The sequence below is a fragment of the Streptomyces sp. NPDC003035 genome, assembly GCF_042888285.1.
GTDB lineage: Bacteria > Actinomycetota > Actinomycetes > Streptomycetales > Streptomycetaceae > Streptomyces.
Genome location: NZ_JBIAPJ010000001.1, coordinates 442,313 through 554,164 on the forward strand (window position 1 = coordinate 442,313; position 111,852 = coordinate 554,164).

A 111,852-nucleotide genomic window follows, 5' to 3' on the forward strand; every position below is an offset into this window, starting at 1 on the left:
GGAGCGGCGGTTCAGACCGTGTCCGGGCGTCCGCCCGGGGGCGGGCAGGTGCTGCCCCGGGGAACGAAACGGGCGTACCCCTCGCGGATGTCGTCGACCGTCTCCCCGGCGACGAGGGACAGCAGCGCGTTCGCCGCCCGGGCTCCGTACGCCGGGATGTCCCGTGCGACGGCCGAGAGCATGGGGCGGACCACCTGGGTCAGCGGGGACTCGTCCCACGCGACGATCGACAGGTCGGTGGGGATGGAGATGTTCAGCTCCTGCGCCACGGAGAGCGCGGCCACGGCCATGATGTCGTTGTCGAAGACGATGGCGGTCGGCCGCTCCGCGGCGATCAGCAGCGCGCGGGTGGCCCGGGCCCCCGCGTCACCGGTGTAGTCGGTGTGCACCACGGTGGCCTCGGGAATCCCCGCCTCCCGGCAGGCCTCGCGCAGCGCCCGGTCGCGGATCACCGTGTGGGCCAGCTCCGCGGGGCCCGCCACCCGGGCGATGCGCCGGTGGCCGAGCACCGCGAGATAGCGCACGATCTCGTGGACGCTCTCGCCGTCGTCCGACCAGATCGAGGGCAGCGACCCGGACGCGTCGGGCGGCCCGACGACGAGCGCCGGAAGGCCGAGGGCCTCGATCGCGGGGACACGCGCGTCCGCTGCCTGAAGATCCGTCAGGAAGACGCCGTCCACCCGCCGTTCGCCCCACCAGCGCCGGCACACCTCGATCTCGCTGTCCTGGGTGGCGACCATCTGCAGCATCAGCGCGTACGACCGCTCGGAGAGCACGCTCTCGACGCCGCTGATGAACTCCATGAAGAAGGGCTCCACGCCCAGCGTCCGGGCGGGGCGACGCACGAGGAGACCGACCACCTGCGCGCGGCCCCCGGTCAGGGCACGGGCGGCACTGCTGGGACGCCATCCCAGCTCCTCGGCGATGCTCTTGATCGACGCACGGGTCGCGTCCGAGACCCCCGGTTGATCGTTCAGCGCGTACGAGACCGCCACCTTGGACACGCCGGCGCGGCGTGCGATGTCCGCCATGGTCGGCCGCTTCACGCGCCACCCCTGTCCTGTCCTGTGCTGGTTCGATGCCGGTGATCGACCTTACCGCTCGCCCGTGCGGCGGACGGAAGTCGCGGGGACCCCCCACTCCCCTCGACCTCGTTCTCGGATTTCACCGTGCGACGAACGGACAGGAACGGACCCGACCTGCCGCGCGCGGACGGATGTCAGCGATCCGCCGCGCTGCCGCGGACGACGCAGGAGCGGTGGTTCTCCCAGCCCCAGCCGTCCCCGTCGGGGTCGGAGACGCTGCCGTGGACGCAGTACGGGTACCCGTTGGGGGCGGTGCCGCCACCCGTCCCGCCACCGCCCGTCCCGCCGTAGACGGTGGCGGTCCTCGAGGTGGTGGAGATGCCGTCCGGGCCGTTGAACAGGCGGTTGCCCCAGCTCGTCAGGGAGCCGGCGTCGAAGCCGTTGACCAGGTCGAGGTACTCGACACCGCCGCCGTTGCCGCTCCACGACCAGCCGAGGTAACCGACCCTGAGCGACTGGGCGGTCGCCATGATCGCGTTCTCGTCCGGGTTGCCGTCACTGTGCTGGTCGCCGAACTCCCCGACGACGATCGGGAGACCGTTGTCCACGAAGTGCCCGAGGTAGCTCCGCACCTCGGCGGCGGTGTCGTACACGCCGTACATGTGGATGGAGAAGATGGTGTTGCGCTGGGGGTCGGAGGCGAAGACCGCGGCGGCGTTGTTCCGCATGGTGTGCGACCAGTCCTGGCCCCAGTTGGGGGCGTCGACCATCAGGGCGTGGCCGATGCCGGCGTTCCGGAGCTTGCCGACGGCGTTCTTGGTGGCCTGTGTCCAGGCGGTGTAGTCGGTGTTGCCGAAGGGCTCGTTGCCGATGTTGACGACGACGTAGTCCTCCTGGCCCTGGAGCGCGCTCTTGATGCCGATCCAGTAGTCCGCCGCCCTGTCGAGGGAGGCCGCGGCGCCGTCCTCGCCGTAACCGGTGGTGTCGTGCACCTCGAGCAGACAGATGAGCTTGCTCGCCTTGCACTGTCCGACGAGGGAGGCGACCTGCTCCGTGCTCGTCCGGGTCCATCGGTCGCCGCTGCTCAGCACGACCCGGACGGTGTTGGCGCCCTTGGCGGCGATGTCGGCGATCGAGCCGGTCCGCTCCGGGTACCAGGTGTGCGCGTGGTTGACGCCACGCATGACGAACTCGTTGCCATTGGCCTCGTACACGCGGCCGTTGCTGACCCGGATGCCCGTGGCGACGGCTTCGGTCTCAGCCTCGGCCTCACCGACGGGCCCGAGAACAGGCAGCAGGAGCCCTGCGATACCGGCGATCGCGGCGCCGAGGGCCGTGAGCCACGTGCTACGCGCTGTTTTGTTCATGCCTCTCCTCAAAGGGGCGTTTCCGTGGGGGCCGGCCCGTCACCGAAGGGCGTCGGAGTTCCTGACAACGTTGTCGACGCAGGGGGAGCAGCCAGACGAACGCCAAAGGGAATGGCCGTTGTGCGGCGGCATTCCCCCATGGCGGGCGGATAGGGCCGGAGGTCCTCACTATGAGGCACTCCGCGTTCCTCTCACGTCAATAGCCGGGTAATCGAAGCTTCGCCTCGAAAGCTAAACCCCCACTGAACCACGTGAGTTCGGACGAGAAAGGGCTGCCCGGCTTTACGCTTCGCTTTACGGTCCTCGTCGGGATTCGACCGCCCCGGGTGACGCGGATCGGATCACCGCGACGCAGCACAGCGCCGCGAGGGCGAGAGTCGCCGCCGCCGGTCCGGCGAGGGCCTCGGTGGCGGTGGCGGGAAGGACGCGGTCGGTCGGCGGGACGGCGCCCTCCGGGTCGAAGACCATCGTGAGGTGCCGGCCCGGGCGCGCGTCCGCGCCGCAGGTGCGCCATGCCTCGGTCGGGACCGGGGTGCCGTCCAGGAGGTGTACCGAGCAGGAGTTCTTGACGTGGGTCCGCCCCTCGTGGCGGTGGACGTGGACCTCGGTCACCACGACCGTACGGCTCTCGCCGCGTGCCGCGAGGACGGCCTGCGCGGTCATGCCCGGTAGCCACCAGGCGAGGGCCCCGGCGAGCAGGGCGACCGCGCCCACCAGGACCCGTCCCGCGTTCGTCGAGAAGAGGTACCACGCGCCGGCCAGGCCCACGACGACACCGACCGCCGTGCCCGCCACGACGAAACCGGTCAGCGCACCCGCCACCGCCGCACCGGCGACCGGACCGGCTGTCAGGAGGCCGACGACCAGGCCCTCCACCGCCAGCCGGGCCGGCGGCCGTCCCGTGACGTTCGCCGGGCCCCACAGGAACGCCCTGTCGTCGGACACGCTGCTCCGTTCGTCGTCCCCGTCATCCCTTCCCGACCTAGTCGCCGATCTCGACGGCCGTGCTCTCGGACACCGGCTTCTTCCGGCCGATGCCCTCCAGGAGGGAGGCGAGATCGACTCCGGTGGTGGAGCTGAGGAGTTCCATGCCCTGGGCGACGTTGTCGGCGACGGTACGGGTCAGTTGGCCGGCGCCGTCGGTGGAGATGACCGTCATCTTGTCGATGGCGGAGAGCGGTTCGGCGGCCTTGGCGACGACCTGGGGCAGGACCTCGACGAGCATCTGCAGGACGGCGGCGTCGCCGTACTGGGCGAAGGCGTCGGCCTTCTTCCGCATGGCCTCGGCCTCGGCGGAGCCCCGGGCGGCGATGGCGGCGGCCTGGGCCTCGCCCTCGATGCGTACGGCGTCGGCGAGCGCGGCGCGGTGGGCCTTCTCGCCCTCACCGGTCAGGCGGGAGCGCTGGGCGTCGGCCTCGGCCTGCTTGACCAGGGCGATGCGGCGAGCCTCGGCCTCCTGCTCGGCCTGGTAGCGGGCGGCGTCGGCGGGCTTGCGGACCTGCGTGTCGAGCTGACGGTCGGTCAGCGCCGCCTGCCGCTCGGCGACTTTCTCCTGCTCGGTGAGGATCTGCTGCTGGCGGTCGGCCTCGGCGAGCGGACCGGCGGCGTTGGCCTGGGCGGCGGCCTCGTCGGTCTGCGCCTTGATCTCGGCCTGCTTCAGGTAGAGGGTCCGCTGCGCGATGGCGATCTCCTCCTCCGCCTTGAGCCGGGCCTGTTCGGCAGCGCGGCGGGCGACGGCCTCGGCGATGTCGGCCTCCTGCTTGGCGCGGGCGGCCTCGGGGCGGCCGAGGTCCTCCAGGTAGGAGCCTTCGGTGGTGATGTCCTGGATCTGGAAGGCGTCCAGGACCAGGCCCTGTCCCGACAGGCTCGCCTCGGCCTCCTCCGCGACCTGCCCGGCGAACGCGGCCCGGTCGCGGATGATGTCCTCCACCGACATACGGCCCACGATGGAGCGGAGCGCGCCCGAGAGCACCTCCTGGGTAAAGCCGACGATGCCGTCCTGCTGCATCAGGAACCGCTGGGCGGCGGCCCGGATCGAGTCCTCGGTGCCGCCGACCTTGACGATCGCGACGCCCTCCAGATTGGCCTTGACTCCCCGCAGGGTCACCGCGCCGCGCACGGCCACCGGGATGTGGCGGCTGGAGAGGTCGAGGGTGAACTTCTGCTGGACGAACGGGACGACGAAGACGCCGCCGCCGACCACGACCTTCTGGCCGCTGTTGTCGGTGAAGACCCGCCCGGTGGCCGGATCGGTGGCCTGCTTGCCGCGCCGTCCGGTGATGATGAAGGCCTCGCTGGGCCCGGCGACCTTGTAGCGCGTGACGATGACGAGAGCGAGCAGTACGACGAGTACGACGATGCCCACCACAGCGGTGAGGACAGGGCTCATGACGCACATCCCTTGAGAACGGAACCGATGGAACAGGTGGAGCGGGGGAGCGGGGTGGCGCGAGGGAACGGGGGAGCGAAGAAGAGGCGAAGGGTCAGCGTTCGACGGGACGTACGGCGACCGACGTCGGCGAGAGCACCGACTCGACCCAGACCTCGGCGCCGCGCGGCACGGGGCGGGCCGACTTCGCCGCGTACTTGACCGGCTGACCGCCCAGGTACAGCAGCACCTCGCCGTATCCGTCGGCGGGAATCGCGGTGACCACCGAGCCCGCACTTCCGGTCAGGTCCTCGCCTCGCGGTGCGGGCGCGGCTCCGTCGCGCATCAGCGCCCGGCTGAACTTCCATGTCAGCCGGCCCGCGAGGACCCCCGCCGCCACGCCCGCACCGGTGGCGACCCCCGCCCCCGTACCCGTGGTCCCCAGGACGATCGCGCCCGTGAAACCGAGCGCGGACACGAACCCGGCGATCACCGGCAACGACAGGAACCCGTCCAGCCCCCCGCCGATCCCGTCGAGGACCCCCTCCAACACCCCGTCGAGGACCAGGGACAGGACGAGCAGCACGAGACCTGCCATGCCGAGACCGAGAAACCACGTCATGTCACTGTCCCCTCGATCCGCACGCAGAGGCCGTGCCGCTTCTGTCGTGGACGGATGTTCCCACCGGACCGCACGGAAGTTCACTGCTGGAGTCCGGCAATCTTTACGCGCTCTTGATGCCGGTCACGCGCACCACCGCCCACGCGAGCGGACAGCGTCGCGCCCTGGGGTGTCGAGCCGGTGGAACATTGCCGTCTCCGGGCAACCACACGCTCCTCTGGTTGCGCGGCAAGGACCTGTCGACGCCGCAGGGGAGACGCATAGGGTCGGCGGAAGCCCCGATGCCCACGCGTACCTGAGCGCCGCGATCACCGCGCGGGCGTTACGTGGCGCGGAACCGGCCTTGTTCGACCTCCATGACCAGGCCCGCGCCGGTCAACCGGTCCAGGTGCTGCACCGCGGTGCGTCGTTCGACCGGCTGCACGTGGACGCCTTCGACGTGGGGCCGGTAGACCAGCCTGTGCTCGGCGATCTCCTCGACGGTCCGCGGCTCGTGGAGGAACGCCAGGAGGGTCGCGTCCCGCTTCTCGACCACCCCGACGAAGTCGTCGAGCCGCCTGGAGAACTCTGTGGCGCCCTCGATCACGCCCTTCTGGTGGGCGGTGCCGTACCAGTGGGCATCGATCTCCCGGCAGCGGCGGATGGACGCCTCGAAGTCCGAGAGGCTGCTGCCGACGTCTCCGTAGAACGGCCCGAATGACGTCAGGTCGATGTCCGCCACGAACAGGAAGCCGTCCGGCTCGATCAGGAAGCCGCTGTGGCCCGGCGTGTGGCCGGGGAGGTGCACGACGGTCACGGTGCGGCCGCCCAGGTCGAACACGTTGCCATCGCCGAAAGCCGTCGCGTCGGGGCGGTCCCGTACGTGGAACTCATCGCGCAGCATCAACTCCGTCCGCTCGGTGGCGTCCGGCGGGAGACCGTAGCCGGCGGCCATGACCGCGCGGGAGCGCAGCGCGGCGAGGTCCTTCTCGTGGGTGTGGACGGGTACGTCGTAGGATCCGAGGCCCGCGACGTGGTCCTCGTGCGCGTGGGACACGAGAGCGATGTCCGCGGGCGGTGCCGATCCGACGAGCGACAGCGACGGGTCGATGACCAGCGTCTCGGCGGTGCCGCGTACGAGCACGGAGTTGGCGTACGGGTAGGCGCCCCGCTCGGCACCGACGAGCACGGTGACTCCGCCGTTCCCTCCGCCGTACTCCACTTCCGTGTATCCCGTCGTGAGCAAGGTCGGCACTCCTTCGTCCGCGAGCCGGGCGGGCACGTGCAATCGGGCTGTGCGACTTCGGGCACCTTATCGGGGGCGTCGGCGAGCGTGTCCGTCTCGTCCCCGCTCTCGAGAAGGCGGGAGCCGTCCGCAACGAGGCGCGCTGGCACACCCGTTGGGGATGGATCGAGCCGAGGGCCGCGCCGGAGGGCCCCGAGCTGCCGTACGCGTACAACATTCGGCGCAGCACCCTCGACCCGTTGATCAGGTCCCGTGCGGCGGAGACCCCTGGCGTCGATCTGCTCCTCGGTCACCAGGTGACCGGGCTGGTCTTCCGCTGCACGGCGGGATCGGTCAGACCTGGTTCCTCGAGCCGGACATGGCGTACGCGTTTCCGAACGACGACGGGGTGACGGTCATCGCGGTGCTCCCCGACAAGAAGCGGCTGCCGGCTTTCCGGGAAGATCTCGAAGGCAGCTTCCTCGCCTTCGTCCGTGCCCTGCCCGAGGCGCCGGCCATCGACTCCGCCGAGCGCGTCACGAAGATCATCGGCACCGTGAACCACCCGCTTCACAGCCGCAAGCCCACCGCCCCGGGCGTAGCGCTCATCGGCGACGCCGCCCTGACCGGCGATCCCCTGCCAAGGCCCGTCCGTTCAGTCCCTTGGAGCGGCTGGTGTTCTCGGCGGCAGCGCGTGACGCGTCGGTGGCGCGGCACATGCATCTGTTCGCATCCCGCCTGATCGGCCCGCTGCGCTTCCTGAACCCCGCGGCGCCGGCCAAGGCCTCGGTCGTCAACATCAAGCACCGCCGGGCGGCTGTGCCACCCGCAGGCTGAGCTAGGGCCTGACTCTGGGATCATGCCGGGCTCGGACCCCCGCCGCCTCCGTGGAGGCACTCACGCGGTGGCGACCTTGGTCAGCAGCTGGCCCATGGCGGCGAGGACGGCCGGTTCGACGCGGTAGTACACCCAGGTGCCCCGCCGCTCGGAGGAGAGCAGTCCGGCCTCCTTCAGCTTCTTCAGGTGATGAGAGACGGTCGGCTGCGAGACGCCGACGTCGGAGATGTCGCAGACGCACGCCTCGCCCCCCTCGTGCGAGGCGACGGCGGAGAAGAGCCGCAGCCGGACCGGATCTCCCAGCGCCTTGAACATGACGGCGGTCCGCTCGGCCTCCTCCGCCGTCAGCGGGCGCTCGTTCAGCGGCGGGCAGCAGGGCTCGGTGGCGGGCTCCAGCAGCGGCAGCACCTTCACATTCGACATGTGTCTATGTTGACACACATCGAACCAAGCGCCCAGAGGTGGATGGCATGGGGCCCTCGAATCGATAGACGTCTATGTTGACGTCTATCGATACAGGTGCCATGCTGGGGCACAAGAGATCGATGGATGTCGAAGCACAAGGGGACTCGCCATGAACATCACCACCGCTGCCGAGCAGCTGCCTGTCGTTGTCATCGGTGCTGGTCCGGTTGGTCTGGCCGCTGCCGCGCATCTTGTGGAGCGGGGTGTGGAGCCTTTGGTGGTGGAGGCGGGGGAGGGTGCGGGTGCGGCGGTGCGTGGGTGGGGGCATGTGCGGTTGTTCTCGACGTGGGGTGAGGTAGTGGATCCGGCTGCGGAGAAGTTGTTGGCTCCGTCGGGTTGGGTGAGGCCGGATGCGGAGACGTACCCGACTGGCGCGGACTGGGCGGAGGGGTATCTGCAGCCGCTGGCCGATGTCCTGGGTGACAGAGTCCGCTTCGGTGCGCGTGTGACGGGTGTGTCGCGTGTGGGTCGTGACCGGGTGGTGGATGCGGACCGTGAGGCCCAGTCTTTCACCGTCCATCTCCGGTACGCCGGTGGTGGTGAGGAGCGGATTGTGGCGCGTGCTGTGATCGATGCTTCGGGTACGTGGTCCACGCCGAGTCCGATCGGTGGTGACGGTCTGCCGGCTTTGGGGGAGAAGGCGGCGGTGGACCGGATCTCGTACCGTATTCCTGATCTGAAGGACCCTGTGGTGCGGGCCCGTTATGCGGGCAGGCGTGTTGCGGTGATCGGCTCGGGTGCTTCCGCGTTCACGGCGCTTGCTTCCCTGGCCGGCCTGGCGCGGGAGGAGAAGGGCACGCACGCGGTGTGGATTCTGCGTCGGGGTATCTCGGGTTCGACTTTCGGCGGTGGTACGGCCGATCAGCTGCCCGCCCGCGGCGCGTTGGGCCTGGCAGCGAAGGCGGCTGTCGATGACGGTCACGCGGATGCTGTGACGGGTTTTCGTACCGAGGCGATCGAGCGCGTGGGCGGGCGTCTGGTGCTGGTGGCGGAGGACGGCCGCCGTCTGGAGCCGGTGGATGAGGTGATCGTTCTGACCGGTCTGCGGCCCGACCTGTCCTTCGTCTCCGAGCTGCGTCTGGGTCTGGACGAGCGTCTGCAGGCGCCGGTGGCTCTCGCGCCGCTGATCGATCCGAACCAGCATTCCTGCGGCACGGTCTATCCGCACGGCGTGGGTGAGCTGTCCCATCCGGAGAAGGACGTCTACCTGGTCGGTATGAAGTCCTACGGCCGCGCTCCGACGTTCCTGGCCATGACCGGCTACGAGCAGGTCCGTTCCATCGCCGCCGCCATCGCCGGGGACCGCGAGGCCGCCGAACGTGTGGAACTCGTCCTGCCCGAAACCGGAGTCTGCGGCGGCGCCGGCCTCTTCGACCAGCCCACCGGCGACACCCACACCACCGACAACGGCTGCTGCGCCACCCCCGCCACCTCCAGCGCCTGTTGACCGACTCAACCACCCATCCGTAACAGGAGGACCGTCATGTCTCGTGTACAGCTTGCCCTTCGGGTTCCCGACCTCGCGGCATCCGTCGCCTTCTACACCAAGCTCTTCGGCACCGAGCCGGCCAAGCTCCGCGACGGTTATGCCAACTTCGCCATCACGGAGCCGCCGCTCAAGCTCGTCCTCATCGAAGGCGCCGACGGCGACGACACCCGCCTGGACCACCTCGGCGTCGAGGTCGACAGCACCGACGCCGTCCATGCCGCCACCACGCGGCTCAGCCAGGAAGGCCTCGCGACCACGGAGGAGAACGAGACCACCTGCTGTTACGCCCTCCAGGACAAGGTGTGGGTCCACGGCCCCGGCCGCGAGCCATGGGAGGTGTACGTCGTCAAGGCCGACGCCGACACCCTGGCCAAGCAGCAGGCCGACGAGTGCTGTTCCACTCCGGCCACCGCCACCGCCACCGCCACCGTCGGTAGCTGCTGCTGATGGCCTGATGCCCCACCCAGGGGCGCGACCAGCAGCCCGAGGACCGCGGCACGCCGCAGTCGGGGGACCTGTGTCGCGGCAGCGGGCTGCGGCTCTGGCCGGCCGTAGCCGCCCAGTCGCTGGCGCTGTCCGCCGGTGCTGTGTCCCAGCAGATGGCCGCACTGCGGCACGAGGTGGGAGTCGATCTGCTGCGCCCCGACGGGCTAACCGTGGCGCTGACGGAGGCTGGTCGGCTGCTCCTCGAACGCGCCGACCGGATCCTCGCAGCCGTGGAGGAAGCCGGATGCGCCATCGCGGCGGTCAAGGGCACGGTCAGCGCCACCCGCCACACTCGCCGCGCTGCCGTCGACCGTTGCCAGGATCGTGACTCCCGCGCTCACCGCACTGGTCGCACACCACCCGCAGCTCACCGTGACCTGCCTGTTGCTCGTGCCCCGAACCGCCATCGACCCGACCACGCCCGGAATCCGCACGGCACCTATCGAGGACCACCCGATCCTGCGCCTCCTGTTCGCCGCGACCCGCCGCACAGAGACCGCGAACCCGACGACCACGGCCGTCATCACAGCGTTGCGCACAGCCGCGCGGCAGGCTCGCACCACGCCCCTCCGGCCGGAGGCCGACCCGGCTCAGCTTGAGGTGCGGGTGCACGCATGAGGTCCGGATCCACAGGATCCGGACCTCATGTCACTTCAGTAGCGGGGACAGGATTTGAACCTGCGACCTCTGGGTTATGAGCCCAGCGAGCTACCGAGCTGCTCCACCCCGCGTCGGTAGGCGCAACACTACGCCATCCACGCCACCACCCGAGACCAGGCCGCTCTCACACGTCGACCTGTGAGCGGGCCCCGGAGCGCGGCAGCCGCAGCCGGGAGGTGGGTCCACGCCGGTCGACCCTGTCCACCGAGCCGGGTCGGCCGCGCCGGCCGCCCCGGCCTGCCCGCTGCCGAACACCTCCTTGACGAGCGCCCGTACCAGCTCTTCCGTCCGGTAGGTCGTGAACCGGTTGTCCATCCACTCCTGGCCCGCGGTCGTGGCGGGGATCCCCGGCGTGAACGTCCCGTCGTCGTCGTACTCGCCGGTGAAGTTGAACACCCCACTGGTGTGCTGCAGCAGCATCCGCACCGTGATCCTCGGGTCCAGCCTGAACCCGGGCAGGCAGTCGGCCACCGGGGCGTCCGGCCCGATCGTGCCGTCGGCCACCAGTTGCAGCGTCAGGGCGGCCCCTCTTACAGGCTGCGGGCGGTGATGTCGCCGTAGGCGGTGGTGGCGTGGATGGTCAGGGCGGCGTCGGCGCCGTTGTTGGTGAGGCTGTTGTGGATGCGGCCGTACGAGGTGCCGGCGTCCAGGGAGGCGGAGACTCCGCGGGCGGCGCCGACCGAGATGTCGCCGGCCTCGGTGCGCAGGGTGACCGCGCCGCGTACGGCCTCGGTGATGGTGAGGTCGCCCTTGAGGGTGCTGATCCGCGCGGGGCCGCCCAGGCGGCCGACGGCGATGTGGCCGGCGGCGAGGGCGAGGTGGGCGCTGTGGGTCTCATCGAGCTTGACCGTGCCCTGCGCGCTCTCGAAGGTGACGTCGCCGAGGCGTCCGACGCCCCGGAGTTCGGCGGTGTCCGTCTTCGCCTCGACGCGGGAGCCGGCGGGCAGCTGGACGGTGACCTCGACGGACCCGGAGTTCCCGAGGACCCGGTTCTTCGCCTCGGGGGCCTCGATCCGCAGGATGCCGTCACCGTAGGCGACCGTGACCCGCTCCGCCGCCTTCAGGTCGCGATTCTTGGAGGCGTCGGCGGGCCGGACCTCGACGGTGGTGTCGGCCCGGTCGGCGGCGATGAACCGGATGCGCCCGGCGGGGATGTCGAGGACGGCGGCGATGGGGGCGGTGGTGTCGAACTTCTGCATGGTTTCTTCCTTCGGCTCGTTGTTTCTGATGGGTGAAACGCTACGTTGCGTTCGCAGAGCCAGCAACACCCAGGTTGCACGAAATCGGCATGACTGCTGCTCACGGCCTTGAAATCATTGCATCGACTCTGTGGCGTAATGCAACGTCGAACGTCGGGCGTTGCAACAGGGTGAGAGTGAACGCTCTTTCTCAAGCGCTGAGGGCGCGAGGACTGCTCGGGACCATTGATCTGTCCGACGCCCGTTAGGCTGGTGAGGTCGCGCATGGCGTGAGTCGCCGTGAACCTCGCGTCACGCGCCGTCGCACACGGGGGCGTAGCGGTGCCCCTGGAGGAGATGCCGCCATCGGGCGGGAGTCACCGGGCCGGTGAGAGCGCAGATCGCGCGGCGGCGCCGCTTCTCGTCGGGGTTCCACAGCCGCACTGTGCCGTCGTTGCCGCTGCTGGCCAGCGTGCGGCCGTCCGGGCTGAAGGTCACTCCCCACACGGCGCGTGTGTGGCCGGTGAGTGTGGCGAGGAGGCGGTGGCGGACTGGGTTCCACAGGCGGACGGTGCGGTCGTTGCCGCTGCTGGCGAGCGTACGGCCGTCGGGTGCGAAGGCGACCCCGCGTACCGAGCCGCTGTGTCCGACCAGTGTCGCTGAGAACCGGCGGGTGGCCAGGTCCCACAGCCGCACGGTGCCGTCGTTGGCGGCGCTGGCCGCCGTGCGGCCGTCCCCGGCCACCGTACAGCCGCGGACCGAGCCGGTGTGCCCGGTGAACGTGGCCCTGGTGCGGAGACCGTCCACGTCCCACAGCCGCAGAGTCAGATCGTCACTCCCCGACAGCACCGTCCGGCCGTCCCGACCGAAGACCACGCAGTTCACGAAGTCGGTATGCCCCCGCAACAGCACGGCCGGCTCCCGGAAGGAGGAACCGTCGGCGCGCCAGACACGTACGCTGCGGTCCGCGCCCGCCGACGCCAGCCGTGTGCCGTCGAGACTGAACGCGACGTCGAAAACAGCGCCTTCATGCCCGCTCAGCACAGTGAGGACCCGGCGCCGCGCGACGTCCCAGATCCGGACCGTGCGGTCCGCGCCGGCCGATGCCAGCCGTGTGCCGTCGGGACTGAACGCGACGTCGTAGACGGCGCCTTCGTGGCCGGTCAGCGCGGCGACGGTCCGGCGCCGCGCCACGTCCCACAGCCGTACGCTGCGGTCCGCGCCCGCCGATGCCAGCCACTTGCCGTCCGGGCTGAACGCGGCGTTCCACGCTTCGGAGAAGGGGTGGGCGACCAGCGTCGAGGCCCCAAGGTTCCATAGGGCGACCGTGTGGTCGAAGCCGGCCGTGGCCAGCTGCTCGCCGTGCGGTGCGACCGCCACGGCGAGGACGTAGTCGGTGTGGCCCGCCAGCGTGTCGATGATGCGGCGGGAGGCGACGTCCCACCGCCGGACGGTGCCGTCTCCGCTGGCCGAGACGATGGTGTGGCCGTCACGCCCGTACGCCAGGCCGTTGACGTCATCGTCGTGGCCCGCGAGCGAGGTCGTCAGTTGCCAGCGCTGCGTGCTCCACAGCCGTACCGTACGGTCCGCGCCGGCGGTGGCCAGGGTGGCGCCGTCCGGGCTGAAAGCCACCGCCAGCACGTCACCGCTGTGTTCGGTCAGTTCGGCCAGCCGCGCCTGCGTCGCCAGGTCCCAGACAACTACCGCCCGGCCGGCGCCGCCCGCGGCAAGGGTGCGGCCGTCGGGTGCGAAGGACAGGGCCAGCACCTCGTCGTCGTGCCCGGACAGGACGGCGGTGGAGCGGCGCCGCACCGGGTCCCAGAGGCGTACGGTGCCGTCGGCTCCGGCGGACGCCAGAAGCCGTCCGTCCGGGGAGTAGGCGACGGCCCGGACGGGGCCCCGGTGCCCGGTCAGCACACCCGCCGCCCGGTGACCGGCCACCGTCCACAGCCGGACGGTGCCGTCGGAGCTCGCCGACGCCAGAAACCGGCTGTCGGGGCTGAACGCCACCGACCGTACGGGGCCGTTGTGCCCCCTCAACACGGCCGCGGCACGCGGCCCTTCCCCGTACGTGCGCCACAGCCGCACCTCGCCGTCGGACGCCGCGGACGCCAACAGTCGTCCGTCCGGCGCGAACGCGACTGTGTTCACGGGACGGGAGTGGCCGGTCAGCCGGCCGGCGAATGCCTGCGTCTGTGTGCTGAGCAGGGCGCTGCGGGCCTCGGGGGTCTCGGCCGTGGCGTAGGCGCCGGCGGCAAGGAGCATCGATGCCTCCGGCTGGCCGACCGCCAGCTCCGCCGAGCGGGCGGCCATCGCCTGAGACAGGGCGGTACGCCGCTGCTCGTCGGCGGCGTACCGCTGTTCGAACGCGACGCTTCCGGCGAGCACCGCGACGGCGAGCAGCACTCCGAGCACCGCCAGAAGGTTGCGCTGTTGCCGGGCACGCTTGCGTACCTGTCGTCGCGCCTGCTCCTCCTGCTCCGCTGCCTCGGTGAGGAACTCCTCTTCCACAAGGGCGAGTTCAGCGCAGTGGCCGGCTGCCTGGGCCCATTCCGAAGCGGCGGCCAGCCGGGTGCCGCGGTAGAGGGCCGCAGGGTCGCGGCCCTCCCGCTCCCACTCGGCGGCTGCCGTGCTCAGCTGCTGGTGGAGAACCAGGCCGGTGCGGTCGGCGTGGATCCAGCCGGCGAGCCGCGGCCACGCCCGCAGCAGGGCCTCGTGGGCGATCTCGACGGTGTCGGAGTTGATGGTCACGAGGCGGGCGGTCACGAATGCGTCGAGGACGGCCTGCCCGGACGCTGGATCGGGAAGACGGGCGAGAAGTGCCTCGGTGCTGACGAGGCGGCGGGTGGGCTCGGTGTCCTCGCCGACTCGCACGAGCCGCAGAAGCATCGTGACGGCTGCGTCCTGGTGGACGGCGTCGAGCCCGGTGAACACGGCTTCCGCGGTCGCGGCGATCGAGCCCTTGAGGCCGCCGGCGGCGAGATACCCGGTCACCGTCATCGTCCTGCCGGTGCCCTGTCGCCACGTCGTCATGAGGGCGTGGGCGAGCAGCGGAAGGGTGCCCGGTGCGGGGGCAGGGCCGTCGGCCGCTTCACGGTCGGCCGCACGGGCGGCGTCCAGGTCGCGCAGCATCAGTTCGACCAGGCCGGGCTCCAGCTCGAGGCCGCAGTTCTCGGCAGGCCGCACGATGCACTCCCGCAGCTCGGCAGCGGTCATGGCGCCCAGCGCGAACAGGCCGTGGGTGAACACGGGGACGAGCGGCGGGTGGTCCAGACACCGTCCGGTGAAGTCCGCGCGCACCCCGAGCACCACAGCGGCGACAGCGGTTTCGCCGCCCGGCCCGGGAGCGGCGAGAGCGGTCAGGGTGTCGATGTAGGCCCGGCGCTCGGCCTCGTCGTCGCAGAGGGAGAAGATCTCCTCGAACTGGTCGACGGCGACGACCAGTCGGACGCCGGCGCTGCCCGGGGCCTGGTCCGCGCCTGCCGTGCCGCCGTACAGGGACGTGTGTGGACGCGGGGCCGCGGCCCACGCCCGCAGCGCCGCGGCCAGGTTTCCGTCGCTGGGCGAGACGCCGTGCGGGACGTCGGCGGAATCCGCCGCAAGTGCGGTGCGCACCGACCGCAGCAGGGCCTGCAGGGGATGGGCGGTCGGCGTGGACAGGGCGACGGGCCAGCGGTCGGAGCCGGGGACGGCGAGGTCATTGCGGGCGAGCGCGGGGACGAGTCCGGCGCGTAGCAGGGACGACTTGCCGGCGCCGGACGGCGCGACGACGGCGAGCGGTCCCGTCCCGACACGTTGCTCGAGGCGTTCGACGAGGGCTGCGGTGGCCCGCTCGCGGCCGAAGAACAGATGGGCGTCCTCGGTGCCGAACGAGGCGAGACCCCGGTAGGGGCAGGGCGGTGCGGGCAAGGAGGCGGCAGTGGAAAGGCGCCGGTCGAGGACGTTGTCGGCGCTTCTTTCCTCGGGTGGGAGCAGCGCGAGCAGGGCGCCACCGGCCTGAAGGGCGTCGTCGCACAGCCGGGCGAGCGTCGCGTTGACGGGCTTGCTACCGGTCTCGATCTTGCTGAGGTAGCCCTTGCTGTAATGGATGCGTCGGGCGAGTTGTGTCAGGGACAGGCCGCGCTGCCGGCGTAGTTCGCGGAGCGCCTCGCCGAACGATCGGCCTGGTGGCGGCTGCGGTGCGCCGTCGCCATGGTCCGCTGGTCTGCTGTGTGCCCCGTCCATGATGCGCCCCCTTACGGCGAGCGGGTCTGGCCCTCCGCGTCGCGCGTGTCGCCTGGCGTCTGCGGAGTTCCGCAGGCGCCTTCCGTCCCGGTCTAAGGCGCAAGCGTGGCAGCTGTGGTTCCGCACGCCGGGGGCGGGGGCGATGCGACGCGCGTCACCTGCCTTCCAGGGCGGGCGACGGGGTGCTGGAACGGCGTGCGCCCTGTGGAACCTCCGGTCCACAGGGCGCTCGAACGGGTGTCGGGCCGATGGCCCGTACGGTGACACACGGACGGCTCCGCCGGCGGTCAGAACCAGCCGGTGCAGGCGATCTCCACGCGGTCACCGGCCTTGCCGCAGGCCCGCATCACCACCGCGTGGTCGTTGAACTGCGGGGTGAACACGTCCCGGCCGGACGTGATCCGTGTGTAGCCAAGCTTGTCCCAGCTCTTTCCGCCGTCCACACTGCGGTCGACCCACACCTCGTCACCGACAGAGCCGTTGCCGATCCGGCCCCAGGCGCACTCGGTGGTGTCGCCGTAGCGCAGTTCGATGGAGCGGCCCCAGACGGTGGCGGTCCGCGGGGAACGGGCCCCGGCCGAATCAGGGGCACTGCCGTCGGTGCAGCCCACCGTCGTCGAGCCGGAGTTGCTGCCGCAGTCCGGGACGCCGGCCAGCCAGGCGTCCCCCTTCATGTAGATGTTGGTGATCCAGCCCTGGTACTCCGGCAGGTAGGACCAGACGTTGTTGGTGTACCCGGCCTCGGTGACGGTGCTCGCGCGCTTCTGGCACGAGACGGCCACGCTGGTCGGCCCGGACAGCCGTGCCACCGCCGCCGATGCGAGGGAGGGGTAGCTGTGGATCGCGACGTCGGTGCCCCAGGTGCTGTGCGGCTTCGCGCCGGACGGCGTCGAGGTTCCCTTGCCGTCGCAGGCCGGGACACCGGCCAGCCAGGCAGCGCCCTTGACGTAGATGTTGGTGACCCAACCGCCGTACGTGGGCAGGTAGGACCAGGCGTCGTTGGTGTAGCGGTCGGAGGTGACGGACTGCCCGCGTACCTGACAGCCGATCTTGACGGTGGTCGGGGCCGGCAGCCGGGTCAGCGCGGTACCCGAGGTCGACGGCGACGGCATGATGGCCACGTTGGTGCCCCACGTCCCGTACGACGTGCCCTGGGTGACGTTGCCGCCGCCACCCGGTCCGATGTCCGGGTCGAAGTCGGCACCGGTGCACGTGGGCACATCGGGCAACCAGGCCGGGCCCTTGAGATAGATGTTGCTGATCCAGCCCCTGCGGTCCGCGAGGTAGGTCCAGGCGTCGTTGGTGTATCCATCGGCCGTCACCCGCTCGGCGTGCTGCTGGCACTTGGCCCGCACCAGCTCCGGCCCGGCGAGCCTGGTGACCACCGTGGCCGACAGGTTCGGGTGCGTCTTGACGGCGATCCCCGTTCCCCAGGTGGCCTGCAGGCTCGCGTCCCACGGCTCGGGCTGTGTGAACTGGCCGCCCTGCGGCATGCGCACGGCGCCGACCAGACGACCCCTGTCGATGCGGGAGTTGATGTCGATGACTCGAGCGCGGGTCTGGGACTGGTACTCCTCCACGACGTAGCCGTCGCCGAGGTACAGCATCACGTGGCTGATCCTGTCGACGGTTCCGTCGACAGCGGTGAAGACGAGGTCGCCGGGCTCCAGGTCCTCCACCGCGGGCTTTCCGCCGCTCGCTCCCAGAACCCTCTGGTAGGTGGAACCTGCCCCGTTGTACATCATCTTCGTGTTCCCTCTGCCCAGCAGATCCGTACCGAGCGCCTGGTACCAGGCCCACCGCACGAATCCGGAGCAGTCGAGGCCCTTGATCACCGGGTCCTTGTGCGTCTCCGCGATGCTTTCAAGAGACGAAAAGTCGACGACCCCGTATGTGGGGCCGGGGGCGGCAGCGTGCCCGCCACCCCACGTGTACCAGGTGCCCTTTCGCCATTCCGCGCAGGCCGCTTCGATGGCGCGCGTGGCCTCGGCCGAGGCGATGCCCTGCTTGGCGCACCAGTTCTGTTCACCCGTCCCGGCCGCCTGCGCGGTGGTCGCCGGGACCAGGGCGAGCAGCAGCGCGGTCACCAGTGCGGTGACCAGGGTGCCGCCCAGTTGTCTTGCTCTCATACCTTCCCCCTCGCGGCATCTGATGCCACGTCCGTACGACTTCGCGGTCGTCAGCAGTTGGACAGGTTCGCGGACGGGACGCCGTAGCCGCCGCCGGAGAACTCCACCTGGGAGACGAAGCCCCACTTGCCGTTGTCGGCCATCGTGTACGCCCACATGTTGTTGGAGTAGTTGCCCACCCAGTGGTGGTCGCCGGGTATCTGGCACACGAACCAGTTCGCGTAGCCGCCCACTTCCAGGTAGCCGATGATCGAATTGTTGGTGTCGGCGGTCGACAGGGCGTATACCGGCACATGACTGCGCCACAGCGGACAGTACGACACCCGGTGCGAGGTGCCGCCGGCTGTTTTCTCGTAGCGAGCCGGGTTCGACCAGCGGCACTGCGTGGGCGTCACCGCATCAGCGGCCGGAGCCACGATCATGTTCGCGCCGAAGACAGCAGCGGCCGCGACCGCTGCTCTGGCCGCCATGCTCTTCACATTCTTCAGGTTCACAGTCTTCGTCCTTTGTGAGGGGTGGGCCGTTCGATGGCACCACTCCGGTCCCTTCCTCAGCCGCGCCAGATCTTGATGGAGGTGACGGCGTCGTTGAGTGCGGCGCCGACGTACGGCACGTCGCCGTCGAAAGTGCCGTTGCCGCGAGGGCCCGAGGCGTACGACGTGTTGCAGCCGCCGCTGACGAGGTACGACGACAGGCGGCTCGACCACCAGCTGTTGGGACGGAAGCTGTAGCCGGCGCCGTCGCAGTACGCACTGCCGTACACGTGCGTGTACTCGCCGCCGTAGCTGTGGTCCGTCGCCCAGGTCATGAGCTCCACGGAGGCTGTCGTCGACGCCACGGAGGCATCCGCCCGGGACGCGGCGTCCTTGCCGGTGAAGCAGGTGCGCGAGGCGACCTCGGAGACGTCCTGGCCGGGCTCGAGCGGGTCGACGACAACGACGCAGTGTGTGTCGGAGGCGCTGCCGGAGGCGGGATGGGGAGCCGCGGAGGCGGGCGTTCCCAGCGCCGCGAGGCAGGCGGCCGCGGCGAGCGTGAGAGCGGTGCGGGACAGTTTCACGGATGTTCTCCTGTGGGAGCGTCGCAGACTCAGGGGGTATGGGGGGCGCGCCCGGCGGCTACCACCAGGGTGAGGTGCAGTGGATGCCGGACCGGGTGGAGCCGCAGGCACGGAAGACCCAGTTGGGGTCGCTGCTGGTGCGCTGCGCGGCGCTGGTCTTGTTCTCGCCGTACTTCGAGACGAAGGGGCCGCACTGGATCCAGGTGCGTCCGCCGTCCCGGGACCAGTCGAGCCATACCGAGTTGCCGGGCTGGACGTCGCCCGCGATGAGGGCCCAGCCGCGCTGGACGCCGTTGACGTTCCCGTACTGCAGGCTGATGTCGATGCCCTCGTTCCAGAGGGTGACGGCCTTCGCCTGGATGTTGTACGCGTTGTCGGAGATGTCGACGAAGCCGTTGCGGCCTCCCTCGCAGTCGGAGGCCGCCGCGTGAGCGGACGGCGCGGGAGCGAGGAGGGCCAGCCCGCCGACGACCATGGCCGCGGCGGTCGACGCCGTCACGGACCTGCCGATGCGTGAGAGGCGGCCGGCCGTGGCCGGAAAGGTGCGCTTGTCGGTGCTCACGTTTCTTCCTTAGTGGCTTCTCGGGGACGCAGCGGGCCCACCGTGCCGGGCGCACCGTGTTCGCCGCCAGGGGGTTTCCCGGGGTTTCCCGTTGCCTGATCAAGGAGGAAACAGCGGCGGCTGAGGCGCACGCCGGTTTGTGTGGAGTCGTCGGCCGAAGGCCCGGCCGCATGCCGACGTGCGGGGCCAGCGGCATGACCGGGGTCCAGGTGGTGGAGCATCCGCTGATTCCTGACGGTGCTGTTCGGCGGGATGTGCGCCCGGGACGACAGCGGCGCCTCCGTGCTCCCGGACGCGAACGGGGAGGCGTATCTGGCGGGGCGGTCGCCGGCGTCGGCCGCGAGCGCGACGTCACGCCGAGGTCCGTATCGGACCCGCGCAACGTGACATTGTACGCTTGACGTCTGTGGATCTCGGAGGGAACCGGCATGGGCGAATTGCAGCGCAATCTGATGACCGAGCAGGAGCGCCTGCGGGACAAGGTCGCGCACGCCCTGCGCGCGGCTCTGATCGCCGGGGAGCTGCGGCCCGGCAACGTCTACTCGGCGCCCGGTCTGGCGGCGGACTTCGGCGTCTCCGCGACACCGGTGCGCGAGGCGATGCTGGACCTCGCCCGCGAGGGACTGGTGGAGCCGGTGCGCAACAAGGGCTTCCGGATCACCGAGGTCAGTGAGCGGGACCTGGACCAGTACACCGAACTCCGCGCGCTGATCGAAGTGCCGACCGTCGGCCGGGTCGCCCGTACCGCGACGAGGGAGGCGCTGGAGGAACTGCGTCCCGTCGCCGAGGAGATCGTGGTCTGCGCGCGGGAGCACGACCTGATCGGCTACCTGGAGGCCGACCGTCGCTTCCATCTCTCCCTGCTCGGCCTGGCCGGGAACGAGCGGTTGGTGGAGACGGTCGGCGACCTGCGCAAGCGTTCGCGCCTGTACGGGCTGACCGCCCTGGACGAGCGGGGCATGCTGGTCGCCTCCGCCGAGGAACACCTGGAGCTGCTCGACCTGATGGTCGCCGGCGACGCGGAGGCGGCGGAGCGGTGCGTGAGCCGCCACCTGGGCCATGTGCGCTCGCTGTGGGCCCAGGCGCGCGACGAACCCGTCGAGCCGCGCCCGAAGCGCACGCTGGGCGCTCGCGCCCGCCGCTGACGGGAACGTCAGCGCCACACCCCGCCCGGTGCCGGAGGCTGCCGTTCCCGCCAACGCGTGTACGTCCCGCTCTGCGCACACGCCTCCCGGTAGCCGTCGGTGACGCGGCGCAGGATCTCGGTGGTGTGGCGGGCCAGCGGGCCGTCGTGGTGCCAGGCCAGGAGGTGGCGGTACCAGAGGGGGTGGCCGGCGAGAGGGCGGACGGCGACGCCGGGCACCTCGATGAAGGTGGCCTGGCAGAGGCTGACGGCCAGGCCCGCCCGGACGAGTTCGACCAGCTGGCGCCCCTCCGCTTCGTAGGGGACATGCGGGGCCCGGTCCGCCAGGGCGTGGCAGGCGGACGACCAGTACTCGCGGGTGCGGTCGCCGTCGGGGCGGGGGGCCGCCCAGTCCTCGTCCAGCAGCTGGGTGAGGGACACCTCGTCGTGTTCCGCCAGCGGGTGGGCGGCGGGCAGCAGGGCGAAGACCGGTTCGGTGGCGATCGGGTGGAGTGCCAGGCCCTCGGGTGTGGGGAGCCGGCGGTCCGGATGGTCACCGAGGACCGCCGCTTCGAGCCGGCCTGCCAGGAGGTCGTCGAGGAGCGGGACCGGGGAGTACTGGCAGCGTGCGGTCACCTCCGCGGCGGGCAGTGCGTCCTTCACGGCCAGGAGCAGGTGGCCGAGCAAGGGGGCGCCGACCGAGCCGACGCGGACGCGGCCGACCGCCGTCATCGCGCGGGCGGCGCGGGCGGTGTCGGCGAGCAGGCCGTCGACGCCGGGGAGGATCGCGCGGGCTCGGGCGAGGACCAGTTCGCCGAAGGGGGTGAGGGTGGCGCCCGCCTGCCTGCGGTCGAACAGAACGCCGCCCAGCATGTTCTCGATGCGGCGCAGTTGCGTGCTGAGTCCGGGCTGGGTCATGGCGAGGGCGGCGGCGGCGCGCGTGAGGCTGCCGGCGTCGGCGATGGCGCACACCACCCGTAGATGCCGAACCTCCAGTTCCATGCGCGGATGTTATGGGCCGGCGAGAGCTTACGGACAGATGAGTGCGTGGCTTGAATCTTATGTGAAATGTCACATGCCATTCACTGGAAGGAAGTGGTTCCGTGACGTGGTCCAGGTCCCTGCGACCCGTTCAGGCGCTTCTGCTGTTCGTCGCGCTGCTCCTCACCCCGCTCGGCACCCCGTCCGCCCACGCCGCGGACACCGTCTCCACCTGCGCCCTCACCGGCACCACCGGCTGGACGGACGAGGGGCACAACACGGACTACTCCGTGTTCAAGAAGCCCACCGGCACGATCAAGGTCGGCATGATCTTCGTGGACTTCCCCGACGCCCCCGCCACCGAGACCCCGGCCGAGGACGCGGCGAAGATCACGCCCGGTGCCGACTGGCTGTGGAACGCCTCGTACGGCAAGGTCTGGCTGGACATCACCCAGCACCAGCGCTGGGTGCGGATGCCCCGCAACTCCGCCGACTACGGCTATGCCCGCGGCATCACCCACGAGAGCCACGAGGCGTACCTCAAGGACGCCGTCACCGCCGCCGACCCGTACGTGAACTTCTCGGCGTACGACATGGTGTACGTCGTCGCGACGAAGAACGCGACGCAGATCACCTTCACGCCCACCTACATCTACGCGCCGGGAACCGCGGGCGTCGTCGCGGACGGCAACCGGATCGAGTGGGCCGTCACCTTCGGTCAGGACCTGTGGACCTGGGGGACGAAGCTGGTGGCCCACGAGACCGGCCACACCTTCGGCCTGCCCGACCTGTACGCCTTCGACGCGGGCACGGACGCCCATCGGTACGTGGCCGGCTGGGACGTGATGGGGCTCATCGGGGGCAAGGGCTCGCAGTACCTGGCCTGGCACTCGTGGAAGCTCGGCTGGACCGCCGACAGTCAGGTCCTGTGCCGGGCGACGCCGGGCAGCGACACCGTCTATCTGACCGCCGTCGAGTACGGGAACGGCACCAAGATGGCGGTGGTGCGCACCAGCTCCACAACCGCGTACGTCGTCGAGTCCCGGCGGGCCGTACAGGCGGGCACCGGCGTCTGCGCGACCGGCGCCCTGGTCTACAAGATCGACACGTCCGTCCGGACCGGCTACGGGCCGGTCCGGGTGATGGACGCCCAGCCCTCCGTCACACCGCCGAGCGGCTGCCGCCAGCTGGACGACGCTCCGTACGGAGTGGGTCAGTCGTTCGTGGACTCGGCGGCCGGAGTGCGGATCGAGGTGCTGAGCAACGACGCCTACGGCGACACGGTGCGCGTCACCACGTCGTGAACGACGCCGGTGCCCCGGCTCCGCGAGCGCGGAGCCGGGGCACCGGCGCCTGTTTCAGGTGATGTCGTTTCAGGAGGCTTCGGGGAAGTGGCAGGCCACCTGGCGGCCCTCGCCGGGGCCGGCGGTCCGCAGCACGGGCGCCTCCGACCGACAGACGTCCTGGGCCTTGGGACAGCGCGGATGGAAGGTGCAGCCGGGCGGGGGAGCAGCCGGGCTGGGCGGATCACCGAGCAGGGTGATCCGCTCCCGGGTCCGCTCGGCGGCGGGGTCGGGCAGCGGCACGGCGGAGAGCAGCGCCCGGGTGTAGGGGTGGGCGGGGGCCGCGTACACGCGTTCCTTCGCGCCGATCTCCACGATGCGGCCGAGGTGCATCACCGCGACCCGGTCGCAGACCCGCTTGACGACGGACAGGTCATGGGCGATGAAGAGGTACGCGAGCCCCAGTTCGCGCTGCAGCCGCTCCATCAGGTTGACGATCTGCGCCTGGACGGAGACGTCCAGGGCGGAGACGGGTTCGTCCGCGACGACGAGCCGGGGCCCGGTGGCCAGGGCGCGGGCGATGCCGATGCGCTGGGCCTGGCCGCCGGAGAACTCGTGCGGGTAGCGGTCGAGGTGCTCGGGGATGAGGCCGACCAGCTCCATGAGTTCGGCGGCCCGCTTGCGCGCGTCGGCCGCCGACGCCCCGTGCACCATCAGGGGATCGGAGATGATGCGGGCCACGCTCTGCCGGGGGTTGAGGGAGGAGTGCGGGTCCTGGAAGACCATCTGCAGGTCCTTGCGCAGCGGCTTCAGGGCACGCTGCGACAGGTGGCTGATGTCCCGGCCGTCGAAGGTGACGGACCCGGAGGCGGGTTCCAGCAAGCGGACGATCATCCGGCCGGTGGTGGACTTGCCGCACCCGGACTCGCCGACCAGGCCCAGCGTCTCGCCGGCGGCCACGTCGAAGGAGACACCGTCGACGGCCCGGACCGGCGCCGAGCGGGCCCGCCGGCCAGGGAAGGTCATGGTCAGATCCCGGACGGACAACAGGTGTCCGGTCTGTTCGGACGAGGGCTGTTCGCTCGAGGGCTCTTCCGTCGACGGGTTTTCCGTCGTGAGGCGTTCCGTGGTCATGACGTGCTGCCTTCGTGGGCGGGGAAGTGACAGGCGGCCGGGTGTCCGGCCGGTCCGCGCAGCGGCGGGCGCTCGGTCTCGCACCGGGACCGCTCGTCCCCGCCCGCCGAGGCCAGGCGGGGGCAGCGGGGCGCGAACGCGCAGCCCGGCGCCGGATGGAGCAGGGACGGCGGGCTGCCCGGGATCGCCCGCAACGGGGCGTCGTCGGCGTCGTCGAGGCGGGGCAGCGAGTCGAGCAGGCCCCGGGTGTACGGGTGGGCCGGGGCGGCGAACAGGGCGTCCACCGAGGCTTGTTCGGCGGCGCGGCCCCCGTACATGACCAGGACCTCGTGGGCGACCCGGGCGACCACGCCCAGATCGTGCGTGATCATGATGACGGCGAGCCCGCGTTCCTGCTGGAGCCGGGCGATCAGCTCCAGGATCTGGGCCTGGACGGTGACGTCCAGGGCGGTGGTCGGCTCGTCCGCGATGAGCAGATCGGGCTCGCAGGCCAGCGCCATGGCGATCATCACGCGCTGGCGCATGCCGCCGGAGAACTGGTGGGGGTACTCCCCGGCGCGCCGCCGGGGTTCGGGGATGCCGACCTCGCCGAGCGCCGCGACGGCTCGGCGGCGGGCGGCGGCGCGGCTGGAGCGGAAGTGGACCCGGTGGTGCTCGGCGATCTGCTCGCCGACCGTGTAGTAGGGGTGGAGGCTGGACAGCGGGTCCTGGAAGATCATCGCCATCTTCCGGCCGCGCAGCGCGTTCAGTTCGCGCTCGGACAGGCCGATCAGCTCGCGTCCGCCCAGGGTGACGGAGCCGGTGACCGCGGCGCCGGTGTGCAGGCCCATCATCGCCAGGGAGGTGACGGACTTGCCGGAGCCGGACTCGCCGACGATGCCGAGGGTCCGGCCGCGCCGCACGTCGAAGGAGAGGGAGTCCACGGCCCGGACCGGGCCGTGCCTGGTCGGGAAGGTGACCGTCAGGTCCCGTACGGACAGCAGGGTTTCGCGTCGGTCGTCCATCAGTACCTCACTCGTGGATCGACGACGGCGTACAGGAGGTCGACGGCCAGGTTGGCCACGACGATGAAGGCGGCGGCGAGCAGGGTGACGCCGAGGATGACGGGCTGGTCGCCGGTGGCGAGGGCGCCGTAGAAGAGGCGTCCGATGCCGGGCAGGCCGAAGATGGATTCGGTGATGACGGCGCCCGCGAGGAGGCCGCCGAGGTCCATGCCGAAGATGGTCAGGATCGGTGTCATCCCGGCCCGCAGACCGTGCTTGACGACGACGGTGCGCCGGGGCAGGCCCTTGGCCCGGGCGGTGCGGATGTAGGGCTCCGCCATCGTCTCGATCATCGAGCTGCGGCTCTGCCGCGCGTACATGGCCGCGTACAGGATGGCGAGCGCGAGCCAGGGCAGGATCAGGTTCGACGCCCACGCGGCGGGGTTCGACCCGAAGGCCACGTACTGCGGATAGGGCAGCAGTCCGGCTACCCGGATCAGCCCGTAGATCAGCATCACCGAGGTGAAGTAGACGGGGACGGAGGCGGCGGCGACCGCGCCGACCATCAGCGTGCGGTCGAGGAGGGTGTCCTTGCGCAGTGCGGCGGTGACGCCCGCGGTCAGGCCGAGGAGCAGCCAGATCACGGCGGCGCCGAGGGCGAGCGAGGCGGAGACCGGGAGCCGGTCCACGAGGAGGTCCCACACCGCCTCGCTGTTCTCGTACGAGTAGCCCAGGCAGGGGAACTCGCAGTGCAGCGCGTACGCGCCGCTGCCCACGGTGCGGCCGGTGAAGATGCCGGTGACGAAGTCCGCGAACTGCCGCCACAGCGGGTCGTCGAGGCCCATGTGGGCGCGGATCGCCGCGAGCCGTTCGGCGCTGCACGACTTGCCGCAGGCCGCGGCGGCCGGGTCGGAGGGCAGGACGTAGAAGATGACGAAGGTGACGGCGGCGATGGCGAGGAGGACGCCGAGCACGCCGAGGAGCCGGCGGCCGATGTAGAGGATCATGTGCGGCTTCCCCTGGGGTCGAGGACGTCCCGCAGCGCGTCGCCGAGCAGCGTGAACGCGAGCACCGTGAGGAACAGGCAGAGGCTCGGGATGGCGAAGTACATCGGGTCCGTGTCGTAGAAGGCGACGGCCTCGGCGATCATCTGGCCCCAGGAGGGCGTGGGCGGGCGCACGCCGACGCCCAGGTAGCTGAGGGCCGCCTCGGTGGCGATCATGCCGGGGATGATCAGGGTGGTGTACGCGATGACGGGCCCCGCGACGCCCGGGAGGATGTCGCGGGTCAGGATGCGCCAGGGGCCGGAGCCGCCGACGCGGGCGGCGTCGACGTACTCGCGGTGTTTGAGCGAGAGGGTCTGGCCGCGCACGACGCGGGCGATGCCGGGCCAGCCGAACAGGCCGATGACCAGGGTCATGAGCGCGATCCGGTTGACGTCCCGGGCCACCGACATCATGGCGATCATGAAGATGAGGGAGGGGAAGGACATGGTGAGGTCCATCAGCCGGGAGAGCACGGCGTCGGTGCGGCCGCCGAAGTAGCCCGCGGCGATGCCCGCGGCCACTCCGGCGACGACCACGATGGCGGTGGCGGCGAGGGCGATGAACAGCGAGACCTGGGCGCCATGGAGGACCCGGGCGAACAGGTCGCGGCCGCTGACGGGCTCGACGCCGAGCCAGTGCTCGGCCGAGATGCCGCCGAGCGGCCCGATGGGCAGGCCGCCCAGATAGGGGTCGACGGCGTTCTTGTCGAACTCCTCGGGACCCCAGCCGCCCAGCGGGCTGAGCAGTGGGGCCCCCACCGCCATGATCGCGAAGAGGGCGACCACGGCGAGGGAGATCTTCACGGAGGGGCGGCGGCGCAGCTCCGCGCGGGCGAGCTGCCAGGGGCCGCTGCCCGGCGGAGCGGAGGAGGCGGGGGTGGTCATGGTGTGGCGCGCCCTCAGCCCTGGCTCTTGGAGAGGTCCTTGAGGCCGACGGTGGCGTAGTCGATCTGGCCGCCGAAGGAGGTGTGGCCGAAGGCGCCGGCGATGTTCGTGCCGACCAGCAGCGGCATGCGTTCGACGACGGTGGGCATGGTGGGGGCCTTGGCGAGGATCTCGCCGTCCAGCTGCTGCCACGCCTTGTTCGCCTGGGCGGCGTCGCTCATCGCGGCGATCTCGTCCATCCGCTGCATGGTCGGCTCGTCGCGGAAGAGGGAGTGGTTGCCCGAGTTGCCCTTCTCCTTGATGTAGCGGCCGTCGAAGACGAAGGGCAGGAAGGTGGAGCCGGAGGGGTAGTCCGGGCACCAGCCGGTGTAGGTGAGGTCGGTGCGGTTCCTGGTGTCGCCGATGGTGTCGTAGAAGGCGGACGGGTCGACGGTCTCGATGGTCACCTTGATCCCGGCGCGGCCCAGGGACTGCTGGATCGCCTCTGCGACGCCCTTGTCCCCGTTGGAGACGGTGAGGGTGGTGGTGAACCCGCCCGGCTTGCCCGCCTCCTTGAGGAGCTGCTTGGCCTTCTCCACGTCACCGGTCGGCGGGATCTTCAGGGTGTCGGGCTGCTTGCCGCCCTCGAAGAGGGAGCCCGGCATGAGCGCGGTGGAGATGTCGTTGAGCGCGGGGCCGCCGGAGGCGGTCAGAACGGCCTCGCGGTCGAGGGCGTACTGCACGGCCTGACGGACCTTCACGTTGTCGAAGGGGGCACGGCCGGTGTGCATCTGCACCATCTCGGTGCAGTTGGTGGACTCGGCGAGGAGCCGCGCCTTGACGTCGGGCTTCGGCAGCACCTTGGGGGTGCTCTCGGGGCGCAGCTTGCCCCAGGACACGGCGGAGGCGTCGGGTCCGGTGCCGGCGATGAGCCGGTCGTCGATCTGGTTGGCCTTGAGGCCCATCGTCACGACCAGCTTGTCGGGGTAGGCCTTGCGCACGCTGTCGGTGGCGGGGTCCCAGTGCGGGTTGCGGACCAGCACCAGCTGCTTGTCGCGGGCGTACGACTCGATCTTGTACGGACCCGAGGAGAAGGGCCGGTTGTCGTACTGGGGGCCCTTGTCCTTCGCCTTGGGCACCGGGGCGAACGTCGGCAGCACCGTCGCGTAGGGGAACTCGGCGAACGGCTTGCGCAGTTCGAAGACGATGGTGTGGGCGTCGGGCGTCTTGACGGAGTCGAGGTGCTTGCCCTTGGCCGGGCCCTGGTAGCCCTCGGCGCCGGCGAGGTAGCGGGCCGCGTAGTCGGGGCCGCCCGGCAGGTCGGGGGAGAAGGACCGCTCGACGTTGTACTTGACGTCCTGGGCGGTGATGGGCGTGCCGTCCTCGTACTTCAGGCCCTTCTTCAGCCTGAAGGTCCAGGTCTTCGCGCCGTTGGAGGGCGTGCCCAGGTCCTCGGCGAGGTCGGGGACCAGCTCGCCGCCCTCGGCGCCCGGCGCGGCCTTGTAGGTCACGAGCGTGCGGTAGAGCAGCCGGACGCCGAAGTCCATGTCGCCGACGACCCAGTTGCGCGCGGGGTCGAGGTGGCTGAAGTCCTGGTTGGACAGGATGGTCAGGGTGCCGCCCTTGACGGGCGTGCCACCGATCACCGTCCCGTTGTTGGCCGTTGCCCGGTTGCTCTTCCCGCCGCCTTCGCTGCCGCGCGGGCCGGCCGAGCCGGAGCAGCCGGTCTGGGTGAGACAGAGGGCCGCGAGCAGAGCGGTGGCGAGGGCGGCTTGCGTGCGCTTGTTCATGGGTGGTCACTTCCGAAGAGCCGAGAGGGCCGGCCGCGAGTCGGCCGGAAAGTGAGCTGTAACATAGTAATGTGAAATTGCACTGACAAGAGGTCCAGGGGCTCGTTATCCACCCGTGTCCGGACGGCTCCCTGGGGGGCCCGGACGGCTGTCGCGACCCCTTGGCAACGGCAGTGCAATGTGAAATATTACTGCCGTGCCCAGAAGAACCACCTCGGACGTCATCGTCATCGGCGCAGGCGTGATCGGCGCGGCCTGCGGGTACTACGCGGCGCTCGCCGGCCTCACCGTCACCGTGATCGACCGCGGCCCCGTCGCCGGCGACACCACGGGAGCGGGCGAGGGGAACCTCCTCCTCTCCGACAAGGAACCCGGCCCCGAACTCGAACTCGCCCTCCTCTCCACCAGCCTGTGGCGGCGGCTCGCCCGGCAACTCCCGCCGGAGATCGAGTACGAGCCCAAGGGCGGCCTCGTCGTCGCCTCCGACGAGACCCGGATGCGCGCCCTGCGCGTCTTCGCCGCCGGACAGCGCGAGGCCGGTGTCACCGCGCGGGAGATCCCGGCCGACCGGCTGCGCGACCTCGAACCCCACCTCGCCCCCGGCCTGGGCGGCGGCTTCCACTACCCCCAGGACGCCCAGGTCATGCCCGCGCTCGCCGCCGCCCACCTGCTGCGCGCGTGTGGCGACCGGGTACGACTCCGGCTCGGCGAGGAGGTCGTCGCCCTGCCCACCGGGGCGCACGGCGAAGTCCTCGGCGTGCGGACCGCCCGCGGCGAGGAGATCCACGCCCCGTACGTGGTGAACGCCGCCGGAACCCGGGGCGGCGAGATCGCCCGGCGCGCCGGGGTGGACCTCCCCGTACTGCCCCGGCGGGGCTTCGTCCTGGTCACCGAACCGCTGCCGCGCGTGGTGCGCCACAAGGTGTACGCCGCCGACTACGTCGCGGACGTCGCCAGCGGCTCCGCGGCCCTCCAGACCTCGGCCGTGGTGGAGGGCACCCCCGCCGGGCCCGTCCTCATCGGCGCCAGTCGGGAACGCGTCGGCTTCGACCGTACGCTCTCCACCGAGGTGCTGCGGCGGCTCGCGGCCGGTGCCACGGCCCTGTTCCCCGTACTGTCCACGGTGCGGGCGATGCGGACCTACGCGGGCTTCCGCCCGTACCTGCCCGACCACCTGCCCGCCATCGGACCCGACCCGCGCGTACCGGGCCTGCTGCACGCCTGCGGGCACGAGGGCGCCGGCATCGGCCTCGCCCCGGCGACCGGCATGGTCGTCGCCCGCTGCCTCACCGGCGAGGAACCACCCCTGGACATCCACCCGTTCAGACCGGAACGCTTCGCCTCGGCCTGACCCGTCACCTGATCCGGCGCCGGCTCCGCACGCTGATGTCGCGGCGCCCCGTCTCCCCGACACCGCCCGGCCCGGCCGCCCGGCCGGTCCTTCCGCCCCCCTTCACGAGAGGAGGCCCCCATGGCCCGCACCCCCGCCGATCTGGTCGGGGCACGGCCGGGACCCCCGTTCGAGATCACCTTCGACGGACGCCCCGTACCCGCACTGTCCGGCCAGTCCGTGGCCGCCGCCCTCTGGAGCGCGGGCATCCTCGCCTGGCGCACGACCCGGCGCCGGGGCCGCCCGCGCGGTGTGTTCTGCGGCATCGGCCAGTGCCACGACTGCCTCGCCACCATCAACGGGCGGCCCAACCGCCGCGCCTGCCTGGTCCCCGCCCGGCCCGGGGACACGATCACCACCCAGGAAGGGGACGGCCATGACCGCCTCGGCGAGTGAACCGTACGACCTCGCCGTCGTCGGCGCGGGCAACGCCGGTCTCGCCGGCGCCGTCGCCGCCGCCGAACGGGGCCTGACCGTCGCCCTGCTGGACTCCTCGCCGCAGACCGGCGGACAGTTCTACCGGCACCCCGAACCGCCGATGGGCGCCGTACGGCCCGAGGCCCTGCACCACGACTGGTCCCCCTTCCGCGACCTGAGCCGGCGGCTGGTGGCCGGCGGCGTGAACCATCTCGCCGGACACCACGTCTGGGCGGTGGCGAAGGCGGCCGAGGACTCCTGGACGGTGTACGCCGTCACCGGCGCCGACGGCACCGAGGAACCCACCCGCGTACGCGCCCGGGCCGTCCTGCTCGCGACCGGCGCGTACGAGCGGCACCTTCCCTTCCCGGGCTGGACGCTGCCCGGAGTCGTGGGAGCCGGCGGAGCGCAGGCCATGCTCAAGTCCGGCCTGGTGCTCCCCGGCCGACGGATCGTCGTCGCGGGCAGCGGCCCGCTGCTGCTCGCCGTCGCCTCGTCGCTCGCCGCGGCGGGGGCGCGGGTACCGGCCGTGGTGGAGGCGTCGGCGTACCTGACCTACGCCCGGCACCCCCGCGTGCTCGCGGCGAACCCCCGCAAGACGGCCGAGGCCCTGGTCCACGGCGCGGCGCTGGCGCGGCACCGGGTCCGCCCGCACACGCGCAGCGCGGTCACCGAGGCGCACGGCACCGACCGGTTGGAGTCCGTCACCGTCGCGCGGCTCGACCACGACTGGACACCCGTACCGGGCACGGAGCGCCGTATCGCGTGTGACGCCCTGGCCGTCGGACACGGGCTGGCTCCGCAGATCGAGCTGGCCACAGCCCTCGGCTGCGCCACCCGCACCACCCCCGACCGCACCCTCGCCCTCGTCCTGGACGGCCTCCAGGAGACCTCCGTCCGCGGCCTGTGGGCGGCAGGCGAGGCCGGGGGAGTGGGAGGCGCCGAACTGGCCCGCACCGAGGGCGAGCTGGCCGGCATCGCCGCCGCGGCCCGGCTGCGGAAGGTGAGGACCCCCGAGGGCCGGGTGCGGGCGCTCCAGCGCCGCCGGAACCGCCTGCGGGCCTTCGCCGACGTCATGGCCGCCGCGCACGCGCCCGGGCGGCGATGGACGCATTGGCTGACCGACGACACCGACGTGTGCCGCTGCGAGGAAGTCACCGCGGGCAGCGTCCGTCACGCCGTGACCGAGCTCGGCGCGCGTGACGGGCGGACCGCCAAACTGCTCACAAGGGCCGGCATGGGCTGGTGCCAGGGCCGTATGTGCGGGACGGCCGTGGCCTGCCTCGCGGCCCGCGACGGCGTCCCCGAACCCCCGGCCGAACGCCGCCCGTTCGCCACCCCGGTCCCGCTGTCGGCGCTCGCCGCGCTGGATGAGCCCGACGGCGAGCCCCCCGCCTGAGCCGGTTCGAGAAGACCACTTTGCGAAACACGTTCGCGCACCTGTGCAATGTCATACAGCATTGAAAGGACCAGCACATGACCGTCACCACTGCCTCCTGGAACAGCGCCCGCCCCTGGCGCGGCATCATGGTCGCCACCACGCTCCCGCTGCGCGACGACCTGTCCGTCGACTACGACGCCTACGCCGAGCATGTCCGCTGGCTCCTCGACAACGGCTGCGACGGAGTCGTCCCCAACGGCTCCCTCGGCGAGTACCAGACCCTCACCGACGAGGAGCGCGCCCAAGTCGTGCGGATCGCCGTCGAGGCGGCGGGCGACGGCGCCCGGGTGATGCCGGGCGTCTCCGCCTACGGCAGCGCGGAGGCCCGGCGCTGGGCCGAGCAGGCGGGGGAGGCCGGCTGCGGCTCCGTGCTGCTGCTCCCGCCCAACGCGTACCGCGCCGAAGAGCCGGCCGTGCGCGCCCACTACGCCACCGTCGCCGAGGCGGGAGTGCCGGTCGTCGCGTACAACAACCCCATCGACACCAAGGTCGACCTCACCCCCGCCCTCCTGGCCGCGCTCCACGGTGACGGGCATGTCGTGGCCGTCAAGGAGTTCAGCGGGGACGTCCGCCGGGCGTACGAGCTGGCCGAACTGGCCCCCGGCCTGGACCTGCTGATCGGCGCCGACGACGTGCTGCTCGAACTCGCCCTCGCGGGCGCGGTCGGCTGGATCGCGGGCTACCCCAACGCCTTCCCCGCCGCCTGCGCCGAGCTGTACCACGCTGCCGTCGAAGGAAACCTCGACCACGCCCTGCCCCTTTACCGGTCCCTGCACCCGCTGCTGCGCTGGGACTCCAGGACCGAGTTCGTCCAGGCGATCAAGCTCTCCATGGACATCGCGGGGCGGCCCGGCGGCGCCACCCGCCCGCCGCGCCTGCCCCTCACGGGTGAGACCGAGGCCGCGGTGCGTACCGTGACCGAGAAGGTCCTCGCGGAGGGCGATCACTGAGCCACCCGGCTGCCACCGGACCCCCGGCTCCCGCCGGACCCCCGGCTGCCACCGGACCACCGGCTCCCACCGGACCCCGGCTCCCACCGAGCCGGCTCACGCGCCCAACCGGCTCCCAGCGAGCCGGCTCGCACACCGAAAGGAAATCCTCGTGCGCACCCGTCATGTCTTCCACGCGGTGGACTCGCACACGGAGGGGATGCCCACCCGGGTGATCACCGGTGGCGTCGGGGTGATCCCCGGCGCCACCATGGCCGAGCGCAGGCTGCACTTCATCGAGCACCTGGACCACCTGCGGACCTTGCTGATGTACGAGCCGCGCGGCCACGCGGCGATGAGCGGGGCGATCCTCCAGCCGCCCACCCGGCCCGACGCCGATCACGGAGTCCTCTACATCGAGGTGTCCGGACTCCTGCCGATGTGCGGCCACGGCACGATCGGCGTCGCCACCGTCCTCGTCGAGACCGGCATGGTGCCGGTCACCGAACCCGTCACCACCGTCCGCCTCGACACCCCCGCCGGCCTCGTCCGCGCCGACGTCCACGTCGAGAACGGTGCTGCCAGGGCGGTCACCCTCACCAACGTCCCCGCGTTCTGCGCCGCCCTCGACCGCACGGTGGAGGTCCCGGGCCTAGGCGAGGTCGCGTACGACCTCGCCTACGGCGGGAACTTCTACGCCTTCGTCGAACTCGACTCCCTCGGCCTGCCCTTCGACCGGGCCCGCAAGGACGACCTGCTCTCGGCGGGCCTCGCCATCATGGACGCGATCAACGCCGGCCCCGACCGTCCCGTCCACCCCGAGGACCCGGCCATCGGCGGCGTCAAGCACGTCTATCTTGCCGCCCCCGGCTCCGACGCCGTCCGCTCGCGCCACGCCATGGCCATCCACCCCGGCTGGTTCGACCGCTCGCCCTGCGGCACCGGAACCTCCGCCCGCATGGCCCAGCTGCACGCCCGCGGACTGCTGCCGCTGGAGCGGGACTTCGTCAACGAGTCGTTCATCGGGACGGAGTTCACCGGCCGCCTGGTCGGCGAGACGACGGTCGGCGGCCGGCCCGGCGTCGTACCGACGGTGACCGGCCGGGCCTGGATCACCGGAACCGCCCAGTACTTCCTCGACCCGGACGACCCCTTCCCCGGAGGTTTCCTCCTGTGACCGCTACCCCATCCACCCTCGTCTCCCGCAACCCGGCCGACCCCGACGACGTACTCCTGCGGATATCGGCGCCCGGCCCCCGCGCCGCGACCGACGCCGTCGAGCGCGCCCGCGCCGCCCAGCCCGCCTGGCTGCCGGCGGGGGCGGCCGCCCGTTCCGCCGCGCTCGGGGCCGTGGCCGCCGCCGTCGAGGCCGCGGCGGACGAGTTGGCCGCGCTCGCCGTACGCGAGGTCGGCAAGCCGCTCACCGAGGCCCGGGCCGAAGTGGCGCGGACCGCCGCCGTCTGGCGCTACTACGCCCAGGCGCCCTACGAGCCCACCGGCACCGTCCACGAGACCGCCGCGGGCCCCGGACTACTCCTGACCCGGCGCCGCCCGCACGGTGTCGCGGGCCTGATCACCCCGTGGAACTTCCCCTTCGCCATTCCGAGCTGGAAGAGCGCGCCCGCGCTCGCCGCCGGGAACACCGTCGTCCTCAAGCCCGCCCCCGAGGCCACGGCCTGCGCCCAGAAGCTCGCCGAGATCGTGCAGGGGGCGCTGCCCGAGGGGGTGTTCACCGTGCTGCCCGGCGGGGCGGCCGAGGGAGCCGCGCTCGTGGACGCCGCCGACGCCGTCTCCTTCACCGGCTCCACCGCCGCCGGCCGGACGGTGACGCGCGCCGCGTCGGCCCGCGGCATCCCGGTCCAGGCCGAGATGGGCGGCCTCAACGCCGCGATCGTCCTGCCGGACGCCGACATCGCGCGGGCCGCCGCGCACATCGCGGCGGCGATCGCCGGGTACGCCGGGCAGAAGTGCACTGCCACCAGCCGTGTCATCGCCGTCGGAGCCGCCCTCGGCCCCCTGCGCGAGGCGCTCGCCGAGGCCCTGCGGGCCGTACCGGTCGGCGACCCTGCCGACGCGGCCACGGTGTGCGGGCCGCTCATCAGCGCGGCCGCCCGCGACCGGGTCGCCGAGGCCGCGAGCGGCCTGCGCGTCCTCGCGGGCGGCGCCGGGCCCGAGGGGAGTCACGGGCCGGGCTGGTACGTGTCCCCGACCCTGGTCGAACAGGCGCCGCACGACCACCGGCTGCTGCGGGAAGAGGTCTTCGGTCCCCTCGCGGCCCTGCTCCCCGCCGACGACCTCGCCCACGCGGTGCGGATCGCCAACGCCGTCCCGTACGGACTGGTCACCTCGGTCCATACGGCCGGTCTGGACACCGCCCTCGCCGGACTCGACCGGCTCGACACCGGCATGATCAGGATCAACGCCCCGAGCACCGGCGTCGACTTCCACCTGCCCTTCGGCGGCACCAAGGCGTCCAGCCACGGCCCGCGCGAACAGGGGCGGGCGGCCCTGGAGTTCTACACCGCGTCCCGGACGTACACCCTGTGCCCGGCCGGCGCGATCTGATCTCCGCACTGGGCGACGGGCCCGGCCCGGTGCCATAACGCGGGGTTATGCGCGTACGAGAGCTGCCCGGAAGAGGGGCGGCCGCCCCATAGTGAGCCATGCACGCCATGCACTCCCCGGGCCCGGGCATGCAATGTCACACGTCACCGAGAAGGGATCCATGAATCCCGCGTACGCGATCGTCGACCACGTCTTCGGCGTCCCGCTGGACCACGGCTCACCCGACGGCCCCTCCATCGAGGTCTTCGCCCGCGAGGTCGCCGACCCGGCTCGCGCCGGCGACCGGCTGCCCTGGCTGCTCTACCTCCAGGGCGGCCCGGGCGGCAAGTCGCCTCGTCCGTCCGCCGGTTCGCCCGGCTGGCTGCCCCAGGCGCTCAAGACCCACCGGGTCCTGCTGCTCGACCAGCGCGGCACGGGCCGCTCCACGCCCGTCACCGCACGGTCCGCCACCCGGTTCGCCTGCCCTGCCGACCTCGCCTGGTATCTCGCCCACTTCCGGGCCGACGCGATCGTGCGGGACGCGGAACTGATCCGCCGCAGACTCTGCGGCGACACCCCTTGGGAGACCCTCGGGCAGAGCTACGGCGGTTTCCTCACGCTCACCTACCTCTCCCTCGCCCCCGAGGGCCTGCGCGCCTGCTACGTGACCGGCGGCCTGCCCGGCCTCACGGCCACCGCCGACGACGTGTACGCCCGCACCTATCCGCGCGTACGCGACCGCGTCCTCGACTACTACGGCCGCTACCCGGAGGACGCCGCCCACCTCCGCAAGATCGCAGACCTGCTCGCGGCCGACGACGTCCGCCTGCCCGACGGGGACCGCCTCACCACCCGCCGGCTGCGCACCCTCGGCCTCGCCCTCGGCATGGGCGACGGATTCGAACGCGTCCACTGGCTGCTCGACGAGGCCCTCGATGGGGACGGGCGGCTGACCGACACCTTTCTCCACCAGGTGATGGGCCTCACCGGATTCACCGACAACCCGCTGTTCGCCGTGATGCAGGAGACGCTGTACGGCCAGGGGGAGAGGCCCACCGGCTGGGCCGCCGCACGCGCTCTGGGCGACTTCCCGGAGTTCGCCGAGGACGCCGACCCCCTTCTCCTCACCGGTGAAATGATCTATCCCTGGATGTTCCGCGACATCAGGGGTCTGTGCCCCTTCGAGGAAGCCGCGGACCTGCTGGCCCGGCGCACCGACTGGCCCCCGCTCTACGACCTCCGGCGCCTCGCCCGTAACGAGGTGCCCGTCGCCGCGGTCGTCTACCACGACGACATGTACGTGGACGCCGAGCTCTCGCTGGGCACCGCCCGCGAGGTCGCCTCCACGCGCGTCTGGGTCACCAACGAGTGGGAGCACGACGGTGTCACCGCCTCCGGCGGCCGCGTCCTCGCCCGGCTGATGGACCTGGCGGCGGGCCGCGCGTAACGGCCTCACCTGCCCGCCGTCTGTGCCCGCCCCTGCCCTGCCTTCCCCCTGCCCGCCTTCCGCCCCCCCGACGACTCCAACGACCCCGAAGTAAGGAGAGAGACATGCCCGCTCTGCCGACGGCCGGCCTGCGCTGCCTCACCGCGACCCTCGTCCTGGCCTCGTGCCTCGCCGCCCCGACGGCGGCCACCGCGGCCCCGCCCGCGGCCGACCGGCCCCAGGCTCCCGCGCCCGCCGCCGACTGCGCGCTGCCCGGCAGGACCGGCTGGACCGACGAAGGCCATGCCACCGACCGGGTCCAGTTCCAGCCGTCCACCGGAACCCGACGTGTTCTGATGCTGTTCGTCGACTTCCCCGATGCGCCGGCGACCGACTCCACGGACGACTACGCCGCACACCTCGCGCCCGCCGCCGAGTGGATGAACCAGGCCAGCTACGGCCGCCTCCAGCTCGACATCACCCCCGTGCGCCGCTGGATCCGCATGCCCGCCGCCTCCACGTCGTACGACTACGCGCGCGGCCTCACCTTCGAGGCCCACGAGAGATACCTGCGCGACGCCGTCACGGCCGCCGATCCGCAGGTGGACTTCGCCGGCTATGACATGGTCCACGTCGTCGCCAACAAGGCGGCGAAGGCGATCCCGTTCTCGCCGACGTACCTCTACGACCCCGCCACGTCCGGAGTGACCGCCGACGGGAATCGCGTCAAGTGGGCGGTGACCTTCGGCCAGGACATGTGGCGCTGGGGCCACAAGGTCGTGGCGCACGAGACCGGACACACCTTCGGCCTCCCCGACCTCTACTCCTTCAACGCCCCGACCCACGGGTTCGTCGGCGGCTGGGACGTCATGGGCAACATCGCGGGCCACGCCCCGCAGTTCCTGGGCTGGCACTCCTGGAAGCTCGGCTGGACACGCGACGACCAGGTCACCTGCCTTCCCGGGTCCGGGCACCGCACGGTCCTGCTGAACCCCGTGGAACGCCCCGGCGGCACCAAGATCGCCGTCGTGCGCACCGGTGAGACGACGGCCTACGTCGCGGAGTCCCGCCGCGCCGAGGGCAACGATGAGAACACCTGCTCCACCGGCGTCCTCATCTACAAGGTCGACTCCGCCGCCCACACCGGCTACGGACCGGTCCGCGTCATGAACGCCAATCCGACCACCACCCCGCCCCAGGGCTGCACCCAGCTCGACATGGCGGCGTACGCGCCCGGCCAGGACTTCACCGACCCCGACACCGGAGTCCGTATCGAGATCCTGGCGAGCAACCGTGCGGGCGACGTGGTGCGGATCGGGAAGCCCTGAGCGTCACAGGCGGACGATGAGCAGGGCGATGTCGTCACGCGCGCTGTGGCTGACGGTGAGCCCTGGAGCAGGGCGTTGGCGAGGTCCTCGGGACTCAGACGGGCATGCAGGGCGAGGGCGTCTGTGAGTCGCGCCAGTGAAGTTTCCCAGTTCCGCGAAGCGCAGCGCCTCCGCCGCGTCCTGTTCGGCCTCGGCCAGGTGGCCTCGCAACCAGGACAGGAGTAGTCCTGTGGCTTCAGGCACGCGGGCGATGACCTCCTCACGAGGGTGGGGGAGCCGCCTGCGTACGTCAGGACCTGTGGCAGGGGTGGGATGTCGCCTCGCGTTGCGCCGCGGTCGCGTCGAGGGGGAGCAGCGTCACTCCACAGACCGTGGCCGCCTCAGGCGAAGTCTGCTGCGGTGATGCCGTCGGGATGTCCGGGCGGCCACTCCACCAACTCGATCCGGTAACCGTCCGGGTCAGTGAGCCACGACGTCTTCGGGCCGTGAGGGCCGCCCGGGTACTGGAGGGGTTCGGGCCCCAGGCCGGCTTCGGTCAGCGTCTCCAGGGTGGTGGTGAGCGTTTCCACCTGGATCGCGAGGTGGTCGAAACCGTTGCCCACGTCGACCGGTCCGTCGCCGGGGCGGTGGACGAGTTCGAGCGAGGCCGCCGGTTCGTCGGGGAACGTGAGGATCACGAGGCGAGCCCCTTCGCCGCCCTCGACCCTGCCCAGTTCGACGTAGCCCAAGGCGGTGTAGAAACCGAGCGAGCGGTCCAGGTCGGTGACGCGGTAGGCGACGAAGAGCGTTTTCACGCGGCCTCCTCGGGTCGACGTACCCGGTAGCGGAGGTGCGTGACGTCTTGGTCCTCGAGCCGTCGGACGAGGTCGAGTTCGATGTGATCACCACCCAGGTGGTCGAACAGCCGTCGGCCGTCCCCGAGGAGGACCGGAATCAGGTGGATCTCCATCTCGTCCACCTGCCCGGATCGGAGAAGTGCTTGGGCCGCCCCCGCCCCATGGACCATGACCGGCCGGTCCCCTGCGGCTGCGCGAGCCTGACGGGCGCAGTCCTCGACATCGGTGACGAAACGCGCGTGGCCGGGTGGCACGTCACCGTCAGCCACCTGGTGGGTGAGGACGAAGATCGGCACGCCGTCGTGGTGGTCGCCCTGCCAGCGCCCGGCGAGTTCGAAAGTCCGACGGCCGGAGATCACCGCGCCGGTCGCCATCGCTTCGCGGAAGACCTGGCCGCTCGGACCGTCGGACTCCCGGTCGTCGAGCCAGTTGAAGAGCCGTCCACCGTCACGTCCGAGCTCCTGCCCTGGCCGATCGTCCGGGCCGGCGATATAGCCGTCGAGCGACATCGACATGTACAGCCGAATCGGGTTGTTCATCCTGGCCTCCCTCTCTCCTCCATGACACCGGGATCCGGCGTTTCCCGATCCGCCGACGGGGCGGGAACGTCACAGGGGGAGACTTCAGGCAACCGGCAAACTCATCGGCCTGACCGAGGTTGCTCGAGGGGCAGATGCTGTGCCACCCGCTTTCGTTGTGCGAACTGACTGGGCCCGGCGGCCGTTTGGGGTGGCAGGGTTCGCCACTCTTAGTGACTGCCGCGACGGCGGCACGACTTCCGGCAAGCCGCGTCACGGGGTAGGGAACCGAAGGCGGGGGAGGCAGTCGCTCGCTCCCCAGCGCCGCGCGTCTCCCCAGATTCTCCCCAGAGCCTCGAAACGACCCCTCTGCGTCGTTCGCTGATGCGAAGATGATCAGTCGTCGAGCTCGGCCATCTACAGCCAGTCCCGTCGCTTGAAGATGAAGTACAGGCTCGTGCACACCGCTGCCATCAGCAGAATCGCGAAGGGGTAGCCGAAAGCCCAGTCCAGCTCCGGCATCGCGTCGAAGTTCATGCCGTAGATCGTTCCCACCAGCGTGGGTGCAAACAGAATGGCGGCCCAGGAGGAGATCTTCTTGATCTCCTCGTTCTGTTCGAAGCCCGCCTCCGCCAGTGCCCGCATCTCCGCGTTCTGCTGTTGCGTCACCAAGGTCGCGTTCACCGTCAGGATTTCCGTCAGGGCCTGGCGGAAGCCGTCCACGCGTTCGCTCGTGTGGGTCACGTGGTCGGCGACGTCGCGGAGGTAGCGCTGGAGTTCCTCGTCCGTGCCGTACTTGGCGAAGCCTGCCATCAGGCCGTGCAGCATGCTCACCAGAGGGCGGGTGGCGCGCTGGAACTCGACCATTTCGCGGGAGAGTTCGTAGATACGGCGGGAGACCGCCGGGTCGCCGCCGAAGACCTCGGTCTCGATCTCGTCGATGTCGTTCTGGACGCCCGCGACCACCGGGGCGTAGCCGTCCACCACCGCGTCCAGGATCGCGTACAGCACCGCCTCGGGGCCCAGCGCCAGGAGGTCGGGGTTCTCCTCCATGCGGTGGCGGACCGCCGAGAGGTCCGGGGCCGCTCCGTGGCGGACCGTGATCACGAAGTCCTGGCCCACGAAGATGTGGAGCTCGCCGAAGTCCACCTCCTCCTGGGCGTCCAGGTAGCGGGCCGCGCGCAGGACGACGAAGAGGGTGTCGCCGTAGCGTTCGAGCTTCGGGCGCTGGTGCGCCTCCAAGGCGTCCTCGACGGCCAGCTCGTGCAGGTCGAACTCGCCCGCCAGCGAGTGGAGTTCGGCCTCCGTCGGGCGGTGCAGGCCGATCCAGGCCATGCCGTCCGGGTACTCGCGCAGCTGCCGGAAGGTCTCGGCCAGCGTGGCGGGGGAGGACACCCGGCGGCCGTCCCGGTAGACGGTCGCCTGGACCACGCTCGGCCGGTCGGCCGGTACGGCGGCCCCGGGACCGGGCGGCTGCTCGGGCGGCGCGGCCGGCGGTTCCGGCTGACGGCGCCAGGCGGCGCGAGGGCGGCGCTCCGACATCGTGGTCCATCTCCGTGTACATGATCGGGGCCAGGGTCTCCCGGCAGGATATACGGGGTGAATTACGGCAGCGCGACGGAGCGGGCCCACCCGCTCCACGCATGCGGACCGTACCTGTCCTCAAGCCCGAGTAGCGTGCCGCACATGGCCCCCAGGACGACGAAGACGACGAAGACGACGAGGGCGACGCATCCGGTCCTCTCCACCCGCGCGCTGGGCCGCGCCACGCTGGCCCGCCAGCTCCTGCTCGCCCCCGCCGCAATGTCCGCCAAGGACGCCGTCTCGCACCTCGTCGGCCTCCAGGCGCAGAACACCAGGCCGCCGTACGTCGCGCTCGCCGCCCGGCTCGACGGCTTCCGGCCCGAGCACCTCTCCGACCTCATGGAGTCCCGCGAGGTCGCCCGCATCGTCACCATGCGCTCCACCATCCACACCCACACCGCCGACGACGTGCTGACCCTGCGGCCCCTGGTCCAGGCCGCCCGCGACCGCGAGATCGGCATCTTCCGCAAGGGCCTCGCCGGCGTCGACCTCGACCGGCTCGCCGACCTCGCCCGCGCGTTCGTCGACGAGCGGCCCCGTACTCCGAAGGAGATCCGCGAAGCGCTCCTCGTCGAGTGGCCGGACGCCGATCCGCAGTCCCTCGGCGTCGCCGCGCGCTGTCTGCTCCCCCTCGTCCAGGTCACACCGCGCGGCCTGTGGCGCAGGAGCGGGCAGGTCTCCCTGACCACGGCGGAGACCTGGCTCGGTCGCCCCGCCGCACCCGTCCCCGCCCCCGACGACACCGTCCTGCGCTATCTCGCCGCGTTCGGTCCCGCCTCCGTCAAGGACATGCAGACCTGGTGCGGCCTGACCCGTCTCCGCGATGCCTTCGAGCGCCTGCGGCCCCGGCTCCTCACCTTCCAGGACGAGCACGGTGTCGAACTCTTCGACCTGCCCGACGCCCCGCGCCCCGACGAGGACACCCCCGCACCGCCGCGCTTCCTCCCGGAGTTCGACAACCTCGTCCTCTCCCACGCCGACCGCACGCGCGTCGTCTCCCCCGAGGCCAGGAGCCGCACCTGGAAGGGCAACCAGGCCTACTGCGTCTTCCTGCTCGACGGCCTCCTCGCCGGCCTCTGGCGTCTGGAGGAGACCAAAGAGCGCACGACGATGATCATCCAGCCCTTCGGCAGTCCGAACAAGCCCCAGCGCGCCGAGCTGGAGGCGGAGGCCGTACGCATGCTGGGGATGCTGGCTCAGCCGGGCGTTCCGTACGAGGTGGGGTTCGGCACGGTGGAGTCGTAGACCCTGGGCCGAAACCCCAGAAACCCCGGCTACGGCAGCACCCCCGCCCTCCGCGCCGCCACCACCGCCTCCAGGCGCGTGTGCGCCCCCAGCTTCCGCATGGTGGAGCGGAGGTAGCCCTTCACCGTTTCCGGGCGCAGGCCGAGACGTGCCGCCGCCGTCGCGTTCGTCGCTCCCGACGCCACCGCCGCCAGCACGTCCAGCTCGCGCGGTGTCAGCGACACGCCCGGCCGGCGTTCCGGCCCCGCCGACGCCGTCTCCAGCCGGCCGCACACCGCCAACAGCCGCGCCCTGAGCTGCGGATCCGCGACCTGAGGGGCCAGTTCGCGCAGCTCGCCATGGGCCTGGCGGACCTCCTCCCACGACGGCCCCGCAGCCGGTCCCGACAGCAGCTGCCGCACCTCGTCCCGTACCGCCAGCGCCTGCTCGACGTCCCGCGCCGCCGCCACCACCGCGTCGGCGACGCGCTCACCCAGCGGCAGGGCGTCCCGCAGCGCCCCGTACAGCACCCCGCGCACCCGGCGCCGTACGACGACAGGCACCGCGATCACCGAGCGCAGACCCTCCGCCGACACCGGACCGTCGTACTCGTGCGTGATGTGCCGCGCCGACGGATAGTCGACGACCGCGCACGGCCGCGCCAGGGCCAGGCACTTTCCGCCCAGGCCGCTGCCCGCCGAGATCGCGAGTCCGTGCAGGGCGGGGGTGACGGCCCCGTTCAGTTCCGTGATGTGCAGCGGCCTGCCCTCGTGCAGCAGTCCGCCGAAGACCACCTGCAGTCCGGTGGCCCGGCGCAGCCGCAGCAGAGCCCCGCGCATCTCCACCGCATCCGTCCGCTCGGGCACGCGACCACTCCTTCACCCCCGAACGGGGGTAGTGAGACCTGGGTCACTGATTACACGATGTCCGGGACCGGTCCCGCAACGAGGAGGACACATGACGGCTACCACGGCGACGGAGAGGTTCCGGGCCGCCCGCGACTTCCTGCTCCAGCACCGCGAGGACTACGAGACGGCCTACGAGGGCTTCGCATGGCCCCGCCCCGACCGGTTCAACTGGGCCCTGGAATGGTTCGACGTCATCGCGGCCGGCAACGACAGGACCGCCCTCCACATCGTCGAGGAGGACGGCACCGAGACGCGCATGAGCTTCGCCGAGATGAGCGAACGCTCCCACCGCGCCGCCAACTGGCTGCGCGCCCAAGGCGTACGGGCCGGCGACGGGATCATCGTCATGCTCGGCAACCAGGTCGAGCTGTGGGAGACCGCGCTCGCCGCCATGAAGCTGCGCGCCGTCGTCATCCCGGCCACGCCGCTCCTCGGCCCCGCCGACCTGCGGGACCGCGTCGAGCGCGGCCGGGCCCGGCATGTGATCGTGCGCGCCGAGGAAACCACCAAGTTCGACGACGTACCGGGGGACTACACCCGGATCGTGGTGGGAGGAAGGCGTGGCGGCTGGCTCTCGTACGAGGACGCGTCGGACGCTTCGGTCCGGTTCGAGCCGGACGGCCCCACCCGCGCCGACGACCCGCTGATGCTGTACTTCACCTCCGGCACGACCGCCCGGCCCAAGCTGGTCGAGCACACCCACACCTCGTACCCCGTCGGCCATCTCGCCACCATGTACTGGATCGGCCTCAAGCCCGGCGACGTGCATCTGAACATCTCCTCGCCGGGCTGGGCCAAGCACGCCTGGTCCAACCTCTTCGCCCCGTGGAACGCCGAGGCGACCGTCTTCATCCACAACTACACCCGCTTCGACCCGGCGCGCCTCATGGCGGAGATGGAGCGGAACGGCGTCACCAGCTTCTGCGCCCCGCCGACCGTCTGGCGGATGCTGATCCAGGCCGACCTGACGCAGCTGAAGAAGCCGCCGCGCGAGGTCGTCGCCGCCGGCGAGCCGCTCAACCCCGAGGTCATCGAGTCCGTGCGCCGGGCCTGGGGCGTCACCATCAGGGACGGCTTCGGCCAGACAGAGACCGCCGTCCAGGTGTCCAACAGCCCCGGCCAGCGGCTCAAGGAAGGCTCCATGGGCCGCCCCAGCCCCGGATTCCGGGTGACGCTGGTCGACCCGGTGACCCATCGCCCGGACGTCGAGGAGGGAGAGATCTGCCTGGACCTGTCCACCGATCCGGTGGGTCTGATGACCGGCTACCACGGCGACCCGGAGCGTACGGCGGAGGCGATGGCCGGTGGCTACTACCGCACCGGAGACATCGGCTCCCGCGACGCCGAGGGCTACATCACCTACATCGGGCGCGCCGACGACGTCTTCAAGTCCTCCGACTACAAGATCTCGCCGTTCGAGCTGGAGAGCGCGCTCCTGGAGCACGAGGCGGTGGCCGAGGCGGCGGTCGTCCCGGCCCCGGACCCGCTGCGGCTCGCCGTCCCGAAGGCGTACGTCGTGCTCGCGGACGGCTGGGAGCCGGGCGAGGACACGGCGAAGGTGCTCTTCGCCCACTCGCGCGCGGTGCTCGCCCCGTACAAGCGGGTACGGCGCATCGAGTTCGCCGAGCTGCCCAAGACGGTCTCGGGGAAGATCCGCCGGATCGAGCTGCGCGAGCGTACGGCGAAGGGCGAGGGCACGGAGTACGCGGAGGGGGACCTCGCATGACCCTCTCCCACGCACACGGAGCGAGCTCCACCGAGCTCCTCGGCGACACGATCGGCGCCAACCTCGACCGCGCCGTCGCGGCATGGCCCGAGCGCGAGGCGCTCGTCGACGTGCCGACCGGGCGCCGCTGGACGTACGCCGAGTTCGGCGCGGACGTCGAGCGGTTGGCGTACGCACTGCTCGGCAGCGGGGTCGCCAAGGGGGACCGGGTCGGGATCTGGGCGGTGAACTGCGCCGAGTGGGTGCTCGTGCAGTACGCCACCGCACGCATCGGCGCCATCATGGTGAACATCAACCCGGCCTACCGCGCCCACGAGTTGGAGTACGTGCTCAAGCAGGCGGGCATCTCCCTGCTCTTCGCCTCCCTCACGCACAAGACGAGCGACTACCGGGCGATGGTCGAGCAAGTCCGGGAAAGCTGCCCGGTCTTGCGGGAGACGGTCTTCATCGGCGACCCGAGCTGGGACGAGCTGCTCTCCCGTACGGCAGGGGACCGGCGCCCGGCGGAGCTGTCCTGCGACGAACCCGTCAACATCCAGTACACCTCGGGGACCACGGGCTTTCCGAAGGGCGCGACCCTCTCCCACCACAACATCCTCAACAACGGTTACTTCGTGGGCGAGATGATCGCCTACACCGAGCAGGACCGGATCTGCATCCCCGTCCCGTTCTACCACTGCTTCGGCATGGTGATGGGAAACCTCGCGGCCACCTCGCACGGCGCCTGCATGGTCATCCCGGCACCGTCCTTCGACCCCGCGGCCACCCTCCGCGCGGTCGAGCAGGAGCGCTGCACCTCGCTCTACGGCGTGCCCACCATGTTCATCGCGGAGCTGAACCTCCCCGACTTCGCCTCCTACGACCTCTCCACACTGCGCACCGGGATCATGGCGGGCTCGCCCTGCCCGGTGGAGGTGATGAAGCGGGTGGTCGCCGAGATGAACATGGCCGAGGTGTCGATCTGTTACGGCATGACGGAGACCTCGCCCGTCTCGACCCAGACCCGCATCGACGACGACCTGGAGCGGCGCACGGGCACGGTCGGCCGGGTCCTGCCGCACGTCGAGGTGAAGATCGTCGACCCGGCCACCGGTCTCACGGTGGAGCGCGGGACCGCGGGCGAGCTGTGCACCCGCGGCTACAGCGTGATGCTCGGTTACTGGAACGAACCAGAGAAGACCGCCGAAGCCGTCGACGCCGACCGCTGGATGCACACCGGCGACCTGGCGGTGATGCGCGAGGACGGATACGTCCAGATCGTCGGCCGTATCAAGGACATGATCATCCGTGGCGGCGAGAACGTGTACCCGCGCGAGATCGAGGAGTTCCTTCACGGCTACGAGAAGATCGCCGACGTCCAGGTCGTCGGAGTCCCCGACGCCCGCTACGGCGAGGAGATCCTGGCCTGCGTGATCCCGCGCGACCCCGCGGACCCGCCGACCCTGGACGACATCACGGCGTACTGCCGCGACCGTCTGGCGCACTACAAGATCCCGCGCCGGGTGGAGATCCTCGCGGAGTTCCCGATGACGGTGAGCGGCAAGGTGCGGAAGGTGGAGCTGAGGCAGCGCTACGGAGAGGGGTAGACGCGCTGGAGCTTGGGCACGGCCCCCGTCAGTTCGCGTCGCATGCAGACCCGGGGCCAGGTCGCCAGGCCGTGGGCGGCCTCGGCCCGCTGGATGGCGCGCAGGCCGGCGGTGAGGTCCGGGTCGGAGTCCGCGAGGGGGCGGAAGCCGAGGCGGATGTAGTACGGGGCGTTCCACGGGACCTCGGCGAAGGTCGTCAGGGTCAGCGCGGTCAGCCCGCGCCCGGTCGCGTCCGCCGCCAGGTGCTCGATGAGGGAGCGGCCGATGCCGCGGCGGGCGGCGACCGGGTGGACCGAGACCTGCTCGATGTGGGCGGCGCCGTCGACGGTGTCCGTCAGCAGGTACGCCGTCGGGCGGTCGGTCTCGTCGACGGCCACCCAGGCCCGGCCGGACCGTCGGTAGGACTCCAGGACGTCCAGCGGAAGGGGTTCGTCCTCGGCGATGACCGCCATGCCGAGGGAACGGAACGGTTCGCCCGCCGCCCGTTCGATGTCCTGGAGCAGCGGGAGTTCGGCCGGTGCGGCCACTCGGATGCGCATGGGACGAGTATGGCGCGCCGTCAGTCGGAGCCGCCGCCTCCGCCGCCACCGCCCGCCGCGCCACCGGCTCCTCCGCCGGCCTCGCCTCCGCTCCAGCCGCTGTATCCGCCGCCGAACCAACCGCGGTCGGTGGCGTAGCCGTCCGTCCCTCCGCCGTGGCCGAGCAGTCCGCCGTCGCGCGAGAAGCGGGGGAGGAAGAGGGCGAGCGCGGGGTCACCGTAGAGGGCGACGTACAGCTGGACCAGGTTGCCGTCCGTGACCTCCCGGCGATGGGCGGGAAGCGGGTGGCGTTCGCGCAGCCCCGCGAGGAGGCGGCGGGCGGCGCGGGTCGTGGCCGGGAGGAACAGGCCGGCCAGCGCGGCGCAGGCCGGCAGGGCGCCGAGGGCGAGCGCCGGAGCGAGCGCCGCGCCGGCCGGGTCGGTGATCAGCAGACCGGCAGGGATCGCCGCCGCCGCACCGACGAGCAGCGCCCGGGCCGCCAGCAGACGCCCGCGCGGACGCAGCAGCCCCGACCGGCCGAGCTCGTTCCGCAGGGCGTCGACGGCCCGCCGCGCCCTGGGCTGGGAGGCCAGCACCCGGAGACCGAGGGCGCGGCGAAGCGAGCTGTGCACCCCCAGCTGGAGCGGATCACGGGTCCGGCCGGGCCCGCCGTTGGCCCGAATCGTGCCCTTCCGGCCGGCGGCGACCGCCCCGCGCTGGTGCAGGGCGACCAGCGCCACCACGACGGCGGCCCGTGGTCCGCCCCGGAGCAACGCCAGTGCTTGCGGGGCGAGTTCGGCCTGGCCGGGGCCGCGGGTGCGCAACAGGGCAAGCCCCAGGAGCATGTGCGCGCCGGACGCGCCGATGAACCACCACATCTCCGACGGCATGACGCCACCCCCCGAAGATGTTGTGCCCGGGAGAGCGTGATCGTCACGCGTGAATGGCCGGATTCTGAGGTTCTTTTGAGGTACGGGGCCGGTTCGGGGCCGGTTTCCTAGAGCTTTCCCCAGACCCGGACGACACGGTGGCCGCCGAGCGCCGAGGCGAAGGCGTCGAGGAAGCGGGGGGTGAACTCGGGCCAGTCCCAGAACTCGAAGCCGAGGTACCCGAAGGCGTAGAAGTCGTCGGCCCAGCGCCAGGCGGTCAGGTCGCCGGAGTGGCCGCAGTGCCCGCAGGCGACGGTGGCCGCGCCCGTCTCGTACCAGGTGGACATGGCCGTGTCGAAGGGCTCCCGGACCCCTTCCACGTACTCCCAGTCGTCGGTGTAGAACGCGGTACGCGCGGCGCAGTGCGGGCAGGTGGCGTGCTGGGCGTCGCCCTGGCCCCCGAAGAAGACCCTGCGGCCGATCTCGATGTTCAGCCCGTCGCTCGGCTCCCAGTCCTCGTGCTCGACGGCCGAGGCCCACCGCGGACCGGGCGGATGCCCGAGCGGGGCGCCGAGCACGCAACTCGTGCGCTCGGCGCGCACGATCCCCTGCGCGACGAGCCAGTCCAGGGCGCGCGCGGCGAGCGCGGGAGCCTCGGCGGCGGTGGCGTCGAGGTCGACGACGGTCTGGAAGTGGTGACCCATGAGCGTGACGGTAGGCGGTGCCACCGACAACAACGGACAGGCTAGGGCCCTTCCTCCGGCCCTCCTCGCTCCGGCCCTCCTCGCTCCGTCCCTCCTTGCTCCGGCTCGGCTCGCATCGCGCGCAGTCGGGCCAGGGAGTCCCGGGCGACCGAAGCCGTGAACGCCGGGCACAGCAGCGGCTCCAGCGGCGGTGGGTTCTTCAGACACGGCCCGTGCCGCTCGTAGACCCCGCGTCCGCCGGCGCTGCTCAGGTGAATCCCCACGCAGACGGCGGAGGTCGCCCAACGGGGCAGGGCAGGGTGTTCGTCGTGGGTGCACGCGGGGTCCGTGAGCCCGGCGAGCACCGCCTCGAATCCCCGCACCAAGGCGTCGTACGCCTCGTCGGAGCTGTGGGCGGTCCCCTCCCACCAGGTCAGCGCCGCGGCCGTGATCACATGCCCCGCCCGGTCCGCCCCCTCGGTATACGTCAAAGCCCTTCTCACACCGGCGACTTCCTCGCCCACGTCCGTACCGGGCTGCGGGTAGCCCTCCAGGACGGCCGTGAGCGAGTCGAGGGCGCGCTGCGCGGCGAAGGGCAGCAGGGGCGGGGCGTCGGGGGCCGATCCGGGTTCGAGCGCCTCCAGGACCATGGCCGCGAACCCGTCGACGGTACGCGGGCAGAGCCACTGCTCCCGCGAGTGGTTCTCCCACCACTCCGTACTGTCGTCGGCCAGCATCAGCAGCACGTCCGGGAGCGTGTCGACGAGGTCCTCCCACTGCTCGTCGAACGGGTGCTCCGCATGACCGCAGTTCTGCCCCGCGCGTTCCCGGCGCACGGCCCGCGCCGCGTCGGCCACCACGAGCGGCACGTCCCCGCCGGCCAGTTCGGTGTGCGGCAGCATCAGCACGAGCCCGAACACCCGCTGATACGCGAGCTCCCCGCCGGGATCGTCCGCCAGCGCCCGTGCGCACTCCAGGACGACCTGGTCCTGGACGTCGTAGGGACCGTAGCGGTCCTGTCCCGTCTCGCTCCAGGAGCGGACCAGCTGCTCAGCGGAGGATCGATCCGTCATCGCCATCCTCCTCGTCCATCTCCTCGTACCGCTCGTCCATCGCGACGATCGGGCCCCGCGCCCAGTCGGCGAGCAGGCTCTCACAGGCCCATACGTCGACGGGGTACGCGCCTTCCGGCGCCCCGGACTCCGCCGGGGCGTAGAGGTGATCGAGGTGCGCCTTGAACTCCTCGCGCCGGTGCACGGACTCCCGCAGAGCCGCGTCCGGGTGGCCGTCGCCGTGCGGGCAGTCGTGGTCGAGGGGCTCGGGGTCGACACCCCGCAGCAGGGCGCGCACCTCGCGCCCCACGCCGTACGGCAGGTCGAAGACCGAGGCGGCCCACAGGGCGAGGTGCAGCAGGACGAGCCGCTCGTGCGGGTCGATGGCCTCCGCGTGCCGGCGTGCCGCCCACAGGCCGGCGTTCTGGCCCGCGACACCGGAGTCGTCGAGGTCGTCGGCGTCGACGATCGTCTGCGTCAGCGCACCGATGTCGAGGCGCCCGTCGGGCCGTACGAACGTGGCGTCCAGGCCGCTGGTGTCGCGTACGCCGAACAGTTCCTCGTGCGCGGAGCGCAGTTCACCGAGCGACTCCTCGGCGAGGCCCCGCAGATGGTCGGGGCACACCCAGACGTCGGCCGGCTCGTCCAGCCATCCGGCGAGCTCGGCCCGCCCGCCGGGGCTGCGCACATGGAAGGCGATCTCGGCCAGCGACTCGTAGTACAGGTCGTCCTCGCCGGGGTGCTCGCCGTCCGCGTGCGCACAGCCGCCCGCATCGCCCAGCAGCCCGAGCGCCTGCTCCAGACCCTGGATCATCGCGTCGAAGACCGGACGCAGGGTGATCCGGTGGACGGCGTACGGAACCGTCACATGCTGCGTGAGGACGTACCCCGCGAGCGAGCCCCGAGTGGGCCGGTCGGGCAGGTGGTCCGCGTTGGACTCGATCTCGGGAGCGGGATCGATGACGGGGTGGTCGTTGAGGATCTCCTTCAGATCCCGCACCGATCGCGCATCGTCCTCCGGCACCACCTCGGGAATCCCGGATGCCGAGAACGGCGCGATCACATCGGCCGTGACGCGGGCGATACCCGCGACATTGCCAGGGCACAACTCGCCGTCGACCCGGGGGTTCTCGGGGTATTCCCCGATCAGGTAGTCGGCGGCGGCCCCCACCGATCCCCAGTCCTCGGAGAGGTGCTCCAGCTCCTCCTCGTACGGATGCGCCTTGTGCCCGCAGCCCGTCGCGTCCAGCGCCGACGCGGCGGCCACGAGCGCGGCGACAGCGGCCCGCGCCGTCTCGGGCCGCGGCCGCCAGGCGAGATAGCGGACCATCTTCGCAAGCCCGGCCACCCACACATGCGCCGACTCACCGCCGGGATCGGAGGCAAGGCGGCGTACACAGTCGAGCACGAGTGGCTCGGCCTCCGCCGGATCGGTACGGGCACCGGTCCGGGACCACTGCGCGTACAACTCGGCCGTGCGGGCATCAGGTATGACGATCATGCCCGGTACGACGTACGGCGAGGCTCCCGAGGTTCCTGGAACACCTAGTGTCCGGCGCCGGTGGTGATCAGTTCGTCCGCCGGGGCGTTGACCGGCTGGGGCGTGCCGGTGAGGTCGAGGACGAAGAGCGGGATGCCGAGCTCGTCGGCGCGGGAGCGGGCCTCCGGGGTGTAGCCGGCGAGGGAGAAGAAGACGCTCAGGGACGAGTTGCTGAGCCCGTTCAGCCAGAGGCACTCGATGGCCCTCAGCGCCGAGGGGCGGGTGCTCGGGTCGACCTGGGCGACGAGGCCGGGTGCCCGCAGGTCGACCCCGGACGCGGACCGTTCCTCGGGCTGGACGACGTCCCGGAACCCGAGCCAGCGCAGATACCCGGCCGACGCGGCGACCGCGTCCCGGGCGGTACGGATGGTCACCGGCCGGAACGACGGCCTCGGGGGTGCGGGGTGCGGAGCCGTGGGTGGCAGCGGGATGTGCGCGGGGTAGCGCTCCGCGAACGCCCGACGCCGTGCCGCTCCGAGACCGGGTCCGGAATCGGGACCGGAACCGGAAACAGGGCCGGAACCGGGGTCGGCGCCGGAAACAGGGCCGGAACCGGGGTCGGCGCCGGAAACAGGGCCGGAACCGGGGTCGGCGCCGGAAACAGGGCCGGAACCGGTCTCCGGGCCGATTTCCGCGCCGGGGCCGCCGGCGATGTCACGGAGCCCGTCCTCCCCGCCCGCGCCCGGTGCCGCGTGTTCCGTTCCGGCCGGGGCGCTCGCCTCCGGCGCGGCGGTACCGGGCAGCGCCCCCGGGTCCGGGCCGAAGTCCACGTGCGCGCCCGCGGCCCCACTCGTACGGCCGTCCGCGTCGCCGTCCGGCAGGGCCGCAGGGGAGGCGGAGGCGGAGGTGGTTCCCGTGCCGGGCCTGAGCGGGGCCGCGCCCGGCAGGGTGCCGCTGTCGCGCCCCGTGGCGTCCGCCCGGCCGGGGGAGCCCTGGAGCGCGGGCGTGACCGGCGACGTACCGCCGTCGGCGGAACCCGGCGCACGGACCGGCACGCGCAGGACCGCGCCACAGGTGCAGCCGAGCTCCGGGTGGGGCCACTCGTCCTCGCGGCCGCAGGCGACACAGCGCACGGCGACCCACTCGTCCGTCCAGTTGCGGTGCGTGACCGGCTCGCCCGTCGCCCCGGGGATCACCGGTGGCACCACCGGCGTCCCGCAGGCGCACGGGAAGACCGGCGCCGCGTACGGCTGCGTACGGAGGCATTCCGGGCAGTGCACCGGTACCGACTCACCCACACCGAACCCCATGCCGGACCCCCTGTCTTCCCGACCCCATCGTCCACCAATCCGCCACGGGAGGGGAGGGACTTCGGCCAACGTCCGACCGCCCTCTCTTGACGGCTCTCGGCCCCCCGACCTACATTGCTTCCACATAGTAGAACAATACTTCCGCAATACGGAAACGAGCCCACGGGACGGTGGCGCACCCGTTTCCGCCTGGCCGAAGCAGGAGCCCTCCATGCCTCGTATGACCGCCGCCGCAGCGGCCGTTGAGATCCTCAAGCGCGAAGGCGTCACCAACGCGTTCGGCGTGCCCGGCGCGGCGATCAACCCCTTCTACCGCGAGCTCAAGAACGTCGGCGGGATCAGCCACACCCTCGCCCGCCACGTCGAGGGCGCGTCCCACATGGCCGAGGGTTACACCCGTGCCAAGGCCGGCAACATCGGTGTCTGCATCGGTACCTCCGGCCCGGCCGGCACCGACATGATCACCGGCCTGTACTCCGCGATCGCGGACTCGATCCCGATCCTGTGCATCACCGGCCAGGCCCCGGTCTCGAAGCTCCACAAGGAGGACTTCCAGGCCATCGACATCGCCTCGATCGCCAAGCCCGTCACCAAGGCCGCCACCACGGTCCTGGAGGCCGCGCAGGTCCCCGGCGTCTTCCAGCAGGCCTTCCACCTGATGCGCTCCGGCCGCCCTGGCCCGGTCCTCATCGACCTGCCGATCGACGTCCAGCTGACCGAGATCGAGTTCGACCCGGAGACCTACGAGCCGCTGCCGGTCTACAAGCCGCAGGCGACCCGTGCCCAGGCCGCGAAGGCCCTGAACTTCCTGCTGGAGTCCGAGCGCCCGCTGATCGTCGCCGGTGGCGGCATCATCAACGCCGACGCCTCCGACCTGCTGGTCGAGTTCGCCGAGCTGACGAACATCCCGGTCATCTCCACCCTGATGGGCTGGGGCACCATCCCGGACGACCACGAGCTGGCCGCCGGCATGGTCGGTGTCCAGACCGCGCACCGCTACGGCAACGCGACCTTCCTCGAGTCGGACTTCGTCCTCGGCATCGGTAACCGCTGGGCCAACCGTCACACCGGTTACAACATGGAGGCCTACACCAAGGGCCGGAAGTTCGTCCACGTCGACATCGAGCCCACCCAGATCGGCAAGATCTTCGCCCCGGACTACGGCATCGCCTCCGACGCCAAGGTCGCCCTCGAGCTCTTCATCGAGATCGCCAAGGAGCTCAAGGCCGCGGGCAAGCTGCCGGACTTCAGCGCCTGGGCCGCCTCCGCGCAGGAGCGCAAGGCCACGCTGCAGCGCCGTACGCACTTCGAGAACATCCCGATCAAGCCGCAGCGCGTCTACGAGGAGATGAACAAGGCGTTCGGCCCGGAGACCCGCTACGTGACCACCATCGGTCTCTCCCAGATCGCCGCCGCGCAGTTCCTGCACGTCTACAAGCCGCGCCACTGGATCAACTGCGGCCAGGCCGGCCCGCTCGGCTGGACCATCCCGGCCGCCATCGGTGCCGCCACCGCGGACCCGGACACCCCGATCGTCGCGCTCTCCGGCGACTACGACTTCCAGTTCATGATCGAGGAGCTGGCGGTCGCCGCCCAGCACAAGGTCCCCTACGTCCACGTTCTCGTGAACAACGCCTACCTCGGCCTGATCCGCCAGGCGCAGGGCAACCTCGGCATCAACTTCGAGGTCAACCTCGAGTTCGAGAACATCAACACCCCGGAGATCGGCGTCTACGGCGTCGACCACGTCAAGGTCGCCGAGGGTCTGGGCGTCAAGGCCATCCGCGTCACCGACCCGGAGGAGCTGGGCGCCGCGCTCGAAGAGGCCAAGAAGATGGCCCAGGAGTTCCAGGTCCCGGTCGTCGTCGAGGCCATCCTGGAGCGCATCACCAACATCGCGATGAGCAAGACGGTCGACATGAGCGACGTCACCGAGTTCGAGGAGATCGCCACCGAGCCCGGCCACGCGCCGACCGCGATCAAGGCCCTCAAGGTCTGATCAACGGCCAGAGGTGACGGCCCCCGCTCCGAGAGCACCGGAGCGGGGGCCGCCCTGTGCCCGCACCAGGAGCCGCCCCGGCCTCCGTCCAGTCGTAGAGGACGGACCTCCCGGCCCGCCTCCGCCGCACCAGCCGGGCGTCGAGCAGCACCTTCAGATGCCGCCCCACCGAACCGAGCCCCTGACCCGTCAGCGCCACCAACTGGCTGGTGGACAGGGGTGATTCCAGACGTACGAGCACTCCGGCCCGCGCGCTCCCGAGCAGCGCGGCAAGGGCCGAGGGGACGGCCGGGCCCTCCCCGTCGGCGAGGGCTCCCGCGCAGGGGTAGACGATCGCGAAACGCTCCGTCCTCTCCCACGAGACCCATCCCCGGCTCGGGGTCACGGGCACGAGGAACAGGCGCCCGCCGGCGACCGATCTCGGCGGGAACGCGCGCGCGTTGATCTGGAGGCGTCCTTCCCCGAGCCAGCGCGTCCTCCCCGGGCGCAGCTCGTCGAGCGCCGCCGCCCACCCGCTCCGTGACAGCCGCGCCGTACGCGCCAGCACGTCGGCCTCCAGGACGCGCCGGCGCCGTGGCCATGTCGGCAGGACCGTCTCCCGCCACACCCAGGCGAGCAACTCCGCCATCCGGTACGGGAGATCGGTCGCCGACGCCAGTGGCTCGGGCACCGGACCGCCCAGCGAGACCGCCAGATCCGCCACCGCCGCCGCGGGCGGGGTCTCCCGGATCCGGGCCAGTTCCCGGTCGAAGTCCGGCTCGCCCTCGCCCAGCGGCGTGGGCGTCACGAAGTCCGCGTTCCACGCGGTCCCGAGCGCGGCCCGTACCAGCAGGGCGTCGAGCGGATCGTCCGTCAGACGCGCCCGGTAGGCGGGCAGATGGTCCGCGAGCCACGCACGCTCGCCCGGGTGGGCGGGCTTGGGCAGGTCCAGCGTCTGCAGCGCGGCGATGGTCTCGGCCAGCGGCGACACCAGGAACCGGCTGCCCGCGAGCGCGTCCGCGTCGATCTGCCACCAGCCCATTCCGCCCCCGCCCCTGCCATGCCCTCACGGCGTACACGCCGCACGCCTGCCCCTTGCCGAGGCGCCCGCCGCGCGCCGCGCGCCGCGCCGCGCCGGGTGCCCGTTGTCACGCCGCGCGCCTCGCCGGGTGCCCGCCGGCCCGCCGCGCCTCGCCGGGTGCCCGTTGTCACGCCGCGCTGCCCCCCGCCCAGGCGCCCGCCGGCCCGCCGCCCGCCGCGCCTCGCCGGGTGCCACGTCGTGCCGGCCGCCGTCGCGCCCTTGCCGCGAGCCACCACGCGCCCTACGTTTCGCCTCCGCGCGGAACAATAACGGCCGTCCCGACGGCCCCCGCAGACTCCGCCGCATGCGTAGCTACCGCGAGCTCTTCCGTACGCCCGAGTTCACTCCCCTCTTCCTCGTCTGCTCCGTCCAGGTCGGCGCCCAGACCGTGGCCGGCCTCGGCCTCGCCACGCTCGTGTTCCGGCAGACCGGCTCGCCGCTGCTCTCCTCCCTCGCGCTCTTCGGGCCCTCGCTCGCGCAGCTTCTCGGCGCCGCGACGCTGCTCTCGGCCGCCGGCCGGCTCCCGCCGCGTGCCGCGCTGGCCGGCATGGCGCTGTTCTTCGCCGTGGGCGGCGCCGCGACGGCCCTGCCCGGGCTGCCGATCGGGGCGGTCTTCGCGATCCTGCTCGCGCACGGGGCTGGTCGGTTCCGTCGGAGGCGGCGTGCGGTACGGACTCCTCGGCGAGATCGTGTCCCGTGACGGCTACCTGCTGGGCCGCTCGGCGCTCAACATGGCAGCCGGCTCCTGCCAGATCGCCGGGTTCGCGGCCGGGGGACTGCTCGTCGCCCTGCTCTCGCCGCGCGGGGCCCTGCTCACCGGCGCCGCCCTCCACCTCGCCGCCGCCCTCCTCGCCCGCCTCGGCCTCTCCCGGCGCGCACCACGCGCGACCGGCCGGGCGTCGGCCGCGGAGACCTGGCGGACGAACCGGCGGCTGTGGTCGTCCCGAGCCCGCCGTCGGGTGTACGTCGCGCTGTGGGTGCCCAACGGGCTGATCGTGGGCTGCGAGTCGCTCTTCGTGCCGTACGACCCCGAGCGCGCCGGGCTGCTCTTCGCCTGCGGCGCGCTCGGGATGCTGGCGGGGGACACGCTCGCGGGCCGGTTCGTGCCGAGCGGGCTCCGGGGCCGGCTCGCCGCCCCGCTGCAGGCCCTGCTGGCAGCCCCGTTCCTGCTCTTCGCGCTGGACCCGGGGCTGCCGGCGGCCCTCGCCGCTGTGACCGTCTCCGCGGTCGGCTACGGCGCGAGCCTGCTGTACCAGGAGCGGCTGATGGCCCTCGTACCGGACGAGCTGAGCGGTCACGCCCTCGGACTGCACACCTCGGGCATGCTCGCCCTCCAGGGGCTGAGCGCGGCGCTCGCGGGCGCCGTCGCCCAGGCCACCTCGCCGCGCACGGCGATGGTGGTGCTCGCCCTCGCCTCGCTCGGCGTCACGCTGGCGCTCGCCGTCACCGAGGGGCCTTCGAACGGACCACGACCGTGTCCTCGCAAGGCCCGTCGGCGAACAGCTTGAGCGCCTCCACCTCGTCCTTGTCGGCGGTCAGCCCCCAGCGCAGCTTGGTGCCGACCCATTCGGCGGCGTAGCGGCAGTACTGGGAGGAGGCCGAGGGGACCCAGTCGGCGGGGTCCCGACCGGCCTTGTCCCGCTGACTCCGGGCGGTGACGGCGACGAGCGTGCCGGGCGAGCCCAGGTCGTTGGCGTACTGCTCGCGCCGTGCCGCGGTCCAGCCGGAGGCCCCGGACCGCCAGGCCTCCTCCAGGGAGACGAGGTGGTCCACACGGAGGGCGGCGGGGTCGCTGACGCTCTGCCCGTCGTAGTACGAGGTCCACCTGCCGCCCGTCAGGGTGCAGCCGGGGCCGGTCTTCGGGGCGTCGACGGCCTCCTCCAGGAGGACCTCGCCGCGGGTGTCGCAGCCGTCGGCGGGGTCGAGTCCGGCGTTCCAGTGGCGGAAGGCGGACACCTTGTAGCCGGCGGGCTCCTCGGTCGCCTCGGTGAGGCCGGAGAGAGCGTCGGGGAGGAGGGCGACGTTCGCCGACAGGGCGGGGGAGGGCACGGCGAGCGGGGACAGGATCAGCGCGAGCGGGGTCAGGCTCCGCACCAGGTTCTTGATCATGTACGAGTGGATAGCGGCGGGGAGGGGCGCATGGAGCGAGAAGCGCGGTGCGCTCGCCCGCGTGGGTGTCGATCTTCACCGCAGAAACGATGCGCTGGAAACGCGTACGAAAAGAAGAGCGTGGAACCAGGGACCGTAAACCTGGTTCCACGCTCTCGTTGTGCCCGCCCGACGGTGCGAGGCTGGCGCGACAGGACGTTCGCGCCGCCGGGCGGAGTTCATGGGGGAGGTGGGGGCGTTGGGACCGCGGCGGCGACGACGGGCTGCCCGGGATCCCTTCCTTCAGGTCAAGAAGGGGCCTGGTTCGCCCTTACCACCGCACTGGCTCGTGCGCCGCCGCGGTCCTCACGCTGTCCGTTCCGCCGGCCACCCCTCATCCGGGCCGTCGGTCCGGACGGCGTACAGCAGCTGACCTCCCGTCAGTTGCCGTACGCGGTCTGGAAACTCAGGGAAGCTCAGTCCTCGCGCAGGGCGCGGACCGCCTCCTCCACGCGCTTGCCGTACTCCGCGTCGGCGGCGGCGAAGTGCGCGATGTTCTTCTCGATGACGTCCTCGCGGGAGACCTGGGACAGGCCACCGGCGATGTTGGCGATCAGGCGGTTCTTCTCGTCCTCGGACATCAGGCGGTAGAGCTCGCCGGCCTGGAAGAAGTCGTCGTCCTTGTTGTGCAGCGGGGCCTCGTGCGTGCCGGTCCAGCCGGCGATGGCCAGCGGGGCGGAGAGCGCCGCGTCGGTCTGCGAGGGACCGGCGTACGAGTTGGGCTCGTAGTTCTTGTCGTGGCGCGAGCCGTTGCGGGTCGCCATGAAGCCGTCGCGGCCGTAGTTCTCGGCCACGGTCGCCTTGGGGGCGTTCACCGGCAGCTGGGTGTGGTTGACACCGAGGCGGTAGCGGTGGGCGTCCGCGTAGGCGAAGAGGCGGCCCTGGAGCATCTTGTCCGGCGACGGGCCGATGCCCGGGACGAAGTTGTTCGGGGAGAACGCGGCCTGCTCGACCTCGGCGAAGACGTTGTCCGGGTTGCGGTCGAGGACCAGACGGCCCACGCGCTGCAGCGGGTAGTCCGCGTGCGGCCACACCTTGGTGAGGTCGAACGGGTTGAAGCGGTAGTCCGCGGCCTCGGAGGCCGGCATGACCTGGACGTACAGGGTCCAGGAGGGGTTCACACCGCGCTCGATGGACTGCAGCAGGTCGGTCTGGTGCGAGTTGGCGTCCGAACCGACGACCTCGGCGGCCTGCTCGGCGGAGAGGCAGCGGATGCCCTGGTTCGTCTTGAAGTGGTACTTGACGAAGAAGGCCTCGCCCGCCTCGTTGGTCCACTGGTAGGTGTGCGAGCCGTAGCCGTTCATGTGACGGTACGAGGCGGGGATGCCGCGGTCGCCCATCAGCCAGGTGATCTGGTGCGTCGCCTCGGGGGAGTGCGCCCAGAAGTCCCAGACGTTGTCCGGCTCCTGCTTGCCCGTGAAGGGGTCGCGCTTCTGGGAGTGGATGAAGTCGGGGAACTTGATCGGGTCCTTGATGAAGAACACCGGGGTGTTGTTGCCGACGAGGTCGTAGTTGCCCTCTTCGGTGTAGAACTTCAGCGCGAAGCCGCGCGGGTCACGGACGGCGTCCGCGCCACCGAGCGAGTCGGCCACGGTCGAGAACCGGATGAAGGTCTCGGTGCGCTTGCCGACCTGGGAGAGGAAGGCGGCCTTCGTGAAGCCGGTGACGTCGTCGGTCACCTCGAAGAAGCCGTACGCGCCGGAGCCGCGGGCGTGGACCACGCGCTCCGGGATGCGCTCACGGTTGAAGCGCGCGAGCTTCTCCAGCAGGTGCTGGTCCTGCAGCAGGATGGGGCCACCGACGCCGGCGGTGGCGGAGTTCTGGTTGTCGGCGACCGGGGCGCCGGACTCGGTCGTAAGCACGCGCTTCGACATCGTGACCTTCCGTACGGGAGCTGCACTGCTGGGGAGTGGCTGGAGCGTAAGTACGTCCCGAAGCCGACGTCAACAGTTTGTTGAAAATGAAGTGTGGTGTTCCGGACGGCGACGACGCCTGGGCGCGACAGGACAGGTTGTCAGCGCCGCCGCCGTCCGGAAATCTGGGGCCCCTTCTCAGGGGCGGAGGGTCAGACCTGCTGGCCGGAGAGGCGCTCGACGGCGCGCAGCAGGGCCGAGTGGTCCAGGCCGCCGTCGCCCTGCGCACGCAGGGAGGCGACGAGCTGGGCGACGACCGCGCCGACCGGGAGGGCCGCGCCGACGTTGCGGGCGGCGTCGGTGACGATGCCCATGTCCTTGTGGTGCAGGTCGATCCGGAAGCCGGGCTTGAAGTCCCGGTTCAGGAAGTTGTCCTTCTTGCGGGTCAGGACCGTGGAGCCGGCCAGACCGCCGTTGAGGACGTCCAGGGCGGCCTGGAGGTTCACGCCGGACTTCTCGAGGAAGACGACGGCCTCGGCGCACGCCTGGATGTTGACCGCGACGATGAGCTGGTTGGCGGCCTTCACCGTCTGGCCGGAGCCGTGCGGACCGCACAGGACGATGGTCTTGCCGAGGGCCTCGAGGATCGGGAGGGCCTCGTCGAAGTCGGCCTGCTCGCCACCCACCATGATCGACAGGACGGCCTCGATGGCGCCGGCCTCGCCGCCGGAGACGGGCGCGTCGATGACGCGGATGCCCTTCTCCTTGGCGTTCTTGGCCAGGTCGACGGAGGTCTGCGGGGTGATCGACGACATGTCGATGATCAGCGCGCCGGACTTCGCGTTCTCCAGGATGCCGTTCTCGCCGTAGGCGATGGCCTCGACCTGCGGGGAGGCGGGCACCATCGTGATGACGACGTCGGCGTCCTTGACGGCCTCGGCGATCGACGCGGCGGCGGTGCCACCGGCCTTGGCCAGGCGGTCCAGCTTGTCCTGCTCCAGGGTGAAGCCGGTGACCGAGTAGCCGGCCTTGATCAGGTTCTCGGACATGGGGGAGCCCATGATGCCGAGACCGATCCACGCGATCTTGGGGAGTGTGCTCATGATGAGGGTGCCTCTCAAAAACTGGTGGTACGGGGAGGAAGTCGGCGGGTCGGCCGTCAGCGGGCCGCGCGGGCCTCGGCCGGGAGCCACTCGAAGGACGCGGCGGCGTCGGCGGCCTTGTACTCCAGGCCGACCCAGCCGTCGTAACCGGCCTTCTTGAGCTCGTCCAGGAGCTGCGCCAGCGGCAGCTCGCCGGTGCCCGGCGCGCCACGGCCCGGGTTGTCCGCGATCTGGACGTGGCCGGTCTTGTCGGCATACTGCGCGATGACCTGGCTGACGTCCTCGCCGTTCATCGACAGGTGGTAGATGTCGAGGAGGAACTTGGCGTTGCCGAGCCCGGTGGCCGCGTTGACCTTGTCGACGACCTCGATCGCGGAGGGGGCGCTCACCAGCGGGTAGAGCGGCGACTCCGGCTTGTTCAGGGTCTCGATCAGCAGGATGGCGCCGATCCGGTCGGCCGCGCGGGCCGCCAGGACCAGGTTCTCCAGGGCGAGGGTGTCCTGGATCTGCGGGTCGACGCCCTCGACGCGGTTGCCGTAGAGCGCGTTGAGCGCCTTGCAGCCGACCGAGGCGGCGAAGTCGGCCGCCACGTCGATGTTGGCGCGGAAGCGGTCCGACTCCTCACCGGGTACGGAGAGGGCGCCGCGGTCGGGGCCGGGGAGCTGACCGGCGTAGAAGTTCAGGCCCACCAGCTGGGTGCCGGCGTCGTCCAGAGCCTTCTTGAGCGCGTCGAGCTCGCTCTGGTCGGGGGTGGCGGTGTCGATCCAGGGCCACCACAGCTCGACCGCGGTGAAGCCCGCCGCGGCGGCGGCCGCGGGGCGCTCCAGGAGCGGGAGTTCCGTGAAGAGGATCGACAGGTTCACATCGAAGCGCTGGTCCGTGACTGCGCCTTCTGAGAAGCGGGCCATGAGGGGCGGCGCTCCTTCCGTATTGCGGAAGTAACTTTCTGTCTGACGGAATGTTGCAAGCGGAGCGGCCACCTTGTCAAGAGGGTCCGGCAGCTCAGGGCTGCCGTCGGTCGGCTCCCGGCCAGTAGCGTGGGGGCATGGTGCGTTTGAAAGTGGAGTTCACGACGGAGCCGTTCGACCTGGACGAGGCGCCGGCGCACGCGGTCGTGGCGCGTGAGGTCATCCAGGCGGCCGAGCTGGACGCGGTGGACGTCGGTCCGTTCGGAAACACGGCGGAGGGGGGCGCCGACGCGGTGCTCACGGCCGTGGACGCGCTGCTGCGCGAGTCCCTGGCGGCCGGCGCGACCCGTGTCTCCCTCCAGGTCAATGTGATCGGGGAGGGGTCATGACCGAACACCCCCTTGTCGCCGCGGTGAAGCCGCTGGTCGACGCGATGGGCGCGGAGATACTGGGCCCCGAGCAGGCCGGGACCGACGATGTGGTGCTCGCCTGGGAGGGCGAGGACGTCCTCGCCGTACGCCTTCCGCAGCTCTCGGACTCGCTCGATCACATCCTGGCCGCGATGGAGCGGCGGCACGGGATGCCGCTGGCCGAGCTCGACCGCAAGGCCAAGCAGGAGGCGGTCCGTCTGCTCGAAGCCCGTGGCGCCTTCTCCGTAAGGCATGGAGTGGAGACCGTGGCCGGGGCACTGGGTGTCAGCCGGTTCACCGTGTACAACTACCTGAACAGGGAGACCGCCCTGAACAGGGAAAATGGAGCCAAGAACGGCTAGTTGATCATGTGTTGGCCATGAGCCGTCGTCCGGATGTCGGGACGACGGCTTTTGTATGGCCGAGTTTTCAACAAAGTGTTGACGTGGTGTTGCGGGAGGGCGTTAGCTATCCGCAGCCCGTCCGACGCACAGCGAAAAACAGCCACGGAGGCTTCCCGTGACTTCAGGTACGACACCGGGCCTCACCCGGTTCAACACCTCGGCGGACAGCGACGCTGTCGCCGCGCTCCACGAGGTGTGCTCCAGCTCGGCGTGGGGGAGCAAGATCCTCGCCCAGCGCCCGTTTGCCACCGCCGAAGCCCTCTTCCTCGCCAGTGACGCCGCCATGGCCGAACTGACCGCGGAGGATCTGGCCGAGGCGATGGCGGGCCACCCGCCGATCGGTCGTCCGAAGGCCGGGGACCCGACCTCCTCCCGCGAGCAGAGCGGGATGGCCGGCGCCTCCGAGGAGCTCAAGGCCGAGATGCTCGAACTCAACCTGGCCTACCAGGACAAGTTCGGTCATGTCTTCCTGATCTGCGCCACCGGCAAGACCGGCGAGCAGATGCGCGACGCGGTCCGCGAGCGGATCGAGCACTCGCCCGAGCAGGAGCGGGAGATCGTCCGCACCGAACTGGGCAAGATCAACCGCATCCGCCTGACCCGTCTCGTAGAGGAAGAGAGCGCCGCATGAGCACCGACACCACCGCCTCGGTGTCCACGCACATCCTGGACACCAGCATCGGCCGCCCCGCCGAGGGCGTGGCCATCACGCTCGCGGCCCGCAGCGGCTTCGACGCGCAGTGGGTCACGCTCGGTGGCTCCGCCACCGACGCGGACGGGCGCTGCAAGGACCTGCCGGCCCTGCCGGAGGGCACCACCCACGTACGTCTCGACTTCGAGACCGAGGCGTACTTCTCCAAGAAGCAAGCCGAGGCGCAGCAGGACGCCCCCCGCGTAAGGGACAGCGGTGCGTTCTTCCCGGAGGTGGCGATCACGTTCGCCGTCAAGCCGGGCGAGCACTATCACGTACCGCTGCTGCTCAACCCGTTCGGCTACTCCGTTTACCGAGGGAGCTAGCAGACATGCCCACGATTCTCGGCCAGAACCAGTACGGCAAAGCAGAGAACCGCGTCGTCAAGATCACGCGGGACGGCGACACCCACCACATCAAGGACCTCAACGTCTCCGTCGCCCTCTCCGGCGACCTCGACGACGTCCACCTCTCGGGCTCCAACGCCCACTGCCTGCCCACCGACACGACCAAGAACACCGTCTTCGCCTTCGCGAAGGAGTACGGGATCGAGTCGGCCGAGCAGTTCGGCATCCACCTCGCCCGTCACTTCGTGACGAGCCAGGAGCCCATCCACCGGGCCCGGATCCGGATCGAGGAGTACGCCTGGGATCGCATCGCGACCTCGGACGCCAACTCCAAGTTCATCGGCTCCGACGAGGTGAACCACTCCTTCGTCCGTCAGGGCCAGGAGACCCGCGTCACCCAGATCACGTACGACGGTGAGAAGTGGGAGGTCATCTCCGGCCTCAAGGACCTCGTCGTGATGAACTCCACCAACTCGGAGTTCTGGGGCTACATCAAGGACAAGTACACGACGCTCCAGGAGGCGTACGACCGCATCCTGGCCACGCAGGTGTCCGGTCGCTGGCGCTTCAACTGGACCGACGACGACCAGCGCATGCCCAACTGGGAGCGCTCGTACGCCGAGACGAAGAAGCACATGCTGCAGGCCTTCGCCGAGACGTACTCCCTCTCGCTGCAGCAGACGCTGTACCAGATGGCCTCGCGCATCATCAACCACCGTTCGGAGATCGACGAGGTCCGCTTCTCGCTCCCGAACAAGCACCACTTCCTGGTGGACCTGGAGCCCTTCGGGCTCAAGAACGACAACGAGGTCTACTACGCCGCCGACCGCATGTACGGCCTCATCGAGGCCACGGTGCTGCGTGACGGAGCCACGGCGCAGATCCCGGTCGACATGACCAACCTCTAGCGGCACCTCGTGGTCGCCCCCGCCCGCCCGCAGTCGGGCGGGGGCCGCCACCACCGGAGGGACCTACCAATGGCACAGCCCGTCATGGGGCCGGCATCCGCAGAAGGCCCGTGTTCCACCCCATCGGCCACCTCGACCGAGGTCCACCCGGTGGACGAGAAGCTCCCCGCTTCGCGGCTCGTTCCCGCCGCGCTCCAGCACATCGCCGCCATGTACGCGGGTGTCGTCACCCCTCCGCTGATCATCGGCCAGGCGGTCGGCCTGGACGCCGCCGGGATGACCCGGCTCATCGCCGCGAGCCTCCTCATCGCCGGCTGTGCCACGATCCTCCAGACCATCGGGGCCGGCCGCTTCGCCGGCAACCGGCTCCCGTTCGTCAACGCCGCCTCGTCGGCCGGCATCGCACCGATGCTCGCGATCGCCGAGACCAGCGCCCCCGGCCACCAACTCCCCGCCATCTACGGCGCGGTGATGGTCGCCGGAGTCTTCTGCCTCGCCGTCGGACCCTTCTTCGGCCGGCTGCTCCGCTTCTTCCCGCCGCTCGTCACCGGTGTCGTGATCACCCTCATCGGCGTCACCCTGATGCCCGTGCCGGTGAGCTGGGCCCAGGGCGGGAACAAGGAAGCCGCCGACTTCGGCGCCATGAAGTACCTGGCGCTCGCCGCCTTCACGCTCGTCGTGATCCTGCTCTTCCAGCGCTTCGGCAAGGGCTTCGTCAAGCAGGTCGCCCTGCTGCTCGGCCTGTTCATCGGAACGCTGGCCGCGGTCCCCTTCGGGATGGCCGACTTCACCGCCCTGCGCGAGGCGCCGGTCGCGGCGTTGCCCTCGCCCTTCGCCTTCGGCGCCCCGGAGTTCCAGCCCGCCGCGATCCTCTCCCTGTGCATCGTCATGCTCGTCCTGATGACGGAGTCCAGCGCCGGGATGCTCGCCCTCGGTGAGATCTGCGACCGCCGGAGCGACGGCCGGACGATCACCCGGGGCCTGCGGACCGACGGCGTCGCCACCCTGATCGGCCCCGTCTTCGGCGGCTTCCCGACCTCCGCCTTCGCCCAGAACGTCGGCGTGGTCTCGCTGACCCGGGTCCGTTCTCGCTACGTCGTCGCCGTCGCCGGTGGCGCCCTGCTGGTCCTCGGCGCCTTCCCGGTCCTCGGCGCGGTCGTCTCCATGGTCCCGATGCCCGTGCTCGGCGGCGCCGGCATCGTCCTCTTCGGCTCGATCGCCGTCTCCGGAATCCGTACGCTCTCGGAAGCCGGACTCGACGACAGCTCCAACATCATTCTGGTGGCCGTCGCACTCGGTGCGGGCATCATCCCGCTCGCCGCTCCCACCTTCTACGCCGACTTCCCGGCCTGGGCACAGACCGTGCTCGGCTCCGGCATCAGCGCCGGAGCGCTCGTCGCGGTCATGCTCAATCTGTTCTTCCACCATCTCGGCACCCGGAGCTGTCACACGGCCCCGGCACTCAAATCCTCCTAGGGTCCTGCCGTGCCCACACCACCGAAGAGGAATGAAGGAACCACCGCCATGGCAGCACCTTCGGCAGCAGCCCAGCGCATCGTCATCGAGAACTGTGCGATCGCGACCGTAGACGCCAACGACACCGAGTACGCCTCCGGGTACCTCGTCGTCGCCGACAACAAGATCGAGTCCATCGGAGCCGGCAAGGCCCCCGAGGGCCTGGAGAACGTGGTCCGCCGGATCGACGCCACCGGTCATCTGGTGACGCCCGGCCTCATCAACACCCACCACCACTTCTACCAGTGGATCACCCGGGGTCTGGCCACCGACCACAACCTGTTCAACTGGCTGGTCGCGCTCTACCCGACGTGGTCCCGCATCGACGAGTCGATGGCCCGGGTCGCCGCGCAGGGCTCGCTGGCGATGATGGCCCGTGGCGGTGTCACCACCGCCATGGACCACCACTACGTCTACCCGCGGGGTTCCGGCGACCTGTCCGGCGCCATCATCGGCGCCGCCCAGGACATGGGCGTCCGCTTCACCCTCGCCCGTGGCTCGATGGACATGAGCGAGAAGGACGGCTTCCTGCCGCCGGACTTCGCCGTCGAGACGACCGAGGGCGCGCTCGCCGCGACCGAGGAGACGGTGAAGAAGTTCCACGACGCCTCCTTCGACGCGATGACCCAGGTCGCCGTCGCCCCCTGCTCCCCCTTCTCCATCTCCACGCGCCTGCTCAAGGAGGGTGCCGAGCTGGCCCGCCGCCTCGGCGTGCGGATGCACACGCACGGCTCGGAGACCGTGGAGGAGGAGAAGTTCTGCCACGAGCTCTTCGGCATGGGCCCGACCGACTACTTCGAGTCCACCGGCTTCCTCGGTGAGGACGTGTGGATGGCGCACTGCGTCCACATGAACGACTCCGACATCGCCGCCTTCGCCCGTACCGGTACCGGTGTGGCGCACTGCCCCTCGTCCAACGCGCGGCTGGCCGCCGGCATCGCCCGCGTCCCGGACATGCTGCGCGCCGGCGTCCCGGTCGGCCTCGGCGTCGACGGCACCGCCTCCAACGAGTCGGGCGAGCTCCACACCGAACTGCGCAACGCGCTCCTCATCAACCGCCTCGGCGCCCACCGCGAGGCCGCGCTCAACGCCCGCCAGGCCCTGCGCCTCGGTACGTACGGTGGTGCCCAGGTCCTCGGCCGGGCCGACAACATCGGTTCTCTGGAGCCCGGCAAGCTCGCCGACTTCGTGCTCTGGAAGATCGACGGCATCGGCCACTCCTCGATCGCCGACCCGGTCACCGCGATCGTGTTCGGCGCCGCTGCCCCGGTGACGGCCTCGTTCGTCAACGGCAAGCAGATCGTCGAGAACAACCGCCTGCTGTTCGCGGACGAAGAGGCGATCGCCCGCGACGCGCGCGCGGAGGCGCAGCGTCTGGCCCGCATCACGGCCCAGGGCTGATCCGCCCCAAAGAGTCCGACCGAGGGGGACGGCCCTCGGTCGGTCGCCACGGACCCGAGCGGGGCCCGTGGCCGGCTGGACGGGGGGTGCCCGTACGAAAAGAGGTACGGCACCCCCCGGACGGTCGACGTGTCCAGCCCTCCCCGGACACATGACGCACCGCACCACCCCGAAGCCCCCCACTTCCTCATGAGCCGCACCCGTGAGGCGCAGGATCTGCACCACTTTGCACCACCTCCCTGACATCCATGTCGCCGCCGACGTGTAACCGACCGGAGGAACCGCCGTGGCCGCCAAGCCCAGGTTTCGCAATGATGCACCCGACGCAAGCGCCGATCCCGAAGACCAGAGGCATCCGGTCGACGAGACGCTGCCGCCCCTGAAAATGTTCACCAGCGGTCTGCAGCACGTGGCCGCCATGTACGCCGGTGTGGTGGCCCCGCCCCTGATCGTCGGCGCGGCCGTCGGACTCTCCGGCACCGAACTGACCTTCCTCACCGGCGCGAGCCTCTTCACCGCCGGACTCGCCACCTTCCTCCAGACGCTCGGCGTCTGGAAGATCGGCGCCCGACTGCCGTTCGTCAACGGCGTCACCTTCGCCGGCGTCGCGCCCATGCTCGCGATCGTCGACACCACCGACGACAAGGCCGACGCGCTGCCGATCATCTTCGGCGCGATCATCGTCGCCGGTGTACTGGGCTTCATAGCCGCCCCGTACTTCTCCAAGCTCGTCCGCTTCTTTCCGCCGGTCGTCACCGGCACCGTGATCACCCTCATCGGCGTCTCGCTGCTCCCGGTCGCGTTCGGCTGGGCCCAAGGCCCCAATCCGACGGCGAAGGACTACGGGTCGACGACCTACCTGAGCCTCGCCGCGATCACGCTCGTGGTCGTGCTGGTCCTGCGCCGCTTCACGCGGGGCTTCCTGAAGCAGATCGCCGTCCTGGTCGGTCTGGTCATCGGCACCCTCATCGCCATCCCGTTCGGCGTCACGGACTTCAGCCCGGTGACCGAGGCGTCCGTGGTCGGCTTCCCGACCCCGTTCCACTTCGGCGCCCCGCAGTTCGCGCTGGCGGCGATCATCTCCATGTGTGTCGTCATGCTCGTCTCGATGACCGAGTCGACCGCCGACATGCTGGCCCTCGGCGAGATCGTCGACCGGCCCGCCGACGAGAAGACCATCGCGGCCGGGCTGCGCGCCGACACCCTCGGCTCCGCCATCAGCCCGCTCTTCAACGGCTTCATGTGCAGCGCCTTCGCCCAGAACATCGGGCTCGTCGCCATGACGAAGATCCGCAGCCGGTTCGTGGTCGCCTGCGGAGGCGGCGTCCTCGTCCTGATGGGTCTGTCGCCGATCGCCGCCTCGCTGATCTCGGTCGTCCCGCGACCGGTGCTCGGCGGCGCGGGGGTGGTCCTCTTCGGCTCGGTCGCGGCGAGCGGCATCCAGACGCTCGTCAAGGCCGGCCTGGAGAAGGACAACAACGTGCTGATCGTGGCGGTCTCGCTGGCCGTCGGCATCATCCCGATCACGGAGCCGGAGTTCTACCACGCCTTCCCGGAGACCGCGAAGATCATCCTGGACTCGGGCATCTCGACCGGCTGCGTCGCGGCGGTCCTGCTCAACCTGGTCTTCAACCACCTGGGCAGGCGCCGGGACGAGGACACGGTGACCGCGCCCATGGAACCGGGCGAGGAGATCTCCGAAACCCGCACGGCCAAGGCGGCGCACGTCCACTGAACGCGCCCCTTCCGCTCCCCGAGCAGCTCCCCGAGCCGGTCCCCGCGTACGCCGCGGGGGCCGGCCGCGGGCGTTCGGTCGTGCTCGTCAACCCCAACACCTCCGCCACCACGACGGCGATGATGACCGCCATCGCGCAACACACCCTGGGGCCCACGGTCACCGTCCAGGGGGTGACCGTGGAGCGTGGCCCCCTGATGCTGACCGACCCGGCGGCCCTGCGGGCCGCTGCCCCCGAGGTCGTCGAGGCCGGCCGCCGCGCGCTGGCCACCAGCTCCCCCGCGGCCCTGGTCGTGGCCGCCTTCGGCGACCCGGGCCTCGACGAACTGCGCGCCCTGGCGGGCGTGCCGGTCGTGGGGATCGGCGAGGCCGCCCTTCTCGAGGCGTCCGTCGCCGGTACGCCCTTCGGCATCGTGACGACGACCCCGCTGCTCGCGGACTCGATCGCCGACCGGGTCGCCCAGCTCGGCCTCACGGCCCTCTTCACCGGCCTCCGTCTGACCCAGGGCGCCCCCGAACGGCTCTCCGCCCATCCGGACCGGCTGCGCGAGAGCCTGGCACTCGCGGGGGAGCGCTGTGTCGTACGGGACGGTGCCCGCGCCCTCGTGATCGCCGGCGGCCCCCTCGGCGATGCGGCGGAAGCCCTCCGCCCCCACTTCGACGTCCCGGTGATCGCCCCGATCCCGGCCGCGTGCCGCCGCCTCCAGGAGGCCCTGCCGCCCGCGCGCTGACCGGCGGAGACCCCGCGACGGGACGGGCGGCCCTGCCTACGCCGGCTGCCAGTCCGGGCGGCGGCCGCTCAGCCCGATCACCCGGTCGAGGAGAGGGGCGTCCTCCGGCACGGCGACGACCGGACCAAAGAAGCCCTCGTCGTCGCTGGAGTCGTCCGCGGGCGTCAGGAGCGCCTCGGAGACCGCCAGTTCCTCCTCTCCCGCCGCGTACTCCTGCCCCGTCGCCCGGGCCAGGTCCCAGCCGTGGATCAGCAGTTCGTTGAGCGCGACCCGGCCCATGACCGCGGCAGGCAGCTCCACCCCGCCCGCCTGTGTGTCCCCCTCCCACGCGTCCGGCTCCCGCCAGGCCGCCGCCAGCTCCTCCACGGCCTTCGGCAGGGCCGTACGCCAGTCGGCGTCCAGCACCGGCAGGACCGAGCCGGGCGGCGTGCTCGTCGTCGGGCCGAAGTCCTTGCGGGCCGCGTCGCGGAAGGCCACGCTCAGCCCCACGAGATGCGCGAGCACCTCCCGTACCGCGTAGGCGGGGCACGGGGTCGGGTCCCCGAGCCGCTCGTCGCCGATGCCCGCCGCGAGCCGCGTCACGCGCTCCGCCGCCGGACCCAGATCGATGTGCGTCGTCTTCTCCATGGGGGGCAGACCGCCCGGCGCGCCAGAACTCATCGCCGGGCGCCGGAACACTTCGTAACCCGTCGCCGGACCCAGGACCGCGCCGCAACTCATCGTGGGCCCCCGGACCGTGCCGCGACGACCTCATCTCTCCGCTCCGATCCGCCGCAGGCACTCCCGCGCCAGCGCCGGGTAGGCGGCGGCGATCGCCTCGTACAGCCGCCTGCGCAGCAGCCGCTCGGCCTCGGCCCGGCCCGTCGATCCGTAGAGGCCGTCGAGCAGCGTCTCGTACCGTGACAGGGCGTGCCACAGGTAGTTCACCTGCCAGCGCACCAGCGCCCCGGCCGCGACCCCGCCGGGGCTACGGGCCCCGAGCAGGTGCCGGTGCCGTACCGCCCTGCGCTCCAGCTCGGCCGCGGGCAGCCGCGGCACGTCGATCGGCTCCGCCCGGATCGTGGCGAGCACCGCCTGCCGCCGCGCCTCGGCCCCCGCCTCCGCCGCCGAGGAGCGCCGGCCCGACGAGGCCGCGCACTCGGTGAACTCCGGAGTCCGCTCCACCGCCTCCACCCGCGCCACGAGATACAGCCGCACCGGCGCGATCGACCAGCGCCGCGGATCCCGCCCCTGCACATCCGGCGCACCCAGCAGGTCGCGCACCATCGCGTCGGTCCAGCCGCGCTCGCGCAGCCCGGAGAGCGTCACATACGTCATACGGTCCGTCATGCTTCCCCCAGTGTTCGGTCACGGAGAGTGACGAATTCAGTGAAGCGCACCCTACTGACAGTCGCCCTCTTGCCGCCCCGCCGGGCGCGTGGCATACAGGTCTGGACCATTCCGACGGACGGAGGCATTCCTGTGCAACGCCCGCTCGCCACAAGTCTGTTGACCCTGGCTGCCCTCTCCCTCGCCGCCTGCGCCGGCGGACCGGAGAAGGACACCCGCAACCCCACCACCCCCACCGGAGTCACCGCCTCCGCGGGCAGCGCGAGCACCGTGCACGTGATGTGGAGCGCGGCCACCGACGACCGCGCCGTCACCGCTTACGAGGTGTACCAGCAGGGCCGCAAGGTGAAGGACCTCCCCGCCACGACGCTCATGACCGACATCGCGAACCTCACCCCGGCCACCGCGTACACCTTCACCGTCCGCGCCCGCGACGCCGCCGGAAACCGCTCCGAGCCCAGCGCGCCCGTCCCCGCCACCACCCTCGCCGCGACCGCTCAGGACCGCACACCCCCGACGACTCCCGGAACCCTGCGCGCCACCCCCGACGGCCGCCACGCGGCCACCCTGACCTGGACACCGGCCCGCGACGACACCAAGGTCACCGCGTACGACATCTACCAGGCCGACGCCCGCGTCCACACCGTCCCCGGCACGGCGACCACCGCCCGCGTCACCGGCCTGCGCCCCGGCACGGTCTACTCCTTCACCGTCCGCGCAAGGGACGCCGCCGAGAACTCCTCCCCGGACAGCGACCCCGCCGACTGCACCACCGCCCGAGCCCCCGGCGCCCCCGCGAGCACCGCCCCGACGAACCTCGCGGCGAGGGCCACCAGGGGCGAGATCACCCTCACCTGGACCCCGCCCCGCACCGGAGCCCCGGTCAAGGAACACCAGCTCTACCTGAACGAATCCTTCGCCACGACCATCATCTGGGGCGCCGACCCCCCACCCGGCCCGGCCACCTACACCTTCACGGTCCCCCCGACCCCCGGCACCCGCTACAGCGTCAAACTCCGCGCCCGCCTCCCCGACGGCACCTGGGGTGACTTCTCCACCCAGCGGACCGTTGTCGTCCCATGACAGCGCGCCGCGCCCGCCTCGGCGTCCGGCTCGCGCCGGAACTACCCTGGGAAAGGTGGCAGCGACCGTGCTCACCAACACCGGGCTCGACACGTTCCTCGACGGAACCCCCGAGTCCCGCGACCCCTCGTACGTGCGCGCCGCCGACGCCCTGCTCGGGCTGTTGTCCCTGCGCGGGGCCGATCGGAGGAGCGGGCTGCCCGAGCCGACCGTGGAGCTCGTGCGGCACGTGCTCGTCGAGGACGTGCCGGCCTTCGTGTACGCGACGGCCGAGGAGCTGTCCGCCTTTCCCGCCGTGCTCGTGGCGCTCACCGAGCGCGTCCGGGAGGCCGGGCGGCTCAACGGGAAGCGGCAGGCGCGCATCCTGGCCGCGATCGAGGAGACCGTGCCCGACTTCGAGCGGGCGATGACGGATCCCGCCAACCTCACCTGGCAGCGCTGGTACGCCTCGCTGCTGCGGGCCGACGGCACCGATCCCGGCGACCCCGCCGCCGTCCGCGCCTGGCTCGCCGCCCATGACGGGATCACCCCGCCGGACGGACTGCGCCGGGCCGACCTCATGAACCGCAGCGAGCTCGCCGACGTGGTCCTCGCCGAGGCCCTCACCGGTGCGTACGTACGGGAGGCGGAAGCGCCCTCGCCGGCCGGGCCGCTGCTGTCCGACGGGGACGTCTCGCACGGCGTGGGCACGGTGGCGGGCCGTGTCGTCGACCGCTGGACCGCCGAGGGCCTCGCCGGCGCGCTCGCGGGGCCGTACGCCCATCTCGCTCCCGGCGCGGAGGCCTTCCCGCACCTCGTCCTCGCCGACACCCTCGTCGACGAGCACCTGAACTACTACGAGGACGCCTCCGTCCCCCTGCCGCCGCCGCCCGTCGAGGCCCATGACTCCCAGCGGTCCGTCGAGGCGGGCGCCGACCTGCTCGCCGCGGCCGTGGAGGAGATGAAGAGCGAGACGGCCGGTCTGTACGACGGCGAGGCCGCGCACCTGCTGTACGCGCTCTACCAGCGCGGCTCCAGTGCCGAGTCGGTCGCCCGCCGAGCCGCCGAGTTCGAGGACTGGCCGGTCGACCCCCGCCTGGAGGACGCGCCCGTCCTGGTGCCGGCGAAGGCCCCTGACGCCTATGCGCTCCCGCCCGCCGCCGAGCTGTCCCGGCTCCTGGGCACGCCCGTCACCGACGACGACCGCGCCCGCCTCGAACCCTCCGCCCGGGCCATGGCCGCCACCGTCGACCGGATGGCGGAGACCGGCATGGTCTTCCGCGCCGGAGACGCCTTCGGCCTCACCCCGTGGGGCGTCGAGGTCCTGCACTACCTGCTGCGGGTCCGGGGAGTCGCGGCGCCCGACGCCGCGGAGGCCGCGGCCTGGGACGCCCCGACCGTCATCGCCGCCGCCGAGGGCTGGTCCGCCTCCGCCGCCACGCGCGTCCTCGCCGAGTGGCTCCACGCGCGCGACAACACCGTCGACGCCTGGACCCAGTTGCTCACCGCCCTCGGCACCGTCAACGCCGGTACGCACGAGGCCGCCGACACCCGCGCCGTCTTCGGCTTCCTCGACCCGGCCGCCGCACCCGTCGAGGCCCTGCGCGCCACTCTCGACGACCCGGTGATGGGCGCGTACGCGTACGGGGTCCTGCGGGCCAGGGGCGAGCCCGCGGACGAGACCCGTGTGCCGCGGTCCGCCCGCGCCGTGCTCATCCTGGACCGGCTCTCCCGCCGTACGGGCGGGCGCGAGGTTCTCGACTCCGCCGCCCAGGGCTGGCCGGGGGGCATCGACGCTCTGGTCGAGGAGATGGCGGCGGTCGACCCGTACCGAGCCGGACGGACGCTCGGCCGCCTCGGCATCCGGGTGGCCGAGCCGAGGACGGGGAAGCCGCGGGCACGGCGCCGGAGCCGGGGAAGGCGCCGCGCCCGCTGAGCGACCCCGTGGGGGTCGGGCGACGGCCTTCAGGCGACGGCCGTCGAGACAGGACCGACCGGTCAGGAGACGGTCAGGAGACGGCCGTCAGGTACATCCCGGAGGCCCCGGTGCCGGCCGTGTTGCGGCAGGAGAAGTTCCCGCTCGGCTGCGCGTGGATCAGCGCGAGACAGCGGCCCAGCGCCAACTGGCCGTAGTAATTGGGGTGCACGTTCTCCTGGATCGGCCCCTGCGTCTCGTTCTGGTCGATCCAGCGCGCCCACTCGCTCGTCGACGCCGAGGCGGCCACCGTCGAGCTCACCTGCTTGCTGGCCTTCGCGCACACCTCGCGGCCCTGCAGCATGTCCCGCAGATCCATGAACTGCACGCCCTTGGCGGCGGCGACACCCTTGAGGCGGTTGGCCACCTGCGGGACGAGCGAGTCCCTGGCCCAGTCGGAGTCCAGGTTCCAGAACGGGCAGCCGCCCGTGTTGGTGCGGCTCCAGCCGCTCTCCGCGTAGCGGTTCTCCGCGCCGCGCGGAATGGGCGAGGGGTACGACTGGAGCACGATCCGGTAGGAGGAGGCGGCGTACCCGGCGCCGGACATCACCGCCCGGATCTCGTCGACGGACTTGCCGACGCCCGCCATCGCGGCGTCGATCTTCGCGTCGACCGCGGCCTGCTGGTCGTCGTGGCAGTACGAGTACCAGACGATGTAGTCGGTCGCGCAGTTCCGGATGATGTCGGCGAAGCCCAGGTCGTTGCCGCCGACGGACAGCACGATCGTCCGCACGTCGTGGGAGGCGGCGACGGCCGCGAGCTGATCGGCCTGCGGGGCCTCGCCCTTGTAGGCCACGCCGCCGTTCGACGCCCGGAAGACGTTCTGGGTCGTGGCGCCCGAGCAGGCCAGGTTGATCGGCGTCGAGGCGATCGCGCCCGCGCTCTTCACCTCGGCCGCGTCGGAACGGTGGCAGCCGTTGACCGCCGTGGTGCCGTAGACCCGCGAGGGATCGTAAGCGGTTCCCGTCCACGCCCGGTCGGTCCCGTTGCGGCTGCCGCTCGTCGTGAGGCTGTTGCCCTGCCAGCGCCCGGCCTCTCCGGAGATGTAGCTGTCGCCCATCGAGACGACGGCGGTGGGGCCGGAACCGGAACTCGCCACGGCGGAGGAGGCGCCACCGGCGGTGGTCAGGGCGGCGGCGGCCAGGGAGAGGGCGAGGAACCCGCGAACAGCCCGGTGGGAAGAGGGAGGCATGGCTGTGCTCCTGCGGTGCGCAGTGACGTGGGGGACAGCCGCCGGCCGGTGGCAATGCGGAATCTGGCACGCCGTGGCTTGTTACCGCTAGGTAGCTGCGTATTTCGGTTACGTCACATGCCCTGTGAAACGCCATGGAGCGAAAGTGGCTCCGCCCCCGGTGCTGTGCGTACACCGGGGGCGGAGCCTGCTTGTGGTGGTGTCGAGGTGCTGGTCGGCCGCTGTGCGGTCAGCCGATCAGCTGGTCGTACGCCGGGAGGGTCAGGAAGTCCGCGTAGTCCGCGTCGAGGGAGACGTGGAGCAGCAGGTCGTGCGCCTGCTGCCACTTGCCGGCCGCGAAGGCCTCCTCGCCGATCTCCTCGCGGATGGCGGCCAGTTCCTCCGCCGCGACCTTGCGGGCCAGCTCCGGGGTGGCCTTCTCGCCGTTCTCGAAGATGACCCCCGCGTTGATCCACTGCCAGATCTGCGAGCGCGAGATCTCGGCCGTGGCCGCGTCCTCCATCAGGTTGAAGATGGCGACCGCGCCGAGACCGCGGAGCCAGGCCTCGATGTAGCGGGTGCCGACCTGGACGGCGTTGCGCAGGCCGTCGTACGTGGGCCTGGCGTCGAGCGAGTCGATGGCGATGAGGTCGCCGGGCGCCACCGAGACGTCCTCGCGGAGGCGGTCCTTCTGGTTCGGCTTGTCGCCGAGCACCGCGTCGAAGGAGGCCATCGCGATCGGGACGAGGTCCGGGTGGGCGACCCAGGAGCCGTCGAAGCCGTCGCCCGCCTCGCGGTCCTTGTCCGCCTTGACCTTCTCGAACGCGACCTTGTTGACCTCGGCGTCCTTGCGGGACGGGATGAACGCCGCCATGCCGCCGATCGCGTGCGCGCCGCGCTTGTGGCAGGTGCGGACGAGGAGTTCGGTGTACGCGCGCATGAACGGGGCCGTCATCGTCACCGCGTTGCGGTCCGGGAGGACGAACTTGGCGCCGCCGTCACGGAAGTTCTTGACGATGGAGAAGAGGTAGTCCCAGCGGCCGGCGTTGAGGCCCGCGGCGTGGTCGCGGAGCTCGTAGAGGATCTCCTCCATCTCGTACGCGGCCGTGATCGTCTCGATCAGCACGGTGGCGCGGATGGTGCCCTGCGGGATGCCGACGTAGTCCTGGGCGTAGACGAAGATGTCGTTCCAGAGGCGGGCCTCCAGGTGCGACTCCGTCTTCGGGAGGTAGAAGTACGGGCCCTTGCCGAGCTCGATGAGCCGCTTGGCGTTGTGGAAGAAGTACAGGCCGAAATCGACCAGTGCCCCCGGGACCGGGCGGCCCTCGAAGGTCAGGTGACGCTCCTCCAGGTGCCAGCCGCGCGGGCGCATGACGACCGTGGCCAGCTCGTCGGCCGGCTTGAGGGCGTACGACTTGCCCGACCTCGGGTCCGTGAAGTCGATCTTCCGGGTGTACGCGTCGATCAGGTTGACCTGCCCTCCGACGACGTTCTCCCAGGTGGGGGCCGAGGCGTCCTCGAAGTCGGCGAGCCACACCTTCGCGCCCGAGTTCAGGGCGTTGATCGTCATCTTGCGGTCGGTCGGACCGGTGATCTCGACGCGGCGGTCGTTCAGGGCGGCCGGAGCCGGCGCGACACGCCAGGAGTCGTCCGCACGGATGGCGGCCGTCTCCGGGAGGAAGTCGAGGGTCGAGGTACGGGCGATCTCGGCGCGGCGCTCCGCCCGGCGGGCGAGGAGCTCGTCCCGGCGCGGCGTGAACCGCCGGTGCAGCTCCGCCACGAAGGCGAGGGCCGCGTCGGTCAGCACCTCCTCCTGCCTCGGCAGGGGCTCGGCTTCGACGACGGCCAGGGGGGACGGCGCTGGTGCGGACATGAACTGTCACTTCCTTCAGCGGGCTTCACGGGCGGTGCCTTGCGGCCGCCGGGCGTCGCGGATCGGCACGGAGTGCCGCAGGCGCCGAGATACGGCCGCGAGCGCCGTCAGAGGATCAGGCGCTTCTGAACAGTGGATACTAGTTTCCTCATGGTGGAAGTTCAATGGTTTGTTGATGTCGAGATTCTCTGGATCGACAGAAGGTGGCGCTCAGTGCCACCCCCTTCACTCAAGGTGCGCCAGATCCGCCTCCGTGTCGATGTCGTACGGCTCGGCCACATCCGAACAGTCCACCAGCGCGATCGCGCCCTGGTGCTCCTTGAGATAGTCGCGCGCGCCCTGGTCGCCGACCGCCCCCGCCGCGATCCCGGCCCACCGGTCCACGCCGAAAAGCACCGGATGGCCGCGCTTCCCCTCGTACGAGGCCGCCACCAGGGCATCGCGCGAGCGGTACGCCGACCGGACCCGCGCCACCGCCTCGGCGCCGATCCCCGGCTGGTCCACCAGACTCACCAGGGCCGCGTCCACCGGCAGCGCCTCGGCCGTCAGCGACGCCAGACCCGCTCGGAGGGACGACCCCATGCCCTCGGCCCACTCCGGGTTCTCGACCAGTACGCACCCGGGCAGCTCGGCCCGTTCCCGCACGAGGTCGGCCGAGGCGCCGAGCACCACATGGACCACCTCGCAGCCGCCCTCCCGCAGCACGCGCACCGCGTGCTCGACCAGCGGACGGCCGCGGTGGGTCAGGAGCGCCTTGGGGCGGCCACCGAGCCGTCGGCCGCCGCCCGCGGCGAGCAGCAGACCGGCGATCAGGGGAGACGTGTGCTCTGTGTGCGTCATGAGCCCTGCATACCTCATGGGGCGTCACCGGGGCCCGTACACACGTATGCCTGAATTACGTCCACGGAGTGGCGCCGCCGGCGCACGATGGCGTTAACTTGCCCGCGACTCTGGGCGCCCGGACAACCGCACAGCGTCGTGCGAGGGGGAGAACTGTGGTGCGAAGCGTGGGGCAGAGGCGTGTGACGACCGGCAGCGGCGAGGACCCGAGGGTGGCGGAGCTGCGTGCTGCGGTCTCCCGGCTCCGCCGCGAACTCGCACTCCATCGGGCCGAGTTCGCCGACCGGGGTATCGCCGAGAACGAACTCGCCGCACTGGACGCGATGGCCGTGAGCGGGATGCCGGAGGTACGCCGGCTGCGCCGCTCCCTGCTGGTGATCGCCGGTGCGATCGGATCGGTCAGCGCCCTGGCGAACGGCCTCACGGGCGTCCGCCAGGCCGTGGAGCTCTTCGGGGAGCCACCGCGCGAGCCGTCGTGAGCGGGAGCGGCGCCGGCCCCGGATCGGGCGCCGGCCCCGGATCGGGCGCAGGCCCCGGATCGGGTGTCGGCCCTGCCCCTCGTCGCCGATGAGCCGGTCGGCGCGGCCCCCTCCGAGCGGCTCTACCGCCGGATCAGGCGGCGCGCCGTCGCCGTCGCCACCGCCGCCGTGCGCGAGTCGACGCCCAGCTTCGCGAAGATGTGCACCAGATGGGACTTCACCGTCGCCTGGCTGAGGAACAGCGCCTTGCTGATCTGCTGGTTCGACAACCCCTCGCCCACCAGCTGGAGCACCTCCAGCTCCCGCTTCGTCAGCGCCTCCGCCGGGGTCCGCATCCGGTCCATCAGGCGGTGCGCCACCGCCGGGGCCAGCGCCGACTGGCCCGCCGCGGCCGTACGGACCGCCGCCGCCAGCTCCTCGGGCGGCGCGTCCTTCAGCAGATAGCCCGCGGCGCCCGCCTCGACCGCCGCCAGGATGTCCGCGTCCGAGTCGTACGTGGTCAGGATCAGGACCCTCGGCCCGCCGGCCCGCGCGGTGATCGCCGCCGTGGCCTCAGAGCCGTGCATCCCGGAGCCGAACTGCAGGTCCATGAGCACCACGTCGACCCCGCCCGCGGCGGACAGCTCCACCGCCAGCTCCACCGCCCGCTCGGCCGTCGCCGCCTCGCCGACCACGGCGAAGTCGGGCTCCGTGTCCAGGACCGCGCGCAGCCCGGCCCGTACCACCGGATGGTCGTCGGCCAGAAGGAGACGGATCGTCATGTCGACACTCCAGAGGGTCCAGCGGCTGCGGCGGGTCCGGCGGGTCCGGCGGGAAGGGGCAGGGAGACGGCGACGGCCGTGCCCTGGTCGGGCGCGGACTCCACCGTGAACGTGCCGCCCAGCGACTCCGCCCGCGAACGCATCGCCGGCAGCCCGAACCCGCCGTCGGCGGAGGGCGCGAGCGGCGCCGGGTCGAAGCCCTTGCCGTCGTCGACCACGTCCAGCGTCACCGAGGCGTCCATGAACGACAGCGTGATCTCCGCACGTGCCGCCGAGGCGTGTCGCACCGTGTTCGCGAGCGCCGACTGCGCGATGCGCAGCAGCGCGACCTCGTACGGGGTCGGCAGCTCCACCGGCGTCCCGCTCACTGAGAACCGCACGCGCGGCCCGGTCTCCGTCGGCTCGCACAGCCGCTCCAGCGCCGCCGCCAGCGAACCGTGCTCCAGGTCCGGCGGCGACAGCGCCCGTACGAACCGCCGCGCCTCCGCCAGATTGTCCTGCGCCGCTCGCCGCGCCCGCTCGATGTGCCCGGCGGCCGGCGACCCCTCCGGCAGCCCCCGCTCGGCGGCCCGCAGCAGCAGCTGGATCGAGGAGAGCCCCTGAGCCAGCGTGTCGTGGATCTCCCGGGCCAGGCGCTCGCGCTCCGCGAGCGTGCCCGCGTGCCGCTCGGCCGCCGCCAGCTCGGCCCGGGTCGCGATCAGCTCCTCGACCATCCGCCGTCGCCGCTCGCTCTCCCGGTACAGCGCCTGGTAGCCGAGCACGGTCGCCACGGCCACCGCCGCGCCGAGCAGCGGCCCGACGAAGACGCCGGGGTTGAGCGGTGCGCCGTGCCCGACGTACGAGAGGATCGCGGCGACCGCCGTCAGCCCGACCGCCGGCAGCGACCACCGCATGGGCAGCAGGTGCAGCTGGAGGAAGTACAGCGGGAACGCCACCCACAGTCCGTCGGGGGTGGCCCACAGCAGCGCCAGCCAGGACGCGCACAGTACGCCCAGCCACACGGCGGCAGCCCGCTGCGAGTCCCGTACGGACGTGAGGGCGGACCCGGCCGCGTAGACCCCGCCCGTCACCACCGCGAGCGCGATCCCGGCCCCGGAGTCCGCACGGAGCGCCGCGAGGGCCAGCAGGCCCGCCATCAGCAGATGCAGGCAGAGGCGCAGCGCGCGCAGGGCAGGGGTGAGGGAACGCGGGTCCATGATCTGTCCAGCGTAGGCGGGGGCAGACAATCCGGACTCAACCGAAAGTTTGATTGCGGAGCCATCCGTGGCGCGATGCCGCGGTCCGGCGTCCTTCGGAAAGCTTGGTCCCATGTTCGTGGCATGGAGAGACCTGAGATTCGCCAAGGGGCGATTCACCCTGATGGGCACGGTGATCGTGCTCATCACGTTGCTCGTCGGACTGCTGTCCGGGCTGACCTCCGGGCTGGCCCGCGAGAACATCTCGGCGATCACCGGGCTGCCCGCGGACCGGCTGGCCTTCGCCGCCCCGCCCTCCGGCCAGTCGGTCTCGTTCACCAACTCCACGGTGACGGAGGGCCAGTGGCGGCGGTGGGCCGAGCGGCCGGGTGTCACGAGCGCGCGTCCACTCGGCATCCGCACGCTCAACGCGGCCGCCGGGGACCGCGCGGCGGCCGTCTCCGCCTTCGGCACCGAGCCGTCGGCCGGTCTCGCCCCCGAGAGCGGACGGCTCGCACCCGGCCGGATCGTCCTCTCCGAGTCTGCCGCCGAGGAACTCGGTGTCGAGGCGGGCGGGGCCGTACGCCTGGGTCGCCTGGAGGCGACCGTCGCGGCCGTGGCGGGCGACGCCTCGTACAGCCACACGCCCGTCGTCTGGACCTCGCTCGACGACTGGCAGAAGCTCGGGCACGACGGCACCACGTCCGAGGAGCAGGCCACCGTCATCGCGCTGCGGACGACCGGCGAGGCGGATCTCACCGGCGGGGACAAGGCCCTTGGCACGGAGTCGCGGACCATCGAGGAGGCCCTCACCGCCATAGGGTCCTATCAGGCGGAGAACGGCTCGCTGCAGCTGATGCGCGGCTTCCTCTTCGTCATCTCCGCGCTCGTCATAGGGGCCTTCTTCACCGTCTGGACCATCCAGCGCAGTGGGGACGTGGCCGTCCTGAAGGCGCTCGGCGCCTCGACCCCGTACCTGCTGAAGGACGCGCTCGGGCAGGCGGTGCTGATGCTCGGCGCGGGCACGCTGCTCGGGACGGGCCTCGCGGTCGGCGCGGGGGTGCTGATCAGCGGCGGGGACGTGCCGTTCGTCCTGGAACCGCTGACCGTGCTGGGGCCGGCCGCCGTGATGATCGTGCTGGGTGTGCTCGGCGCGGCCCTGTCCATCCGGCGGATCACCGCCGTCGACCCCCTGACCGCGCTCGGGAGCGTCCGATGAGTGTCGTGAGTCTTGTCCTGGACGATGTGACCCTGACCTACCCGGACGGGGACGGGCGCCTCACGGCTCTCGACTCCGTCTCGCTGGAGGTCCCGGCGGGCCGTCTCACGGCGGTCGTGGGGCCGTCCGGCTCCGGCAAGTCCAGCCTGCTCGCGGTGGCGGCGACGCTGGTGACCCCGGACCGGGGGCGGGTCGTGGTGGCCGGTACGGAGACGGGGAAGCTGGATCCGGCGGGCCGGGCGGCGCTGCGGCGGGAGCGGATCGGGATCGTCTTCCAGCAGCCGAACCTGCTGCCGTCGCTGACGGCCGTGGAGCAGCTGCAGGTGATGGCCCATCTGTCGGGCGCCAGGCCGAAGACGGTACGGGAACGGGCCCTGGGCCTTCTGGACGCGGTGGGCCTCGCGGACAAGGCGGCGCGCCGCCCGCACCAGCTCTCGGGCGGCCAGCGCCAGCGCGTCAACATCGCGCGGGCCCTGATGAACGAGCCGTCGGTCCTCCTGGTCGACGAGCCGACCAGCGCGCTCGACCACGAGCGGGGGGCGGCGATCGTGGAGCTGCTGGCGGGGCTGACGCGGGAGCGGGGCACGGCGACGGTCCTGGTGACCCACGACCGCACGCACCTGTCCCGCGTGGACGACACGGCGACGGTCCACGACGGCCACCTGTCCGGCCCGGTCCGGGCCTGACCACGCCCCCCGTGTGGGCATGCGCCCCACCGGGGCGGAGCCCGCCCCTGACCTCTCTGCCTCCGCAAGCCCCCCGTGTGGGCAATCGTCCCGCTGGGGCGGGACGGGTGGGCACACGGGACGGCGCCCTTGCCGGGCCCAGGCCCCCCGTGCCTGCGGTGCCCACCGGTGCGGCGCCGTCGTCGGGTTGTGCCCACCCGTCCCGCCCAGCGGGACGATTGCCCACAACCGGGTAGGCGGAGGAGGCCGCGGGCCCTACGGCTGGCCGTTGCCGTTGCCGTTGGCTGCCGTGTTCGCCAGGGCCGTCGAGAGTTCCTCGGCGACCTCCTGGAGGATCGGGACGATCTTCTCCGTCGCCGACTCCGTCACCCGGCCCGCCGGGCCCGAGATCGAGATCGCCGCCGCGGTGGGGGAGTTCGGGACCGACACCGCGAGGCAGCGGACTCCTATCTCCTGCTCGTTGTCGTCGACCGCGTACCCGGCGTCCCGGACCAGCGCGAGCGCGTCCAGGAAGCCCTCGGGCGTGGTGATCGTCTTCTCGGTCGCGGCCGGCATGCCCGTACGGGCGAGCAGCGCGCGCACCTCGTCCGCCGGGGTGTAGGCCAGCAGCGCCTTGCCCACGCCCGTGGAGTGCGGCAGCACCCGTCGCCCGACCTCGGTGAACATGCGCATCGAGTGCTTGGACGGCACCTGCGCGACGTACACGATCTCGTCGCCGTCGAGCAGCGCCATGTTCGCCGTCTCGCCCGTCTCCTCGACGAGCCGCGCGAGGTACGGGCGGGCCCAGGTGCCGAGCAGCCGGGCGGCGGACTCGCCCAGGCGGATCAGCCGGGGGCCGAGCGCGTACCGGCGGTTGGGCTGCTGACGTACGTAACCGCAGGCCACGAGCGTGCGCATCAGCCGGTGGATGGTGGGCAGCGGCAGCCCGCTGCTGGCGGAGAGCTCGCTCAGCCCGACCTCGCCGCCGGCGTCGGCCATCCGCTCCAGGAGGTCGAAGGCGCGCTCGAGGGACTGGACGCCACCGCTCGCGGCGGCGGGCTTGGCGGCGTCGGTGGTGCTGGCGCTGGACGTCGGCACGTCAAGGTCCTTTCGGGGCAGGCGGGCAAGGCAGCAGCCTACCGGGCGGTCCCGTCGGACACACGGCCCCGGTACCCGCGTACGGGCCGGTCAGGGGGCGTTTGTCCGGTGTCGGCGGCTGCCCGGCGGCATCCGTCTCCGCCCCGCATGTGCGGAGCTACGTTCTACTGTACGAAATTTCCATTCCACTTCATGGAAACATCCAAGTCGGGCGATGGCGACCCGGTCCGGCGGGGTCATGCTGAAAGTGTGCCCTTGACGACATGTCGTCCTGAGTGAAGACTCCTTCAACAGTTCGTTGAATTTCTGCTGGGTGAAAAAGAAGGGGTACGGGTGGACGTCAACCTGGTACTGCGCTCGACACGCGTCATCACCCCCGAGGGGACGCGCCCCGCGTCGATCGCCGTCTCCGGCGGGACCATCGCCGGGGTGCTGCCGTACGACGCCGAGGTGCCGGCGGGTGCGCGGCTGGAGGACGTCGGCGACGACGTCGTGCTCCCCGGGCTCGTCGACACCCACGTCCATGTGAACGACCCCGGCCGCACCGAGTGGGAGGGCTTCTGGACCGCCACCCGCGCGGCCGCCGCCGGTGGCATCACCACCCTCCTCGACATGCCGCTGAACTCGCTCCCGCCGACGACCACCGTCGAGCACCTGCGGATCAAGCAGGACGTCGCCCGCACCAAGGCACACATCGACGTCGGTTTCTGGGGCGGCGCGCTGCCCGACAACGTCAAGGACCTCCGCCCGCTGTACGACGCCGGGGTCTTCGGCTTCAAGTGCTTCCTGTCCCCGTCCGGGGTCGACGAGTTCCCCTCGCTGGACCAGGAGCAGCTGGCGAACTCGCTCGCCGAGATCGCCGGGTTCGACGGGCTGATGATCGTGCACGCCGAGGACCCGCACCACCTCGCCGCCGCGCCCCAGAAGAAGAGCGAGAAGTATGCCGACTTCCTCGCCTCCCGGCCGCGCGACGCCGAGAACACCGCGATCCAGAACCTGATCGACCAGGCCCGTCGCCTGAACGCCCGCGTCCACGTGCTGCACCTGTCCTCCTCCGACGCGCTGCCGCTCATCGCGGCGGCCAGGGCCGAGGGCGTCAAGATCACGGTCGAGTCCTGCCCGCACTTCCTCACGCTGACGGCGGAGGAGGTCCCCGACGGCGCCACCGAGTTCAAGTGCTGCCCGCCGATCCGCGAGGCGTCCAACCAGGACGCCCTCTGGGAGGGCCTCGCCGACGGGACGATCGACTGCATCGTCTCCGACCACTCGCCCTCCACCGCCGACCTCAAGACCCCCGACTTCGCCTCCGCCTGGGGCGGCATCTCCTCCCTCCAGCTCGGCCTGCCGGCCATCTGGACCGAGGCCCGCCGTCGTGGACGCAGCCTGGAGGACGTCGTCCGCTGGATGTCCGAGGCCCCGGCCCGGCTGGCGGGGCTGTCGCGGAAGGGCGCCATCGAGGCCGGCCGCGACGCGGACTTCGCCGTGCTCGCGCCCGACGAGACGTTCACGGTCGACCCGGCCGATCTCCAGCACCGCAACCGGATCACCGCCTACGCGGGCAAGACCCTGCACGGCGTCGTGAAGTCCACCTGGCTGCGCGGCGAGCGCATCAACGCCCACGGCGTCCTGGCCGAGCCCTCCGGCCGCCTCCTCGAAAGGAACAACTGACGTGTCCGCCATACCTCGCTTCACCGGTGACGCCAGCCCCTACGGCGGTGGCGACCCGTACGCGGACTACCGCACCGCCGACTTCCCCTTCACGCAGTACGCGGACCTCGCCGACCGCCGTCTCGGCGCGGGCGTGATCGCCGCCAACGACGAGTTCTTCGCCGAGCGCGAGAACATGCTCAAGCCCGAGGCCGCGGAGTTCGACCCCGAGCACTTCGGCCACAAGGGCAAGATCATGGACGGCTGGGAGACCCGCCGCCGCCGTGGCGTCTCCGCGGAAGCGCCGCACCCGACCGAGGACGACCACGACTGGGCGCTCGTCCGCCTCGGTGCCCCCGGCGTCGTCCGCGGCATCGTGATCGACACCGCGCACTTCCGCGGCAACTACCCGCAGGCCGTCTCCGTCGAGGCCACCTCCGTGGCCGGCTCACCCTCGCCCGAGGAGCTCCTCGCCGACGACGTGAAGTGGACGACCCTCGTCCCGCGCACCGCGATCGGCGGCCACGCCGCCAACGGCTTCACCGTCGACGTCGAGCAGCGCTTCACGCACCTGCGCGTCAACCAGCACCCCGACGGCGGCATCGCTCGCCTGCGCGTGTACGGAGAGGTCGCCCCGGACCCGAAGTGGCTCGGCGTGCTCGGCACCTTCGACCTCGCCGCGCTCGAGAACGGCGGCCAGGTCGAGGACGCCTCCGATCGCTTCTACTCCCCGGCGACCAACACCATCCAGCCGGGCCGCTCCCGCAAGATGGACGACGGCTGGGAGACGCGCCGCCGCCGCGACAAGGGCAACGACTGGATCCGCTACAGCCTGGCGGCCGAGTCCGAGATCCGCGCGGTCGAGATCGACACCGCGTACCTCAAGGGCAACAGCGCCGGCTGGGCCGCGCTCTCCGTGGCGGCCGAGGGCTCCGAGGACTGGACCGAGATCCTGCCCCGGACCCGCCTCCAGCCCGACACCAACCACCGCTTCCTGCTCGACGCCCCGGCGGTCGGCTCCCGCGTACGGATCGACATCTACCCCGACGGCGGCATCTCCCGCCTCCGCCTCTTCGGCTCCCTGACCGAGGAGGGCTCGGCGCGGCTGACGGCCCGCCACCAGGAGCTGGGCGGGTAACGACACCCCGCCCAAGCCCGCGAGGGCGCACCGGCCCGACAGCACCGGTGCGCCCTCGCGGCCCCTCTTTTTTCGGGCTCGGCTCACCTCCGGGGCGCTCTTTGCCGGACTCACAGCCCCGTACGTGCTCGACCCGCTCGTTCCTCGCGGGCCTCCGCGCGCTCGGGACTGTTCCCCCGACGCGCCCCTTCGGCTCACTCGCCGAGGCCCTCGTGGGCAGCGTGGGGGGCCGTCGTGGTCGTCGTGGGCGTCGTCACGCCGCGTGGCCACCGTCCACCGAGAACTCCGCGCCCGTCACGTACTCCGCGCCCGGGCCCGTCAGGAACGCCACCATCGAGGCGACCTCCTCCGCGGTGCCGAAGCGGCCCAGGGCCGTCATGTCCGCCTGGCCCTGCGCGTACGGACCGTCCGCCGGGTTCATGTCGGTGTCGGTCGGTCCCGGGTGGACGATGTTGGCGGTGATGCCCCGCCCACCCAGCTCCCGCGCGAGCGACTTCGTCAGGCCGATGAGCGCCGACTTGCTCGTCGCGTAGAGCGTGCCGCCCGGCCCCGGGACCCGGGCCGTCATGCACGTGCCGATCATGACGATCCGCCCGCCCCGGTCCATGCGGGCCGCCGCCGCCTGGGCTGCAAGGAAGGCCGCCCGAACGTTGACCGCGAGGACCCGGTCCACATCCGCGAGGGTCAGCGACTCCAGCGGGCCGAGGACGCCCAGGCCGACGTTGTTGACCAGGACGTCGAGCCGGCCGAGCGCGTCCGCCGCCCATTCCACCGCACCGGCCGCGTCCCCGGGGTCGGCCGCGTCGGCGCGCAGGGGGAGAGCCTTGCGCCCGGTCGCCTCGATCCGCGCGGCGACCTCCTTCGCCCGCTCCTCCCCGTGGACGTAGGTGAAGGCCACGTCCGCGCCCTCCCGGGCCAGACGCAGCGCCGTGGCCGCGCCGATCCCGCGGCTGCCGCCCGTCACCAGGACCGCCGTGCCGTTCATCGTGGACATCCCGAACCTCCTGAAAAGTGCTGAGTGCTTGCGGGTTCAATGAAAGTCGGCGCGGGGAGCAGGTGCTGGCGGCAATCGGACACCGATCACGGGCCGCCGATGACTTTCGCCGGGCGGTGGAGTCGGAGCTTGTGAGACACGATGGACCAGGGGACACCCGGCCCGAACCGAAAGGCACCGCGCCATGGGCAAGCTCAGCCTCACCCAGTTCGTCACCCTCGACGGCGTCTACCAGGCGCCCGGCGGACCCGACGAGGACCCCAGCGGCGGGTTCGAGCACGGCGGATGGTCCGTGCCGTACGGCGACGAGGACTTCGGCGCCTTCATGGACGAGGTCTTCGCCCGGCCCGCCGCCTTCCTCCTCGGCCGCCGCACGTACGAGATCTTCGCCGGCTACTGGCCGAAGCAGACCGACCCCGCCGACCCGGTCGCCTCGAAGCTCAACGCCCTTCCCAAGTACGTCGCCTCGACCACGCTGACGTCGGCCGACTGGTCCGGCACGACCGTCCTCGGCGGCGATGTCGTCAAGGAGGTCGCGGCGCTGAAGGAGCGCACCGACGGCGAGGTGCAGATGCACGGCAGCGGCCGCCTCGCCCAGTCCCTGATGGCGCACGACCTCATCGACACGATCCACCTCCTGGTCTTCCCCGTCGTCCTCGGCACGGGCATGCGGCTCTTCACCGACGGAGCCCGGCCCACCGCCTTCCGGCACGCCGGTGCCAGGACCACCGGCGCGGGCGTCGCCATCCACACGTACGAACTGGCGGGCCGCCCCCAGTACGGGAGCTACGTGCAGGGAAACATGTAGCCACCACTCGCTTCTCCCGGTACGGTGATCGTCCCGCGTGCGAGCCGCTGAAGTCTCCACCCCGTCCGACGAGTTGGAGCAGGCCCGCGATGACGTCGATTGCCGCTTCCGTACCCCTTCGTGCCCCGCGCCGCGCCTGGCTCACCGACCTTCCGGTGCTCCTCGTCGCCGTCGTCTGGGGCGCCAGCTACCTCGCGGCCAAGGGCATCACCACCACCCACACGGTCGTGGCCGTCCTGGTCCTGCGGTTCGCCGTCGTCCTGCCCGCCCTCGTCGTCGCCGGATGGCGGGGGCTGCGGGCGCTGAACGCCGCCCAGTGGCGTGGAGCCGGCCTCCTCGGTCTGATCCTCAGCGGGATCTTCCTCCTGGAGACATACGGCGTCGTCCACACCTCCGCCACCAACGCGGGGCTGATCATCAGCCTGACCATGATTTTCACGCCGCTCGCCGAGGCCGCCGTCACGCGCACCCGGCCGCCCCGCGCCTTCCTGGCCGCCGCCGGGCTCTCGGTGGCGGGCGTGGTGCTGCTGACGCAAGGGGCGGGGTTCACCACGCCCTCGCTCGGCGACCTGCTCATGCTGCTCGCCGCCCTGGCCCGTACCGTGCACGTCCTGGCCATGTCCCGGATCAAGGCGGTCCGTGGCGCCGACTCGCTCTCCCTCACCACCGTCCAACTCGGCTCAGCCGTCGCCGTCTTCGCACTGCTCGCGGCGGCCCCCGGCACGGGCGCCTCGCCCTGGTCGGTGGCGCTCGACTTCGGCCCGCGCGAATGGGCCGGACTGGTCTTCCTCTCCGTCTTCTGCACGCTGTTCGCCTTCTTCGTGCAGATGTGGGCCGTCCGCCGCACCTCCCCGTCCCGCGTCAGCCTCCTTCTCGGCACCGAACCGCTGTGGGCCGCGGCCGCCGGCATCGCGATCGCCGGGGACCGCCCCGGCGTGCTCGGCATCGCGGGCGCCGCGCTCGTCCTCGCGGGGACGAGTTGGGGCCGCCGCGCCGCCGACGGCGGTGACCGATAGGTTCTTGCCCCATGCGCTCACTCTCGTACGACATACAATTCCGCGCCCGCGCACGGCGGACCCAGGGCTGGGGGCTCGCGCTGCTGGCGGTCGCCGGCCTCATGTGGATCATGCTCGGGGTGGGCATCTTCCTGCCGTACACAGCCGCGGACGGCCGTGACGAGGACGACTGCAAGGCCCGCTGGACCAGCGAGAACCTGCACGACGACGACAGCACGTGCGTGAACGAACGCGACTGGCCCGAACTCCTCGCCCTCCTCGGCGGCTCGGTGCCCCTCGCGGTCGTCGGCGCCGTCCTGTACACCAGCGGCTCGGTCTCCCACCGCATGGCGGAGCACCTCGCCGAGGTCACCCGCCTCAACGAGGCGCGGGCGTAGGGCTCCGACCGGGCTCGCGGCCCGCCACGTGGCCGCACGCGAGTTCGTCCACACCCGGCACCGGTCGACGTGGCGCGGGTGATCGGCTATGTCCTCACCCGGTCCGAGGCGATCATGATCACCAGGCCCAGGACCGCGATCACGATGTTCGCGAACAGTTCGCGGCCCTCCAGGAACCACACGTTCTCCGTCAGGAAACGGGTGACACCCATCAGGCGGAACCAGCCGTCCGTCAGCGCGCGGATCACTCCGCAGACGCCCACCACCATGGTCAGAAAGCCGAGAACTTCCAGGAATCGCTTCATGGGACGAGCATGATCCTTCCCGGCCGGCGCTCGCGTCGGCCGGGCGGACACCGCCGGTGCTACCGAAGTCTCGGACCGTGCGACTTTGGTAGCCGGCCGCCGTTCCCGACCGGCCGCACGCCCCTGACGTGCGTACTTTGGTTCGTATGACACGTACGGACCGCCACGCCTGGCTGCTGCCCTCGGCCATGGCCGACCCCCCGGCCGACGGCCCCCCGGGCCGCGGGCCCCGGCGTACCGTACGCGACTGGGCCGTCGACACCACGCTGTTCCTCTGCGCCGTCCTCTTCGGGCTGATCGCGGCCGACAGCACCGCCCAGCTCACCAGCGACACCGTCGCCTTCGCCGACCAGGTCGCCGGAGCCGCCGCCTGCTGCGCCCTCTGGCTGCGCCGCCGGTGGCCCGTCGGGCTCGCGGTCGCGCTCTCCCTCGCCGGCGTGATCGCGCCCCTCACCGGCGGCGCCTTCCTCGTGAGCCTGTTCAGCGTCGCCGTACGGCGGCCCTTCCGCGAGGTCGCCTGGATCGGCGCGCTCGCCGCCGCCTGCACCACCGTCCAGGTCTTCGTACGCCCCGACCCCGCCACCGGCGCACCGCTCGGCATCGCCATCGGCGTCATCCTGGTCCTGCTGATGACCGCCTGGGGCATGCTCGTACGCTCCCGGCGCCAGCTCGTCGAAGCCCTGCGGGAACGCGCCCGGCGCGCCGAGGCCGAGGCCGAGCTGCGCGCCGAACAGGCCCAGCGGCTCGCCCGGGAGGCCATCGCCCGCGAGATGCACGACGTCCTCGCCCACCGGCTCACCCTGCTCAGCGTGCACGCCGGAGCCCTGGAGTTCCGGCCCGACGCCCCGCCCGAGCAGGTCGCCCGCGCCGCCGGAGTCATCCGGGACAGCGCCCACGAGGCGCTCCAGGACCTCCGGCAGATCATCGGCGTGCTGCGCGCCCCCGGCGAAGGCGCGGAGGGCGACCGGCCGCAGCCCACCCTCGCCACCCTCGACGCGCTGGTCGCCGAGTCCCGCGACGCCGGTACGAAGGTGGTCCTGGACTCCACCATCGACGACCCGGCCACCGTCCCCGCCGCCACCGGCCGCACCGTCTACCGCATCGCCCAGGAGGGCCTCACCAACGCCCGCAAGCACGCCCCCGGCACCGAGGTCACCCTCACCGTGCGCGGCCGTCCCGGCGAAGGACTGACCGTCGCGGTCCACAACCCGGCCCCCACCGGACCCGTCCCGCCCGTCCCCGGCTCCGGCCAGGGACTCATCGGCCTCACCGAGCGCGCCACTCTCGCCGGCGGGCGCCTGGACCACGGCCCCGCCCCCGACGGAGGGTTCGCCCTGCACGCCTGGCTACCGTGGCCCTCATGACCATCCGGCTGCTCATCGTCGACGACGACCCCCTGGTCCGCGCGGGCCTCACCCTCATGCTCGGCGGCGCCGACGGCATCGAGATCGTCGGCGAGGGCTCCGACGGCCGCGACGTCCCCGAACTCGCCGCCCGCCTCGCCCCGGACGTCGTGCTCATGGACATCCGGATGCCCCACGTCGACGGCCTCACCGCCACCGAACTCCTGCGGGCCCGCCCCGACGCCCCCGAGGTCGTCGTCCTCACCACCTTCCACGCCGACGAACAGGTCGTGCGCGCCCTGCGCGCGGGCGCGGCCGGATTCGTCCTGAAGGACACCCCGCCCGCCGAGATCGTCGCCGCCGTGCGCCGCGTCGCGGCCGGGGACCCCGTGCTCTCCCCGGCCGTCACCCGCCAGTTGATGAGCCATGTCGCGGGCCGGCCCGAACAGCCACGGAGCGCGACCGCCGCGGGCCGGCTCGCCGAACTCGCCCAGCGCGAACGCGAGGTCGCCGTCGCCGTCGGCCGCGGGCAGTCCAACGCCGAGATCGCCGCCGCCCTTTACATGAGCGTGCCGACCGTCAAGACCCACGTCTCGCGGATTCTCGCCAAACTCGGCCTCAACAACCGGGTGCAGATCGCCCTTCTCGTGCACGACGCCGGCCTCCTCGACGACGAGTCCGCATAGGCTGGGGCGATGTCCGTCATCGAACTGGGGGAGTGGGGCGCGGAGTTCACCGCGAACCCCTATCCCTACTACGCCAAGCTCCGCGAGAGCGGGCCCGTCCACCACGTCCGCATGCCGGACGGCTGGGAGTTCTGGCTGGTCGTCGGTCACGAGGAGGGGCGAGCGGCGCTCGCCGACCCGCGCCTGGTGAAGTCACCCTCCGTCATCGGGGTCGTCCCGGTCGACGAGGAGATCATCGGGCCCAACCTGCTCGCCGTGGACCCGCCCGACCACACCCGGCTGCGCAAGCTCGTCACCCGGGAGTTCACCGGACGGCGCGTGGAGGCCCTGCGCCCCCGCGTCCAGGAGCTGGCCGACGAACTCGCCGACGCCATGGCCCCGGCCGGCCGCGCCGATCTCGTGGACGCCTTCGCGTTCCCGCTGCCGATCACCGTCATCTGCGAGCTCCTCGGCGTTCCGGCGGCCGACCGCGACTCCTTCCGCCGCTGGTCGAACGAGCTGGTCGCACCGGCCGACGGAACGCCCGCGCGGGAGGTCGTCGAGGGCTTCGGCGCCTATCTCGACGCGCTCATCGAGGACAAGCGGGCCTCCCGGCCCACCGACGACCTGCTGTCCGCCCTGATCACCACCCGCGCCGAGGACGGTGACCGGCTGTCCCTGCCCGAACTGCGCGGGATGGCCTACCTGCTGCTCGTCGCCGGGCACGAGACCACCGTCGGTCTGATCACCAACACGATCCGGGCCCTGTTCGCCCACCCCGACCAACTCGCCGCGCTCCGCGCCGACTTCGGACTGCTCGACGGAGCGATCGAGGAAGGGCTGCGCTACGACGGGCCGGTGGAGAGCACCACTTTCCGGGTCGCCAAGGAACCGACCGTCATCGGGGACACCCCGATCCCGGCCCACTCGGCCGTCTTCGTCTCCCTCGCGGGCGGCGACCGCGACCCGAAGCGCTTCCCCGATCCGGACCGCTTCGACATCCGCCGTGAGCCGCGCGGCCACCTGGCCTTCGGGCACGGCATCCACTACTGCCTCGGCGCGCCGCTCGCCCGCCTCGAGGGCGCGATCGCCGTCCGGACGCTCCTGGAGCGTTTCCCGCGGCTGGAACTCGACCCGGACGGCGCTCCGTGGGAGTGGATGCCCGGCCTGCTCGTACGCGGCGTGCGCCGCCTTCCCGTCAGGTGGTGACCCGATGACGCGTCCGTACGGCCCCGACCCCGGCACCGCCCCCAGCACGGACCCCGGCCTTGACCTGGCGCGCAAGGTTCTGGACGCCCAGCCGTTCAGCCGCCTCGTCGGCGCCAGGATCACCGCCTTCGGCGACGGCGGCGCCACCCTGGAGGTGGACCTCCGCGAGGAGCTCCAGCAGCAGAACGGCTTCGCGCACGGCGGCGTGCTCTCCTACGCGGCCGACAACGCGATCACCTTCGCGGCCGGCACCGCGCTGGGCCCCGCCGTCCTCACCGCCGGCTTCTCCATCCAGTACGTACGCCCGGCGCGGGGCCGTACGCTCGTCGCCCGCGCGAGCGTGGTCCACGCGGGGCGGCGACAGGCGGTGGTCCGCTGCGACCTGCTGACGGTGGACGGCGAGGACGGGCAGGACGCCCAGAACGCCCCAGGCGGCCGGCACGACGAGGGCCGCGAGACCCTGTGCGCGGTCGCCCAGGGGACGGTGCTGTCGGCGGGCGCCTGAGGCCCGGTGCTCGCTAGCGGGTGACTCGCCTGGTCCGGGAGCCGAGCAGAACGCCGAGGATCACCATGACCGCGCCCAGAACGAGGTGGAGCCAGTTGTCGGCGCTGTTGACCGGGACGAAGTTGGCGTCGCTGTCGAGGTCGATGACCAGTCCGTAGACCCAGAGCGCGAGGTAGATGAGACCGCCGCCGATGAGGAACGCCCGGGCTCCCGCGGCGGTGCGGGCCATGAGGATGCCCGCCACTCCGAACGCGAGGTGGACGAGGTTGTGCAGGATCGACACCTGGAACACCCCCAGGAGCTCGGCCCCTGAGTGGTGCTCGGCGAACTCCATGGCGTCGTAGTTCGTCGTGACGCCCGGGATGAACCCGAGGATGCCCACCAGGAGAAAGACCGCTCCCACCAACGTCGCCGCCTGCTGCACCATGGTCCGGTTCACGGCCATGACGATCGCCTCCTCGACACGCACGTCGGTCCGCGGCGCGTGTACCCGATCCGCGGCCGATCAGCCGCCCGCTCAGGCAGATGTCGAGGGAATCTCGTCCAGCGCGACCGGGCGGCGCTCGCGCCGTGACCGCTCGCACGCCTCGGCGATCCGCAGGGCCTCCAGGGCCTCGCGGCCGTCGCACGGATTGGGCGCCTCGCCCCGGACCAGCCGGACGAACGCGTCCAGCTCGGCCTCGTAGGCCGGGGCGAACCGCTCCAGGAAGCCCGGCCATGGCTTGACCGGGGCGGCCGGTCCCGACGGCTCCACCGAGGTCAGCGGGGTCCGGTCGTCCAGGCCGACGGCAATCTGGTCCCGCTCGCCCGCCAGCTCCATCCGTACGTCGTAGCCGGCCCCGTTGCACCGGGTCGCCGTCGCCGTCGCGAGCGTCCCGTCGTCGAGGGTGAGCACCGCCGCCGCCGTGTCGATGTCATCGGCCTCGCGGAACATCGCCGGGCCGGCGTCCGAGCCGGTGGCGTACACCTCGACGACCTCGCGCCCGGTCACCCAGCGCAGGATGTCGACGTCGTGCACCAGGCAGTCGCGGAAGAGCCCGCCGGAGAGCGGCAGGTACGCGGCGGGCGGCGGGGCCGGGTCCGAGGTGGCCGCCCGTACCGTGTGCAGGCGTCCGAGCCTGCCCGTCCGCACGGCCTCGCGAGCGGCGGTGTACCCCGCGTCGAAGCGCCGCATGAAGCCCAGCTGGAGTTCCGTGCCCGCGGACTCGACGGCCCGCAGCGCGGCGAGCGTGCCGGGCACGTCCAGGGCGATCGGCTTCTCGCAGAAGGCCGGCAGTCCCGCTTCCGCCGCGCGGCCGATCAGCTCGGCGTGGGCGGCGGTGGCGGAGGCGATGACGACGGCGTCGAGGGCGTGGTCGAGGAGGGCGTCGACGGTGGGCGCCGCGTCGGCGCCGATCACCCCGGCGACCTGCGCCGCCCGGGCGCCGTCCGCGTCCGCCACGACGAGCGACTCGACCTCCGGGTGGCGGGCGAGCACGCCCGCGTGGAAGGCCCCGATACGTCCCGTTCCGATCAGTCCGATGCGCATGGCCCCCAAGGTGGTGCCGAGCGGAGCCCCTGTCAAGGATTTGTCAGGACAATCGGACTTCACCACTTCCTGTCATCTTCTCCTCGGGCTACGCTCCCGTCCGTGTCCAAGCCGTCGTCGTCCGCCTCGCTCCCACCCTTCTCCGTGGACCGCACCAGCCCGGTTCCGCTCTACTACCAGCTCGCCCAGCAGCTGGAGACGGCCATCGAGCAGGGGGCCCTGACCCCCGGCAGCCTGCTCGGCAACGAGATCGACCTCGCCACCCGGCTGGGCCTGTCCCGGCCCACCGTCCGCCAGGCCATCCAGTCGCTGGTCGACAAGGGCCTCCTGGTCCGCCGGCGCGGCGTCGGCACCCAGGTCGTGCACAGCCAGGTCAGGCGCCCGCTGGAGCTGAGCAGCCTCTACGACGACCTGGAGGCGGCCGGCCAGCGCCCCACCACCCGGGTCCTGGCCGACCGCGTCGAACCCGCCACCGCCCCGATCGCCGCCGCCCTCGGCGTACCGGAGGGCAGTGACGTGCGGTACGTGGAGCGGCTGCGGTCGGCGCACGACGAGCCGATGGCGTACCTGCGCAACCACCTGCCGGCCGGACTCCTCGACCTGGACACCGGACGACTGGAGACCACCGGCCTCTACCGTCTGATGCGCGGCGCCGGTATCACTCTCCACAGCGCCCGCCAGACCGTCGGCGCCCGCGCCGCCACGGCGGCCGAGGCGGGCCTGCTCGCCGAGAAGGAGGGAGCCCCCCTGCTCACGATGGAACGCACCACCTTCGACGACACGGGCCGTGCCGTCGAGTTCGGATCCCACCTCTACCGGGCCTCCCGGTACTCCTTCGAATTCCAGCTCCTGGTCCGCCCCTAGCCCTACATCCGCCCCGCGAAGATCCGCGCGACCCCCATGACCGATACTGCAATGCACGCAGAAGGACACAAAGGAGGGCATGGCCTCGTGACCAGGCTTCGGACAGGAGGGGTACGGGCCGCAGTCGGCGCCGTGCTCGCGGTGGCGCTCACCGCCGCACTCGCGGGGTGCAGCAGCACCGGCGGGAAGCGCGCGGAGGACGCCCGCAAGGCGGCCGCGGCCCAGGGGAAGGCGGCCGTGGACACCCCCCGGTGGACCTTCGCCATGGTGACCCACTCGGGGGACGGCGACACCTTCTGGGACATCGTCCAGAGCGGCGCCGAGCAGGCCGCCGTCAAGGACAACATCAACTTCCTCTACGCCCACAGCGACGAGGCGCAGCAGCAGGCCCAGCTCATCGACTCGTACATCGCCAAGGACGTCGACGGGCTCATCGTCACCCTCGCCAAGCCCGACGCGATGAAGACGGCCGTCCAGAAGGCCGTCAAGGCCGGCATCCCGGTGATCACCGTCAACTCCGGCGCCGAGCAGTCCAAGGCGTTCGGCGCGCTCACCCACATCGGCCAGGACGAGACGGTCGCGGGCGAGGCCGTCGGCGACGAACTGGACCAGCGCGGCCGGAAGAAGGCGCTCTGCATCCTCCACGAGCAGGGCAACGTCGGCCACGAACAGCGCTGCGCCGGGGCGAAGAAGACCTTCGGGGGAGACCTCCAGAACCTGTACGTCGACGGCACCAACATGCCCGACGTCCAGGCGTCCATCCTCGCCAAGCTCCAGTCCGACCCGTCCATCGACGCGGTGGTCACCCTCGGCGCGCCCTTCGCCGACGCCGCCGTCCAGGCGAAGAAGACCGCCGGATCGAAGGCCGAGGTCGACACCTTCGACCTCAACGCGAAGGTCGCCGCGGCGCTCAGCGCCGGCACGCTCGGCTTCGCCGTCGACCAGCAGCCCTACCTCCAGGGGTACGAGGCCGTCGACCTGCTCTGGCTGTACAAGTACAACGCCGACGTCCTCGGCGGCGGCAAGCCGGTCCTCACCGGCCCCCAGATCATCACCAAGGACGACGCCGCCGCGCTGAAGGACTACACCGAGCGGGGCACTCGATGAGCGCGACCGCCCCGTCCGACCTCGACCACGTCGACGAGCGGCTGCTGCGTACCTCCCCGCTGAAGAAGCTGCTCGCCCGCCCCGAGCTCGGCTCGGTCGTCGGCGCGACCGCCGTCTTCGTCTTCTTCTCGGTCGTCGCCGACAGCTTCCTGCGCGCGTCCAGCCTCGGCACGGTCCTGTACGCGGCCTCGACCATCGGCATCATGGCCGTGCCCGTCGCGCTGCTGATGATCGGCGGCGAGTTCGACCTGTCGGCGGGCGTACTGGTCACCAGCTCCGCGCTGATCTCCTCGATGTTCAGCTATCAGATGACCGCGAACATCTGGGTCGGTGTCGGCGTCTCACTCCTGGTCACGCTCGCCGTCGGCGTCTTCAACGGCTTCATGCTGACCCGCACCAAGCTGCCGAGCTTCATCATCACCCTCGGCACCTTCCTGATGCTGACCGGCATGAACCTCGGCTTCACCAAGCTGATCAGCGGCACGGTCTCCACCAAGTCGATCGCCGACATGGAGGGCTTCGCCTCCGCGCGGAAGCTCTTCGCCTCGCAGCTGACCGTCGGCGGCGTCGAGCTCAAGGTCACCATCCTGTGGTGGTTCGGCCTGGTCGCCGTCGCCACCTGGATCCTGCTGCGCACCCGCTTCGGCAACTGGATCTTCGCCGTCGGCGGCGGCGCCGACGCGGCCCGCGCGGTCGGGGTCCCGGTCTTCAGGACGAAGATCGGCCTCTACATGGGCGTGGCCTTCTGCGCCTGGATCTCCGGCCAGCACCTGCTCTTCTCCTTCGACGTCGTCCAGTCCGGCGAGGGCGTCGGCAACGAGCTGATCTTCATCATCGCGGCGGTGATCGGCGGCTGTCTGATCACCGGCGGGTACGGCTCCGCCATCGGCTCCGCGGTCGGAGCCTTCATCTTCGGCATGACCAGCAAGGGCATCGTGTACGCGGAGTGGAACCCCGACTGGTTCACGTTCTTCCTGGGAGCGATGCTCCTCCTGGCGACCCTGCTGAACGCCTGGATCCGCAAGCGTGTGGAGGCGACCAAGTGACCGCTCCGCTGGTCGAGCTGAACGACGTCAGCAAGTACTACGGCAACATCCGCGCCCTCGAAGGGGTCTCCCTGGAGGTCCACGCGGGCGAGATCACCTGCGTCCTCGGCGACAACGGTGCCGGCAAGTCCACCCTCATCAAGATCATCGCCGGGCTGCACCGGCACGACGCCGGTGCCTTCCGGATCGAGGGCGAGGACGTCTCGCTCGCCAATCCGCGCGAGGCGCTGGACCTGGGCATCGCCACCGTCTACCAGGACCTCGCCGTCGTCCCCCTGATGCCGGTCTGGCGTAACTTCTTCCTCGGCTCCGAGCCCACCAAGGGCACCGGCCCCTTCAAGCGCCTCGACGTCGACCGGATGCGCGCGACCACCCGCGCCGAGCTGCTGCGCATGGGCATCGACCTGCGCGACGTCGACCAGCCCATCGGCACCCTCTCCGGCGGCGAGCGCCAGTGCGTGGCCATCGCCCGCGCCGTCCACTTCGGCGCCAAGGTCCTCGTCCTCGACGAGCCGACCGCCGCGCTCGGCGTCAAGCAGTCCGGAGTGGTCCTGAAATATGTGGCCGCGGCCCGTGACCAGGGCCTCGGAGTGGTCCTCATCACCCACAACCCGCACCACGCCTACCTCGTCGGCGACCGTTTCATCCTCCTCAAGCGCGGCGTCATGTCGGGAAGCCACACCAAGTCCGGCCCGAACGCCGTCACTCTGGACGAGCTCACCCGGCAGATGGCGGGCGGCAGCGAGCTGGAGGACCTGCGCCACGAGCTGGAGCGCCCCACCCCGTCGTAACAGATCCCCGACACCGCACCTGGCAGAATCGAGCCGATGAGTACCTACCGCGATCTGACCCAGCGCGGGGCCGCCCGAGGCGCCGCGCTGCGGACCGTCGGCACCCGCGAGCGGCGCTCCCACCTGACCGCACCCCGGGTGCCCACCGTCGGCATCGACATCGGCGGTACGAAGGTCATGGCCGGCGTCGTCGACGCGGACGGGACCATCCTGGAGAAGGTCCGCACCGAGACCCCCGACAAGTCCAAGAGCCCCAAGGTCGTCGAGGACACCATCGTCGAGCTGGTCCTGGACCTCTCCGACCGGCACGACGTGCACGCCGTCGGCATCGGCGCGGCCGGCTGGGTCGACGCCGAGCGGGCCACCGTGCTCTTCGCCCCGCACCTCGCCTGGCGCAACGAGCCGCTGCGCGACGCCCTCCAGTCCCGGCTCGCCGTCCCCGTCATGGTCGACAACGACGCCAACACCGCCGCCTGGGCCGAGTGGCGCTTCGGCGCCGGACGGGGTGAGGACCACCTCGTCATGATCACCCTCGGCACCGGCATCGGCGGGGCGATCCTGGAGGACGGCCGGGTCAAGCGCGGCAAGTACGGGGTGGCCGGCGAGTTCGGCCATATGCAGGTCGTCCCCGGCGGCCACCGCTGCCCCTGCGGCAACCGCGGCTGCTGGGAGCAGTACAGCTCCGGCAACGCCCTGGTCCGCGAGGCCCGGGAACTGGCCGTCGCCGACTCCCCGGTCGCGTACAACATCATCGAGCGGGTCAAGGGCAACGTCCCCGACATCACCGGACCGCTCATCACCGAGCTGGCCCGCGAGGGCGACGCCATGTGCGTCGAGCTCTTCCAGGACATCGGCCAGTGGCTCGGCGTCGGCATCGCCAGCCTCGCCGCCGCGCTCGACCCGTCCTGCTTCGTCATCGGCGGCGGGGTCAGCGCCGCCGACGACCTCCTCATCGGCCCCGCCCGGGACGCCTTCCGCCGCCACCTCACCGGCCGCGGCTACCGCCCCGAGGCCCGGATCGTGAAGGCCCAGCTCGGGCCCGAGGCCGGTATGGTCGGCGCCGCCGACCTCGCCCGGCTCGTCGCCCGCCGCTTCCGCCGTGCCAACCGCCGCCGCGTCGAGCGCCACGAGAGGTACGAGCGCTACGCCCAGGCCCTGCGGGGCGGCACCGAAGGACGTACCTCCCGCACCACCCAGGACCCGGATTCATGACCGTTCCCACGCAGTCCGTCGCTCCCGAGCAGGAGACCAAGCTGCCGGAGGACCGGCGCCACATGATCCGCCGTCGTTGGCTGACGGCGATCATCATCGTCCTGCTCGTCGGCATCCCCGCCGGCTACCTGGTGATCTCCGCCGGGCAGAGCCGCGACAGCGGCCGCGACAAGGAACGCGAGTCCTCGGCCACCGGGCTCCGGGACAGCTGGCCCTCGCTGATGAAGCGCCGGGTCTTCGAGGTCCCGATTCCGCCCGGCAGCACCGGGGTCGCCTACTACGAGACCAGCAACTGGAAGACGAGCCGGCTGTACGTCCAGTTCACGACGAACGCCGGCTGGCTCGACATCTTCCTGAACAACATCGGCTCCAGCCGCTCCCAGCTGGTTCCCGGCGAGGTCACGGTCGGCGCACGCGACGCCGACATCGCGGGCTGGAACTTCGCGGCGGACCGGAACTGGTCGGGCACCACCGTCAGCCGGGACAAGCCACGCCCGGCGCAGGACATCACCGTCGACCTCACCGACCCCGCCGCCCCGAAGGTGTACGTCGTGTCCGCCACCACTCCATGACGGGTTACCTCACCCTCCCGCAGCCAAAAATCTATGCTCGCCGGAGTAGACATTGGGCGGTGGCCTGGCTATGGTTTCTCTCGTAGCCAAGAGAGACGACAGGGCCCGGCAGAGACGAACTGCCGGGAAGCAGGACGAAAGCAGCAGTACGCAGGACGGTGCGGTGGTGGAGTCTCGAAGCCGGTGTCGACGCAGGATGGCGACGAGGCTGACGACCGGACCGGGTGGCCCGCGGTGATCAGGGGCCGCCGTGAGTGACATACGCAGTACACGTTCGACACGTAGGTGATCATCGAGGGAAGAACGGAGGAAGCCGCGCCATCAGGATCGCCCGGGCGGAAGTCTTGAGCCCGGGTACCGCAGGACATCGATAGTGAGGTGGTCTCCGGTCAAGCAACCGCGATCCCCGCACCCCCGACGCCGTATCGGTCGGGTGGGCGGAAACAGGAAGCCGGCGCAGTAGTAGAACCGGCAGATGGTAGAGCAGTTCCTCCGGGGTCCTGGTGCCGTACGGCACCAGGACCCCTCTACGCGTTCCACAGAGAGGTGCAAATGACAGCAGATGACTCGTACGGCCGTCTCGACGACGACGACTACCCCGCTTACACGATGGGCCGGGCCGCCGAAATGCTCGGCACGACGCAGGGCTTCCTCCGTGCCATCGGCGAGGCCCGCCTCATCACCCCGCTCCGTTCCAAGGGCGGACACCGCCGCTACTCGCGCTACCAGCTGCGCATCGCCGCCCGGGCCCGGGAACTCGTCGACCAGGGCACTCCCATCGAGGCCGCCTGCCGCATCATCATCCTGGAAGACCAGCTCGAAGAAGCCCAGCGCATCAACGCCGAGTACCGCCGCGCCGCCGAATCGGTGAATCCACCGTCCGAGGCTTGAGGTGTCCGTATCTATGACCGCGAGGTGAGGATTCACAGCGCGGCGCGGGGAGAGTTCTTACCCCGCTGAAGAGGGTGGAGTTATCGAGCGTACGCAGGCCGATGCGGCATGCTACTGTCGATCTCAGTTGACGTCGTGGCTCCCAAAACTTCAGACACCTTTTCCGGTGTCTCGGCCACTGGAAGCGTTCTGTATCTCCGGCGATTCTTCCGGTCGGGCCGTCATCGCGGCGATCCGGTATCCGCGCACCGCGGATCCCGGCGCACTTCCCTAGGAGATATGACATGGCGTCCGGCACTGTGAAGTGGTTCAACGCAGCCAAGGGATTCGGCTTCATCGAGCAGGACGGTGGCGGCGCCGACGTGTTCGCCCACTTCTCGAACATCGCCGCCCAGGGCCTGTACGAGCTGCTCGAAGGCCAGAAGGTCGTCTTCGACATCGCGCAGAGCCAGAAGGGTCCGACGGCCGAGAACATCGTTCCCGCCTGACACTGACGCGCATTTCGTAGCTGGGGCCCGCATCCCTCGGGGTGCGGGCCCCAGCTGCAACAATTTACTGTAGGGCTCTTCGGAGCCGCATCGTCCCACCGCAGATCAGATTCGATTCTGCATTTCATTCGGCCCGTTCTTGTGATTCCCCGCGCTGCTTTTCCGCTGCGGGAATTCCTTGATGCGTGCCGTATCAAGGAAGGTTCTGAATGAACCCCACACGTACGAACAGCCGTTCCTCCGGCGCCCGCCGCCGCACCGGCGGCCCCGTTTTCGACTCCACCGCCGGTTCCTCGCGGGGCGGTCGCTCGTTCGCGCCGAACCGTTCGGGCGCACCGAGTCGTTCGGGCGGTCCGAACCGCTCGGGCGGCTACGGCCGACGGCCCGCCGCGGTGCAGGGGGAGTTCGCCCTGCCGAAGACCATCACTCCGGCGCTGCCCGCCGTCGAGGCGTTCGCCGACCTCGACATGCCCAAGACGCTCCTGGCCGCGCTCACCGCGCAGGGCCTGTCCGTGCCGTTCCCGATCCAGGGCGCGACGCTGCCGAACTCCCTCGCGGGCCGTGACGTCCTCGGCCGCGGCCGGACCGGCTCCGGCAAGACGCTCGCCTTCGGTCTGGCCCTGCTGGCCCGCACCGCCGGACAGCGCGCCGAGCCCCGTCAGCCGCTGGCCCTGGTCCTGGTCCCCACCCGGGAGCTCGCCCAGCAGGTCACCGACGCCCTGACCCCCTACGCCCGCGCCGTGAAGCTGCGCCTGACCACCGTCGTCGGCGGGATGTCGATCGGCAGGCAGTCGAGCGCGCTGCGTGGGGGCGCGGAAGTCGTCGTCGCCACCCCCGGCCGCCTCAAGGACCTCATCGACCGCGGTGACTGCCGGCTGAACCAGGTCGCGATCACCGTCCTGGACGAGGCCGACCAGATGGCCGACATGGGCTTCATGCCGCAGGTCACCGCACTCCTGGACCAGGTCCGCCCCGAGGGCCAGCGCATGCTGTTCTCCGCGACGCTGGACCGCAACGTCGACCTCCTGGTCCGCCGCTACCTCACCGACGCGGTCGTCCACTCCGTGGACCCCTCCCAGGGCGCGGTCACGACGATGGAGCACCACGTCCTGCACGTGCACGGCGCCGACAAGCACCGTACGACGACGGAGATCGCGGCCCGCGACGGCCGCGTGATCATGTTCCTGGACACCAAGCACGCCGTGGACCGCCTCACCCAGGACCTCCTGGGCAGCGGTGTCCGGGCCGCCGCCCTGCACGGCGGGAAGTCCCAGCCGCAGCGCACCCGCACCCTCGCCCAGTTCAAGACCGGGCACGTCACGGTCCTGGTCGCGACGAACGTCGCGGCGCGTGGCATCCACGTCGACAACCTCGACCTCGTCGTCAACGTCGACCCGCCGACCGACCACAAGGACTACCTGCACCGCGGCGGCCGTACCGCCCGGGCCGGCGAGTCCGGCAGCGTCGTCACCCTGGTCACCCCCAACCAGCGGCGCGACATGACCCGCCTCATGGCGGCCGCCGGCATCGTGCCGCAGACCACGCAGGTCCGCTCCGGCGAGGAAGCGCTCAGCCGGATCACCGGAGCCCAGGCCCCCTCCGGCATCCCCGTGACGATCACCGCGCCGCCGGCGGAGCGGCGTCAGGGCAAGCCCGCCTCCCGCGGTCGACGCAGCCGCTCCTCGGCCGCCCGGCGCGTCAGCGTGCGGCAGTCCGCCTTCGACGCGGCGGCCTGATTGCCGCGTCTCAGGAAGCCGACCCATCTCTGCAGGAGGCATGTTGTGACGCTGGTCCAGACGCAGCCCCGCCCGGTGAGTGCCACCCCCGTCCACCGGACGGTGGCCGACGCCATGGACACGGCCGGACCGCAGGTCTGTGACGACATGACCGTCGAGGTGGCCCTGTCCGTGATGGCCAGTGCCCGTACGGGACACCTGCTCGTCTGCGACAACGACGGCCTGTGGACCGGACTGGTCACGCAGGCCCAGCTCACCACCGTCCGCGACGGCTCCGCCTACACGGACCGGGTCCAGCTGCGCGACATCCTCGGCGACCGCGGGCCGTTCACCTCGCCCGTGACCACGATGGCCGACGCCGAGCACGCCATGCGCTACCGCTGGCTCGACGCCCTGCCCGTCGTCGACGAACAAGGCAGCGCTCTGGGCGTGCTCAGCCTCGCCCGCTGAACCGCCCCACCGCGGCAGAACCATCCCTCCTTCTCCCTGTGAGGCATCATGCGCTGTGTCATCGCCCGCTTCCCGTTCGACCTCACCAAGAGCGGTGTCCTGGAAACCATGAAGGGCGTCAAGCCCGAGCAGGTCACCGGCGATTCCGTGATCATCGGCCGTCGGACCTACCCGGTCATGCAGGTCGGCCAGGTCATCACCCGCCAGGACCGCCGCGATTTCAGCGCCGGTGAAGTCCTCCGGGCCATGACCCAGCTCGGCTTCACCTGCCGCGGCCTTCCCCAGGCCCCGCCGACGCGCGCCCTGGACCCGTTCCAGCACGCCTCCGCGATGCTCGGCGCCCCCGCGGCCGCCTGACCGACGGGCCACCTTGACCCACTCATGATGCGAGTGGTTAATTACTTCCATGAGTGGGACGAAGGTGCGGCAGCGCTCGACCGCCGACGAGCGCCGGGCCACGGTCATGCGGACGGCGATCAAGGCGTTCGCGGAGCGCGGCTACTACGGCACGTCGACGATGGATGTCGCCAAGGCGGCCGGTATCTCGCAGGGGTATCTCTACCGGCTGTTCCCGGACAAGGAGTCGCTCTTCGCGGCGCTGATCGAGCACTGCTCGACCGTGCTGCGCGAGGCGGCGGCGGAGACCGTCGCGAAGGTCGGGAGCAGTGACCCCGAGGCCGTCATCGCGGCCCTGTCGTCCTCGTACGGGGACGTCGTCGCCGACCGGGACGTGCTCATGATCCTCATGCACGGCAACTGCGCCGCCTCCGTGCCGGTCATCGGGGACGCGGTGCGCGCCTGCTACGCCCGCCAGGTCGAGTACATCCGGGCTGCCTCCGGCGCGTCGGACGAGCAGATCAGGCGCTACTTCGGCGACGCCCTGCTCAGCAACGTCCTGCTCGCCGCGGGGGCGGCGGAGATCGACGCACCCTGGGCCCGCACTCTGCGTGGCTGAGCACTCCCCGCCCTTCCTCTTTCCCACGGCCGCTTCGGCGGCCTCTTCTTCGACCCGAGAAGTAAGCGGTCAATCGCTTACATGAGAGGTGCTTCCATGTCCTTACCACGCCGGACCCTCTCGGGCGGGACAGCGCCGCTGCTGGCCCTGCTCGCGTTCGCGCAGTTCATCAGCGCGATCGACTACAACATCGTCTACGTCGCCCTGCCGGAGATCGGCAGCGCGGTCGGCTTCGACGCGCACAGCCTCCAGTGGGTCATCAGCGCCTACGCCATCGCCTTCGGCGGTCTCCTGCTCCTCGGCGGCCGGGCGGCCGACCTGTTCGGCCGACGCCGGATGTTCGCCACCGCCTTGGGCCTGTACGGCGTCGCGTCCCTGGCCGGCGGCCTCGCCACCGAGCCCGGCGTCCTGGTCGCCGCCCGGGCCGTCCAGGGCCTCGGCGGCGCTCTGCTGCTGCCGGCCACGCTGGCGCTCATCGCCACCAGCTTCGAGGAGGGCGCCGCACGCAACCGCGCCCTGGCGGTCTGGGGCGGAGCCGGAGCCGTGGGACTCGCCCTCGGCTCGCTGCTCGGCGGCGTCCTGACCCAGTACCTCGGCTGGGAGTCGGTCTTCTACGTCAACGTGCCGCTCGCCCTCGGCGCGGCAGCCGCGGCGTTCGCCGTCATCCCGCCGAACGGCGCCCGTGAGAGGGGGCGGGGCTTCGACCTGGCCGGAGGGCTGGCCGCCACGGCGGGCTTCACCGCCCTCGTCTTCGGCGTCGTGCAGGGGCCGGAGGCGGGCTGGACCTCCGCCGAGACCCTCGTCGCGCTCCTCGCGGGGCTTGTGCTCGTCGGCGTCTTCCTCGCCGTCGAGGCACGGACGGCGCATCCGCTGATGCCGCTGCGGCTGCTGCGCCACCGCAGTCTGGTCACCGCGATGGGCATCACCTTCGTGTTCATGGGCACATTCGGCGCGCAGTACTACTTCTTCACGGTCTACCTGCAGACCGTGCACGGCTACAGCGCCATGGCCACCGGCCTCGCCTTCCTGCCCTCTGCCCTGACCGGTCTGGTCGGCACGAAGGTGAGCGAGCGTCTCCTCGGCCGCGCGGGGGTGAAGGCCACGGTCCTGACCGGCCTGCTCCTGGGCTCGGCCGGCATGGCGGCCCTCGCCCTGGCCTTCTCGCCATCCGCCGGATACCCGGTCCTGCTCCCCGGCGTCATCCTGCTCAGCCTCGGGCAAGGGCTCGCGTGGACCGCGATGTTCGCCGCCGCCGGCACCGGCGTCGACGCCCGACACCAGGGCGTCGCCTCCGCCATGGCCTCCACGACCCAGCAGATCGGCGGCGCGGTGGGGCTCGCCGTCCTTGTCGCCGTCGCGGGCCCCGCGACCGACGCGGTCACCGGCCCCGCCCTTGTCCCCGGCCTGCGCGCCGCAGGCATCACCGCCGCGGCACTCACCCTCCTCGGCGTGGCCATCGCCCTCACCCTGCGTCACCCGGCCAAGGACCCGATCGGCCGAGCGGCCCATGAGGATGACAGGCCACCTCGGATCAACGCCGCCTGACGCCGCGCCACAGGCAACGACCCGCACCCAGGGGGCACATGCTCCGCCGTATCGGTCCTCGTCTCCGGAGAAGCCGAAGAGCCAGGGCTGCCGCGACATCGCCGTCGAACCCGGTGACGTAGTCCCATCCGCCGGCGCCCATCGAGCGCAACTCGCCGTAACCGGTGGGCGGATACACCTCGGCAGGTACGCGGCCGAGCTCGACGTAGATCTCGTACGCGATCGTCTTGTAGCCCCGGGGCCGAAGGGGTGCCCGGTGTGGGCGGTCTCGGTCAGGCGCTCACGGCCTGGTAGCTGAGCTCCTTCACGACGCCACGCGCGCCGGAGGCCTTCGCCGCTCCGACCGCAACCCGGCTGAGCCCGCCTTTGTGACACCAGGCGGGGTTGCGGGACTCGTCCTTCGCGTACACCCCATCGGGCAGCCGCACCAGTGGCGTACCGCCCTCGTCGAGCCCGGGCGCGGACAGCGGCGGCAGCAGCGGGGCCCAGCGGTCGAGGCCGCGCTCCCGGTGAGCGGGCGCGGCGAACAGACCGACGGGGACGCGGTCGTGGTCGTCATCGACCTCCAGCGGGTACGCGACCTCGTCGGTCGACGTCACCGGGCAGCCTTCCGTGAGTGGCGGCCACAGCGGGTGGCGGACGGCCGGGTCGGCGAGGGAGCGTTGCGCGGTGGCGAGCCAGATCCTGCGGAGTCCTCTCGTGGGAGTGGCCCAGCGGACGCCTCAGCGGGGGCAAACCGGGTCCCGGGCCGCATCGTTCCGAAAGGTCAGCGGCGAACCTTCAGGCTCCATTTCTCGGTGGTGCGGACCCCGATCAGGCCGGACGGGACCGGATAGACGCCGGGCCCCGCGCACAGCTGGCGTTCGGGGCGCAGGTTCGCGTCCATGGTGGCCAGCACTATGGTGTCGGTCTCGGCCCCGGGGTCGACCCGTACCTCCACCTTCGCGGCGGAGTCGGTCATCTCCACCAGCTCCCAGCCGTGGCCGGACAGCTTCCGCTTCACCTCGCGGGCGTCGGCCAGGGGCAGCACCTCCAGCTTCCACGAGGCCGCGTGGTCCAGCTTCACGACCACATGGCACCAGCCCTCGGGCCCCACGGCGAGCGGGCCGGTCATCGGCCGGCGGGTGCCGATCATCCCGACCCTGTCGCTGGTGCCGTCCGGCTGGACGGTGTGCACATAGCTGTCGGTCTCCTCGGAGCCCTCGCACGTGGCCCGGATCAGCGCGGGCGGGCCCGCGTAGCGCAGCACGGCCTGTCCCCGCCCCTTGGCGCTCTTGCCCAGGGCCTCCACCGTGTCGAGCGGACGGACCCGGAGCCGCCAGTCGCCGGAGCCCTCGACCCTCACCCGCACCTCGGGCTCGCCCTTGGCGAACACCAGCAGCTGTCCCCGCGCGTCCCTGGTGGTGGAGAAGATGCTCAGCTGGTCCACCTCGCCCGTCTCGTCGAGCCGCCAGATCCAGAACCAGCTGTGCCGCTCGGGCACCCGGGTCCGCTCGAACTCCACCACCGCCGGCCTGCCGGGCTCAGGGTTCACCACGGTCAGCTCCAGCTTGCCGCGCCCTTCGTAGACACCGGTGGCCAGGGACCGGGCGCGGGCCCGCTCGGCCTCCTCCGGAGTGCGGTGGTGTCCCGGCGCGGGCGTCAGCTCGGCGGTCCAGCCGGCCTCCGCCGACACGAGCACCAGCAGCGGCCCCGCCGGGACCGGGTGGGTGGCCTCGACCCGGTCGTCGTCGTCGGCCAGCGGTTTCCGCCGCGCCGGCTCCACGCGGTCGAGCGGGGCCGTGGCCGCCTCGAAGCGGGCGGACGGCTGCCCGTGGTGGCTCAGGGTCAGGTCGGCGGCCGGGCCGTCGTGCAGGAGTACGTCCGGGCCGGTGCCGGAGACGGTGTCGTCCAGCCGGCGGGCGGCGCCGAGCGACAGCACCCGCAGGGTCCAGGCGCCCGCAGCCTCGACGCGCAGCCGCAAGGCGCGCTTACCGCGGACGGCCAGGACCCGGGCCTCCCGGATCGGGGCGGTGGTGTCGAGGAGGACGTGGTCCTGCGCGTCCTCGCCGTCGAGGGCGGCGACGGTGAAGCGTCCGCCGCCGGCCACCGACATCTCGATGATCAGCGGGCCCTTCGGGGCCGGCCGGCCGAAGGAGAGGACCTGGTCTCCTTCGCCGTGCGCCTCGTGGAACACCTCGCTCGCGGGGACGGGCACCGACCCCTGCTCCGACCCGGCCGTCGGGCCCAGCATCTTCGCCAGCGAGGCTGCCAGGGACGCCGCCTGGGCTGTGAGTTGGGCCCCGCTCGCGGCCACGCTCCCGCCTGTCTCCTGGCGACCCCCGGCCGGTGCCCGGCCGGGATCGGCCGCCGCCGTGGCCCCGCCCGGGGCGGTGTCGCTCGCGGTCAGGCCCATGGCCCCGCCCGGGATCGCGCCCGTAGGCGGGGCGGACTCCTTGTGGACCTCGGTCATCGCGGGGCCCGGCACCGGCGCGGCCGGCAGGGCCTCCGGGGGGATGCCGTAGTCGGCGGCGAGCGCGGCCGGTCCGGCGCTGTAGCCCTGGCCCACGGCGCGGAAGCGCCAGGCCCCGTTACGGCGATAGCACTCGCCGAGCACCAGCGCGGTCTCCCCACCGGCGTCCGTGACCTCGTACCGCGCCACCGGCGGGCCCTCGGCGCCGGCCACCTCCACGGAGAGCCCGGCGACCGCGCCGAACGTCCCGCCCGCGGCGAGGACGACGATCAGCACCCGCTGGACGGCGGGCTCCACCGCCTCCTCGTCCACCTCCAGCCGTTGGACGAGGAGCCCGCCCTCCGCCGCCCCGCCCAGGTGCCGTGCGGCGCCCGAGGGGTGCGAAGGCCGGTCCCCCCGGACCACGTCGGCTTCACCACGGACCCGGCCCGCCGCGTCCAGCAGCACCGCCGTGGCGGCCACCAGGGGGGTGCCCGGCCGGTCCTCGCGGGCCACGGCGATGCGGAACGGGCCCCCGGGCAGCGGGGTGTTGGCCCCCTTGATGATGATCGTCATACCGACATCCTGGCATCGGCCGCCCTCCGCGGTCGACGAATCCGGCGAATCGCGGGGGTAGCGCGCGCCGCGCTGGGGCTTCGTGGTCGTGGTCACCGGGTCGCCTGGGCACCGGCGGCGAGACCGGGGTCCGCTACCGATACCTGGGGGACGAGAAGAAGCAGGGCTTCTTCGGCGTGAACGTCTCCCGGCGCGGCGGTCACCAGCAGAGCGCCTTCTGCCGGCTGGACGCGCGGCAGCGGTGAACTGCCCGTGGGGCCGCGGCTGCCGGCCGTCGACACCCAGGGAGGCTGGTCCATGGAATCCCACCAGGGAGGCATCGGCGGCTTCTGGACCCGTCGCCGCCAGCCGCCCGGTCCTGGTCAGCCGGTGCGCGCCGAGCGCCCGCGCGATGCCGGAGTCGATGACGCGCGGTGCGCGTCGCCCGCCAGGTCCGCCCGCAGCGTCTTGACCGCCGCCAGCCGGCGCCCGCACCGCCCCAGGTGGACGGTCCCCATGCCGCCCTCGCCGAGCCGCCCGCACAGCTCCCAACGGCCCAGCCGCCGGGGGTCGCCGGGCAGCGGCGGCCGCATCGGATTCCCCATCACGCCAGTGCCCCCGTCACGGGGCCCGATCCTACGACCGGGCGTCCCCCGGCCGGGGCGCCTCGGCAGGGGATGTCGACGCGTGGGCGACCGGGACGGGCATCGTGGCCGCCGAGACCGGGCCGTAAAGCGGTGGACAGCCCTCTGGCGCTGGGCGAGCATCTCCCCCCGATGAACAACGAACTTCACTCCCTCCCCCGACGCGTCCGCTTCGTCCCGCTCAGCGCGAAGGCGTTGCGGGCACTCGCCGAGGGCGACCTCGCCGGTGGCAGCGCCGAGGCCGGGGTCGCCCTCGACGAACACTTCGTCTCCGACCGAGCCCGCTGGATCTTCGCCTACCGCGCCGACCAGCTCGCCCGGGACCCGTCCGCCGCGCCCTGGATCACGCGGGCCGCGGTGTCCGAGCCGGACGGGACCGTCATCGGCGACGCCGGATTCCACGGGCCGCCGGACGAGACCGGCACGGTCGAGGTCGGATACACCGTCGTGCCCGCGTACCGCCGCCGGGGCTATGCCCGGGCCATGCTGAGGGCGCTGCTCGTCAGGGCCGCCGCCGAACCCGGTGTCAGGACCGTGCGGGCCACCGTCAGATCCGACAACCAGGCGTCCCTGGCCACCCTGGCGGGCTTCGGTTTCACGCGTGTCGGCGAGCGCGGGAACGAGCACGACGGACTCGAGCTCGTCTTCGAGGTCGCGGCCGACGCGATCCAGGCCGCATAGCTCGGGGAGGTACGGCTCCAGCAGCGGCAGCGGCAGCGAGCGGCGTGCGCCCGACGGACCCGCCCACCCCGTCAAGGCCACGGTCGCGGCGGGCGGGAGCCGCCGGGTTTCCACCCGGCGACATGGCCAGGTTTCGACCCGGCGATGTGAGAGATCCCGAGAGATGAGAGGGTCTGGCGGGTGAGCGAGACACTTCCGAACACTCTGCAATACCGCGTTGACGGGCAAGGAGACGCCCCGGTCCTGGTCATCGGGCCCTCACTGGGGACCACCTGGCACATGTGGGACCGCCAGATACCCGAGCTCACCCGCCAGTGGCGCGTCGTCCGTTTCGACCTGCCGGGCCACGGCGGGGCCCCCGCCCGCCCCTTCACCTCCGTCGCCGAGCTCGGCGACCGGCTGCTCGCCACCCTCGACGAGCTGGGCGTCCAGCGCTTCGGCTACGCCGGCTGCTCCATCGGCGGCGCGGTCGGCCTCGACCTCGCCCTGCGGGCGCCCCACCGGGTCGCCTCACTCGCCCTGGTGGCCGCCTCGCCCCGGTTCGGCAGCGCCGACGAGTTCCGCCAGCGCGGCGTGATCGTCCGTACCAACGGCCTCGAGCCCATGGCCCGTACCGCTCCCGAGCAGTGGTTCACCCCCGCCTTCCGTGCCGCCCAGCCCGCGATCGTCGAATGGGCCGTGCAGATGGTCCGGACGACCGACCCCGGCTGCTACATCGGCGCCTGCGAGGCGCTCGCGGTCTTCGACGTACGGGAAGCCCTCGGCCGCATCGGTGTCCCCGCCCTGGTGCTCGTCGGCTCCGAGGACCAGGTCACCGGACCCGCCGAGGCCCGCACCCTGGTCG

106 protein-coding genes, 1 tRNA gene and 3 pseudogenes (1 of these 110 running past the window's edge) are annotated in these 111,852 nt (G+C 71.7%); 58 read left to right on the plus strand and 52 right to left on the minus strand.

Annotated features, from left to right (window positions below; translation table 11 throughout):
• Nucleotides 1-11: 11 nt before the first annotated feature.
• The 7 genes from ACFYV5_RS01925 to ACFYV5_RS01955 all read right to left on the minus strand — a co-directional run bounded on the left by ACFYV5_RS01925 (nt 12) and on the right by ACFYV5_RS01955 (nt 7,160).
• The gene (locus tag ACFYV5_RS01925; protein WP_355106688.1) at nt 12-1,046 is read right to left on the minus strand and encodes a LacI family DNA-binding transcriptional regulator; all 1,035 of its coding nucleotides are present in this window, start codon (nt 1,044-1,046) and stop codon (nt 12-14) included.
• 173 nt (nt 1,047-1,219) lie between these two features.
• Entirely contained in the window at nt 1,220-2,392 is a 1,173-nt protein-coding gene (locus tag ACFYV5_RS01930) for a cellulase family glycosylhydrolase (RefSeq protein ID WP_389163171.1), read from the minus strand.
• Nucleotides 2,393-2,686: 294 nt separating this feature from the next.
• Complete coding sequence (locus ACFYV5_RS01935; RefSeq protein ID WP_389163174.1) at nt 2,687-3,337, minus strand: hypothetical protein; 651 nt, start codon at nt 3,335-3,337, stop codon at nt 2,687-2,689.
• Between the two features lie 37 nt (nt 3,338-3,374).
• Nucleotides 3,375-4,781 carry a flotillin family protein gene (locus tag ACFYV5_RS01940; protein WP_389163177.1) on the minus strand — a complete coding sequence of 469 codons (1,407 nt, stop codon included), beginning with the start codon at nt 4,779-4,781 and terminating at the stop codon, nt 3,375-3,377.
• Nucleotides 4,782-4,875: 94 nt separating this feature from the next.
• Nucleotides 4,876-5,382 (minus strand): hypothetical protein, encoded by a 507-nt coding sequence (locus ACFYV5_RS01945; RefSeq protein ID WP_355106695.1) that lies wholly within the window; start codon nt 5,380-5,382, stop codon nt 4,876-4,878.
• Nucleotides 5,383-5,704: 322 nt separating this feature from the next.
• Entirely contained in the window at nt 5,705-6,607 is a 903-nt protein-coding gene (locus ACFYV5_RS01950) for an MBL fold metallo-hydrolase (protein WP_389163181.1), read from the minus strand.
• A gap of 289 nt (nt 6,608-6,896) precedes the next feature.
• A complete protein-coding gene (locus ACFYV5_RS01955; RefSeq protein ID WP_389163184.1) occupies nt 6,897-7,160 on the minus strand; it encodes a hypothetical protein in 264 nt (87 codons plus the stop codon).
• A gap of 89 nt (nt 7,161-7,249) precedes the next feature.
• On the opposite strand from ACFYV5_RS01955, the gene ACFYV5_RS01960 reads away from it, so the two are divergent.
• Nucleotides 7,250-7,423, plus strand: a complete 174-nt coding sequence (locus ACFYV5_RS01960) for a hypothetical protein (protein ID WP_389163186.1) — start codon at nt 7,250-7,252, stop codon at nt 7,421-7,423.
• A gap of 60 nt (nt 7,424-7,483) precedes the next feature.
• Here ACFYV5_RS01960 and ACFYV5_RS01965 read toward each other — a convergent pair whose 3' ends face one another.
• Nucleotides 7,484-7,846: a metalloregulator ArsR/SmtB family transcription factor gene (locus tag ACFYV5_RS01965; RefSeq protein WP_355106701.1), complete on the minus strand. Its 363-nt coding sequence runs from the start codon at nt 7,844-7,846 to the stop codon at nt 7,484-7,486.
• 151 nt (nt 7,847-7,997) lie between these two features.
• On the opposite strand from ACFYV5_RS01965, the gene ACFYV5_RS01970 reads away from it, so the two are divergent.
• From ACFYV5_RS01970 to ACFYV5_RS01985, 4 genes and pseudogenes are all read left to right on the plus strand, one after another.
• Nucleotides 7,998-9,335 carry an NAD(P)-binding domain-containing protein gene (locus ACFYV5_RS01970; protein ID WP_389163189.1) on the plus strand — a complete coding sequence of 446 codons (1,338 nt, stop codon included), beginning with the start codon at nt 7,998-8,000 and terminating at the stop codon, nt 9,333-9,335.
• Nucleotides 9,336-9,371: 36 nt separating this feature from the next.
• Nucleotides 9,372-9,824, plus strand: a complete 453-nt coding sequence (locus ACFYV5_RS01975) for an ArsI/CadI family heavy metal resistance metalloenzyme (protein ID WP_389163192.1) — start codon at nt 9,372-9,374, stop codon at nt 9,822-9,824.
• A 119-nt stretch (nt 9,825-9,943) separates the two neighbouring features.
• Nucleotides 9,944-10,045 (plus strand): annotated as a pseudogene (locus ACFYV5_RS01980) (LysR family transcriptional regulator); the annotation flags it as partial.
• A 142-nt stretch (nt 10,046-10,187) separates the two neighbouring features.
• On the plus strand, nt 10,188-10,481 hold the full coding sequence (locus tag ACFYV5_RS01985; RefSeq protein ID WP_389163195.1) for a hypothetical protein: 294 nt from the start codon (nt 10,188-10,190) through the stop codon (nt 10,479-10,481).
• A 39-nt stretch (nt 10,482-10,520) separates the two neighbouring features.
• Here ACFYV5_RS01985 and ACFYV5_RS01990 read toward each other — a convergent pair.
• The 8 genes from ACFYV5_RS01990 to ACFYV5_RS02025 all read right to left on the minus strand — a co-directional run bounded on the left by ACFYV5_RS01990 (nt 10,521) and on the right by ACFYV5_RS02025 (nt 19,673).
• Nucleotides 10,521-10,594: transfer RNA gene (locus ACFYV5_RS01990), tRNA-Met, on the minus strand.
• Entirely contained in the window at nt 10,572-11,042 is a 471-nt protein-coding gene (locus tag ACFYV5_RS01995) for a serine hydrolase (RefSeq protein ID WP_389165016.1), read from the minus strand. The genes ACFYV5_RS01990 and ACFYV5_RS01995 overlap by 23 nt, the downstream gene beginning before the upstream one ends.
• An 11-nt stretch (nt 11,043-11,053) precedes the next feature.
• Nucleotides 11,054-11,722, minus strand: coding sequence for a DUF4097 family beta strand repeat-containing protein (locus ACFYV5_RS02000; RefSeq protein WP_389163197.1), 669 nt, complete (start codon nt 11,720-11,722; stop codon nt 11,054-11,056).
• A gap of 291 nt (nt 11,723-12,013) precedes the next feature.
• Entirely contained in the window at nt 12,014-15,925 is a 3,912-nt protein-coding gene (locus ACFYV5_RS02005; protein ID WP_389163198.1) for a helix-turn-helix domain-containing protein, read from the minus strand.
• Nucleotides 15,926-16,212: 287 nt separating this feature from the next.
• Nucleotides 16,213-18,054 carry an NlpC/P60 family protein gene (locus ACFYV5_RS02010; RefSeq protein WP_389163201.1) on the minus strand — a complete coding sequence of 614 codons (1,842 nt, stop codon included), beginning with the start codon at nt 18,052-18,054 and terminating at the stop codon, nt 16,213-16,215.
• Nucleotides 18,055-18,104: 50 nt separating this feature from the next.
• On the minus strand, nt 18,105-18,548 hold the full coding sequence (locus ACFYV5_RS02015) for a hypothetical protein (RefSeq protein WP_389163204.1): 444 nt from the start codon (nt 18,546-18,548) through the stop codon (nt 18,105-18,107).
• A 56-nt stretch (nt 18,549-18,604) separates the two neighbouring features.
• The gene (locus tag ACFYV5_RS02020; RefSeq protein WP_389163207.1) at nt 18,605-19,111 is read right to left on the minus strand and encodes a hypothetical protein; all 507 of its coding nucleotides are present in this window, start codon (nt 19,109-19,111) and stop codon (nt 18,605-18,607) included.
• Nucleotides 19,112-19,169: 58 nt separating this feature from the next.
• Entirely contained in the window at nt 19,170-19,673 is a 504-nt protein-coding gene (locus tag ACFYV5_RS02025) for a hypothetical protein (RefSeq protein ID WP_389163210.1), read from the minus strand.
• A 428-nt stretch (nt 19,674-20,101) separates the two neighbouring features.
• On the opposite strand from ACFYV5_RS02025, the gene ACFYV5_RS02030 reads away from it, so the two are divergent.
• Nucleotides 20,102-20,818: a GntR family transcriptional regulator gene (locus tag ACFYV5_RS02030; RefSeq protein WP_355106723.1), complete on the plus strand. Its 717-nt coding sequence runs from the start codon at nt 20,102-20,104 to the stop codon at nt 20,816-20,818.
• A gap of 8 nt (nt 20,819-20,826) precedes the next feature.
• On the opposite strand, the gene ACFYV5_RS02035 is transcribed toward ACFYV5_RS02030, so the two are convergent.
• Nucleotides 20,827-21,798 carry a LysR family transcriptional regulator gene (locus tag ACFYV5_RS02035; RefSeq protein ID WP_355106725.1) on the minus strand — a complete coding sequence of 324 codons (972 nt, stop codon included), beginning with the start codon at nt 21,796-21,798 and terminating at the stop codon, nt 20,827-20,829.
• 101 nt (nt 21,799-21,899) lie between these two features.
• Between ACFYV5_RS02035 and ACFYV5_RS02040 the strand changes: the two genes are divergently transcribed.
• Nucleotides 21,900-23,081, plus strand: a complete 1,182-nt coding sequence (locus ACFYV5_RS02040) for a M6 family metalloprotease domain-containing protein (RefSeq protein ID WP_389163215.1) — start codon at nt 21,900-21,902, stop codon at nt 23,079-23,081.
• 69 nt (nt 23,082-23,150) lie between these two features.
• On the opposite strand, the gene ACFYV5_RS02045 is transcribed toward ACFYV5_RS02040, so the two are convergent.
• From ACFYV5_RS02045 to ACFYV5_RS02065, 5 genes are all read right to left on the minus strand, one after another.
• Nucleotides 23,151-24,086 carry an ABC transporter ATP-binding protein gene (locus ACFYV5_RS02045; protein WP_389165019.1) on the minus strand — a complete coding sequence of 312 codons (936 nt, stop codon included), beginning with the start codon at nt 24,084-24,086 and terminating at the stop codon, nt 23,151-23,153.
• Between the two features lie 104 nt (nt 24,087-24,190).
• Nucleotides 24,191-25,198 (minus strand): ABC transporter ATP-binding protein, encoded by a 1,008-nt coding sequence (locus ACFYV5_RS02050; protein WP_389163218.1) that lies wholly within the window; start codon nt 25,196-25,198, stop codon nt 24,191-24,193.
• Nucleotides 25,198-26,184: an ABC transporter permease gene (locus tag ACFYV5_RS02055; protein WP_355106731.1), complete on the minus strand. Its 987-nt coding sequence runs from the start codon at nt 26,182-26,184 to the stop codon at nt 25,198-25,200. Before ACFYV5_RS02055 ends, ACFYV5_RS02050 begins: the two co-directional genes overlap by 1 nt.
• Nucleotides 26,181-27,107 carry an ABC transporter permease gene (locus ACFYV5_RS02060; RefSeq protein ID WP_389163222.1) on the minus strand — a complete coding sequence of 309 codons (927 nt, stop codon included), beginning with the start codon at nt 27,105-27,107 and terminating at the stop codon, nt 26,181-26,183. The genes ACFYV5_RS02055 and ACFYV5_RS02060 overlap by 4 nt, the downstream gene beginning before the upstream one ends.
• Nucleotides 27,108-27,121: 14 nt before the next feature.
• Nucleotides 27,122-28,876 (minus strand): ABC transporter substrate-binding protein, encoded by a 1,755-nt coding sequence (locus ACFYV5_RS02065; RefSeq protein ID WP_389163225.1) that lies wholly within the window; start codon nt 28,874-28,876, stop codon nt 27,122-27,124.
• A 196-nt stretch (nt 28,877-29,072) separates the two neighbouring features.
• Between ACFYV5_RS02065 and ACFYV5_RS02070 the strand changes: the two genes are divergently transcribed.
• From ACFYV5_RS02070 to ACFYV5_RS02105, 8 genes are all read left to right on the plus strand, one after another.
• Nucleotides 29,073-30,227, plus strand: a complete 1,155-nt coding sequence (locus tag ACFYV5_RS02070) for an NAD(P)/FAD-dependent oxidoreductase (protein WP_389163227.1) — start codon at nt 29,073-29,075, stop codon at nt 30,225-30,227.
• A gap of 120 nt (nt 30,228-30,347) precedes the next feature.
• Nucleotides 30,348-30,662: a (2Fe-2S)-binding protein gene (locus ACFYV5_RS02075; RefSeq protein ID WP_355106739.1), complete on the plus strand. Its 315-nt coding sequence runs from the start codon at nt 30,348-30,350 to the stop codon at nt 30,660-30,662.
• Entirely contained in the window at nt 30,643-32,082 is a 1,440-nt protein-coding gene (locus tag ACFYV5_RS02080; RefSeq protein ID WP_389163230.1) for an FAD-dependent oxidoreductase, read from the plus strand. Before ACFYV5_RS02075 ends, ACFYV5_RS02080 begins: the two co-directional genes overlap by 20 nt.
• A 77-nt stretch (nt 32,083-32,159) precedes the next feature.
• Nucleotides 32,160-33,074 carry a dihydrodipicolinate synthase family protein gene (locus tag ACFYV5_RS02085; protein ID WP_355106743.1) on the plus strand — a complete coding sequence of 305 codons (915 nt, stop codon included), beginning with the start codon at nt 32,160-32,162 and terminating at the stop codon, nt 33,072-33,074.
• Nucleotides 33,075-33,225: 151 nt separating this feature from the next.
• Nucleotides 33,226-34,230 carry a proline racemase family protein gene (locus tag ACFYV5_RS02090; RefSeq protein ID WP_389163234.1) on the plus strand — a complete coding sequence of 335 codons (1,005 nt, stop codon included), beginning with the start codon at nt 33,226-33,228 and terminating at the stop codon, nt 34,228-34,230.
• Nucleotides 34,227-35,618: an aldehyde dehydrogenase family protein gene (locus ACFYV5_RS02095; protein ID WP_389163237.1), complete on the plus strand. Its 1,392-nt coding sequence runs from the start codon at nt 34,227-34,229 to the stop codon at nt 35,616-35,618. The genes ACFYV5_RS02090 and ACFYV5_RS02095 overlap by 4 nt, the downstream gene beginning before the upstream one ends.
• A gap of 160 nt (nt 35,619-35,778) precedes the next feature.
• Nucleotides 35,779-37,044: an alpha/beta fold hydrolase gene (locus ACFYV5_RS02100; protein WP_389163239.1), complete on the plus strand. Its 1,266-nt coding sequence runs from the start codon at nt 35,779-35,781 to the stop codon at nt 37,042-37,044.
• 104 nt (nt 37,045-37,148) lie between these two features.
• Entirely contained in the window at nt 37,149-38,351 is a 1,203-nt protein-coding gene (locus ACFYV5_RS02105; RefSeq protein WP_389163242.1) for a M6 family metalloprotease domain-containing protein, read from the plus strand.
• 380 nt (nt 38,352-38,731) lie between these two features.
• Here ACFYV5_RS02105 and ACFYV5_RS02110 read toward each other — a convergent pair whose 3' ends face one another.
• The 3 genes from ACFYV5_RS02110 to ACFYV5_RS02120 form a co-directional block, all read right to left on the minus strand.
• Nucleotides 38,732-39,145, minus strand: coding sequence for a VOC family protein (locus tag ACFYV5_RS02110; protein WP_355106755.1), 414 nt, complete (start codon nt 39,143-39,145; stop codon nt 38,732-38,734).
• On the minus strand, nt 39,142-39,726 hold the full coding sequence (locus ACFYV5_RS02115) for a dihydrofolate reductase family protein (RefSeq protein ID WP_389163245.1): 585 nt from the start codon (nt 39,724-39,726) through the stop codon (nt 39,142-39,144). Before ACFYV5_RS02115 ends, ACFYV5_RS02110 begins: the two co-directional genes overlap by 4 nt.
• A 396-nt stretch (nt 39,727-40,122) precedes the next feature.
• The gene (locus ACFYV5_RS02120) at nt 40,123-41,247 is read right to left on the minus strand and encodes a magnesium and cobalt transport protein CorA (protein WP_389163246.1); all 1,125 of its coding nucleotides are present in this window, start codon (nt 41,245-41,247) and stop codon (nt 40,123-40,125) included.
• Nucleotides 41,248-41,391: 144 nt separating this feature from the next.
• On the opposite strand from ACFYV5_RS02120, the gene ACFYV5_RS02125 reads away from it, so the two are divergent.
• Nucleotides 41,392-42,534: a winged helix DNA-binding domain-containing protein gene (locus ACFYV5_RS02125; protein WP_389163249.1), complete on the plus strand. Its 1,143-nt coding sequence runs from the start codon at nt 41,392-41,394 to the stop codon at nt 42,532-42,534.
• Nucleotides 42,535-42,563: 29 nt separating this feature from the next.
• Here ACFYV5_RS02125 and ACFYV5_RS02130 read toward each other — a convergent pair whose 3' ends face one another.
• On the minus strand, nt 42,564-43,379 hold the full coding sequence (locus tag ACFYV5_RS02130) for a LuxR C-terminal-related transcriptional regulator (RefSeq protein WP_389163252.1): 816 nt from the start codon (nt 43,377-43,379) through the stop codon (nt 42,564-42,566).
• Between the two features lie 91 nt (nt 43,380-43,470).
• On the opposite strand from ACFYV5_RS02130, the gene ACFYV5_RS02135 reads away from it, so the two are divergent.
• Together ACFYV5_RS02135 and ACFYV5_RS02140 are read left to right on the plus strand one after the other, a co-directional pair.
• Entirely contained in the window at nt 43,471-45,147 is a 1,677-nt protein-coding gene (locus ACFYV5_RS02135) for an AMP-binding protein (RefSeq protein WP_389163255.1), read from the plus strand.
• A complete protein-coding gene (locus ACFYV5_RS02140; protein ID WP_389163259.1) occupies nt 45,144-46,733 on the plus strand; it encodes an AMP-binding protein in 1,590 nt (529 codons plus the stop codon). Before ACFYV5_RS02135 ends, ACFYV5_RS02140 begins: the two co-directional genes overlap by 4 nt.
• Here the strand turns inward: ACFYV5_RS02140 and ACFYV5_RS02145 are convergent.
• From ACFYV5_RS02145 to ACFYV5_RS02170, 6 genes and pseudogenes are all read right to left on the minus strand, one after another.
• Complete coding sequence (locus tag ACFYV5_RS02145; protein WP_389163261.1) at nt 46,718-47,272, minus strand: GNAT family N-acetyltransferase; 555 nt, start codon at nt 47,270-47,272, stop codon at nt 46,718-46,720. The genes ACFYV5_RS02140 and ACFYV5_RS02145 overlap by 16 nt on opposite strands.
• Nucleotides 47,273-47,292: 20 nt before the next feature.
• Complete coding sequence (locus ACFYV5_RS02150; protein ID WP_355106791.1) at nt 47,293-48,141, minus strand: TIGR04222 domain-containing membrane protein; 849 nt, start codon at nt 48,139-48,141, stop codon at nt 47,293-47,295.
• 107 nt (nt 48,142-48,248) lie between these two features.
• Nucleotides 48,249-48,824, minus strand: a complete 576-nt coding sequence (locus ACFYV5_RS02155) for a hypothetical protein (RefSeq protein WP_389163263.1) — start codon at nt 48,822-48,824, stop codon at nt 48,249-48,251.
• Between the two features lie 41 nt (nt 48,825-48,865).
• Nucleotides 48,866-49,876 carry a hypothetical protein gene (locus ACFYV5_RS02160; protein ID WP_389163266.1) on the minus strand — a complete coding sequence of 337 codons (1,011 nt, stop codon included), beginning with the start codon at nt 49,874-49,876 and terminating at the stop codon, nt 48,866-48,868.
• Complete coding sequence (locus tag ACFYV5_RS02165; RefSeq protein ID WP_389163268.1) at nt 49,854-51,356, minus strand: hypothetical protein; 1,503 nt, start codon at nt 51,354-51,356, stop codon at nt 49,854-49,856. Before ACFYV5_RS02165 ends, ACFYV5_RS02160 begins: the two co-directional genes overlap by 23 nt.
• A gap of 44 nt (nt 51,357-51,400) precedes the next feature.
• A pseudogene (locus tag ACFYV5_RS02170) lies at nt 51,401-51,835 on the minus strand (hypothetical protein); the annotation flags it as partial.
• A gap of 1,021 nt (nt 51,836-52,856) precedes the next feature.
• On the opposite strand from ACFYV5_RS02170, the gene gcl reads away from it, so the two are divergent.
• Nucleotides 52,857-54,644, plus strand: coding sequence for a glyoxylate carboligase (gene gcl, locus ACFYV5_RS02175; RefSeq protein ID WP_389163270.1), 1,788 nt, complete (start codon nt 52,857-52,859; stop codon nt 54,642-54,644).
• On the opposite strand, the gene ACFYV5_RS02180 is transcribed toward gcl, so the two are convergent.
• A complete protein-coding gene (locus ACFYV5_RS02180; protein ID WP_389163272.1) occupies nt 54,634-55,665 on the minus strand; it encodes a transcriptional regulator in 1,032 nt (343 codons plus the stop codon). The two genes, gcl and ACFYV5_RS02180, sit on opposite strands and share 11 nt — an antisense overlap.
• 343 nt (nt 55,666-56,008) lie before the next feature.
• Here ACFYV5_RS02180 and ACFYV5_RS02185 point away from each other — a divergent pair.
• Nucleotides 56,009-57,212, plus strand: a pseudogene (locus ACFYV5_RS02185) (MFS transporter).
• Here the strand turns inward: ACFYV5_RS02185 and ACFYV5_RS02190 are convergent.
• The 4 genes from ACFYV5_RS02190 to ACFYV5_RS02205 form a co-directional block, all read right to left on the minus strand.
• Nucleotides 57,148-57,813 carry a DUF1524 domain-containing protein gene (locus tag ACFYV5_RS02190; protein WP_355106802.1) on the minus strand — a complete coding sequence of 222 codons (666 nt, stop codon included), beginning with the start codon at nt 57,811-57,813 and terminating at the stop codon, nt 57,148-57,150. The pseudogene ACFYV5_RS02185 and the gene ACFYV5_RS02190 sit on opposite strands and share 65 nt — an antisense overlap.
• Nucleotides 57,814-58,268: 455 nt before the next feature.
• Nucleotides 58,269-59,726 (minus strand): catalase, encoded by a 1,458-nt coding sequence (locus tag ACFYV5_RS02195; RefSeq protein ID WP_355106804.1) that lies wholly within the window; start codon nt 59,724-59,726, stop codon nt 58,269-58,271.
• Nucleotides 59,727-59,917: 191 nt separating this feature from the next.
• Nucleotides 59,918-60,808 (minus strand): 2-hydroxy-3-oxopropionate reductase, encoded by an 891-nt coding sequence (locus ACFYV5_RS02200; protein WP_355106806.1) that lies wholly within the window; start codon nt 60,806-60,808, stop codon nt 59,918-59,920.
• Nucleotides 60,809-60,864: 56 nt separating this feature from the next.
• Nucleotides 60,865-61,716, minus strand: a complete 852-nt coding sequence (locus ACFYV5_RS02205; protein WP_355106808.1) for a TIM barrel protein — start codon at nt 61,714-61,716, stop codon at nt 60,865-60,867.
• 140 nt (nt 61,717-61,856) lie between these two features.
• Here ACFYV5_RS02205 and ACFYV5_RS02210 point away from each other — a divergent pair, with 140 nt between their 5' ends.
• The 9 genes from ACFYV5_RS02210 to ACFYV5_RS02250 all read left to right on the plus strand — a co-directional run bounded on the left by ACFYV5_RS02210 (nt 61,857) and on the right by ACFYV5_RS02250 (nt 69,858).
• The gene (locus ACFYV5_RS02210; protein WP_389165022.1) at nt 61,857-62,105 is read left to right on the plus strand and encodes a hypothetical protein; all 249 of its coding nucleotides are present in this window, start codon (nt 61,857-61,859) and stop codon (nt 62,103-62,105) included.
• The gene (locus ACFYV5_RS02215; protein WP_355106810.1) at nt 62,102-62,488 is read left to right on the plus strand and encodes a helix-turn-helix domain-containing protein; all 387 of its coding nucleotides are present in this window, start codon (nt 62,102-62,104) and stop codon (nt 62,486-62,488) included. The genes ACFYV5_RS02210 and ACFYV5_RS02215 overlap by 4 nt, the downstream gene beginning before the upstream one ends.
• 157 nt (nt 62,489-62,645) lie before the next feature.
• A complete protein-coding gene (uraD, locus tag ACFYV5_RS02220) occupies nt 62,646-63,161 on the plus strand; it encodes a 2-oxo-4-hydroxy-4-carboxy-5-ureidoimidazoline decarboxylase (RefSeq protein ID WP_355106812.1) in 516 nt (171 codons plus the stop codon).
• Nucleotides 63,158-63,547: a hydroxyisourate hydrolase gene (gene uraH, locus ACFYV5_RS02225; RefSeq protein ID WP_355106814.1), complete on the plus strand. Its 390-nt coding sequence runs from the start codon at nt 63,158-63,160 to the stop codon at nt 63,545-63,547. The genes uraD and uraH overlap by 4 nt, the downstream gene beginning before the upstream one ends.
• A gap of 5 nt (nt 63,548-63,552) precedes the next feature.
• Nucleotides 63,553-64,476 (plus strand): factor-independent urate hydroxylase, encoded by a 924-nt coding sequence (gene pucL / locus ACFYV5_RS02230; protein ID WP_355106816.1) that lies wholly within the window; start codon nt 63,553-63,555, stop codon nt 64,474-64,476.
• Nucleotides 64,477-64,545: 69 nt separating this feature from the next.
• On the plus strand, nt 64,546-65,952 hold the full coding sequence (locus ACFYV5_RS02235) for a nucleobase:cation symporter-2 family protein (protein WP_389163280.1): 1,407 nt from the start codon (nt 64,546-64,548) through the stop codon (nt 65,950-65,952).
• Between the two features lie 48 nt (nt 65,953-66,000).
• Entirely contained in the window at nt 66,001-67,392 is a 1,392-nt protein-coding gene (locus ACFYV5_RS02240; RefSeq protein WP_355106820.1) for an 8-oxoguanine deaminase, read from the plus strand.
• 286 nt (nt 67,393-67,678) lie between these two features.
• Nucleotides 67,679-69,127, plus strand: coding sequence for a nucleobase:cation symporter-2 family protein (locus tag ACFYV5_RS02245; protein ID WP_389163283.1), 1,449 nt, complete (start codon nt 67,679-67,681; stop codon nt 69,125-69,127).
• An 80-nt stretch (nt 69,128-69,207) separates the two neighbouring features.
• Nucleotides 69,208-69,858, plus strand: coding sequence for an aspartate/glutamate racemase family protein (locus ACFYV5_RS02250; RefSeq protein WP_355106824.1), 651 nt, complete (start codon nt 69,208-69,210; stop codon nt 69,856-69,858).
• A 36-nt stretch (nt 69,859-69,894) separates the two neighbouring features.
• Here ACFYV5_RS02250 and ACFYV5_RS02255 read toward each other — a convergent pair whose 3' ends face one another.
• Both ACFYV5_RS02255 and ACFYV5_RS02260 read right to left on the minus strand, forming a co-directional pair.
• A complete protein-coding gene (locus tag ACFYV5_RS02255; protein ID WP_389163286.1) occupies nt 69,895-70,485 on the minus strand; it encodes a TIGR03086 family metal-binding protein in 591 nt (196 codons plus the stop codon).
• Between the two features lie 123 nt (nt 70,486-70,608).
• The gene (locus ACFYV5_RS02260) at nt 70,609-71,187 is read right to left on the minus strand and encodes a hypothetical protein (RefSeq protein ID WP_389163289.1); all 579 of its coding nucleotides are present in this window, start codon (nt 71,185-71,187) and stop codon (nt 70,609-70,611) included.
• Nucleotides 71,188-71,319: 132 nt separating this feature from the next.
• Here ACFYV5_RS02260 and ACFYV5_RS02265 point away from each other — a divergent pair, with 132 nt between their 5' ends.
• A complete protein-coding gene (locus ACFYV5_RS02265) occupies nt 71,320-72,270 on the plus strand; it encodes a fibronectin type III domain-containing protein (RefSeq protein WP_389163292.1) in 951 nt (316 codons plus the stop codon).
• A gap of 55 nt (nt 72,271-72,325) precedes the next feature.
• On the plus strand, nt 72,326-74,185 hold the full coding sequence (locus tag ACFYV5_RS02270) for a hypothetical protein (protein ID WP_389163295.1): 1,860 nt from the start codon (nt 72,326-72,328) through the stop codon (nt 74,183-74,185).
• A 73-nt stretch (nt 74,186-74,258) separates the two neighbouring features.
• Here ACFYV5_RS02270 and ACFYV5_RS02275 read toward each other — a convergent pair whose 3' ends face one another.
• The 3 genes from ACFYV5_RS02275 to ACFYV5_RS02285 all read right to left on the minus strand — a co-directional run bounded on the left by ACFYV5_RS02275 (nt 74,259) and on the right by ACFYV5_RS02285 (nt 78,108).
• A complete protein-coding gene (locus ACFYV5_RS02275; protein WP_389163298.1) occupies nt 74,259-75,416 on the minus strand; it encodes a GDSL-type esterase/lipase family protein in 1,158 nt (385 codons plus the stop codon).
• 229 nt (nt 75,417-75,645) lie between these two features.
• The gene (gene aceB / locus ACFYV5_RS02280) at nt 75,646-77,268 is read right to left on the minus strand and encodes a malate synthase A (protein WP_389163300.1); all 1,623 of its coding nucleotides are present in this window, start codon (nt 77,266-77,268) and stop codon (nt 75,646-75,648) included.
• A gap of 225 nt (nt 77,269-77,493) precedes the next feature.
• Nucleotides 77,494-78,108: an NTP transferase domain-containing protein gene (locus tag ACFYV5_RS02285; protein ID WP_389163303.1), complete on the minus strand. Its 615-nt coding sequence runs from the start codon at nt 78,106-78,108 to the stop codon at nt 77,494-77,496.
• Nucleotides 78,109-78,263: 155 nt separating this feature from the next.
• Between ACFYV5_RS02285 and ACFYV5_RS02290 the strand changes: the two genes are divergently transcribed.
• Nucleotides 78,264-78,587, plus strand: coding sequence for a DUF5955 family protein (locus ACFYV5_RS02290; RefSeq protein WP_355106872.1), 324 nt, complete (start codon nt 78,264-78,266; stop codon nt 78,585-78,587).
• A gap of 122 nt (nt 78,588-78,709) precedes the next feature.
• Here ACFYV5_RS02290 and ACFYV5_RS02295 read toward each other — a convergent pair whose 3' ends face one another.
• Both ACFYV5_RS02295 and ACFYV5_RS02300 read right to left on the minus strand, forming a co-directional pair.
• Nucleotides 78,710-79,348 (minus strand): response regulator, encoded by a 639-nt coding sequence (locus ACFYV5_RS02295; protein ID WP_389163307.1) that lies wholly within the window; start codon nt 79,346-79,348, stop codon nt 78,710-78,712.
• Entirely contained in the window at nt 79,345-80,544 is a 1,200-nt protein-coding gene (locus tag ACFYV5_RS02300) for a sensor histidine kinase (protein ID WP_389163310.1), read from the minus strand. The genes ACFYV5_RS02295 and ACFYV5_RS02300 overlap by 4 nt, the downstream gene beginning before the upstream one ends.
• A 112-nt stretch (nt 80,545-80,656) precedes the next feature.
• Here ACFYV5_RS02300 and ACFYV5_RS02305 point away from each other — a divergent pair, with 112 nt between their 5' ends.
• The gene (locus tag ACFYV5_RS02305) at nt 80,657-81,742 is read left to right on the plus strand and encodes an ABC transporter permease (RefSeq protein ID WP_389163313.1); all 1,086 of its coding nucleotides are present in this window, start codon (nt 80,657-80,659) and stop codon (nt 81,740-81,742) included.
• A 5-nt stretch (nt 81,743-81,747) separates the two neighbouring features.
• Entirely contained in the window at nt 81,748-82,428 is a 681-nt protein-coding gene (locus ACFYV5_RS02310) for an ABC transporter ATP-binding protein (RefSeq protein WP_389163316.1), read from the plus strand.
• Between the two features lie 255 nt (nt 82,429-82,683).
• Here the strand turns inward: ACFYV5_RS02310 and ACFYV5_RS02315 are convergent, their stop codons facing one another.
• Nucleotides 82,684-83,505, minus strand: coding sequence for an IclR family transcriptional regulator (locus ACFYV5_RS02315; RefSeq protein WP_355106882.1), 822 nt, complete (start codon nt 83,503-83,505; stop codon nt 82,684-82,686).
• Between the two features lie 333 nt (nt 83,506-83,838).
• On the opposite strand from ACFYV5_RS02315, the gene allB reads away from it, so the two are divergent.
• Both allB and alc read left to right on the plus strand, forming a co-directional pair.
• The gene (gene allB / locus ACFYV5_RS02320) at nt 83,839-85,173 is read left to right on the plus strand and encodes an allantoinase AllB (RefSeq protein WP_355106884.1); all 1,335 of its coding nucleotides are present in this window, start codon (nt 83,839-83,841) and stop codon (nt 85,171-85,173) included.
• A 1-nt stretch (nt 85,174) separates the two neighbouring features.
• On the plus strand, nt 85,175-86,290 hold the full coding sequence (alc, locus tag ACFYV5_RS02325; RefSeq protein ID WP_389163319.1) for an allantoicase: 1,116 nt from the start codon (nt 85,175-85,177) through the stop codon (nt 86,288-86,290).
• A 253-nt stretch (nt 86,291-86,543) separates the two neighbouring features.
• Here the strand turns inward: alc and ACFYV5_RS02330 are convergent, their stop codons facing one another.
• Complete coding sequence (locus ACFYV5_RS02330) at nt 86,544-87,284, minus strand: SDR family NAD(P)-dependent oxidoreductase (protein WP_389163323.1); 741 nt, start codon at nt 87,282-87,284, stop codon at nt 86,544-86,546.
• A gap of 184 nt (nt 87,285-87,468) precedes the next feature.
• On the opposite strand from ACFYV5_RS02330, the gene ACFYV5_RS02335 reads away from it, so the two are divergent.
• From ACFYV5_RS02335 to ACFYV5_RS02345, 3 genes are all read left to right on the plus strand, one after another.
• Complete coding sequence (locus ACFYV5_RS02335) at nt 87,469-88,092, plus strand: dihydrofolate reductase family protein (protein WP_355106890.1); 624 nt, start codon at nt 87,469-87,471, stop codon at nt 88,090-88,092.
• A gap of 89 nt (nt 88,093-88,181) precedes the next feature.
• Nucleotides 88,182-89,108: a DMT family transporter gene (locus tag ACFYV5_RS02340; RefSeq protein WP_355106892.1), complete on the plus strand. Its 927-nt coding sequence runs from the start codon at nt 88,182-88,184 to the stop codon at nt 89,106-89,108.
• An 11-nt stretch (nt 89,109-89,119) separates the two neighbouring features.
• Nucleotides 89,120-89,485, plus strand: coding sequence for a hypothetical protein (locus ACFYV5_RS02345; RefSeq protein WP_355106894.1), 366 nt, complete (start codon nt 89,120-89,122; stop codon nt 89,483-89,485).
• Between the two features lie 86 nt (nt 89,486-89,571).
• On the opposite strand, the gene ACFYV5_RS02350 is transcribed toward ACFYV5_RS02345, so the two are convergent.
• Nucleotides 89,572-89,790, minus strand: a complete 219-nt coding sequence (locus ACFYV5_RS02350) for a hypothetical protein (RefSeq protein WP_389163330.1) — start codon at nt 89,788-89,790, stop codon at nt 89,572-89,574.
• Nucleotides 89,791-89,936: 146 nt separating this feature from the next.
• Between ACFYV5_RS02350 and ACFYV5_RS02355 the strand changes: the two genes are divergently transcribed.
• Genes ACFYV5_RS02355 through ACFYV5_RS02370 form a run of 4 tightly spaced genes read left to right on the plus strand, consistent with a single transcriptional unit; the run spans nt 89,937 to nt 93,512 of the window.
• On the plus strand, nt 89,937-91,154 hold the full coding sequence (locus ACFYV5_RS02355) for a sensor histidine kinase (protein WP_389163332.1): 1,218 nt from the start codon (nt 89,937-89,939) through the stop codon (nt 91,152-91,154).
• Nucleotides 91,151-91,819: a response regulator gene (locus ACFYV5_RS02360; protein WP_389163335.1), complete on the plus strand. Its 669-nt coding sequence runs from the start codon at nt 91,151-91,153 to the stop codon at nt 91,817-91,819. Before ACFYV5_RS02355 ends, ACFYV5_RS02360 begins: the two co-directional genes overlap by 4 nt.
• Before the next feature lie 9 nt (nt 91,820-91,828).
• The gene (locus tag ACFYV5_RS02365) at nt 91,829-93,007 is read left to right on the plus strand and encodes a cytochrome P450 (protein ID WP_389163337.1); all 1,179 of its coding nucleotides are present in this window, start codon (nt 91,829-91,831) and stop codon (nt 93,005-93,007) included.
• Nucleotides 93,008-93,011: 4 nt separating this feature from the next.
• Complete coding sequence (locus tag ACFYV5_RS02370) at nt 93,012-93,512, plus strand: PaaI family thioesterase (RefSeq protein WP_389163338.1); 501 nt, start codon at nt 93,012-93,014, stop codon at nt 93,510-93,512.
• A 13-nt stretch (nt 93,513-93,525) separates the two neighbouring features.
• Here ACFYV5_RS02370 and ACFYV5_RS02375 read toward each other — a convergent pair whose 3' ends face one another.
• Together ACFYV5_RS02375 and ACFYV5_RS02380 are read right to left on the minus strand one after the other, a co-directional pair.
• The gene (locus tag ACFYV5_RS02375) at nt 93,526-93,957 is read right to left on the minus strand and encodes a DUF4383 domain-containing protein (protein ID WP_389163341.1); all 432 of its coding nucleotides are present in this window, start codon (nt 93,955-93,957) and stop codon (nt 93,526-93,528) included.
• A 72-nt stretch (nt 93,958-94,029) separates the two neighbouring features.
• Nucleotides 94,030-95,040 carry a Gfo/Idh/MocA family oxidoreductase gene (locus ACFYV5_RS02380; protein ID WP_355106908.1) on the minus strand — a complete coding sequence of 337 codons (1,011 nt, stop codon included), beginning with the start codon at nt 95,038-95,040 and terminating at the stop codon, nt 94,030-94,032.
• A gap of 144 nt (nt 95,041-95,184) precedes the next feature.
• Between ACFYV5_RS02380 and ACFYV5_RS02385 the strand changes: the two genes are divergently transcribed.
• The 13 genes from ACFYV5_RS02385 to ACFYV5_RS02445 all read left to right on the plus strand — a co-directional run bounded on the left by ACFYV5_RS02385 (nt 95,185) and on the right by ACFYV5_RS02445 (nt 106,697).
• On the plus strand, nt 95,185-95,904 hold the full coding sequence (locus tag ACFYV5_RS02385; RefSeq protein WP_389165026.1) for a GntR family transcriptional regulator: 720 nt from the start codon (nt 95,185-95,187) through the stop codon (nt 95,902-95,904).
• Between the two features lie 87 nt (nt 95,905-95,991).
• Entirely contained in the window at nt 95,992-97,011 is a 1,020-nt protein-coding gene (locus tag ACFYV5_RS02390; protein WP_389163344.1) for a sugar ABC transporter substrate-binding protein, read from the plus strand.
• Complete coding sequence (locus ACFYV5_RS02395) at nt 97,008-98,057, plus strand: ABC transporter permease (RefSeq protein ID WP_389163347.1); 1,050 nt, start codon at nt 97,008-97,010, stop codon at nt 98,055-98,057. Before ACFYV5_RS02390 ends, ACFYV5_RS02395 begins: the two co-directional genes overlap by 4 nt.
• Nucleotides 98,054-98,848 carry an ATP-binding cassette domain-containing protein gene (locus ACFYV5_RS02400; protein WP_389163350.1) on the plus strand — a complete coding sequence of 265 codons (795 nt, stop codon included), beginning with the start codon at nt 98,054-98,056 and terminating at the stop codon, nt 98,846-98,848. Before ACFYV5_RS02395 ends, ACFYV5_RS02400 begins: the two co-directional genes overlap by 4 nt.
• 36 nt (nt 98,849-98,884) lie before the next feature.
• Nucleotides 98,885-100,060 (plus strand): ROK family glucokinase, encoded by a 1,176-nt coding sequence (locus ACFYV5_RS02405; RefSeq protein ID WP_389163353.1) that lies wholly within the window; start codon nt 98,885-98,887, stop codon nt 100,058-100,060.
• A complete protein-coding gene (locus ACFYV5_RS02410) occupies nt 100,057-100,632 on the plus strand; it encodes a hypothetical protein (protein WP_355106918.1) in 576 nt (191 codons plus the stop codon). Before ACFYV5_RS02405 ends, ACFYV5_RS02410 begins: the two co-directional genes overlap by 4 nt.
• 552 nt (nt 100,633-101,184) lie before the next feature.
• Nucleotides 101,185-101,523 carry a MerR family transcriptional regulator gene (locus tag ACFYV5_RS02415; protein WP_355106920.1) on the plus strand — a complete coding sequence of 113 codons (339 nt, stop codon included), beginning with the start codon at nt 101,185-101,187 and terminating at the stop codon, nt 101,521-101,523.
• A 284-nt stretch (nt 101,524-101,807) separates the two neighbouring features.
• Entirely contained in the window at nt 101,808-102,011 is a 204-nt protein-coding gene (locus ACFYV5_RS02420; RefSeq protein ID WP_355106922.1) for a cold-shock protein, read from the plus strand.
• 209 nt (nt 102,012-102,220) lie between these two features.
• Nucleotides 102,221-103,747, plus strand: a complete 1,527-nt coding sequence (locus ACFYV5_RS02425) for a DEAD/DEAH box helicase (protein WP_355106924.1) — start codon at nt 102,221-102,223, stop codon at nt 103,745-103,747.
• A gap of 45 nt (nt 103,748-103,792) precedes the next feature.
• On the plus strand, nt 103,793-104,197 hold the full coding sequence (locus ACFYV5_RS02430; RefSeq protein WP_355106926.1) for a CBS domain-containing protein: 405 nt from the start codon (nt 103,793-103,795) through the stop codon (nt 104,195-104,197).
• Nucleotides 104,198-104,245: 48 nt separating this feature from the next.
• Entirely contained in the window at nt 104,246-104,554 is a 309-nt protein-coding gene (locus ACFYV5_RS02435) for an SCO5918 family protein (protein ID WP_355106928.1), read from the plus strand.
• Between the two features lie 49 nt (nt 104,555-104,603).
• A complete protein-coding gene (locus ACFYV5_RS02440) occupies nt 104,604-105,152 on the plus strand; it encodes a TetR/AcrR family transcriptional regulator (protein ID WP_389163360.1) in 549 nt (182 codons plus the stop codon).
• A 96-nt stretch (nt 105,153-105,248) separates the two neighbouring features.
• Nucleotides 105,249-106,697: an MFS transporter gene (locus tag ACFYV5_RS02445; RefSeq protein ID WP_389163362.1), complete on the plus strand. Its 1,449-nt coding sequence runs from the start codon at nt 105,249-105,251 to the stop codon at nt 106,695-106,697.
• 272 nt (nt 106,698-106,969) lie between these two features.
• Here the strand turns inward: ACFYV5_RS02445 and ACFYV5_RS02450 are convergent, their stop codons facing one another.
• From ACFYV5_RS02450 to ACFYV5_RS02460, 3 genes are all read right to left on the minus strand, one after another.
• Complete coding sequence (locus ACFYV5_RS02450) at nt 106,970-107,296, minus strand: hypothetical protein (RefSeq protein WP_389163365.1); 327 nt, start codon at nt 107,294-107,296, stop codon at nt 106,970-106,972.
• Between the two features lie 167 nt (nt 107,297-107,463).
• A complete protein-coding gene (locus ACFYV5_RS02455; RefSeq protein WP_389163368.1) occupies nt 107,464-109,704 on the minus strand; it encodes a TerD family protein in 2,241 nt (746 codons plus the stop codon).
• Between the two features lie 362 nt (nt 109,705-110,066).
• Nucleotides 110,067-110,288 carry a hypothetical protein gene (locus ACFYV5_RS02460; RefSeq protein WP_389163371.1) on the minus strand — a complete coding sequence of 74 codons (222 nt, stop codon included), beginning with the start codon at nt 110,286-110,288 and terminating at the stop codon, nt 110,067-110,069.
• 171 nt (nt 110,289-110,459) lie between these two features.
• On the opposite strand from ACFYV5_RS02460, the gene ACFYV5_RS02465 reads away from it, so the two are divergent.
• Nucleotides 110,460-111,008 (plus strand): GNAT family N-acetyltransferase, encoded by a 549-nt coding sequence (locus ACFYV5_RS02465; RefSeq protein WP_389163374.1) that lies wholly within the window; start codon nt 110,460-110,462, stop codon nt 111,006-111,008.
• A gap of 180 nt (nt 111,009-111,188) precedes the next feature.
• Nucleotides 111,189-111,852, plus strand: partial view of an alpha/beta fold hydrolase gene (locus ACFYV5_RS02470; protein ID WP_389163375.1) — the 5' portion only. It continues 605 nt past the right edge of the window; only the first 664 of its 1,269 coding nucleotides appear in the window; its start codon is at nt 111,189-111,191; its stop codon lies beyond the right edge, outside the window.

Bases quoted from the DNA above. Each gene is read 5' to 3' on its own strand.
- ACFYV5_RS02005 (WP_389163198.1), bottom strand. From the start codon at position 15,925: ATGGACGGGGCACACAGCAGACCAGCGGACCATGGCGACGGCGCACCG.
- ACFYV5_RS02030 (WP_355106723.1), top strand. From the start codon at position 20,102: ATGGGCGAATTGCAGCGCAATCTGATGACCGAGCAGGAGCGCCTGCGG.
- ACFYV5_RS02145 (WP_389163261.1), bottom strand. From the start codon at position 47,272: ATGCGCATCCGAGTGGCCGCACCGGCCGAACTCCCGCTGCTCCAGGAC.
- ACFYV5_RS02140 (WP_389163259.1), top strand. From the start codon at position 45,144: ATGACCCTCTCCCACGCACACGGAGCGAGCTCCACCGAGCTCCTCGGC.
- ACFYV5_RS02370 (WP_389163338.1), top strand. From the start codon at position 93,012: ATGACGCGTCCGTACGGCCCCGACCCCGGCACCGCCCCCAGCACGGAC.
- ACFYV5_RS02195 (WP_355106804.1), bottom strand. From the start codon at position 59,726: ATGTCGAAGCGCGTGCTTACGACCGAGTCCGGCGCCCCGGTCGCCGAC.
- ACFYV5_RS02155 (WP_389163263.1), bottom strand. From the start codon at position 48,824: ATGGGTCACCACTTCCAGACCGTCGTCGACCTCGACGCCACCGCCGCC.
- ACFYV5_RS02295 (WP_389163307.1), bottom strand. From the start codon at position 79,348: ATGACGATCCGTCTCCTTCTGGCCGACGACCATCCGGTGGTACGGGCC.
- ACFYV5_RS02445 (WP_389163362.1), top strand. From the start codon at position 105,249: ATGTCCTTACCACGCCGGACCCTCTCGGGCGGGACAGCGCCGCTGCTG.
- ACFYV5_RS02455 (WP_389163368.1), bottom strand. From the start codon at position 109,704: ATGACGATCATCATCAAGGGGGCCAACACCCCGCTGCCCGGGGGCCCG.
- ACFYV5_RS02435 (WP_355106928.1), top strand. From the start codon at position 104,246: ATGCGCTGTGTCATCGCCCGCTTCCCGTTCGACCTCACCAAGAGCGGT.
- ACFYV5_RS02080 (WP_389163230.1), top strand. From the start codon at position 30,643: ATGACCGCCTCGGCGAGTGAACCGTACGACCTCGCCGTCGTCGGCGCG.
- ACFYV5_RS02360 (WP_389163335.1), top strand. From the start codon at position 91,151: ATGACCATCCGGCTGCTCATCGTCGACGACGACCCCCTGGTCCGCGCG.
- ACFYV5_RS02060 (WP_389163222.1), bottom strand. From the start codon at position 27,107: ATGACCACCCCCGCCTCCTCCGCTCCGCCGGGCAGCGGCCCCTGGCAG.
- ACFYV5_RS02240 (WP_355106820.1), top strand. From the start codon at position 66,001: ATGGCAGCACCTTCGGCAGCAGCCCAGCGCATCGTCATCGAGAACTGT.
- ACFYV5_RS02285 (WP_389163303.1), bottom strand. From the start codon at position 78,108: ATGACGCACACAGAGCACACGTCTCCCCTGATCGCCGGTCTGCTGCTC.
- ACFYV5_RS02160 (WP_389163266.1), bottom strand. From the start codon at position 49,876: ATGACGGATCGATCCTCCGCTGAGCAGCTGGTCCGCTCCTGGAGCGAG.
- ACFYV5_RS02465 (WP_389163374.1), top strand. From the start codon at position 110,460: ATGAACAACGAACTTCACTCCCTCCCCCGACGCGTCCGCTTCGTCCCG.
- ACFYV5_RS02460 (WP_389163371.1), bottom strand. From the start codon at position 110,288: ATGGGGAATCCGATGCGGCCGCCGCTGCCCGGCGACCCCCGGCGGCTG.
- ACFYV5_RS02120 (WP_389163246.1), bottom strand. From the start codon at position 41,247: ATGTCGGAGCGCCGCCCTCGCGCCGCCTGGCGCCGTCAGCCGGAACCG.
- ACFYV5_RS02205 (WP_355106808.1), bottom strand. From the start codon at position 61,716: ATGGCCCGCTTCTCAGAAGGCGCAGTCACGGACCAGCGCTTCGATGTG.
- ACFYV5_RS01930 (WP_389163171.1), bottom strand. From the start codon at position 2,392: ATGAACAAAACAGCGCGTAGCACGTGGCTCACGGCCCTCGGCGCCGCG.
- ACFYV5_RS02330 (WP_389163323.1), bottom strand. From the start codon at position 87,284: ATGTCCACGATGAACGGCACGGCGGTCCTGGTGACGGGCGGCAGCCGC.
- uraH (WP_355106814.1), top strand. From the start codon at position 63,158: ATGAGCACCGACACCACCGCCTCGGTGTCCACGCACATCCTGGACACC.
- ACFYV5_RS02275 (WP_389163298.1), bottom strand. From the start codon at position 75,416: ATGCCTCCCTCTTCCCACCGGGCTGTTCGCGGGTTCCTCGCCCTCTCC.
- ACFYV5_RS02350 (WP_389163330.1), bottom strand. From the start codon at position 89,790: ATGAAGCGATTCCTGGAAGTTCTCGGCTTTCTGACCATGGTGGTGGGC.
- ACFYV5_RS02440 (WP_389163360.1), top strand. From the start codon at position 104,604: ATGAGTGGGACGAAGGTGCGGCAGCGCTCGACCGCCGACGAGCGCCGG.
- ACFYV5_RS01940 (WP_389163177.1), bottom strand. From the start codon at position 4,781: ATGAGCCCTGTCCTCACCGCTGTGGTGGGCATCGTCGTACTCGTCGTA.
- ACFYV5_RS01970 (WP_389163189.1), top strand. From the start codon at position 7,998: ATGAACATCACCACCGCTGCCGAGCAGCTGCCTGTCGTTGTCATCGGT.
- ACFYV5_RS02255 (WP_389163286.1), bottom strand. From the start codon at position 70,485: ATGGAGAAGACGACGCACATCGATCTGGGTCCGGCGGCGGAGCGCGTG.
- ACFYV5_RS02050 (WP_389163218.1), bottom strand. From the start codon at position 25,198: ATGGACGACCGACGCGAAACCCTGCTGTCCGTACGGGACCTGACGGTC.
- ACFYV5_RS02375 (WP_389163341.1), bottom strand. From the start codon at position 93,957: ATGGCCGTGAACCGGACCATGGTGCAGCAGGCGGCGACGTTGGTGGGA.
- ACFYV5_RS02215 (WP_355106810.1), top strand. From the start codon at position 62,102: ATGACCGAACACCCCCTTGTCGCCGCGGTGAAGCCGCTGGTCGACGCG.
- ACFYV5_RS01945 (WP_355106695.1), bottom strand. From the start codon at position 5,382: ATGACGTGGTTTCTCGGTCTCGGCATGGCAGGTCTCGTGCTGCTCGTC.
- ACFYV5_RS02180 (WP_389163272.1), bottom strand. From the start codon at position 55,665: ATGGGCTGGTGGCAGATCGACGCGGACGCGCTCGCGGGCAGCCGGTTC.
- ACFYV5_RS02235 (WP_389163280.1), top strand. From the start codon at position 64,546: ATGGCACAGCCCGTCATGGGGCCGGCATCCGCAGAAGGCCCGTGTTCC.
- ACFYV5_RS02345 (WP_355106894.1), top strand. From the start codon at position 89,120: ATGCGCTCACTCTCGTACGACATACAATTCCGCGCCCGCGCACGGCGG.
- ACFYV5_RS02190 (WP_355106802.1), bottom strand. From the start codon at position 57,813: ATGATCAAGAACCTGGTGCGGAGCCTGACCCCGCTCGCGCTGATCCTG.
- ACFYV5_RS02335 (WP_355106890.1), top strand. From the start codon at position 87,469: ATGGGCAAGCTCAGCCTCACCCAGTTCGTCACCCTCGACGGCGTCTAC.
- ACFYV5_RS02395 (WP_389163347.1), top strand. From the start codon at position 97,008: ATGAGCGCGACCGCCCCGTCCGACCTCGACCACGTCGACGAGCGGCTG.
- ACFYV5_RS02065 (WP_389163225.1), bottom strand. From the start codon at position 28,876: ATGAACAAGCGCACGCAAGCCGCCCTCGCCACCGCTCTGCTCGCGGCC.
- ACFYV5_RS01965 (WP_355106701.1), bottom strand. From the start codon at position 7,846: ATGTCGAATGTGAAGGTGCTGCCGCTGCTGGAGCCCGCCACCGAGCCC.
- aceB (WP_389163300.1), bottom strand. From the start codon at position 77,268: ATGTCCGCACCAGCGCCGTCCCCCCTGGCCGTCGTCGAAGCCGAGCCC.
- ACFYV5_RS02000 (WP_389163197.1), bottom strand. From the start codon at position 11,722: ATGCAGAAGTTCGACACCACCGCCCCCATCGCCGCCGTCCTCGACATC.
- ACFYV5_RS02165 (WP_389163268.1), bottom strand. From the start codon at position 51,356: ATGATCGTCATACCTGATGCCCGCACGGCCGAGTTGTACGCGCAGTGG.
- ACFYV5_RS02125 (WP_389163249.1), top strand. From the start codon at position 41,392: ATGGCCCCCAGGACGACGAAGACGACGAAGACGACGAGGGCGACGCAT.
- ACFYV5_RS02085 (WP_355106743.1), top strand. From the start codon at position 32,160: ATGACCGTCACCACTGCCTCCTGGAACAGCGCCCGCCCCTGGCGCGGC.
- ACFYV5_RS02010 (WP_389163201.1), bottom strand. From the start codon at position 18,054: ATGAGAGCAAGACAACTGGGCGGCACCCTGGTCACCGCACTGGTGACC.
- ACFYV5_RS02355 (WP_389163332.1), top strand. From the start codon at position 89,937: ATGACACGTACGGACCGCCACGCCTGGCTGCTGCCCTCGGCCATGGCC.
- gcl (WP_389163270.1), top strand. From the start codon at position 52,857: ATGCCTCGTATGACCGCCGCCGCAGCGGCCGTTGAGATCCTCAAGCGC.
- pucL (WP_355106816.1), top strand. From the start codon at position 63,553: ATGCCCACGATTCTCGGCCAGAACCAGTACGGCAAAGCAGAGAACCGC.
- ACFYV5_RS02365 (WP_389163337.1), top strand. From the start codon at position 91,829: ATGTCCGTCATCGAACTGGGGGAGTGGGGCGCGGAGTTCACCGCGAAC.
- ACFYV5_RS02045 (WP_389165019.1), bottom strand. From the start codon at position 24,086: ATGACCTTCCCTGGCCGGCGGGCCCGCTCGGCGCCGGTCCGGGCCGTC.
- ACFYV5_RS02415 (WP_355106920.1), top strand. From the start codon at position 101,185: ATGACAGCAGATGACTCGTACGGCCGTCTCGACGACGACGACTACCCC.
- ACFYV5_RS02115 (WP_389163245.1), bottom strand. From the start codon at position 39,726: ATGAACAACCCGATTCGGCTGTACATGTCGATGTCGCTCGACGGCTAT.
- ACFYV5_RS02055 (WP_355106731.1), bottom strand. From the start codon at position 26,184: ATGATCCTCTACATCGGCCGCCGGCTCCTCGGCGTGCTCGGCGTCCTC.
- ACFYV5_RS02075 (WP_355106739.1), top strand. From the start codon at position 30,348: ATGGCCCGCACCCCCGCCGATCTGGTCGGGGCACGGCCGGGACCCCCG.
- ACFYV5_RS02340 (WP_355106892.1), top strand. From the start codon at position 88,182: ATGACGTCGATTGCCGCTTCCGTACCCCTTCGTGCCCCGCGCCGCGCC.
- ACFYV5_RS02300 (WP_389163310.1), bottom strand. From the start codon at position 80,544: ATGGACCCGCGTTCCCTCACCCCTGCCCTGCGCGCGCTGCGCCTCTGC.
- ACFYV5_RS02150 (WP_355106791.1), bottom strand. From the start codon at position 48,141: ATGCCGTCGGAGATGTGGTGGTTCATCGGCGCGTCCGGCGCGCACATG.
- ACFYV5_RS02135 (WP_389163255.1), top strand. From the start codon at position 43,471: ATGACGGCTACCACGGCGACGGAGAGGTTCCGGGCCGCCCGCGACTTC.
- ACFYV5_RS01975 (WP_389163192.1), top strand. From the start codon at position 9,372: ATGTCTCGTGTACAGCTTGCCCTTCGGGTTCCCGACCTCGCGGCATCC.
- ACFYV5_RS02305 (WP_389163313.1), top strand. From the start codon at position 80,657: ATGTTCGTGGCATGGAGAGACCTGAGATTCGCCAAGGGGCGATTCACC.
- ACFYV5_RS02405 (WP_389163353.1), top strand. From the start codon at position 98,885: ATGAGTACCTACCGCGATCTGACCCAGCGCGGGGCCGCCCGAGGCGCC.
- ACFYV5_RS02260 (WP_389163289.1), bottom strand. From the start codon at position 71,187: ATGACGGACCGTATGACGTATGTGACGCTCTCCGGGCTGCGCGAGCGC.
- ACFYV5_RS02105 (WP_389163242.1), top strand. From the start codon at position 37,149: ATGCCCGCTCTGCCGACGGCCGGCCTGCGCTGCCTCACCGCGACCCTC.
- ACFYV5_RS02100 (WP_389163239.1), top strand. From the start codon at position 35,779: ATGAATCCCGCGTACGCGATCGTCGACCACGTCTTCGGCGTCCCGCTG.
- ACFYV5_RS02035 (WP_355106725.1), bottom strand. From the start codon at position 21,798: ATGGAACTGGAGGTTCGGCATCTACGGGTGGTGTGCGCCATCGCCGAC.
- ACFYV5_RS02420 (WP_355106922.1), top strand. From the start codon at position 101,808: ATGGCGTCCGGCACTGTGAAGTGGTTCAACGCAGCCAAGGGATTCGGC.
- ACFYV5_RS02410 (WP_355106918.1), top strand. From the start codon at position 100,057: ATGACCGTTCCCACGCAGTCCGTCGCTCCCGAGCAGGAGACCAAGCTG.
- ACFYV5_RS02380 (WP_355106908.1), bottom strand. From the start codon at position 95,040: ATGCGCATCGGACTGATCGGAACGGGACGTATCGGGGCCTTCCACGCG.
- ACFYV5_RS02425 (WP_355106924.1), top strand. From the start codon at position 102,221: ATGAACCCCACACGTACGAACAGCCGTTCCTCCGGCGCCCGCCGCCGC.
- ACFYV5_RS02200 (WP_355106806.1), bottom strand. From the start codon at position 60,808: ATGAGCACACTCCCCAAGATCGCGTGGATCGGTCTCGGCATCATGGGC.